116 protein-coding genes and 1 pseudogene (1 of these 117 running past the window's edge) are annotated in these 112829 nt (G+C 72.8%); 20 read left to right on the top strand and 97 right to left on the bottom strand.

Features of this window, described 5'->3' with window-relative positions:
- Positions 1-937 carry the 3' portion of a hypothetical protein gene (locus PSD17_RS30010; RefSeq protein WP_041760027.1) on the top strand. 119 nt of this gene lie to the left of the window's left edge, so 937 of the gene's 1056 nt are visible here — the last part of the coding sequence; the start codon falls outside the window, past its left edge; the stop codon is at positions 935-937.
- 888 nt (positions 938-1825) lie between these two features.
- Here PSD17_RS30010 and PSD17_RS30005 read toward each other — a convergent pair.
- Positions 1826-2509: a response regulator gene (locus PSD17_RS30005; RefSeq protein ID WP_013677380.1), complete on the bottom strand. Its 684-nt coding sequence runs from the start codon at positions 2507-2509 to the stop codon at positions 1826-1828.
- The gene (locus PSD17_RS30000) at positions 2506-3894 is read right to left on the bottom strand and encodes a PspC domain-containing protein (protein ID WP_339125786.1); all 1389 of its coding nucleotides are present in this window, start codon (positions 3892-3894) and stop codon (positions 2506-2508) included. Before PSD17_RS30000 ends, PSD17_RS30005 begins: the two co-directional genes overlap by 4 nt.
- Positions 3895-4053: 159 nt before the next feature.
- Here PSD17_RS30000 and PSD17_RS29995 point away from each other — a divergent pair, with 159 nt between their 5' ends.
- Together PSD17_RS29995 and PSD17_RS29990 are read left to right on the top strand one after the other, a co-directional pair.
- Positions 4054-5382, top strand: coding sequence for a PspC domain-containing protein (locus tag PSD17_RS29995; RefSeq protein ID WP_013677382.1), 1329 nt, complete (start codon positions 4054-4056; stop codon positions 5380-5382).
- Positions 5375-5608: a hypothetical protein gene (locus PSD17_RS29990; RefSeq protein WP_013677383.1), complete on the top strand. Its 234-nt coding sequence runs from the start codon at positions 5375-5377 to the stop codon at positions 5606-5608. The genes PSD17_RS29995 and PSD17_RS29990 overlap by 8 nt, the downstream gene beginning before the upstream one ends.
- Before the next feature lie 132 nt (positions 5609-5740).
- Here PSD17_RS29990 and PSD17_RS29985 read toward each other — a convergent pair whose 3' ends face one another.
- Both PSD17_RS29985 and guaA read right to left on the bottom strand, forming a co-directional pair.
- Positions 5741-6664, bottom strand: coding sequence for a methylenetetrahydrofolate reductase (locus tag PSD17_RS29985; RefSeq protein ID WP_233899174.1), 924 nt, complete (start codon positions 6662-6664; stop codon positions 5741-5743).
- A gap of 48 nt (positions 6665-6712) precedes the next feature.
- Positions 6713-8263, bottom strand: a complete 1551-nt coding sequence (gene guaA, locus PSD17_RS29980) for a glutamine-hydrolyzing GMP synthase (RefSeq protein WP_041760028.1) — start codon at positions 8261-8263, stop codon at positions 6713-6715.
- Between the two features lie 241 nt (positions 8264-8504).
- Between guaA and PSD17_RS29975 the strand changes: the two genes are divergently transcribed.
- Positions 8505-8963, top strand: coding sequence for an SRPBCC domain-containing protein (locus tag PSD17_RS29975; protein WP_013677386.1), 459 nt, complete (start codon positions 8505-8507; stop codon positions 8961-8963).
- Positions 8964-9015: 52 nt separating this feature from the next.
- Here the strand turns inward: PSD17_RS29975 and PSD17_RS29970 are convergent, their stop codons facing one another.
- The 4 genes from PSD17_RS29970 to guaB form a co-directional block, all read right to left on the bottom strand.
- On the bottom strand, positions 9016-9396 hold the full coding sequence (locus tag PSD17_RS29970; RefSeq protein ID WP_013677387.1) for a type II toxin-antitoxin system death-on-curing family toxin: 381 nt from the start codon (positions 9394-9396) through the stop codon (positions 9016-9018).
- A 13-nt stretch (positions 9397-9409) separates the two neighbouring features.
- The gene (locus PSD17_RS29965) at positions 9410-9616 is read right to left on the bottom strand and encodes a ribbon-helix-helix protein, CopG family (RefSeq protein WP_013677388.1); all 207 of its coding nucleotides are present in this window, start codon (positions 9614-9616) and stop codon (positions 9410-9412) included.
- 41 nt (positions 9617-9657) lie between these two features.
- Positions 9658-10782 (bottom strand): GuaB3 family IMP dehydrogenase-related protein, encoded by a 1125-nt coding sequence (locus PSD17_RS29960; protein WP_103381043.1) that lies wholly within the window; start codon positions 10780-10782, stop codon positions 9658-9660.
- A gap of 106 nt (positions 10783-10888) precedes the next feature.
- On the bottom strand, positions 10889-12394 hold the full coding sequence (gene guaB / locus PSD17_RS29955; protein ID WP_013677390.1) for an IMP dehydrogenase: 1506 nt from the start codon (positions 12392-12394) through the stop codon (positions 10889-10891).
- Positions 12395-12595: 201 nt separating this feature from the next.
- Here guaB and PSD17_RS29950 point away from each other — a divergent pair, with 201 nt between their 5' ends.
- Positions 12596-12955, top strand: a complete 360-nt coding sequence (locus PSD17_RS29950; RefSeq protein WP_041762514.1) for a DUF5319 domain-containing protein — start codon at positions 12596-12598, stop codon at positions 12953-12955.
- A 24-nt stretch (positions 12956-12979) separates the two neighbouring features.
- Here PSD17_RS29950 and PSD17_RS29945 read toward each other — a convergent pair whose 3' ends face one another.
- The 5 genes from PSD17_RS29945 to PSD17_RS29925 all read right to left on the bottom strand — a co-directional run bounded on the left by PSD17_RS29945 (position 12980) and on the right by PSD17_RS29925 (position 19155).
- The gene (locus PSD17_RS29945) at positions 12980-14407 is read right to left on the bottom strand and encodes an anti-sigma-D factor RsdA (protein ID WP_339125777.1); all 1428 of its coding nucleotides are present in this window, start codon (positions 14405-14407) and stop codon (positions 12980-12982) included.
- Positions 14408-14977, bottom strand: a complete 570-nt coding sequence (locus PSD17_RS29940; protein ID WP_339125775.1) for a sigma-70 family RNA polymerase sigma factor — start codon at positions 14975-14977, stop codon at positions 14408-14410.
- A 1127-nt stretch (positions 14978-16104) separates the two neighbouring features.
- On the bottom strand, positions 16105-16701 hold the full coding sequence (locus tag PSD17_RS29935) for a response regulator transcription factor (protein ID WP_013677394.1): 597 nt from the start codon (positions 16699-16701) through the stop codon (positions 16105-16107).
- A gap of 166 nt (positions 16702-16867) precedes the next feature.
- Positions 16868-18055, bottom strand: coding sequence for a hypothetical protein (locus tag PSD17_RS29930; RefSeq protein WP_013677395.1), 1188 nt, complete (start codon positions 18053-18055; stop codon positions 16868-16870).
- Between the two features lie 2 nt (positions 18056-18057).
- The gene (locus PSD17_RS29925) at positions 18058-19155 is read right to left on the bottom strand and encodes a MerR family transcriptional regulator (protein WP_013677396.1); all 1098 of its coding nucleotides are present in this window, start codon (positions 19153-19155) and stop codon (positions 18058-18060) included.
- 141 nt (positions 19156-19296) lie between these two features.
- Here PSD17_RS29925 and PSD17_RS29920 point away from each other — a divergent pair, with 141 nt between their 5' ends.
- Complete coding sequence (locus PSD17_RS29920) at positions 19297-19611, top strand: WhiB family transcriptional regulator (RefSeq protein ID WP_013677397.1); 315 nt, start codon at positions 19297-19299, stop codon at positions 19609-19611.
- 121 nt (positions 19612-19732) lie between these two features.
- Here PSD17_RS29920 and groL read toward each other — a convergent pair whose 3' ends face one another.
- Both groL and groES read right to left on the bottom strand, forming a co-directional pair.
- The gene (groL, locus tag PSD17_RS29915; protein WP_103381038.1) at positions 19733-21355 is read right to left on the bottom strand and encodes a chaperonin GroEL; all 1623 of its coding nucleotides are present in this window, start codon (positions 21353-21355) and stop codon (positions 19733-19735) included.
- A 119-nt stretch (positions 21356-21474) separates the two neighbouring features.
- The gene (gene groES, locus PSD17_RS29910) at positions 21475-21765 is read right to left on the bottom strand and encodes a co-chaperone GroES (RefSeq protein WP_013677399.1); all 291 of its coding nucleotides are present in this window, start codon (positions 21763-21765) and stop codon (positions 21475-21477) included.
- A gap of 169 nt (positions 21766-21934) precedes the next feature.
- On the opposite strand from groES, the gene PSD17_RS29905 reads away from it, so the two are divergent.
- Both PSD17_RS29905 and PSD17_RS29900 read left to right on the top strand, forming a co-directional pair.
- Positions 21935-22564 carry a hypothetical protein gene (locus PSD17_RS29905; RefSeq protein WP_339125767.1) on the top strand — a complete coding sequence of 210 codons (630 nt, stop codon included), beginning with the start codon at positions 21935-21937 and terminating at the stop codon, positions 22562-22564.
- 21 nt (positions 22565-22585) lie between these two features.
- The gene (locus tag PSD17_RS29900; protein ID WP_013677401.1) at positions 22586-23518 is read left to right on the top strand and encodes an aldo/keto reductase; all 933 of its coding nucleotides are present in this window, start codon (positions 22586-22588) and stop codon (positions 23516-23518) included.
- 90 nt (positions 23519-23608) lie between these two features.
- Here the strand turns inward: PSD17_RS29900 and tsaD are convergent, their stop codons facing one another.
- The 9 genes from tsaD to PSD17_RS29855 all read right to left on the bottom strand — a co-directional run bounded on the left by tsaD (position 23609) and on the right by PSD17_RS29855 (position 32035).
- On the bottom strand, positions 23609-24658 hold the full coding sequence (gene tsaD, locus PSD17_RS29895) for a tRNA (adenosine(37)-N6)-threonylcarbamoyltransferase complex transferase subunit TsaD (protein WP_103381036.1): 1050 nt from the start codon (positions 24656-24658) through the stop codon (positions 23609-23611).
- Positions 24655-25128: a ribosomal protein S18-alanine N-acetyltransferase gene (rimI, locus tag PSD17_RS29890; protein WP_103381035.1), complete on the bottom strand. Its 474-nt coding sequence runs from the start codon at positions 25126-25128 to the stop codon at positions 24655-24657. Before rimI ends, tsaD begins: the two co-directional genes overlap by 4 nt.
- Positions 25125-25799 carry a tRNA (adenosine(37)-N6)-threonylcarbamoyltransferase complex dimerization subunit type 1 TsaB gene (gene tsaB, locus PSD17_RS29885; protein WP_013677404.1) on the bottom strand — a complete coding sequence of 225 codons (675 nt, stop codon included), beginning with the start codon at positions 25797-25799 and terminating at the stop codon, positions 25125-25127. The genes rimI and tsaB overlap by 4 nt, the downstream gene beginning before the upstream one ends.
- Positions 25800-25822: 23 nt before the next feature.
- On the bottom strand, positions 25823-26533 hold the full coding sequence (locus PSD17_RS29880; protein WP_013677405.1) for an HAD family hydrolase: 711 nt from the start codon (positions 26531-26533) through the stop codon (positions 25823-25825).
- Positions 26530-27012 (bottom strand): tRNA (adenosine(37)-N6)-threonylcarbamoyltransferase complex ATPase subunit type 1 TsaE, encoded by a 483-nt coding sequence (tsaE, locus tag PSD17_RS29875; protein WP_103381033.1) that lies wholly within the window; start codon positions 27010-27012, stop codon positions 26530-26532. The genes PSD17_RS29880 and tsaE overlap by 4 nt, the downstream gene beginning before the upstream one ends.
- On the bottom strand, positions 27009-28133 hold the full coding sequence (locus PSD17_RS29870; RefSeq protein WP_013677407.1) for an alpha/beta fold hydrolase: 1125 nt from the start codon (positions 28131-28133) through the stop codon (positions 27009-27011). The genes tsaE and PSD17_RS29870 overlap by 4 nt, the downstream gene beginning before the upstream one ends.
- Positions 28127-29317, bottom strand: coding sequence for an alanine racemase (alr, locus tag PSD17_RS29865; protein ID WP_049803515.1), 1191 nt, complete (start codon positions 29315-29317; stop codon positions 28127-28129). The genes PSD17_RS29870 and alr overlap by 7 nt, the downstream gene beginning before the upstream one ends.
- Positions 29318-29778: 461 nt before the next feature.
- A complete protein-coding gene (locus tag PSD17_RS29860; RefSeq protein ID WP_339125762.1) occupies positions 29779-31230 on the bottom strand; it encodes an NAD(P)H-hydrate dehydratase in 1452 nt (483 codons plus the stop codon).
- Between the two features lie 61 nt (positions 31231-31291).
- On the bottom strand, positions 31292-32035 hold the full coding sequence (locus PSD17_RS29855) for a DUF4333 domain-containing protein (RefSeq protein WP_013677410.1): 744 nt from the start codon (positions 32033-32035) through the stop codon (positions 31292-31294).
- Positions 32036-32370: 335 nt separating this feature from the next.
- Here PSD17_RS29855 and PSD17_RS29850 point away from each other — a divergent pair, with 335 nt between their 5' ends.
- The gene (locus tag PSD17_RS29850; protein ID WP_013677411.1) at positions 32371-33201 is read left to right on the top strand and encodes a dienelactone hydrolase family protein; all 831 of its coding nucleotides are present in this window, start codon (positions 32371-32373) and stop codon (positions 33199-33201) included.
- Positions 33202-33210: 9 nt separating this feature from the next.
- On the opposite strand, the gene PSD17_RS29845 is transcribed toward PSD17_RS29850, so the two are convergent.
- From PSD17_RS29845 to PSD17_RS29800, 10 genes are all read right to left on the bottom strand, one after another.
- Positions 33211-33567, bottom strand: a complete 357-nt coding sequence (locus tag PSD17_RS29845; protein WP_013677412.1) for a WXG100-like domain-containing protein — start codon at positions 33565-33567, stop codon at positions 33211-33213.
- Positions 33564-33836: a hypothetical protein gene (locus tag PSD17_RS29840; protein WP_339125759.1), complete on the bottom strand. Its 273-nt coding sequence runs from the start codon at positions 33834-33836 to the stop codon at positions 33564-33566. Before PSD17_RS29840 ends, PSD17_RS29845 begins: the two co-directional genes overlap by 4 nt.
- A 74-nt stretch (positions 33837-33910) precedes the next feature.
- Complete coding sequence (glmM, locus tag PSD17_RS29835; protein WP_339125757.1) at positions 33911-35248, bottom strand: phosphoglucosamine mutase; 1338 nt, start codon at positions 35246-35248, stop codon at positions 33911-33913.
- A gap of 11 nt (positions 35249-35259) precedes the next feature.
- Positions 35260-35829, bottom strand: coding sequence for a 30S ribosomal protein S9 (gene rpsI, locus PSD17_RS29830; protein ID WP_339125755.1), 570 nt, complete (start codon positions 35827-35829; stop codon positions 35260-35262).
- A 32-nt stretch (positions 35830-35861) separates the two neighbouring features.
- Positions 35862-36305 carry a 50S ribosomal protein L13 gene (gene rplM / locus PSD17_RS29825; RefSeq protein WP_013677416.1) on the bottom strand — a complete coding sequence of 148 codons (444 nt, stop codon included), beginning with the start codon at positions 36303-36305 and terminating at the stop codon, positions 35862-35864.
- Between the two features lie 212 nt (positions 36306-36517).
- The gene (locus tag PSD17_RS29820) at positions 36518-36805 is read right to left on the bottom strand and encodes a WXG100 family type VII secretion target (protein ID WP_013677417.1); all 288 of its coding nucleotides are present in this window, start codon (positions 36803-36805) and stop codon (positions 36518-36520) included.
- Between the two features lie 10 nt (positions 36806-36815).
- Positions 36816-37127 (bottom strand): WXG100 family type VII secretion target, encoded by a 312-nt coding sequence (locus PSD17_RS29815; RefSeq protein WP_013677418.1) that lies wholly within the window; start codon positions 37125-37127, stop codon positions 36816-36818.
- Positions 37128-37207: 80 nt separating this feature from the next.
- A complete protein-coding gene (locus PSD17_RS29810) occupies positions 37208-37717 on the bottom strand; it encodes a GNAT family N-acetyltransferase (RefSeq protein WP_103381026.1) in 510 nt (169 codons plus the stop codon).
- A 77-nt stretch (positions 37718-37794) separates the two neighbouring features.
- Complete coding sequence (locus tag PSD17_RS29805; RefSeq protein WP_339126003.1) at positions 37795-39306, bottom strand: AtzH-like domain-containing protein; 1512 nt, start codon at positions 39304-39306, stop codon at positions 37795-37797.
- 118 nt (positions 39307-39424) lie between these two features.
- Positions 39425-40549, bottom strand: a complete 1125-nt coding sequence (locus PSD17_RS29800; RefSeq protein ID WP_339125749.1) for an acetamidase/formamidase family protein — start codon at positions 40547-40549, stop codon at positions 39425-39427.
- Positions 40550-40678: 129 nt separating this feature from the next.
- Between PSD17_RS29800 and PSD17_RS29795 the strand changes: the two genes are divergently transcribed.
- The 4 genes from PSD17_RS29795 (at position 40679) to PSD17_RS29780 (ending at position 44352) form a co-directional block, all read left to right on the top strand.
- Entirely contained in the window at positions 40679-40903 is a 225-nt protein-coding gene (locus PSD17_RS29795) for a hypothetical protein (protein ID WP_339125747.1), read from the top strand.
- Positions 40904-41341: 438 nt separating this feature from the next.
- The gene (locus PSD17_RS29790; protein WP_339125745.1) at positions 41342-42562 is read left to right on the top strand and encodes an amidohydrolase family protein; all 1221 of its coding nucleotides are present in this window, start codon (positions 41342-41344) and stop codon (positions 42560-42562) included.
- A 110-nt stretch (positions 42563-42672) separates the two neighbouring features.
- Positions 42673-43677 (top strand): isopenicillin N synthase family dioxygenase, encoded by a 1005-nt coding sequence (locus PSD17_RS29785; protein WP_339125743.1) that lies wholly within the window; start codon positions 42673-42675, stop codon positions 43675-43677.
- 108 nt (positions 43678-43785) lie between these two features.
- On the top strand, positions 43786-44352 hold the full coding sequence (locus PSD17_RS29780; RefSeq protein ID WP_049803516.1) for a helix-turn-helix domain-containing protein: 567 nt from the start codon (positions 43786-43788) through the stop codon (positions 44350-44352).
- 17 nt (positions 44353-44369) lie between these two features.
- Here the strand turns inward: PSD17_RS29780 and PSD17_RS29775 are convergent, their stop codons facing one another.
- Entirely contained in the window at positions 44370-45578 is a 1209-nt protein-coding gene (locus tag PSD17_RS29775) for a type VII secretion-associated protein (RefSeq protein ID WP_339125741.1), read from the bottom strand.
- Between the two features lie 2 nt (positions 45579-45580).
- Positions 45581-49486, bottom strand: a complete 3906-nt coding sequence (gene eccCa, locus PSD17_RS29770; RefSeq protein ID WP_339125739.1) for a type VII secretion protein EccCa — start codon at positions 49484-49486, stop codon at positions 45581-45583.
- A 162-nt stretch (positions 49487-49648) separates the two neighbouring features.
- On the opposite strand from eccCa, the gene eccD reads away from it, so the two are divergent.
- Positions 49649-51115, top strand: a complete 1467-nt coding sequence (eccD, locus tag PSD17_RS29765) for a type VII secretion integral membrane protein EccD (RefSeq protein WP_339125737.1) — start codon at positions 49649-49651, stop codon at positions 51113-51115.
- A complete protein-coding gene (gene mycP / locus PSD17_RS29760) occupies positions 51112-52287 on the top strand; it encodes a type VII secretion-associated serine protease mycosin (protein WP_339125735.1) in 1176 nt (391 codons plus the stop codon). The genes eccD and mycP overlap by 4 nt, the downstream gene beginning before the upstream one ends.
- 216 nt (positions 52288-52503) lie before the next feature.
- Here mycP and eccB read toward each other — a convergent pair whose 3' ends face one another.
- Genes eccB through PSD17_RS29745 form a run of 3 tightly spaced genes read right to left on the bottom strand, consistent with a single transcriptional unit; the run spans position 52504 to position 55795 of the window.
- The gene (eccB, locus tag PSD17_RS29755; RefSeq protein WP_339125733.1) at positions 52504-53868 is read right to left on the bottom strand and encodes a type VII secretion protein EccB; all 1365 of its coding nucleotides are present in this window, start codon (positions 53866-53868) and stop codon (positions 52504-52506) included.
- A 59-nt stretch (positions 53869-53927) separates the two neighbouring features.
- Positions 53928-54602, bottom strand: a complete 675-nt coding sequence (locus PSD17_RS29750; protein WP_013677431.1) for a response regulator transcription factor — start codon at positions 54600-54602, stop codon at positions 53928-53930.
- The gene (locus tag PSD17_RS29745; RefSeq protein WP_339125729.1) at positions 54599-55795 is read right to left on the bottom strand and encodes a sensor histidine kinase; all 1197 of its coding nucleotides are present in this window, start codon (positions 55793-55795) and stop codon (positions 54599-54601) included. Before PSD17_RS29745 ends, PSD17_RS29750 begins: the two co-directional genes overlap by 4 nt.
- Positions 55796-56007: 212 nt before the next feature.
- On the opposite strand from PSD17_RS29745, the gene PSD17_RS29740 reads away from it, so the two are divergent.
- The gene (locus PSD17_RS29740; RefSeq protein ID WP_013677433.1) at positions 56008-56424 is read left to right on the top strand and encodes a DUF1707 SHOCT-like domain-containing protein; all 417 of its coding nucleotides are present in this window, start codon (positions 56008-56010) and stop codon (positions 56422-56424) included.
- 86 nt (positions 56425-56510) lie between these two features.
- Here PSD17_RS29740 and truA read toward each other — a convergent pair whose 3' ends face one another.
- The 8 genes from truA to infA form a co-directional block, all read right to left on the bottom strand.
- Positions 56511-57302, bottom strand: coding sequence for a tRNA pseudouridine(38-40) synthase TruA (gene truA, locus PSD17_RS29735; protein WP_013677434.1), 792 nt, complete (start codon positions 57300-57302; stop codon positions 56511-56513).
- Positions 57303-57370: 68 nt separating this feature from the next.
- Positions 57371-58108, bottom strand: coding sequence for a 50S ribosomal protein L17, sunset domain variant (gene rplQ / locus PSD17_RS29730; RefSeq protein ID WP_013677435.1), 738 nt, complete (start codon positions 58106-58108; stop codon positions 57371-57373).
- A gap of 2 nt (positions 58109-58110) precedes the next feature.
- A complete protein-coding gene (locus PSD17_RS29725) occupies positions 58111-59154 on the bottom strand; it encodes a DNA-directed RNA polymerase subunit alpha (protein ID WP_013677436.1) in 1044 nt (347 codons plus the stop codon).
- 102 nt (positions 59155-59256) lie between these two features.
- Positions 59257-59862, bottom strand: coding sequence for a 30S ribosomal protein S4 (gene rpsD / locus PSD17_RS29720; RefSeq protein WP_013677437.1), 606 nt, complete (start codon positions 59860-59862; stop codon positions 59257-59259).
- A 20-nt stretch (positions 59863-59882) separates the two neighbouring features.
- Positions 59883-60290 (bottom strand): 30S ribosomal protein S11, encoded by a 408-nt coding sequence (gene rpsK, locus PSD17_RS29715; RefSeq protein ID WP_013677438.1) that lies wholly within the window; start codon positions 60288-60290, stop codon positions 59883-59885.
- Complete coding sequence (gene rpsM / locus PSD17_RS29710; protein ID WP_013677439.1) at positions 60290-60670, bottom strand: 30S ribosomal protein S13; 381 nt, start codon at positions 60668-60670, stop codon at positions 60290-60292. Before rpsM ends, rpsK begins: the two co-directional genes overlap by 1 nt.
- Positions 60671-60844: 174 nt before the next feature.
- Positions 60845-60958: a 50S ribosomal protein L36 gene (gene rpmJ / locus PSD17_RS29705; RefSeq protein WP_010148647.1), complete on the bottom strand. Its 114-nt coding sequence runs from the start codon at positions 60956-60958 to the stop codon at positions 60845-60847.
- A gap of 34 nt (positions 60959-60992) precedes the next feature.
- On the bottom strand, positions 60993-61214 hold the full coding sequence (gene infA, locus PSD17_RS29700; RefSeq protein WP_004558881.1) for a translation initiation factor IF-1: 222 nt from the start codon (positions 61212-61214) through the stop codon (positions 60993-60995).
- Between the two features lie 283 nt (positions 61215-61497).
- Between infA and PSD17_RS29695 the strand changes: the two genes are divergently transcribed.
- A complete protein-coding gene (locus tag PSD17_RS29695; RefSeq protein WP_339125722.1) occupies positions 61498-61914 on the top strand; it encodes a hypothetical protein in 417 nt (138 codons plus the stop codon).
- 77 nt (positions 61915-61991) lie between these two features.
- On the top strand, positions 61992-62498 hold the full coding sequence (locus PSD17_RS29690) for a hypothetical protein (RefSeq protein WP_339125720.1): 507 nt from the start codon (positions 61992-61994) through the stop codon (positions 62496-62498).
- Here PSD17_RS29690 and PSD17_RS29685 read toward each other — a convergent pair.
- The 33 genes and pseudogenes from PSD17_RS29685 to rpoB form a co-directional block, all read right to left on the bottom strand.
- Entirely contained in the window at positions 62485-63864 is a 1380-nt protein-coding gene (locus tag PSD17_RS29685; protein WP_103381839.1) for an NAD(P)(+) transhydrogenase (Re/Si-specific) subunit beta, read from the bottom strand. The two genes, PSD17_RS29690 and PSD17_RS29685, sit on opposite strands and share 14 nt — an antisense overlap.
- Positions 63861-64211, bottom strand: coding sequence for an NAD(P) transhydrogenase subunit alpha (locus PSD17_RS29680; protein ID WP_013677441.1), 351 nt, complete (start codon positions 64209-64211; stop codon positions 63861-63863). Before PSD17_RS29680 ends, PSD17_RS29685 begins: the two co-directional genes overlap by 4 nt.
- Positions 64211-65317 carry a Re/Si-specific NAD(P)(+) transhydrogenase subunit alpha gene (locus tag PSD17_RS29675; RefSeq protein WP_041760037.1) on the bottom strand — a complete coding sequence of 369 codons (1107 nt, stop codon included), beginning with the start codon at positions 65315-65317 and terminating at the stop codon, positions 64211-64213. Before PSD17_RS29675 ends, PSD17_RS29680 begins: the two co-directional genes overlap by 1 nt.
- A gap of 186 nt (positions 65318-65503) precedes the next feature.
- The gene (gene map, locus PSD17_RS29670) at positions 65504-66328 is read right to left on the bottom strand and encodes a type I methionyl aminopeptidase (protein ID WP_339125717.1); all 825 of its coding nucleotides are present in this window, start codon (positions 66326-66328) and stop codon (positions 65504-65506) included.
- A 72-nt stretch (positions 66329-66400) separates the two neighbouring features.
- On the bottom strand, positions 66401-66949 hold the full coding sequence (locus PSD17_RS29665; RefSeq protein WP_013677444.1) for an adenylate kinase: 549 nt from the start codon (positions 66947-66949) through the stop codon (positions 66401-66403).
- Between the two features lie 129 nt (positions 66950-67078).
- Positions 67079-68395 carry a preprotein translocase subunit SecY gene (gene secY, locus PSD17_RS29660; RefSeq protein ID WP_013677445.1) on the bottom strand — a complete coding sequence of 439 codons (1317 nt, stop codon included), beginning with the start codon at positions 68393-68395 and terminating at the stop codon, positions 67079-67081.
- Positions 68396-68640: 245 nt separating this feature from the next.
- Complete coding sequence (gene rplO, locus PSD17_RS29655; protein WP_013677446.1) at positions 68641-69090, bottom strand: 50S ribosomal protein L15; 450 nt, start codon at positions 69088-69090, stop codon at positions 68641-68643.
- The gene (gene rpmD, locus PSD17_RS29650; protein ID WP_013677447.1) at positions 69090-69296 is read right to left on the bottom strand and encodes a 50S ribosomal protein L30; all 207 of its coding nucleotides are present in this window, start codon (positions 69294-69296) and stop codon (positions 69090-69092) included. The genes rplO and rpmD overlap by 1 nt, the downstream gene beginning before the upstream one ends.
- 5 nt (positions 69297-69301) lie before the next feature.
- A complete protein-coding gene (gene rpsE, locus PSD17_RS29645) occupies positions 69302-69937 on the bottom strand; it encodes a 30S ribosomal protein S5 (protein ID WP_013677448.1) in 636 nt (211 codons plus the stop codon).
- Between the two features lie 40 nt (positions 69938-69977).
- Positions 69978-70400, bottom strand: coding sequence for a 50S ribosomal protein L18 (rplR, locus tag PSD17_RS29640; protein ID WP_013677449.1), 423 nt, complete (start codon positions 70398-70400; stop codon positions 69978-69980).
- Complete coding sequence (rplF, locus tag PSD17_RS29635; RefSeq protein WP_013677450.1) at positions 70400-70939, bottom strand: 50S ribosomal protein L6; 540 nt, start codon at positions 70937-70939, stop codon at positions 70400-70402. The genes rplR and rplF overlap by 1 nt, the downstream gene beginning before the upstream one ends.
- A gap of 16 nt (positions 70940-70955) precedes the next feature.
- The gene (rpsH, locus tag PSD17_RS29630; protein ID WP_013677451.1) at positions 70956-71354 is read right to left on the bottom strand and encodes a 30S ribosomal protein S8; all 399 of its coding nucleotides are present in this window, start codon (positions 71352-71354) and stop codon (positions 70956-70958) included.
- A gap of 92 nt (positions 71355-71446) precedes the next feature.
- The gene (locus PSD17_RS29625) at positions 71447-71632 is read right to left on the bottom strand and encodes a type Z 30S ribosomal protein S14 (protein WP_013677452.1); all 186 of its coding nucleotides are present in this window, start codon (positions 71630-71632) and stop codon (positions 71447-71449) included.
- 6 nt (positions 71633-71638) lie between these two features.
- Entirely contained in the window at positions 71639-72202 is a 564-nt protein-coding gene (rplE, locus tag PSD17_RS29620; protein ID WP_013677453.1) for a 50S ribosomal protein L5, read from the bottom strand.
- Position 72203: 1 nt separating this feature from the next.
- Positions 72204-72530 carry a 50S ribosomal protein L24 gene (gene rplX / locus PSD17_RS29615; RefSeq protein WP_013677454.1) on the bottom strand — a complete coding sequence of 109 codons (327 nt, stop codon included), beginning with the start codon at positions 72528-72530 and terminating at the stop codon, positions 72204-72206.
- Positions 72531-72532: 2 nt separating this feature from the next.
- Positions 72533-72901: a 50S ribosomal protein L14 gene (rplN, locus tag PSD17_RS29610; protein ID WP_013677455.1), complete on the bottom strand. Its 369-nt coding sequence runs from the start codon at positions 72899-72901 to the stop codon at positions 72533-72535.
- Positions 72898-73161: a 30S ribosomal protein S17 gene (rpsQ, locus tag PSD17_RS29605; protein WP_013677456.1), complete on the bottom strand. Its 264-nt coding sequence runs from the start codon at positions 73159-73161 to the stop codon at positions 72898-72900. The genes rplN and rpsQ overlap by 4 nt, the downstream gene beginning before the upstream one ends.
- Complete coding sequence (rpmC, locus tag PSD17_RS29600; RefSeq protein WP_013677457.1) at positions 73158-73400, bottom strand: 50S ribosomal protein L29; 243 nt, start codon at positions 73398-73400, stop codon at positions 73158-73160. The genes rpsQ and rpmC overlap by 4 nt, the downstream gene beginning before the upstream one ends.
- Positions 73400-73819 (bottom strand): 50S ribosomal protein L16, encoded by a 420-nt coding sequence (gene rplP, locus PSD17_RS29595; protein ID WP_013677458.1) that lies wholly within the window; start codon positions 73817-73819, stop codon positions 73400-73402. The genes rpmC and rplP overlap by 1 nt, the downstream gene beginning before the upstream one ends.
- Positions 73728-74638, bottom strand: a pseudogene (gene rpsC, locus PSD17_RS29590) (30S ribosomal protein S3). The gene rplP and the pseudogene rpsC overlap by 92 nt, the downstream one beginning before the upstream one ends.
- Positions 74638-75069 carry a 50S ribosomal protein L22 gene (gene rplV / locus PSD17_RS29585; RefSeq protein ID WP_013677460.1) on the bottom strand — a complete coding sequence of 144 codons (432 nt, stop codon included), beginning with the start codon at positions 75067-75069 and terminating at the stop codon, positions 74638-74640. The pseudogene rpsC and the gene rplV overlap by 1 nt, the downstream one beginning before the upstream one ends.
- Positions 75070-75106: 37 nt before the next feature.
- Positions 75107-75388, bottom strand: a complete 282-nt coding sequence (gene rpsS / locus PSD17_RS29580) for a 30S ribosomal protein S19 (protein WP_013677461.1) — start codon at positions 75386-75388, stop codon at positions 75107-75109.
- A 16-nt stretch (positions 75389-75404) separates the two neighbouring features.
- Positions 75405-76238, bottom strand: coding sequence for a 50S ribosomal protein L2 (gene rplB, locus PSD17_RS29575; protein ID WP_013677462.1), 834 nt, complete (start codon positions 76236-76238; stop codon positions 75405-75407).
- Between the two features lie 16 nt (positions 76239-76254).
- On the bottom strand, positions 76255-76554 hold the full coding sequence (gene rplW / locus PSD17_RS29570; RefSeq protein ID WP_013677463.1) for a 50S ribosomal protein L23: 300 nt from the start codon (positions 76552-76554) through the stop codon (positions 76255-76257).
- The gene (gene rplD / locus PSD17_RS29565) at positions 76551-77477 is read right to left on the bottom strand and encodes a 50S ribosomal protein L4, sunset domain variant (protein ID WP_013677464.1); all 927 of its coding nucleotides are present in this window, start codon (positions 77475-77477) and stop codon (positions 76551-76553) included. The genes rplW and rplD overlap by 4 nt, the downstream gene beginning before the upstream one ends.
- A complete protein-coding gene (gene rplC, locus PSD17_RS29560; protein ID WP_013677465.1) occupies positions 77477-78130 on the bottom strand; it encodes a 50S ribosomal protein L3 in 654 nt (217 codons plus the stop codon). The genes rplD and rplC overlap by 1 nt, the downstream gene beginning before the upstream one ends.
- A 13-nt stretch (positions 78131-78143) precedes the next feature.
- Positions 78144-78449, bottom strand: coding sequence for a 30S ribosomal protein S10 (gene rpsJ, locus PSD17_RS29555; protein ID WP_003938093.1), 306 nt, complete (start codon positions 78447-78449; stop codon positions 78144-78146).
- Between the two features lie 352 nt (positions 78450-78801).
- Positions 78802-79995: an elongation factor Tu gene (tuf, locus tag PSD17_RS29550; protein ID WP_013677466.1), complete on the bottom strand. Its 1194-nt coding sequence runs from the start codon at positions 79993-79995 to the stop codon at positions 78802-78804.
- Positions 79996-80137: 142 nt separating this feature from the next.
- Entirely contained in the window at positions 80138-82237 is a 2100-nt protein-coding gene (gene fusA, locus PSD17_RS29545; RefSeq protein WP_013677467.1) for an elongation factor G, read from the bottom strand.
- A gap of 44 nt (positions 82238-82281) precedes the next feature.
- Positions 82282-82752, bottom strand: a complete 471-nt coding sequence (gene rpsG / locus PSD17_RS29540) for a 30S ribosomal protein S7 (protein ID WP_013677468.1) — start codon at positions 82750-82752, stop codon at positions 82282-82284.
- On the bottom strand, positions 82752-83126 hold the full coding sequence (gene rpsL, locus PSD17_RS29535; protein ID WP_013677469.1) for a 30S ribosomal protein S12: 375 nt from the start codon (positions 83124-83126) through the stop codon (positions 82752-82754). Before rpsL ends, rpsG begins: the two co-directional genes overlap by 1 nt.
- Positions 83127-83812: 686 nt before the next feature.
- Entirely contained in the window at positions 83813-87715 is a 3903-nt protein-coding gene (locus PSD17_RS29530) for a DNA-directed RNA polymerase subunit beta' (RefSeq protein ID WP_013677470.1), read from the bottom strand.
- A gap of 42 nt (positions 87716-87757) precedes the next feature.
- Positions 87758-91285, bottom strand: a complete 3528-nt coding sequence (rpoB, locus tag PSD17_RS29525) for a DNA-directed RNA polymerase subunit beta (RefSeq protein WP_013677471.1) — start codon at positions 91283-91285, stop codon at positions 87758-87760.
- A gap of 1046 nt (positions 91286-92331) precedes the next feature.
- Between rpoB and PSD17_RS29520 the strand changes: the two genes are divergently transcribed.
- Entirely contained in the window at positions 92332-94020 is a 1689-nt protein-coding gene (locus PSD17_RS29520; protein WP_339125702.1) for a class I adenylate-forming enzyme family protein, read from the top strand.
- An 83-nt stretch (positions 94021-94103) separates the two neighbouring features.
- Here the strand turns inward: PSD17_RS29520 and rplL are convergent, their stop codons facing one another.
- The 17 genes from rplL to PSD17_RS29435 form a co-directional block, all read right to left on the bottom strand.
- Entirely contained in the window at positions 94104-94496 is a 393-nt protein-coding gene (rplL, locus tag PSD17_RS29515) for a 50S ribosomal protein L7/L12 (protein ID WP_013677473.1), read from the bottom strand.
- A gap of 63 nt (positions 94497-94559) precedes the next feature.
- Positions 94560-95135 (bottom strand): 50S ribosomal protein L10, encoded by a 576-nt coding sequence (gene rplJ / locus PSD17_RS29510; protein ID WP_013677474.1) that lies wholly within the window; start codon positions 95133-95135, stop codon positions 94560-94562.
- A gap of 275 nt (positions 95136-95410) precedes the next feature.
- On the bottom strand, positions 95411-96544 hold the full coding sequence (locus PSD17_RS29505; protein WP_339125700.1) for a hypothetical protein: 1134 nt from the start codon (positions 96542-96544) through the stop codon (positions 95411-95413).
- A gap of 58 nt (positions 96545-96602) precedes the next feature.
- Entirely contained in the window at positions 96603-97184 is a 582-nt protein-coding gene (locus PSD17_RS29500; protein ID WP_339125698.1) for a hypothetical protein, read from the bottom strand.
- Between the two features lie 89 nt (positions 97185-97273).
- On the bottom strand, positions 97274-98500 hold the full coding sequence (locus PSD17_RS29495) for an MCE family protein (RefSeq protein ID WP_103381846.1): 1227 nt from the start codon (positions 98498-98500) through the stop codon (positions 97274-97276).
- Entirely contained in the window at positions 98497-99798 is a 1302-nt protein-coding gene (locus tag PSD17_RS29490; protein WP_339125696.1) for an MCE family protein, read from the bottom strand. Before PSD17_RS29490 ends, PSD17_RS29495 begins: the two co-directional genes overlap by 4 nt.
- Positions 99795-101126 carry an MCE family protein gene (locus PSD17_RS29485; protein WP_339125694.1) on the bottom strand — a complete coding sequence of 444 codons (1332 nt, stop codon included), beginning with the start codon at positions 101124-101126 and terminating at the stop codon, positions 99795-99797. The genes PSD17_RS29490 and PSD17_RS29485 overlap by 4 nt, the downstream gene beginning before the upstream one ends.
- Position 101127: 1 nt before the next feature.
- On the bottom strand, positions 101128-102093 hold the full coding sequence (locus tag PSD17_RS29480; RefSeq protein ID WP_013677480.1) for an MCE family protein: 966 nt from the start codon (positions 102091-102093) through the stop codon (positions 101128-101130).
- Entirely contained in the window at positions 102090-103244 is a 1155-nt protein-coding gene (locus tag PSD17_RS29475; RefSeq protein WP_339125690.1) for an MCE family protein, read from the bottom strand. The genes PSD17_RS29480 and PSD17_RS29475 overlap by 4 nt, the downstream gene beginning before the upstream one ends.
- Complete coding sequence (locus tag PSD17_RS29470) at positions 103241-104617, bottom strand: MCE family protein (protein ID WP_339125688.1); 1377 nt, start codon at positions 104615-104617, stop codon at positions 103241-103243. Before PSD17_RS29470 ends, PSD17_RS29475 begins: the two co-directional genes overlap by 4 nt.
- A complete protein-coding gene (locus PSD17_RS29465; protein WP_339125686.1) occupies positions 104614-105456 on the bottom strand; it encodes an MlaE family ABC transporter permease in 843 nt (280 codons plus the stop codon). Before PSD17_RS29465 ends, PSD17_RS29470 begins: the two co-directional genes overlap by 4 nt.
- Position 105457: 1 nt before the next feature.
- Positions 105458-106237 (bottom strand): MlaE family ABC transporter permease, encoded by a 780-nt coding sequence (locus PSD17_RS29460; RefSeq protein ID WP_013677484.1) that lies wholly within the window; start codon positions 106235-106237, stop codon positions 105458-105460.
- Positions 106234-107316 carry an ABC transporter ATP-binding protein gene (locus PSD17_RS29455; RefSeq protein WP_339125684.1) on the bottom strand — a complete coding sequence of 361 codons (1083 nt, stop codon included), beginning with the start codon at positions 107314-107316 and terminating at the stop codon, positions 106234-106236. Before PSD17_RS29455 ends, PSD17_RS29460 begins: the two co-directional genes overlap by 4 nt.
- Before the next feature lie 89 nt (positions 107317-107405).
- Positions 107406-108377, bottom strand: coding sequence for an oxygenase MpaB family protein (locus tag PSD17_RS29450; RefSeq protein ID WP_013677486.1), 972 nt, complete (start codon positions 108375-108377; stop codon positions 107406-107408).
- Positions 108352-109326 carry a R2-like ligand-binding oxidase gene (locus PSD17_RS29445; RefSeq protein ID WP_013677487.1) on the bottom strand — a complete coding sequence of 325 codons (975 nt, stop codon included), beginning with the start codon at positions 109324-109326 and terminating at the stop codon, positions 108352-108354. Before PSD17_RS29445 ends, PSD17_RS29450 begins: the two co-directional genes overlap by 26 nt.
- Before the next feature lie 9 nt (positions 109327-109335).
- Positions 109336-110442 (bottom strand): NDMA-dependent alcohol dehydrogenase, encoded by a 1107-nt coding sequence (locus PSD17_RS29440; RefSeq protein ID WP_041762554.1) that lies wholly within the window; start codon positions 110440-110442, stop codon positions 109336-109338.
- A 337-nt stretch (positions 110443-110779) separates the two neighbouring features.
- Positions 110780-112039 carry a sensor histidine kinase gene (locus PSD17_RS29435; RefSeq protein ID WP_339125680.1) on the bottom strand — a complete coding sequence of 420 codons (1260 nt, stop codon included), beginning with the start codon at positions 112037-112039 and terminating at the stop codon, positions 110780-110782.
- 22 nt (positions 112040-112061) lie between these two features.
- Here PSD17_RS29435 and PSD17_RS29430 point away from each other — a divergent pair, with 22 nt between their 5' ends.
- Positions 112062-112724: a response regulator transcription factor gene (locus PSD17_RS29430; protein WP_339125678.1), complete on the top strand. Its 663-nt coding sequence runs from the start codon at positions 112062-112064 to the stop codon at positions 112722-112724.
- The last annotated feature ends 105 nt before the right edge of the window (positions 112725-112829 follow it).

Genomic DNA, 112829 nt, shown 5'->3' with positions numbered 1-112829 from the left:
GGCGAGCCGCGCGGAGAAGTCCGCGGACGAGCTCGCCGCGAAGCGCGCCGCCGGGCGGCGCAAGACGACGGCCGCAGCCGCCGCCATGCTCACGATCGGCGGCGTCCTCGGCGCCGCCGTCCTCACCGACGCGGCCTCCAACTCCTCGGCCGCTCAGGACCAGCTCGACGGCAGCTTCCCCGGCCGCGGCATCCCCGGTGACGGGGCCGCCGCGGCGCTGCCGTCCTCCGGCGGAGGCAACGCGCTGAACGCGGGTGTCGGCGCTCCGACGTCATGGATGAACGTGGCGTTCCCGTCCTCACTGCCCTCGGGCTCGCCGCAGGCCGCCGCGTTCGGTGGCGGTACGGGCGGCAGCGCCGGGGGCACCGGCGGCCTCCTGTTCGGCAGCGGCGGCACGGGCGCCCCGGGTGGCGTCGCCCCGGGTGCCGGTGGCGCCACCACGCCCGGCGTTGGCGGCGGTACGGGCGGCCCGGGCGGGAACAGCTCGACGCGACCCAGCGACGTCACCACGCCGCAGAACAACCCGGTCCTGGAGCAGACGGTCGACAGCGTCACCCACCCCGTCTCCCAGGTGGTGGAGCAGGTCGGCGGCCAGACCCCGCTCAAGCCGGTCACCGACCGCGTCGCCGGCGCGGTCGACGGCGCGGGCAAGGGCCTCGGCAAGACGGTCGGCGCGGCGGGCGGCCTGGTCACGAAGGCAGCGGAGCCGGTCACCAAGCCCGTCCTCGAGCTCGCCGCCCCGGTCACCGACACCGTCACGAAGGTCCTGCCGCCGGTCGCACCCGTCGTCGCGGCGCTCAAGCCGTCCAACCCCGCACCTGCGGGCGGCACGCAGCAGTCCGTCGTCGAGACCGTCGGGCGCGGCGCGCAGGGCGTCGTCGAGGGAGCTGGTGAGACCGTCGGCGGGCTTCTCGGCGGCCTGACCGGTCGTCGATGACCCCCTGAACCTCGGGTCGCCTGCTCGGCGACCTGTACCTGATCGGTGTCCCGCCCGGTGATCGCCGAGGGAGGGAGTGAGCGCACCGACTGCGCTCATCCCTGTTCCGCCGATCCCCGGTGCTCGGCCCGGTTCCGCGGGGCCCGGCCACCCGCCCTCCCTGTGCGGTGATCGCCGTCTCCGGGACATGGGCGCCACCTGCTGCGCTCACGTCCCGGTTTCGATGATCACGCGGCCGGGCGGCCGGGCTGATCGCGTGGCCCTGCCGAGACGCCCGAACATGCGGTGATCGCGGTTCCAGGGACATGGGCGCAGCAGACTGCGCCCAGGTCCCTGCGTCAATGATCACTGCAGCCCGGCTGCCCGGCCGATCACGAAGCCCATGCACTGATCGCCATCTCCGACATGAGCGCCGTTGACTGCGCTCAGGTCCCTGCTTCGATGATCACGGCGATCCGGCGGCCTCGCCAGCGCCTGCCCCCGCAATAGCCCCGCCCATGTCATGATCGCCGTCTCCGGGACATGGGCGCCGCCGATCGCGCTCAGGCCCCTATTCGATGATCACTCCGCCCGGACGGCCTGACCCGGCAAATCCCCTGCACCCGCCTGCCTCCGCCCAAGGGGGATCGCCGTCTCCGGGACATGAACGCCACCGACTGCGCTCTGATCCCGCTTTCGACGATCACCGCGACCTGGCTCAGCACGACAGCACGAACCCTCTGCCACACACCCGCCCACGCAGTGATCGCCATCCTCGGGACATGAGCGCCACCGACCGCGTCCACGTCCCGGTTTCGATGATCACCCACCGCCAGCCGGGGCGGCCCCGGGTCGCCTTGCGAGTGGCACCGCACGAGGCCGGCCGGGCCCCGGAGCAGCCAGGGTCGGTCAGACCAGCCTGCGGTCCGAGGCCCAGCGGGAGAGCTCGTAGCGGTTGGAGAGCTGGGTCTTGCGCAGCACGCTAGAGACGTGGGTCTCGACGGTCTTCACCGAGATGAACAGCTCGCCCGCGATCTCCTTGTAGGCGTACCCGCGCGCCAGCAGCCGCAGGACGTCGCGTTCACGACGGGTGAGCAGGTCGAGCTCCGGGTCGCCGGGAGGGGCGGCGCCGGGCCGGTCGGAGAAGACGTCGAGCACGAAGCCGGCCAGCCGCGGGGAGAAGACGGCGTCGCCACCGTGGACCCGGCGGACGGCGTCGGCGAGGTCGCGGCCCGAGATCGTCTTCGTCACGTACCCGCGCGCACCTGCGCGGATGACCGCGATGACGTCCTCCGCCGCGTCGGACACGCTGAGCGCGAGGAACACGACGTCGGGGCACTCCGGACGGATCCGGCGCAGGACCTCGGCGCCACCGCCGTCGGGCATGTGCACGTCGAGCAGCACGACGTCGGGCCGCAGGTGCCGGATCGCGGCGACGGCCTCGTCGACCGACCCCGCCTCCCCGACGACCTCGACGTCGGGGACGCCCCGGTCGAGCTCCGCGCGCACACCGGCCCGGAACAGCCCGTGGTCGTCGACGAGGAACACCGAGATCGTGCCGTCGGGGGTGGCCGCGTCCTGCGGGTCGCTCACGGCTGGGCCTCCTGCTCGTCCTCCCGCGCCGCGTCGGGCGCGGGAGCGTCGTCGTCACCTGTCGTCGTGCCGGTCGCCGGGTCGGTCGCCAGATCCATCGCGAGGTGCACCTCGGTGCCCTCGCCGAGGGTGCTGCGCAACCGTACGCGTCCGCCGTGCCGGGCCATCCTCGCCTTGATCGAGTCGGCGACGCCGTGCCGGTCGGCGGGGACGTCGTCGGGGTCGAAGCCCTTGCCGCGGTCGCGGACGAAGACGTTGACCTCGTCGGGCTCGATCTCGACGAAGACGCTGATCTCGTCGACGCCTGCGTGCTTGGCGGCGTTCACCATGGCCTCGCGCGCGGCGAGGACGAGCGCGCGCAGGTCCGGGTCGAGGGGCCGGTCGGCACCGACGAGCACGGGGCTGACGGTGAGGGCGTAGGTGTCCTCGACCTCGGCCGCCGCCTTGGTGAGCGCCTCGGCGAGCCCCTCGTCGAGTGCGGGCGCCTTGACCCCGCCGCCGCTGCTGCCCCGCCCGTAGCCCTGCGGGCCGTAGAGCCAGTGCCGCAGCTCGCGCTCCTGGCCGCGGGCCAGCCGCAGGACCTCGCGCGGCTCCTCGGCCTGCCGCTGGATGAGCGCCAGGGTCTGGAGCACCGAGTCGTGCAGGTGGGCGGCGATCTCGGCGCGCTCGGCCTCGACGATGCGCTGCCGGCGCTCCTCGCCCAGGTCGCGGGCCAGCCGCACCCACCACGGGACGGTCAGCACGGCGACCCCGACGATCGTCGCGACGACGGCCAGCAGCCCGAACTGCACCTGGCCGAGGTTGATGTTGCCGATCAGGAAGACCGCGATGCCCAGCGCGACGAACAGCGCGCCCGAGACGACCCGGATCAGGGCGGTCCGGCCGCCGCCCGCCGCGCCGGTCACGCCCGACCGCGCGCCCGCGGCCCACCGGCGGCGCTGCGCCTCGTCGGCCTCGCGCCAGACGACGGCCGCACCCAGCGCGGCCACGCCCAGGGGTCCGACGATCCAGCCGATCACCGAGTTCCCCAGCGCGGCCGCGACCAGACCGACGCCCAGCCCCAGCGCGGCCAGGCCGATGGCCTGCTGGCGCTCCCGCCTGGTCGTGACGCGCTGGACGTCGGCGCTCTCCTGGCGCACGAAGACCCACAGCAGGCCGTAACCCACGACGCCCGCACCGTTGATGGCGGCGAGCACGACGAAGGCGGCCCGGACCCAGATGACGTCGATGCCCAGGTGGTCGGCCACGCCGCCCGCGACACCGGCGACGAGCCGGCCCGAGCGGCGTCGCTCCAACGGGCCCCGCGCCGGGACGGCGGGCGCGCCGCTGGTCGCAGCTGGCTGACTCACGACACCATGGTCACACGCAGGACGGCCCCGGGGCATCGGGGACGACCTCCGGGGGACCTCAGGGTCGTCCCGGATGGGCGCGCTCCCGCCACGCGGGAGGCTGGTGCCCATGGAGGGGGAAGCCATGAGCGAGCTTGCGAGCGGACCGGCGCAGCGTCCACGTGACACGCCGGGACCGCGGGGCGAGGGAGAGCGATGAACGGGACGGATGTGCAGTCGACGCTGCGGGAGATGTGGGAGACGCGCCCTGCGCGGCCTCGCCACGACCGCAAGGTCGCGGGGGTGGCGGCGGCCATCGCCCGGCGTTACGACATCGACCCGGTGCTCGTGCGTGTCGGGTTCGTGGTGGCGGCCCTCTACGGGATCGGCGCGGCCCTCTACATCGCGGGCTGGGTGCTGCTCCCGGAGGCCGACGAGAACGACCCGACCGACGGCGCCGCCGCGGCCACCAAGCCGGGCAAGCGCCCGCATCCCGGGCTCCTGATCGCCCTGATCGTGGCAGCGGTCGTCGGGACCGGCGCGATCTTCGGCCACGACGGCGGGATCATCTGGCCGGCGATCATCGCGCTCGGCCTGCTGTTCCTGCTGCACCGCTCGCGCGGCGGCCGCGGCGTGGCGGGCCCGCACGCACCGGCCCCGGCGGCCCACGACCCGCAGACGGTGAACCTCCGCAAGGAGGGCACGACCGCCGAGCAGGAGACCACCGAGCTCGACCCGGTGACGGGCGAGCCGAAGCCGACGCCGCCGTCGTGGGACCCGCTGGGCGCCGCGCCGTTCGCGTGGGACCTGCCAGAGCCGGCACCGGAGCCTGCTCCCGAGCCGCCTGCGCCGCGACGCCGACCGCCGGTCACGGCCGTCACCCTGGCCGTCGCGCTCGTCACCGGCGGTGTGCTGGGCGCCCTGCTGCTGGGCGGCACGAACCTGATGTCGCTCCCGACGCTCCTCGCGATCGTCCTGGGCATCCTGGGCGCCGGTCTGGTCGTCGGGGCGTTCGTCCGCGCCGGTCGCGGCATCATCCCGTTCGCCCTGATCATGTGCCTGCTGACGTGGGGCGCCATGCAGGTCCCGACGGACTCGCTGCGCGGCGGGGTGGGCAACACCGAGGTGCGACCGGTATCGGTCGACATGCTCGCGCCGTCCTACGAACGGGCCGCGGGCAACATCGAGCTCGACCTGCGGGGGCTGGACCTGTCCGTCCCCGCTGGCGTCGGCGCCACCGCGCTGCCGCAGGACCCGGGTGTCCCGGCGCCGCCCGCCCCGCCGGCTCCACCGGTCCCGCCCGTCGAGACCCGGGTCGACGTGGGCATGGGCAACCTCGAGGTGTGGGTGCCCGCGAACGCCGACGTCACCGTCCACGCCGATGCGGGCGTCGGGCACGTGCAGTTCGGCAACCGCGAGAGCGGAGGCAGCAGCGCCCGCATCGACGTCGTCGACGACCTGGGTGCCGACGGCATCCGGTCCGGCCGGCCGATCGTCCTCGACCTGCACGCGGGTCTGGGCAACGTGGAGGTGCATCGTGGCTGACGAGACGACGGGGACGACCACCGGCCGCCCCACCCGCACCCCGGCGCGGCGGTTCCCCGACCTGCTGTGCCTGGTCGTCGGGCTGCTGAGCCTCGGCGTCGCGGGGAGCGCGCTGACCGGGAACAGCCTCTGGTTCACCGGGTTCGACGCCCGCTGGCTCCTCGCCGGCGCGGCCGTCCTGCTCGGGGTGCTGCTCCTCGCGGGCAGCCTGCGCAACCGCAGCTGAGAGACCACGGCGGAGCTGGGGAGCGCCGCCGACCGGTCGTCCGGGTGATCCGGCCCTCGGGGGACGGTGGGATCACAAGGGGACGGACGACCGCCCGTGAGTGGCGATGGTCGCCATGGCGACCATCGCCACTCACGACGTCCGGGCCATCCCGGCCGCCTCGAGGATCTCCGGGACCCCGCGCTCGTCGCCCACGACCATCACGTGCACCCCCGCGACCCCGGGCAGCTCGCGCAGCTCGCGCACCGTGTCGACGCACGCCGCGACCCCCTCCGCGGCCACCTTGTCCGACGGCACGCCGCGCAGCCGACGCTCGAGCTGCTCCGGCACCGACACCCCGGGGATCGACGACAGGAACTCCAGCGCCCGCAGCGACCGGATCGGGCCCACCCCGGCCAGGACGCCGCAGCGGGCGTCGAGGCCGCGGTCGCGGACCTGGCTCAGCCAGCCCGAGAACGCGTCGACGTCGAACACGAACTGCGTCTGCACGAACTGGGCGCCGCCGTCGACCTTCTGGGCGAACCGGTCGGCCGACGGCCCCGGGCTGTCGACGGCACCCAGCAGCCAGCGCGGCGCGGGATCGACCGACCGGCCCGACAGCAGCACGCCCTCGTCGCGCAACGACCGGGCCGCGGCCATCAGCCCACCCGAGTCGAGGTCGAACACCGCGGCCGCGTCGGGATGGTCGCCCTGCTCCGGGCGATCCCCGGTCATCAGCACGAGGTTCGGGACGCCGAGCGCGGAGGCCGCGAGCAGGTCGGACTGCAGCGCGATCCGGTTGCGGTCGCGGCAGGTCATCTGCATGACGGGCTCCACGCCCGCCTCGAGCAACGCGAGGCTGCCGGCGAGGCTGGAGACGCGGACGTTGGCGCCGGCGTTGTCGGTGACGTTGACCGCGTCGACCCAGCCCCGGAGGTGGTCGGCGGCCCGGCGGACGGGGCCGAGATCGGCCCCGCGCGGGGGTGCGACCTCCGCGGTGACGGCGAACCGGCCCGAACGCAACGCGTCCGCGAGCCGGCCGGGGATCTCCGGCGAGAGTGCCGTGGGGGTGCTCACGCCCACATCATGCAGTCCGCCCCGGCCGGGCGCGCCGGGCCCCGCGGGTCACTCCCACTCGATCGTGCCCGGCGGCTTGCTCGTCACGTCGAGGACGACGCGGTTGACCTCGGCCACCTCGTTGGTGATGCGGGTGGAGATCCGTTCGAGCACGTCGTAGGGCAGGCGCGTCCAGTCGGCCGTCATGGCGTCCTCCGACGACACCGGCCGCAGCACGATCGGGTGGCCGTAGGTGCGCCCGTCGCCCTGGACGCCGACGCTGCGCACGTCGGCCAGCAGGACGACCGGGCACTGCCAGATCTCCTTGTCGAGCCCGGCGGCGGTGAGCTCCTCGCGGGCGATGGCGTCGGCGGCGCGCAGGGTGGCCAGCCGGTCGGCCGTGACCTCCCCGATGATCCGGATGCCCAGCCCCGGCCCCGGGAACGGCTGGCGGCCGACGATCGTCTCCGGCAGCCCGAGCTCGGCGCCGACCTTGCGCACCTCGTCCTTGAACAACGTGCGCAGCGGCTCGACCAGCGCGAACTCGATGTCGTCGGGCAGGCCGCCGACGTTGTGGTGACTCTTGATCGTCGCCGTCCCGGTCCCGCCGCCGGACTCGACGACGTCCGGGTAGAGCGTGCCCTGCACCAGGAACCCGACGTGCTCGGCCTCGGCGACCTCCGCCGTCGCGGCCTCGAAGACCCGGATGAACTCCCGCCCGATGATCTTGCGCTTCTGCTCGGGCTCGCTGACGCCCGCGAGGGCGCCGAGGAAGCGGTCGGCCGCGTCGACGGTGTGCAGCTTCGCGCCGGTGGCCGCCACGAAGTCGCGCTCGACCTGCTCTCGCTCGCCCGCCCGCAGCAGCCCGTGGTCGACGAACACACACGTCAGCCGGTCGCCGATCGCGCGCTGCACCAACGCCGCCGCGACCGCGGAGTCGACCCCGCCCGACAGCCCGCACACCGCGTGCCCGTCGCCCACCTGGGCGCGGATCGCGGCGACCGAGTCGTCGATGATCGACGACGTCGTCCAGCTCGGGGTCAGCCCCGCGACCTGGTGCAGGAAGCGCCGCAACACCTCCTGGCCGTGCGGGCTGTGCCCGACCTCCGGGTGGTACTGCACGCCGGCCAGCCGGCGCTCGGTGTCCTCGAACGCCGCGACCGCGACCCGGTCCGACGACGCCGTCACCGTGAAGCCCTCCGGCGCACGCACCACCGAGTCGCCGTGGCTCATCCACACCGGGTGCCGCGCGGGCAGACCGTCGTGCAACGCACCGGCCGTCGACGTCAGGCACAGCTCGGTGCGGCCGTACTCGCGGGTGCCGTCGGGTGCGACCTCCCCGCCCAGCGCCTTGGCCATCGCCTGGAAGCCGTAGCAGAGCCCGAGCACCGGGATGCCCGCGGCGAACAACGCGGGGTCGATCTCCGGCGCACCGTCGGCGTACACGCTCGCGGGCCCGCCGGACAGGATCAGCGCGACGGGCTTGCGGGCGACGATCTCGGCGACCGGCGTGTCGGAGGGCACGATCTCGGAGTACACCTGCGCCTCACGCACCCGGCGGGCGATGAGTTGGGCGTACTGCGCCCCGTAGTCGACGACGAGGACGGTCGGCTGCTGCACGTCTCGAGGATAGTTCGTGGCCCCGACCACCCTGGGGGCGGCGACCCGCGGCGCGGGGTGCCCGACGACCGGTGCCGGCGGCAGTGCCGCTCGACGAGGTCGTCGCCCGCCGCCCCGGCCCGGATCACGTGCTGACGGCTGCGGGCCGTCCGGTCCCCGCACGGCCGGGAGCGCGGGGCCGGGTCGCCGACCCCGGCCTCTGGGGTCTGGCCCCCAGAGTCGGGCCCCTAGAGTCGGGCCCATGTACTCGACGCGCGTGTCGTTGCTGGTCCGGGCCCCGCGAGCCGTCGTGTGGCAGGCGCTCGTCGACGCCGACGCCATCGCGCGGTGGCGCGTCCCCGACGGGATGCGCTGCGAGGTGCACGAGTTCGACGCGCGCGAGGGCGGCCGGTTCCGGGTCTCGCTGACCTACTCCGACCCCGACGCCCTCGGCAAGACCAGCGCGCACACCGACACCTACCACGGCGTCTTCACGACGCTGCGCGCCGAGCAGGAGATCGTCGAGACGCTGGAGTTCGAGTCCGACGACCCGGCCCTGGCCGGCACGCTGACGCAGACGACGACGCTCGCCGACGCCGACGGCGGCACCGAGGTCACGATCGTCCACGAGGGCATGCCCGACGCCGTCTCCCCCGCCGACGACGAGGCCGGGACCCGGATGGCCCTGGCCAACCTCGCCGCCCTGGTCGAGGGCTCCTGATCCGGTGCCTGCAGCGACGCGATCGTCGCCGTAGGCACCCGATCCCAGGCCGTCAGCGTGGTGCGGTCATCCGACGCAGCCGTTCGGCGATCTCGGCGACCGTGTCGACAGTGCCGTCCGCGATCTCGATCACGAGGTCGAACACCGGATCGTCGGCGGCCGTCACGGCCCATCCGTTGATCCACAGGAACGTCTCCGTCGCAAGCCAGCCCAGGCGCTTGTTCCCGTCGCCGAGGCCGTGGTTGCCGCCGAGCGAGTGCAGCAGGGCGGCCGCCTTGTCCCACACGTCCGGGTAGGCGTCCGCGCCGAACACGGTGCTGCGCGGACGAGCCAGGGAGGACTCCAGGAGTCCGTAGTCGCGCACCTCGACGCCGCCCTCGACCGCCTCAGCGGCGACCTGGAGCAACGACTCCAGCGTCAGGTACTGCGTCATGCATCTACGCTCGTCACGCGCTGCCGAGCCGACGCATCAGATCACGGCGACGCGGGCCGAGGACCGCGAGAGCCTCAGCGACCGAGTCGTGATGAGCCCGCCGCTCGATGTACTGGCGGACGGCGTCCCGGGCGACGGCGTCCATCGAACGCTGCTCGACCTCGGCCTGGGCACGCAGCGCCGCGAGCTCGTCGTCCGTGAACCGCACGTTGATCGCCACAGCCTCAACGGTACCAGAATAGTACCGACGGACCTGCCGATTCAGCCGCGGACCGTCAGGCCCGCCTTCTGGAACTCCTTGAGGTCGGAGTAGCCGGTCTTGGCCATGGCCCGGCGCAGTGCGGTGAACAGCGCGACGTCGCCGTAGGGGCTGTCGGACGGGCCGAACAGCACCTGCTCGAGCGTGCGGTCCCCGGTGTCCTGCACGGTGATCTCCGAGCGCGGCAGGGAGGGGTGCGCGGCGGCCGAGGTCCAGTACAGCCCGCCCGCGGGCGACTCGACCGAGGCCGCGAGCGACTCGCCGAGCATGACGGCGTCGGCGCCGCAGGCGATGGCCTTCGCCATGTCGCCCGAGCCCACCATCCCGCCGTCGGCGATGACGTGGACGTAGCGGCCGCCGGTCTCGTCGAGGTAGTCCCGGCGGGCCGCGGCGGCGTCGACGATCGCCGTCGCCATGGGGACGCCGATGCCCAGCACCGAGTCGGTGGTCGTCCCGGCGGACTCGCCGTACCCGACGATCACGCCCGCCGCGCCGGTGCGCATCAGGTGCATCGCGGTGCGGTAGTCGCCCACGCCGCCGGCGACGACGGGGACGTCGAGGCCCTTGATGAAGTCGCCGAGGTTGAGCGGTTCGCCCTGGGAGACGTGCTCGGCGGAGATGATCGTGCCCTGCACGACCAGGATCTCCACCCCGCCGGCCAGGAGCGTCGGCGTGATCTCCCGGGCGCGCTGCGGGCTCACCCGGACGGCGACCGTCACGCCCGCCTCGCGGATGGTCTTGAGCGCGTCGGTGAGCAGGTCGGGCTGGATCGGGGCGGCGTGCAGCTCCTGCAGCAACCGGATCACGGCGGCCTCGTCGCCGCTGTCGGCGACGTCGACGATGCGGGCGAGCGCGGCCTCCGCGTCGCCGTGCCGGGCCCACAGGCCCTCGGAGTTGAGCACCGGCAGGCCGCCGAGCTGCCCGATCCGCACCGCGCTGGCGGGCGAGACGACCGCGTCGGTCGGATGCGTCACGAGCGGGATGTCGAAGCGGTACGCGTCGAGCTGCCAGCCGAGCGAGACCTCCTTCGAGCTCCGCGTCCGCCGCGACGGGACGATCTCGATCTGCTGCAGGTCGTAGCTGCGACGGGCCGTCCGGCCCATCCCGATCTCCACGAGGTCACGCACGGGTGACCAGCGTAGGGGGTGTGCGAGAGGGCGCCGTCGATGGGCTCGGTGATCGGGCCGGCGCGCGGCCGGTCGGAGCCGCGATCGCCGGCGGAGACCCCTCGTGCTACCTCGACGCGTAGTTCGGCGCCTCGACCGTCATCGTGATGTCGTGCGGGTGGCTCTCCTTGAGGCCGGCCGCGGTGATCCGGACGAGCTGGGCCTGCTGGAGCTCGGGAATCGTCTGCGCACCCGCGTAGCCCATCCCGGACCGCAGTCCGCCGACGAGCTGGTGCACCACGAGCGACAGCGGCCCGCGGAACGGGATGCGGCCCTCGATGCCCTCGGGGACGAGCTTGTCCTCACTCAGCACGTCGTCCTGCGCGTAGCGGTCCTTCGAGTACGACTTGGCCGGGCCGCGCGACTGCATCGCACCCAGCGAGCCCATGCCGCGGTAGGTCTTGTACTGCTTGCCGCCGACGAGGATCAGCTCGCCGGGGGACTCCGCGGTACCGGCCAGCAGGCTGCCCAGCATGACGCTCGACGCGCCGGCGGCGATCGCCTTGGCGATGTCGCCGGAGTACTGGATGCCGCCGTCGCCGATCACGGGGACGCCCGCGGCGGCGCAGGCCTGCGCGGCCTCGTAGATGGCCGTGATCTGGGGGGCGCCGACGCCCGCGACCACGCGCGTCGTGCAGATCGAGCCCGGCCCGACGCCGACCTTGACCGCGTCGGCACCGGCCTCGACGAGCGCCTGCGCACCGGCGCGGGTCGCGACGTTGCCCCCGACGACGTCGACCCCCTCGCCCACCTCGGCGCGGAGCTTGGCGACGGTCTCGAGCACTCGCCGCGAATGGCCGTGCGCGGTGTCGACCATCAGCACGTCGACACCCGCCTCGACCAGCTGCATCGCACGGGCGTACGCGTCCTCACCCACGCCGACGGCCGCCGCGACGACGAGCCTGCCGTCGGGGTCCTTCGTCGCGAGCGGGTACTTCTCGGTCTTGTTGAAGTCCTTGATCGTGATGAGGCCGCGCAGGATGCCGTCGCCGTCGATGATCGGCAGCTTCTCCAGCTTGTGCCGGCGCAGCAGGCCCAGCGCCGCCTCCGCGGTGACGCCGACGCGGGCGGTGACCAGCGGGGCCGGCGTCATCACCTCGTGGACGGGCCTGCCGTGGTCGACCTCGAAGCGCATGTCGCGGTTGGTGATGATGCCGACGAGCTTGCCGTCGGCGTCGGCGACGGGCACGCCCGAGATGCGGTACTTCGCGCAGAGGGCGTCGACCTCGGCGAGGGTGGCGTCGGGCGAGCAGGTGACGGGGTCGGTGACCATCCCCGCCTCCGACCGCTTCACGACCTCGACCTGTGCGGCCTGCTCGTCGGGCGACAGGTTGCGATGCAGCACCCCCAGCCCGCCTGCGCGGGCCATCGCGATCGCCATCCGCGACTCGGTCACGGTGTCCATCGGCGACGACACGACGGGCACCTGGATCCGGACACGCCTGGTCACCTGGGTGCTCGTGTCGGCAGAGCTCGGGATCACGTCGGACTCCGCGGGCAGCAGCAACACGTCGTCGAACGTGAGACCCAGCATCGCGAACTTCGGCGGCAGTCCGGTGGTCTCAGTGGTCATCGCAGGCCTTCAGCCCCTCACCGGTCAGCTCGGCGGACGGCCCGGGCGCCGCCCTCCCCCATGGTATCCGTGGCCGTCGACCGGGCCGAGCCGGCGAGTCCGGGCCCACACCCACACAGGTCACGCACGTCGTGACGCTGCTCCACCGACGACACGCGGCGGGTCGCGGAAGGGTACGGTGTGGGCGTGTCGGCCGAGGCGATGCCACCGGATCCCTTCGCGGGCGATCCGCACGATCCCGCCCTGTCGTTGGACGGGCCGGCCGACGAGCGCGACGACCTGAGCGACGAGGAGCGCGAGGAGGTCGTGGCGGACCTGGCCGATCTGGCCGTCTACCAGGCCCTGCTCGAGGGTCGCGGGGTGCGCGGCATCGTCGTCGACTGCGGCGACTGCGGCGAGCAGCACTTCCACGAGTGGAGCCTGCTGCGCGCCAGCCTGCAGCAGCTGCTCGAGGAGGGCCAGATGCGCCCGCACGAGCCCGCCTTCGACCCCGACCCGGCCGACTACGTGACCTGGGAGTACTGCCGCGGCTACGCCGACGCCGTGATCGGCGACGGCTGAGCGGTTCCCCGACGCGCCGCGCGCTCAGCTCGGTTGCGTCACCGGCTCGGAGCCGGTGGTCGTCGTCCCCATGCCCGAGGTGGTGGACGACGGATCGGGCTTGCCCTCCGACGTCGGCTTGGGAGTGCCGGACGTCGGTGCGGACGACGAGGTCGGCGACGAGGTCGTCTCGGGCGGCTGGGTCGTCGTCGAGGTCGGGGGCGGCGTCGGGGTCGGCGTCACGGAACCGGCGGGCGCCGACGGCTCCGTCGGCTGGCTGGGCTTCCCCGGGATCGTCGGCGGCGCGGGGGCCGGGGTGCCGTCGCGCAGCGGGGCCTCCGGGTCGGCCTTCTGGCCGGCGGGGGTCTCCTGCAGCTTGGCCGACAGGAACTTCTGGTTGGCCTCCAGCGACGGTGCGCCGTCCTCGGGCTTGACCTTGGCCATCAGCTGCTCGACCTGGGTCAGCTGCTGCGCGGCGGCGCTCGTGTCGCCCTGGGCGAGGGCCTGCTTGACCTGGACGAGGCCGGCCTGCGCGTCGACGGCCGCCTGCCGCGACTGCGCGGTCTCCTTGTAGAGGACCTGCGTGACCCCGAAGAGCGTGTCGCCGGGCTGCGCGTCGCCCGCCCCGATCGAGACGCCGGTGACGGCGACGATGATCAGCGCCGCGGCGCCCGCGAGCGGGGCGAGATGACGGGCACGCTTGCCGGAGCGCCTGCGGCCCCGCATCGGGGTGACGACGCCCTCGCCACCGTCGTCGGTGCCTGCGGCGGGCTCGGGCCGGACCGCCTCGAACTGCGTCGTCGGCACGTCGACCGGGCCGCCGGTGACGGCCATGATCGTCGCGAGCGCGGTGTCGACGTCGACGAGCTCGGGGATCGGCTCCGCGTCGACCTCGGCCTTCCAGGCGGCGAGCATCTCCGCGATGCGGTCGTCGTCCCCGCCACCGCCGCCGCCGGAGTGACCACGCGCCAGCGCGTCGAGCAGGGCGTCGTCGGACTGGACGGCGAGCAGGTCCGGGGCGTCCTCGCCCGCCGCGCCGGTCAGGATCGCCGCGGCCGGCCGCAGCAACCTCGGCGGCACCAGGGGTGCCGCACCGCTCTCACCCGGCGTGCCGTTGACCTGCTGACCGTTGACCTGCTGGTGGCCGTCGAACTCACGGCCGTTGACGTGCTGGCCGTTGATCTCGTGACCGTTGACCCGGTGGCCGTCCCCGGCGTGGGCGTCGAGCGAGCGGCCGTTCGGCGGGCGGCCGTCGGCGCGCGGCCCGTCGACGGGACCGACGCCATGGGGCCGACCGTTCACGGGCCGTCCGCCGGGCGGCGGCTGCTGCCAGCCGGACGGGGGCGGGCCCGGGTTCCAGGCGTCCTGCGGGACGAACCACGGGTTGGGGCCGTCGGGCCCGGCGCCCTCGGGCCGACGGTGACGCCCTCGGCGGGGGGCCTCGTCGGGACCGTTCTCCTCACGATCGCTCATCTAGACCACCTCCTCCTCGGGCATCGACTTGCGCAGTCTGGCGAGTGCACGGTGTTGGGCGACGCGGACGGCGCCCGGTGTGGATCCGACGGCCTCGGCCGTCTCCTCCGCGGACAACCCGACGACGACCCTCAGCACGAGGATCTCCCGTTGTTTCTCGGGCAGCTGTTCGAGCAGCCTGCCCATCTCGCCCGAGAGCTCGACGCGCAGCGCGCGCTGCTCCGGGCCGTCGGCGACCTCGACCGCGTCGGGCACGTCGGCGACGGGTTCGGATCGGTTGCGGGTGGCGGCTCGGTGGGCGTCGATCACCTTGTGTGACGCGATGCCGTAGACGAAGGCGAGGAAGGGCCGCCCTTGGACCCGATAGCCGGGCAAGGCCGTCAGCACGGCCAGACACACCTCCTGCGCGACGTCGTCCGCCGAGACGGACGATCGGTCCACCCGACCGAGCCGCGCCCGGCAGTACCGGACGACCAGCGGCCGGATGATGGCCAGCACACCCTCTGCTCGCCGGTCACCTGCCATCGCAGATGCCACGAGTTCGTCGAGAACGTCTGTCGGTTCACTCATCGCAGGCCGTGCTCCGGGTGTTACGCAACATGGTCGACATCATCCGTTCGGCAAGAACGACTACGGAGAGTGTCGCAATCAGTCCTCGACACCGAACACGGTAGCGAAGGCCGGGCCGCGGGCGCGGACAAGGCCTCGATCGTGGGAACGAGTGACCGCGGGTAGAGGTCACGCATCAGAACGGGAAGGACCCGGACGGCCGAGCTGAGCCGGACGCCGGTACGGGATCGGCCGAACGGGCCATCGTGAGAGCCCGTCGACGGCCGGGCAGGTCCTGAGCAGTGGGCACCGCGGCGGCAGGCCGGACGCGGCGGGACGGGCGGCGCAGCCGGGAACGCCGGCCCGTCGGACGCGGGAGGGCCGGCGGCCGAGGCACGCGGGCCGCGACGGCGCGTCACCGAGCGAGCCGGCGGTGACCTCGATTCGCGCGCGAGCCGCGCGGGACGCCGAGGACACGTGCCGCGCCCGTCGCCGAGCGAGCGGCGCGGCAACGGCGTCGACCCCGGTCGCGCGGGCGCCCGGACGGGCCGGGTGCGCGGCGCGCGACGGGACGAGGCAGTGACGTCGCAGCGACCTCGGCAACCGGGCGCGCGCGCCGACCCGACGGACCGACGGTCGAGGTACCGGGCGCGCGGCGGCGCGTCGCCGACAGAGCGGGCGCGGGCCCCGGTCGCGCGCGGGCGGCGGCCGCAGCGGGCAGCGGACGTCCGAGCGGGCGGCGGCACCGGGAGACGGTCGTCGACGGCTCCGGGGAGCGGGAGCGGGCCGGTGCCCGGCACGAACCGCGGGACGCCTACCGCACCGCGTCGAGCCCTCTGGGACGGGAGCTCGGGGCGGGCGCGGGACGTCGCCGGGAAGCAACCCGTGCGGGACGGGGGCGTGCGAGGCCGGCTGCCAGATCCGGAGGCGCCGGCAAGCGGGGAGCGGGCCGGCGCCAGGACGAACCGGGGGACGCCTGCCGCGCCGGGTCGAGCCCTCTGGGGCAGGAGCTCGGGCCGGGCGCGGGACGTCGTCGGGGAGCAACCCGTGCGGGACGGGGGCGTGCGAGGCCGGGTGCCGGTTCGGGGCGGCACTCGACCCGTGCCCGGCAAGGGGGAGCCGGGCGGTCGCCGTCGGGCGACGAGGGTTCAGGACACCAGACCGCGGCGGAAGCCGTGGGCGACGGCCTGGGCACGGTCGCGGACGCCGAGCTTGCGGAACAGCCGCCGCGCGTGCGTCTTGACCGTGTCCTCCGACAGGTAGAGCTCGCGGCCGATCTGGCCGTTGCTCTTGCCCTGGCTCATGCCGCGCAGCACCTGGAGCTCGCGCTCGGTGAGCTGCACCCCCGGGTCGGCCGGGGTACGCGGCGTCGGCACCGCGGTGCTGGCGAGCGTGTGGGCGAGCGCGGCCACCAGCTCGGGGCGCGATGCGTCCCAGCGGAGGTAGCCGCGCGCACCGCCCGCGATGGCGGCAGCGATGCTGCCCGCGTCGTCGGGGGCGCCGAAGACGATCACGTTGGCCTGCGGGTGGGCCGCGACGAGCCGTCGCGTCGCCTCCACGCCGGTGGGAACCGCACGCTGGGTCCCGACCAGTACGACGTCCACGGGCTGCCGGGAGAACCGGGCCAGCAGCTCGTCGCCATGGGCCACACAGTCGATCCGGTGCACCCCCGGCACCGCGGACATCACGCGGGTCAGACCTTCGCGGACGCTGCGACGATCGTCGCAGATGAGTACCGTCGTCACGACGATTCCTTCCTGCAGCTTCCTGCAGCCGGGTGATGTGTCACCCTCCGCATCGGCGGGTGACAGCCTCACCTTGACACGATCAGGGCGAGTTTGTGCCCTCCATTCGAGCGCGTTTCGCCGAGTGGCACTCGTCATGTGGGTGACGAACGTCCGAACGGAGTAATCAGGTTACCGCGTGCCACCCCGGAATCCACGCCGACTCCCCCATCAGGCGCCTGCCGGTCGGGTCCGATCGGGAGTAGAGGACGCTCAGCGTGCGAGCCGCGGCGTGTCGTCGGCGCGCCGCGTCGCTCACCGTGCCGTTCGGCGCATCGGAGGAACGATTCCGATGTCGATCGTTTGCGTTCCGGGCCGCGTCACGGTCGACCGGCGGTTGTCGTGGCGGGTCGGACGGCAGGGCCGTTCGAGTGGCGTCCGGAGAGCCCGACGATCGGCGGGTCGAGGGGTGTTCGCCGCCGTCCGGGGGATGTGAGGCAACCCGACCGTGGCTCGCGGGTCCCTGCGCATCGGCCCAGATGCGGGGCCCCTCGGGGCCTCCCTCCGGGGCGCCGTACGCGGCCTGCGCGACCCCCGGGCGGTCGGCGAGGTCGGCGGCGGCGAGGGCCGCGGGCCAGTGCAGCGGGAGCAGTCCCAGGCGGGTCGCCTCGGCCGCGAGGGCGTCCAGCTCGACCAACGCCGCCGGCGCCGTCGAGGGCTCCCACGACGCGCGCGACACGCCGGCCACGATCGCCGACTTCACCCGGTGACGCGACGAGCGGCCTCCGCTCGCCCGCCGATCGGCGTCCGCCGCGGCCCGCACCGCCGCAGCGGGGTCGCCGCCCGCCAGTGCCAGCTCCGCGGCGACCCAGCCGAGGCGCACCGGCAGCCGCCAGGCGGCGGCGTCCTCCCGGCACCGGCGTCGGGACAGTTCGGCGTCGGCCCGGTCGAGGAGCCGTCGGGCACCTGCGAGGTCTCCGGTGCCCAGCGCGTCGGCCGCCAGCCCGACGAGTGCGTCGACGTGAGCAGCAGCGGCCGTCAGCAGACCTCCGGGCACCACGACCGACGGCGGCCCCGCGGCCGCCCGGGCGAGCGCCTCGGCGTCGAGCCGCCGGGCCGCGGCGTGCCCGCCGAGCTGGCGACGGTGCGACGCGAGCGTCACCGCGGCGTGCGCCGCCACGACGGGCGCGACGGCGGGGTCGCGGCGCAGCCCGTCGAGCAACATGGCCGCGGCGGCGTAGCGGCCCTGCCCGCCCAGGGCGACGGCGGCCGCCCACCGGTCGGCGGCACCGGCGTCGGACGGGACCCTGACGGTCGCGCCGGGACGGGGACCGAACGCGATCTCCCACGGACCGTCCGCCGGCGCGGCAGGCACCGTCAGCTCGTCGCCACCCGGGTCAGCAGGTCGGCCGCGTCGACCAGCGTCGACAGCCGGGTGATCGCGGGCGGCAGCAGGGTCTCGTCCCAGCCGACGCCGCCGACGAGCAGGCGGTGCCGGGGCCGGGTGCGCGGCAGCCCGGTCACGACGTCCGCGTCCGCTGTCTCCGGGACCTGCGACCACAGCACGACGGCCGCAGGGGCGGTGCGGCGCACCGCGTCGGCGAGCGCATCGGCGGGGAGGTCGGCGCCGAGCGGGCGGCAGGGGATCCCGCGCTCGGCCAGGACGGCCGCGAGGACCGTCAGCGGCAGGACGTGCTGCTCGCGGGGCATGCCGGCCAGCAGCACGGGGCGCAGCCCGGCCCGGGCCGGCGCGAGGACGGCGCGGGCGTTGAACACCGCCGTGACGCAGTCGCTGACCAGGTGTTCGATCTCGACGCCGCGGCCGGTCGACTCCCAGCGCTGCGCGACCGCGACGAGCACCGGGCGGGCGACCTGGTCCCAGGACACGACGAGGCCGTCGGCGGTCACGGAGTCCAGGAGGACCGCACGGATCCCCTCGGCGTCCATCGCCGACGCCGCGCGGGCCAGCCCGCGCGCCCTGGGTGTCGCGCCCGGCAGCCGCAGCACCCGGCCACCCCGGCCCGCCGCCGGACCCGGCCGGTCGTCGTCGAGCTCGGCGGCGACGGTGTCCTCCCGCAGCCCCGTCGCGGCGGGCCACGACCTCGCCGGGACGTGCGGGTCGGGCGCGAGGTCGAGACGGGGCGCCATCGCAGGGCGGGGCGCGGGCACCGTCGGGAGGGCCTCGAGGGGTGTCGTCAGCGCCAGCCTCGCGGCCTCGGCCGGACCGCTGCCGTGGGTGAGCGCGCGGTGCATGACCTGCAGGCGGGCGAGGTCGGTCGTCGTGTAGCGGCGGTGGCTCCCGGGTACGTGCCCGGACGGTTCCAGCCCGTACCGGCGGGCCCAGGTGCGCAGCGTGGCCGGCGCGACGCCGAGCCTGCGGGCGACGGCGGCCACGGGCAGGGACAACTCGTCGGTCGCCGCCCCTGGGGACGGGCCCGCCGGATGGGCGGACGCGGGCCCCGCGTCGCCGTACATCGGGCAATCGTCGCCGCGCGACCGGTCGCCGGTCAAGCCGAGACGCTCATCGAATTCTCTTGTTGAACCAGGTTTGACGCGATTGACTGAGGGTATGTCGCCTGCGATGGCGAAGTTCGAGCAGACAGGCTGGTGAGGGTCGTGGCGGATATCCGACGGCTTCCCGTCCCCGTGTCGGAGACGTGGGACTGGCAGATGCGCGGCGCGTGCCGCGGCATGGACAGCGCGTTCTTCTTCCATCCCGAGGGCGAGCGTGGCCCGGCGAAGGTCAACAGGGAGGCGCGGGCGAAGGCGGTGTGCCGGACGTGCCCCGTCGTCGAGGAGTGCCGCCGGCACGCGCTCGCGGTGCAGGAGCCCTACGGCGTGTGGGGCGGGCTGTCCGAAGCCGACCGGCTGGACGTGCTGCAGGCCCGCGAGCGGAGCGTCCGGCAGCCACGGGAGACCGCGGTCCGGTAGCGGCGCCGGGCCGGGATCGGCGCGGGCCGGGCGCCACGACGACGCAAGGGCGGGTGCGAACACGAGGTTCGCACCCGCCCTCGGCGGTACTGCGTATGGCGTACTGCGGGTTACGGGAGCGTCAGTGCCCGTGACCGTGGCCGTGGCCACCCGCGGCAGCGGGCGCCGGCGGCTCCGGCTTGTCGACGACGGCGCTCTCGGTGGTGAGCACCATCCGCGCGATCGACGCGGCGTTGACGACCGCGGAGCGGGTCACCTTCACCGGGTCGATGACGCCGTCGGCCAGCAGGTCGGAGTAGGTCAGGGTCGCGGCGTTGAAGCCCTGACCCCAGTCCTGCTCGGCGACCTTGGAGGTGACGACCGCACCCTCGAGACCGCCGTTGGTGGCGATCCAGAACAGCGGCGCCGACAGCGCACGGCGGACGATGGCGACACCGGTCGCCTCGTCACCGGCCAGGCCGATGCCGTCCTCCAGCGTCTTGGCGGCCTGGACGAGCGCCGAACCACCGCCGGGGACGATGCCCTCCTCGACCGCGGCCCGGGTCGCCGACACCGCGTCCTCGATGCGGTGCTTGCGCTCCTTGAGCTCGGTCTCGGTGGCCGCGCCGACCTTGATGACGGCGACGCCGCCGGACAGCTTGGCCAGCCGCTCCTGCAGCTTCTCGCGGTCCCAGTCGGAGTCCGACGCCTCGATCTCGCCCTTGATCTGGGCGATCCGGCTGTCGACCGCGTCCTTGGTGCCCGCACCCTCGATGAGGGTCGTGGCGTCCTTGGTGACGACCGCGCGGCGGACCTTGCCCAGGACGTCGAGCCCGGCCTCGGACAGCTTGAGCCCGATCTCCGGGTTGATGACCGTGCCGCCGGTGGCGATGGCGAGGTCGTCCATGAACGCCTTGCGGCGGTCGCCGAAGAACGGCGACTTGACCGCCGCGACGCGGACCGTCTTGCGGATCGAGTTGACGACGAGCGTGGACAGCGCCTCGCCCTCGACGTCCTCGGCCACGATCAGCAGCGGCTTGCCGTCGGCCAGGACCTTCTCCAGCAGCGGGAGCAGGTCGGCGATGGCGCTGATCTTCTCGCGGTGCAGCAGGACGTAGGCGTCCTCCAGCACGGCCTCCATCGACTCGGGGTCGGTGACGAAGTACGGCGAGAGGTAGCCCTTGTCGAACTGCAGACCCTCGGTGATCTCCAGCTCCGTCGCCATCGTCGAGCCCTCTTCGATGGTGACGACGCCGTCGGAGCCGACCTTGCCGAACGCCTGGGCGATCAGCTGGCCGATGGTCTCCTCGCGCGAGGCGATGGTGCCCACCTGCGCGATGTGCTCGTCGCCGTTGACCTGGATGGCCTTGTCCTTGAGGAACTCCGCGACCTTCTCGGCGGCCGCGGCGATGCCCCGGCCCAGCGCCGTCGGGTTCGCACCGGCGGCGACGTTGCGCAGACCCTCACGGACCAGCGCCTGCGCCAGCACCGTCGCGGTGGTGGTGCCGTCACCCGCGACGTCGTTGGTCTTGGTGGCGACGGTCTTGGCGAGCTGGGCGCCGAGGTTCTCGTACGGGTCCTCGAGGTCGACCTCGCGGGCGATGGTCACGCCGTCGTTGGTCACCGTCGGGCCGCCGAACTTCTTGTCGATCACCACGTGCCGGCCGCGCGGGCCGAGGGTGACCTTGACCGCGTCGGCGAGCTGGTTCACCCCACGCTCGAGTGCACGGCGCGTGTCTTCGTCGAAGCTGATCTGCTTCGGCATCTTCGCCTCTCTCGGATGTTCTTCTCGTACGGCGTCCCGTCACACACCTCCGCCCCGGCGACGAGTCGGTCGACGGTCGGCCGGGGCGGAGGGTGCGGCCGGAGATCAGCCGGGTGGTGTCAGTTGACGACCGCGAGGACGTCGCGCGCGGAGAGGATCAGGTACTCCTCGCCGTTGTACTTCACCTCGGTGCCGCCGTACTTCGAGTAGATGACGACGTCGCCCACGGCCACGTCGAGCGGCACGCGGTTACCGTTGTCGTCGATGCGACCCGGGCCGACGGCCAGGACCTTGCCCTCCTGGGGCTTCTCCTTGGCGGTGTCCGGGATGACGATGCCCGAGGCGGTGGTGGTCTCCGCCTCGCTGGCCTGGACGACGATCTTGTCCTCGAGCGGCTTGATGTTCGCCACTGGATGACCTCCCCTTCCGTGGGGTACGAACTGCTGACCCGTTCACATTGGCAACTGACAGCCGTTCGGGGCGCCCCGCCGTCGCGGGTGCCGGGGCGTCCCCGATCGCACTGTGCTCTGGCACTCTACCCATGAGACTGCCAACCGCTCAACGTCGGGAGGGACCTCGGTGTCGTCAGCCCCGTCCGCGCCGTCGGACCCGTCCCGGCACGACCGCCCCCCGCCGCGGGCGACCGCGCCGGCCGTCGCGGCGGTCGTCGCGTCGTTGCTGGTCCTGGCCTCGGCGCTGGTGGTCTTCCTGCTGCGCGACACGCTGACGACCCGGTCGGTCGAGGGCAGGCCGTACGCGGTCGCGAGCGGCGCGGCGGGGATCGCGACCGCCGGTAGCGGGACGACGCCCTCCCGCGGCCCGATCGCGGGCACCGACCCGGTGGCCGCGCTGACCCGGCAGGCCGCGCAGGACAGGTCCCGGGTGGAGACGTTCGTCGGGCAGTGGATCCCTCAGATCTCGGCGAAGGCCCCGGGGTTGGTCGTCGACGGACGGACGTTCGACGACGCGGCCGTCCTCGCCGACGTCATCGCCTCCCGGGACCGTTTCCCGCAGGCGCTGCTGCTGCGGTCCGACGACTACACCAGCTTCCGGCGCGGCGGGTTCTGGGTGACGGTCGTCGGCACGTCCTTCCCGACGCCCCAGGCCGCCAACGCCTGGTGCGACCAGCAAGGACTCGCTCCCGACGACTGTTTCGCGAAGCGGCTCTCACACACCGAGGGGCCGCAGGGCAACACCGTGCCGCGCTGACGGGCCCGTACCGTTGGGAGCATGACGACGCTCGGATCCAGTGACCTGGATGTCTCCCCGCTCTGCCTCGGCGGCAACGTGTTCGGCTGGACGGCCGACGAGGCGGAGTCGTTCGCGGTGCTCGACGCATTCGCCGAGGCGGGCGGCGACTTCGTCGACACCGCCGACTCCTACTTCTGGCGCAAGCCGGGGAACTCCGGCGGGGAGTCCGAGACGATCATCGGCAACTGGATGGCCGCCCGCGGCAACCGCGACCGCATGGTCGTCGCGACGAAGGTCGGCAACCTGCCGAGCAGGCCCGGCCTGTCGGCGGCCAACATCGCCGCGGCCGCGGAGGACTGCCTGCGCCGGCTGCGCACCGACCACATCGACCTGCTCTACGCGCACAGCGACGACGAGTCCGTCGCGCAGGAGGAGACGCTCGACGCCTTCGACACCCTCGTGAAGGCGGGCAAGGTGCGGGTGCTCGGGGCGTCGAACTTCACCGCGGAGCGGCTGCGGTCGGCGCTGGAGATCTCGGCGCGCGACGGGCTGGCCCGCTACGAGGTGCTGCAGCCGCACTACAACCTGATGGAGCGCGCCGACTTCGAGGCGTCGCTGGCTCCCCTGCTGCAGGCCGAGAACATCTCCTGCCTGCCGTACTACGCGCTGGCCAAGGGCTTCCTCACCGGGAAGTACCGCGACGGCGCCGACGTCGACAGCGTCCGCGCCGAGGGCGCCATGGCCTATCTCGACGACCGCGGCCGCCGCGTCCTGACCGTGCTCGACGAGATCGCGGCCGGACACGGCGTCCCGGTGGCGTCGGTGGCGTTGGGCTGGCTCGCCGCGCAGCCGACCGTCGCCGCACCGATCGCCAGCGCCCGCACCACCGCGCAGCTGGCCGAGCTGCTGCCGATGCTCGACCTCAAGCTGACCGACGACGAGATCCGCCTGCTCTCGCACGTGAGCGCCTGACCCGTGAGCGGCAACGGTCGCCATGGCCGACCGTTGCCGCTCACGACGGCCGACCTGCACCGACCCCGCGGCCACGGCGCGCGGGCCGGCTCAGCCGACGAGGACCTCCGTGACCGGCAGCGACGAGTCGGCGGGCAGCGCCAGCGGGGACGGCGCGGCGTCGCGGGCGAGCAGGTGCGCACCGAGCGCCGCGACCATCGCACCGTTGTCCGTGCACAGCACCGGCCGCGGCACCCGCAGCACCAGACCCGCCGCATCGCAACGGTCCTGGGCCAGTGCGCGCAGCCGCGAGTTGGCCGCCACCCCGCCGCCGAGGCACAGCACGTCCATCCCGTGCTCGCGCGCGGCCCGGACGGCCTTGGCCGTCAGCACGTCGACGACGGCCTCCTGGAAGCTCGCCGCGACGTCGGCGACCGGGACCGGGGTGCCCGCCCGCTCCAGGGCCTCGACGTGCCGGGCGACGGCCGTCTTCAGCCCGGAGAACGAGAAGTCGAACGGAGCGTCACGGGGCCCGGTGAGGCCGCGCGGAAAGGCCACCGCGGAAGGGTCGCCGTCGCGGGCGACGCGGTCGATGTGCGGGCCACCCGGGAACGGCAGCCCCAGCAGCCGCGCGACCTTGTCGAACGCCTCGCCGGCCGCGTCGTCGATCGTCGCGCCGAGCGGGGTCACCGGTCCGGCCAGGTCGGGCACCGACAGCAGGCTGGAGTGCCCGCCCGAGACCAGCAGCGCCAGGGCGGGCGGCAGCGGCCCGTTCTGCAGCGTGTCGACGGCGACGTGCGCGGCCAGGTGGTTCACCCCGTACAGGGGGACGTCCCAGGCCGCCGCGTAGGCCTTGGCCGCCGCGACGCCGACGAGCAGCGCGCCCGAGAGGCCGGGGCCCGCCGTCACCGCGACGGCGTCGACGTCGCGCGCCGTGATGCCGGCGGTCGCCATCGCCCGGTGCACGGCCGGCACCATCGCCTGCAGGTGCGCCCGCGAGGCCACCTCCGGGACGACGCCGCCGAACCGCGCGTGCTCCTCGACGCTGGAGGAGATCTCGTTGGCGAGCAACGTCGTCGTCCCGTCGGCGTCGACGCGCACGATCCCGACGCCGGTCTCGTCGCACGACGTCTCGATCCCCAGCACCAGCCCGCTCGTCACGCTCGCGCGTCCCTTCGCATCGTGTAGGCGTCGGCCCCGCTGGGCCGGTAGTAGCGCTTGCGCACCCCGACGATCTCGAACCCCTCGGACTCGTACAGCCCGATGGCCGGCGCGTTGTCGGTGCGCACCTCGAGGAAGACCGTGGCACCGACCTCGTCGGCCGGTGCGAGCAGCTGGTGCAGCAGCACCCGGCCGAGCCCCCGCCCCTGGTGGGCGGGGTCGACGCCGATCGTGTGCACCTCCGCCTCCGGCTGCGGCGGCCCCGCGGTGAACGCCAGGCCCGCGTAGCCGACGAGCCGGTCGCCACTGCGCACCCCGACGTAGACGTGCCCGGCACCGATCTCGTCGCGGAACGCCTGCGCGCTCCACGGGTCGTCGCCGGGGAAGAGCAGCTCCTCGAGCTCGGCGCAGCGCGGCGCGTCGGCACGCAGCAGCGGCCCGACGACGACCCGCTCCTCGGCAGCCGTCACGCGCTCACCCGTTTACGGGCCCCCGGCTCCACGGCGTCGGGCCGGCGCAGGTAGAGCGGGCGCAGCGGGCCGGGGTCGGTGCCCGCCCGCAGCACGTCGGCCGCCACGGCGACGAGCCCTGCCGGCCCCGGCGTCGCCGGACCGATGACCGGCAGCCCGGTGACCGCGGCCTGCTCACCCGCGGCCGCGACCGAGGGGAACCCCGCCAACCGCTCCACGAGCACCGCGGGCGCCTCGACGTGCGGGCCGGTGATCCGGTAGCCCTCGGCGTCGTAGCCCGCCCAGTAGACCTCGCGGCGGCGCGCGTCGGTCACGACGACCATGTTGCCGCTCAACCGGGTCGCGCACGCCTCGCGGGCGATCGCGTCGTGCGAGCAGACGCCGTGCACCGGCGTGCCCAGCGCGTCGCCGAGCGCGGCGGCCGTGACCATCCCGACCCGCAGCCCGGTGAAGGGACCGGGCCCGGTGCCGGTGACGATCGCGTCGACGTCGCGCAGCGCGACGCCGGCCTCGGCGCACGCCTCCAGCACATGGGGCATGAGCAGCTCGCCGTGTTTGCGGGCACCGGCGGAGACCCGCTGCGCGCGCACGACCGGCGCCCCGGACTCGGGCAGGTCGACGACGCCCGCCGTCACGGTCGACGTCGAGGTGTCCAGGGCCAGAACCAGCACCCGGCCAGCCTACGAGCCGCCGTTCACCACCCGCGCACGACGTCCGGGAGCTCGGCGAGGCGCTGGATGACGGCGTCGGGCGTGACGTCGACGGGCACCTGCTGGTCGACCGGGATCTCGCTGTGCGGCACCAGGACCGCGCGCATCCCGACGGACTTGGCGCCGCTGATGTCGTCGTAGGGCCGGTCGCCGACGAACACGCACGCGGCGGGGTCCTCGACGCCGACCGACTCCATCGCCGCGCGGAACGCCGTCGGGTGCGGCTTGGTGTAGGGCAGGTCGCTCGACCAGGTGCGGCCGTCGAACAGGTCGAGCACACCGTCGCGGCGCAGCCAGTCGTCGTGCCACTCGCCGGGCCACATCGTCGACGACAGGATCCCGAGCCGCAGGCCCTGCTCCCGCAGCGCGCGCAGCATCGGCGCCGCCTCGGGATCGGTGTGCGTGGCCGCCACCCAGTAGTCGCGGTAGGCGGCGAGCGCGTGGGCGTGCTCGTCGTCGTGGTGCTCGGCGGCGGCGTCGGCCAGCACGTCGGCGACGGTGAAGGCCCGCGCGTCCTCCCGGATGCCGGTCCAGCGCGCGATGTCGGCGGCGGCCAACGCGTCGGCGAGCTCGGCGGCCCGCCGCGCGTCACCCGCGTGCCGCAGCTCCGCGTAGGCCCGCCAGCCCGCGCGGAAGTCCATCGTGCGCCACGGGGTGAGCGTGCCGCCCCAGTCGAAGATGACGGCCCTGATCACGTCGTCGCCACCCGGCGGACGGTGGCGACGCGGACGTCGTCGGCCCTGCGGTCCAGGCGCACCAGCACGTGCGACGCCGACAGCCGTTCGGCGACGCCCTCGCCCCACTCGACCACGACGACCGCCGACGCGAGGTCGGTGTCGAGGTCGAGGTCGTCGAGCTCGTCGGCGACGTCGACCCCGGACGAGCCGAGCCGGTAGGCGTCGACGTGCACCAGCGGCACCCCCGCGCCGTCGGGACCCGGCCGGTGCTCGCGGGCGATGACGAACGTCGGCGAGGTCACCGGTCCGACGACGCCGAGGCCGCGGGCGATGCCGCGGGTCATCGCCGTCTTGCCCGCGCCGAGCGGACCCGACAGCAGCACGAGGTCGCCCGCGCGCAGGTGCGCGGCCAGTGCCTCACCCAGCGCCTCGGTGTCGGCCGGCTCGGGCAGGACGTGCTCGCCGGCGAAGACGACGTCCGACGCGGGCGCGCTCATGCCCGCCTGCGCATCCGCCGGACCGAGCGGCCCTCGGCCGCCCGGCGCGCCGAGGCGTCGATGAGCTCGACGAGCGCCGCGTCGAACTCGGTGGTCTTCTCCAGCATCGGCATGTGCCCCACGCCGGGCAGCCGCAGCAGCCGGGCGTCGGGCAGTTCGGCGGCGATCCGCTCGCTGTGCGAGAACGGGATCATCTTGTCGGCGTCCCCGGCCGCGACCAGCACCTCGCAGCCCGCGAGCGCGGGCAGCGCGGCGATCCGGTCGTGGCTGCCCAGGGTGTCGACGAAGTCGGTGAGGGCGTCCACCGCGTTCGCTCCGATCATGGTGTCGACGAGGTCGACCAGCCCCGGGTCGACCGACCGGTCACCGTAGGCGTAGCTGCGGGTGATCGACCAGATGAGGTCGCCGGCCGCCCGCCGCACGCCCTCGACCAGCTTCGGCTGCACCCGCGCGAGCAGCCCCACCCCGCGCAGCAGCGGGTTGTTGCGCGACAGCAACGCGGCTGTCAGCCCCTGGCTGCCCATGTCGCCCGCGGACGTCGACACCAGCGCGACGCCCGCGACCCGCTCCGCGAACAGGTCGGGCCGCTGCTCGGCCAGCGCCATCAGGGTCATGCCACCCATCGAGTGCCCGACCAGCACCAACGGGCCGTCCGGCGCCAGGGCGCGGATGACGGCGTCGAGGTCGTGGCCCAGCTGGTCGATCGTGCAGGTGGCGCGCGGGGCGCGTTCGGAGCGGCCGTGGCTGCGCTGGTCGTACAGCACGATGCGGACCGCGGGGCCGCGCAGCGCGGCGAGCACCGGCAGCTGCAGCGACCAGGTCCGACGGTCCAGCGCGAACCCGTGCACGAGCACGACCGTCAGCGCCGGCCGGACGCCCGCCGGCGCCTCGATCTCCTCGCACGAGAGCCGCACACCGTCGTCGGCGGTCACCGACGACTCCTCGCTCCGCGGCGTCGACTCCGCGGGCGGGGCCGACGTCAGCTGGGCGGCCAGCCGGCGCCGCTCGGCGGCGATCCGGTTGCGACGCCGGGCCGCGACGCCCACGCCCACCGCCGCGCCCGCCGCGCCGGCGACGCCGCTCGCGATGCCGACCGTCTGCCACACGCCGGGCTTCACCACGCCGCGCCCTCCTGCTCGGTCCCCGGCCCGGCCTCGCGGCCGACGACCGTGCGGGTCATCCGGCGGCCCTGCACGCCCGTGACGACCTCGTAGTGGATCGTCCCCAGCTCGTCGGCCCACTCCTGGGCCGTGGGCGCGCCGTCGTCGCCCGGGCCGAACAGCACCGCCACGTCGCCCTCCCGCACCTCGGCCCCGCCGTCCGGCCCGCAGTCCACCACGACCTGGTCCATGCACACCCGGCCCACCACGGGCCGCGACCGACCGGCCAGCCACACCCGCATCCGGCCGCCGAAGTTCATCCGCCGCGGGACGCCGTCGCCGTACCCGATCGGCACCAGCGCCAGCACGGTGTCGCGCGGCGTCGTGAACTCGTGGCCGTACGAGACACCCTCGCCCGCGCGGACCTGCTTCACCAGGACGACCCGGCCGCGCACCGTCATCGCCGGCCGCAACGGGCTCTCGGCGACGGGCCGGCCGAGCGGGTCGAGGCCGTAGACGGCGATGCCGGGCCGCACGAGGTCGTAGTGCAGGTCGGGGCGGGTCATCGTCGCCGCGGAGTTGGCCAGGTGTCGGATCGGGGTGAGGCCGCGGTCGCGCGCGACCCGCCACGCGGCGTCGAACCGGGCCGCCTGCGCCTCGGTCACGGGATGACGCGCGACGTCGGCGACCGCGAGGTGCGACCAGACCGCGACGACCTCGCACCGGCCTGCGGCCGCGGCCTTCGCCGCCGCATCGACCAGGTCGGGCCAGTCGTCCTCGGGGCAGCCGTTGCGGCTCAACCCGGTGTCGATCTTGAGGTGCAGCCGGGCGGGCCGGTCGACCGCGCGGGCACCGGCGAGCACCGCGTCGAGATGGCCGTGCGACGACACCGACAGGTCCACACCCGCCGCGACCGCGGGGGCGAAGTCCTCGTGGGGCAGGTGCAGCCAGGACAGGACCGGCGCCTCGATCCCGTCGGCGCGCAACGCCAGCGCCTCGTCCAGGGTGCACACCCCGAGCCACGACGCCCCCGCCTGCAGCGCCGCCCGCGCGACGTCGGCGGCGCCGTGGCCGTACCCGTCGGACTTGACGACGGCCATCGTCGCCGCGCCCGACGCCGCGGCGCCCCGCGAGAGCAACCCGACGTTGTGCCGCACCGCGGCCAGATCGACGACCAGCTCCGCGCGCGGGCCGCGATCGGACATACTCGGCTGCGCCACGCCCGCATCATCGCACCCGCCGACGACCCCGTCCGGCCGCGCGCCCCAGCCCACCTGCGCCACCACCTGCGCCGGAGGGCTGCAACACCCGGCCGGGTGACGACCCTCACCCGCCTTCACCCGTCCCGGACGGCCGTCCCGGGCGCATCGTCGCGGCGCGGGAGCAGGTGCGGACCGAGGACCGCCCACCACGGAAGGCGACCCCGGTGCGGCGGGCGGCCCACCGGCGCGCAACCTCACCGCTCCCCCGCGGCGCCAGGACGACCATGAGGTTGCGCCCCACAGCCCGCGCGCAACCTGACCGTCGTCCCGAGGCGCCGCAACGACAGCCAGGTTGCGCCCGGCAACCCGCGCGCAACCCGACCGCACTGCCCACAGCCCGGGACGACGCCTGGGTTGCGCCCGGCGGGGGTTGTGGCCGACGGGGCGCGACGCGGGCCGGCAGCTCAGGCGGGGCGCGCCGCCAGTACGGCGCGGATCGCGGCTGGGATGTGGGCCTGGATCGCCGACGCGGGGGCCGGCGCCCCGGCGGCGGCGAGACCGGCCGCCCGACCGTGGACGTGGGTGGCCGCGGCCGCCGCCCAGGCGGGTTCGCGGCCCGCGGCGAGCAGGGCGCCGAGGATGCCGGACAGGACGTCGCCGGACCCGGCCGTCGCCGCCCACGACCCCGCCGAGGAATGCACGAGCACCCGGCCTCCGGGATCGGCGACGACGGTCGCGTTCCCCTTGAGCAGCACCGTGACCCCGAGGTCGGCCGCGGCTCGCCGGGCCGCGCCGATCCGGTCGTCGCCCACCTCGCCGGCGACCCGGGCGAACTCCCGGTCGTGGGGCGTGATCACGACGGGCCGCCCACGCACCGCGTCCCGGAGGTCGCGGTGCTGCGCGAGCAGGGTGATGGCGTCCGCGTCCACACACAGCGGGACGCTCCGGCCCGCGACGAACTCCACGACCCGGTGCCCGCCGGCGTCGGTGCCCAGCCCGGGCCCGACGGTCCAGGCCTGGACCTGCCCCGCGTCGGCGACGTCGTCGGTCGCCACGACCTCGGGCCAGGCGGCGCGCACCCCGTCGGCGGCGGTGCCGGCGAACCGGACCATGCCGCTGGTCGCGAGGACCGCCGCCCCGGTCGCGAGCACGGCCGCGCCGGGGTACGTGGCCGACCCGGCGGCGACGCCGGTGACGCCCTGGGTGTACTTGTCGTCCGTCGGCCCCGGCAGCGGCCAGCCCGCGGCGACGTCGGCGTCGTCGAGGACCGTCGCGTGCGGTTCCGGGAGCAGCGGCCCCAGCCCGATGTCCACGAGGTGCACCGGCCCGCAGCGGGCCGCCGCGAGAACGTGCACGGGCTTGAGCGCACCGAAGGTCACGGTCTCCGTCGCGGTCACGGCCGACCCGGCGACCACCCCGGTGTCGGTGTCGACGCCGCTGGGCAGATCGACGGCGACGACCGGCACCCCGGCCTCGGCCGCGGCGTCGACCAGCGCGGGAGCAGGGTCACGCAGGGCCCCGCGCCCCGAGATGCCGACGATGCCGTCGACGACGAGGTCCGACCGCGCGACCGCGTCGGCGCCACGGGCGGCGGGGATCGCCCGCCCGCCCGCGGACCGCAGCGCCGCCAGCCCGGCCGGGTGCGCGCGGTCCGGGGCCAGCAGCACCGCGGTGACCGACGCGCCGCGGCGGCGGAGTTCGGCGCCCGCCCAGAGCGCGTCGCCACCGTTGTCCCCGGCCCCGACCAGCAGCACGACGCGCGAGCCCGCGACCCCGCCCGCCCGCTCGCCGAGGATGCGGGCCAGGTGGACGGCCAGCCCGAACGCCGCGCGCCGCATGAGCGTGCCCGCGGGGAGCCGGTCGATCAGGACCCGCTCGGCGTCGCGGATCTGCTGGGCGGTGAACACGGCGCGCACGCCTGCCGACGCTAGTGCGGCCCGGCGCGAGGCGCCGGGCCGCGGGGTCGCGCGTCGTCGATCAGATCTTGGGGGTCCAGGCGAAGTTGACGAGCCCGCTGTTGACGGCGGTCACGGCGACGTCGAACTCGACCTGCTCGCCGGGGGCGGTCACCGTGCAGGAGGTCTGCGCGCCCACCTGCGGCTGGAGGTCACCGGCGCAGGCCGTCGAGCTGATCGTGACGCCGGCCTGCCGGCCGATCTGCTCGGTCAGGGTCTGCTGGAGCAGGTCCTTCGAGACCGGCTTGGCGACGAGCTCGACGTCGTAGGAGACGTTCGCGTCCTCGACCGCGGTCACGGTGACCTTCGCCCCCACGGGCTGCCCGTCCGCCGTGAAGGCGCACTCGATCGACGCCCCCTGCTGCGCCGGCAGCTCGGACGGGCACTGCAGGTCCTTCGCCTCCACGTTCTGCTTCGCGAGGTCGGCGGTCACCGACTTCGCGACGACAGCCGGCAGCAGTGGCCGCGCCTTCGGCTGGGCGGTGTAGTTGACCGTCGAGCCGTCGACCGAGGTGACGCTGACGACCACGTCGACCGGCTGGCCCGCCGCGGTCGTGTACTGGCAGGTGACCGAGGCGCCGGTCTCCCCCTTGAGGTTCTCGGGGCAGGTCATCCCCGCGGCCTCGACCTTCTGCTCGGCGAGCTTTGCCGTCACCGACTGGGCGAGGTCCTCCTTGGCGACCGACACGCCGCAGGCGCTCAACCCGAGCACCACGGCCGCGGCCGTACCCGTCGCCGCGAGAATGCGGACCAGCCTGGACGTCATCGTTCTCTCCTCGTCGGTCCGGGCCCGCCGGCCCGGTGTCGGTGCGGGCCTCGCCGGCCCCGCTCCGGGAGAACGGTAGGGATGAGCAGCTCCGATGAGAGGGGTACTGCCACCACCTCCGGGGCGTGCGGGCATGCCGATTCGCGGGCGAGGCCACCACACCCGCGGCCGCCACACCCGCCGCTGTCGCGGCCCGCGGTCGCGGCGGTGCGCGCGGGCGGCGGTCGCGGCGGTGCGCGAGGGAAGGCGGCACCGAAGGGGGCGGGCGCGGACGACACCCCGTCGGGGCACGCCCGGGGTGGGCGGACCGTGATCGTCGGCGGTACCGTGCTGCCGTGACGCGGACCAGCACGTTCACCCGTCCCGAGCCGACGCGCAACGCCAAGGACGCGGTCGCGCAGCTGTCGCGGCCGGGGCCGAACCGGGTGCTGCGTGGCGACCTCGGTCTCGTCGGCGTGCCGGGGGTCGTGTTCGCGCCGGAGGAGGGCATGGGCCTGCCGGCCGTCGCGTTCGGGCACGACTGGCTGCAGCCCGCGACGCGCTACACCGAGCTGCTGCGCCATCTCGCGTCGTGGGGCTTCGTGGTGGCCGCGCCGTCGTCGCACAAGGGCGCCTTCGCGAGCCATGCGCGCTTCTCGGCGGACCTGCGTACCGCCCTCGACACCTGCGCGGGGGTGCGGCTCGGCGACGGGCACATCAGCGTCGACTCGCGCCGGATGGCGTTCGCGGGGCACGGGATCGGCGGCGGTGCGGCGCTGCTGGCGGCGGCGACGCACCCGCGGGTCGCAGCCGTCGTCACCATCGCGCCGGCGCAGACTCGTCCGTCGGCCGTCGAGGCCGCGCGGGCGATCACGGTGCCGACGCTGCACGTCGTCGCGGGCCAGGACACCGTCGCGCCGCCTGCCGGGCACGCGGAGCCGATCACCCTCGCCGCGGGCGGTCCGGTGACGGTGCGGACGCTGCCCAAGGCCGGCCACACCGCCTTCCTCGAGGGCATCCACTGGAGCGACCTGCTGCTGGCGACGAGCCGCGACGGCAGGTCGCGCCGGATCGCGACGGCGCTGGTCACCGCGTTCCTGCTGCACCACCTGTGCGAGGAGGACCGGGTCGACGTGCTGGTCGACGGCAAGGTGTCCGGCACCGAGCTGGTCACCCGCACCCCCTGAGCGAGGCTGTCACGGCGGCGCCTCGGGCAGCGTCGCGAGCCGCATGCCGCGGACCTCGACGACGCGCACGGCGTCCACCCCGGGCAGCACGGGCCCGCCCGCCGGTCCCGGTTCCCGGTGCTTGGCTGCGTCGGTGATCTCCTGGACCAGCCGCTCGACCAGCCGCGCGAGCCGCCCGGCCTCCTCGGCCTGCCGGTCGAGGTCGCGGTGCATCAGCTCCGCCCGGTCGGCCCAGGCCCGGCCACGCGCATCGGGCCAGTCCTCGGCCACCTCGGCGACGAGCCCGCGCATCTCCGCGACCGCGTCGCGCAGCCGGTCGGCGAGCCCGTCGAACGCCTCGGCCGCGACATCGACGGGGTCCGTCACCGCCCGGCCCCGTCGACGGCGCGCAGCAGCCGCACCCGCGCCGCCGCGTCGATCTCCTCCGCGACCCGGGCCGCGGCGCGCAGGTCGACGGCCAGCTCGCGCAGCCCACCGGCGACGCGGCGCACCGTCGCCATGATCGTGTCGACGTCGTGGCGCAGGCCCGGAGTGTGCTCGACGGGTGAGGGTGCGCCCAGCCGGTCCGCGAGCGCGTCGGCCCGGCGTGCGTGGGCACGCAGCCGGTCGGGATCGAGATGCACATCGGCGGCCACGACACGATCATCGCCGCCGGCCCGGGCCGACGGATGCCGATCCGTCGCGCCGTTCGCAGCCGCGACGACCGCCGTCAGGACGCGGCGGCGACGACCTCCGCGAGCCGGGCGGCGACGGCATCGGCGATCTCCGACGTCGGTGCCTCCACCATGACGCGCACGAGCTGCTCGGTGCCCGACGGCCGCAGCAGCACCCGGCCGGTCTCGCCGAGCTCGGCCTCCGCCGCGGTGACGGCCTCGCGCACGGCTCCCGACGCGGCGACCGTGTCCTTGTCGCCGACGGGCACGTTGACCAGCACCTGCGGCAACGACGTCATGACCGAGGCCAGGTCGGCCAGCGACCGCCCGGTCGAGGTCATCCGCGCCATGAGCCGCAGGGCGGTGAGCAGGCCGTCGCCCGTGGTGGCGTGGCCGGGCAGCACGACGTGCCCCGACTGCTCGCCGCCGAGGCTGTACCCGCCCGCGCGCAGGTCCTCCAGGACGTAGCGGTCGCCGACCGCGGTCGTCCGCAGCACGACGCCCTGCTCACGCATGGCGAGGTGCAGCCCGAGGTTGCTCATGACGGTCGCGACGAGCGTGTCGTCGACCAGCTCGCCCGCCTCGCGCATCGCGACCGCGAGGATCGCCATGATGTGGTCGCCGTCGACGTCCGCGCCGGTGGCGTCGACCGCCAGGCAGCGATCGGCGTCGCCGTCGTGGGCGATGCCCAGGTCGGCGCCGTGGGCGACGACGGCCTCGCGCAGCGGGCCGAGGTGCGTCGAGCCGACACCGTCGTTGATGTTGAGACCGTCGGGCGAGGCGTGCAGGGCGACGACGTCGGCCCCCGCCTTGGCGTAGGTCTCCGGCGCGGCGACCGATGCGGCCCCGTGCGCACAGTCGACGACGACCCGCAGCCCCGCCAGCGACCCGGGGGTGGCGGCGAGCAGGTGTGCGCCGTAGCGGTCGATCGCGTCGGGCAGGTCGCGCACCCGGCCGACGGCCGCGCCCGTGGGGCGCGCCGCAGGCGGTGTGAGGCCGGACTCGATCTCGAGCTCGACGTCGTCGGGGAGCTTGTTCCCGCCCGCGGCGAAGAGCTTGATGCCGTTGTCGGGCATCGGGTTGTGCGATGCGGAGATCATGACGCCGAGATCGGCGCCCAGCTCGGCGACGAGGTGCGCCACCGCGGGCGTGGGCACGACACCGACGCACACGGCGTCGGCGCCCGCCGAGGCGAGACCGGCCACCACGGCGGCCTCGAGCATCTCACCGCTGGCCCGAGGGTCACGGCCGACGACCGCGACCGGCCGGTGCGACCGGTCGTGGGCGGCGAGGACACGGGCGGCCGAGGCCGAGACAGCCACGGCGAGCTCCGGAGTGAGGAGCTCGCCGTTGGCCAGGCCCCGGACGCCGTCGGTTCCGAAGAGTCGACGCATCCGGGTGAAGATCAGCGCTTGCTGTACTGAGGCGCCTTGCGGGCCTTCTTGAGGCCGTACTTCTTGCGCTCGGTGACGCGCGCGTCACGGGTGAGGAAGCCGGCGCGCTTGAGCGGCGGGCGGTCCTCCGAGTCGGCCTCGACCAGGGCGCGGGCGATGGCCAGGCGCAGGGCGCCCGCCTGACCGGAGATCCCGCCGCCGTGCAGGTTGGCGAAGATGTCGAAGCGCTCGGTCTTCTCGACCGTGACCAGCGGCTCCCGGATCAGCTGCTGGTGCAGCTTGTTCGGGAAGTAGGTCTCGAGCGGCTTGCCGTTGAGCGTGAACTTGCCCGACCCGGCGACCAGGCGGACCCGGACGACGGCCTCCTTGCGGCGGCCGACGGTCTGGATGGGCCGGTCGATCAGGACCGCGGGGGTCTCGACGGCGAAGGACTCGTCGGCGACGAAGTCGTCGGCCGCGAAGTCCTCGACATCCTCGGCGACGGCGGCCTCGTCGGCCACGGCCTCCTCGGTGTTCTCCACGGCAGCGGTCTCGTCGGCGACGACGGTCTCGTCGACGCCCTCGGACTCGGGGCTGGTCACGTCCTGTCCCTCTTCGTTGTGGCTCGGGTCGGTCACTGCGCGACCTGGGTGATCTCGAAGGCCTGCGGCTTCTGCGCGCTGTGCGGGTGCGTCGGGCCGGCGTAGACCTTGAGCTTCTTGGCCATGGCGCGACCGAGGCGGTTCTTGGGAAGCATGCCCTTGATGGCCTTCTCGACGAGCCGGTCCGGGTGCTTCTCGATCATCTCGCCGACCGAGCGCTGGCGCAGACCGCCCGGGTAGCCGGAGTGGCGGTAGACGAACTTGTCGTCGCGCTTGTTGCCGGAGACGGCGATCTTCTCCGCGTTGACGATGACGACGAAGTCGCCGGTGTCCATGTGCGGGGCGTACGTCGGCTTGTGCTTGCCCCGGAGCAGAGTCGCGGCGTGCGTGGCGAGCCGGCCGAGCACCACGTCGGTGGCGTCGATCACGTGCCAGGCGCGGGTGATCTCGCCGGGCTTGGGGCTGTACGTGGGCACGGATCTACCTCGTCGTTCTCGGCTCGGGATGCCTGTCGTCGCTGGGTGCGGCTGACCTGAGGGCTACCCCGGGAAGGCAAGCACACCGCTCCTGGTGGAACGGCGGCGGCTCGCCCGCCGCACATCGATGGTCGAGGGTACCCGCCGCCTTCGAGGCGGGTCAAAACGCCCCCCTCCCCGTCGCGCGGCGGGTCCTGCGGCCCCGCCGGACGTCACTGCCAGCGGCGCGCGTTGGCCTGCTCGACCTGCTGATAGTTGTCGTTCGCCGCGCCGAGCGCGGCGCCGATGCGGGCCAGCACCGACGCCAGGTCGGCCGCCGCGGAGTCCCACTGTCGCTGCCGCGCCCGGTAGTCGGTCGCGGCCTGTCCCTCCCACGTCGCGGCGAGCGGGGCGAGGTAGCGCCTCAGCTCGTCGAGCCGGCCGGAGATGCGCTGCGCGGTCGCCGCCACGTTCTGCTGCGCGGCGGCGATCTCACCGAAGGTCACCTTGATCTCGGACATCGCGCGCCCCTCAGCCCAGCACCGACCGGATGGACGAGAGGCCCGCGGCCTGCTCCTCCTCCTGGCGCTGGTACGCCGCCGCCGATCCCTGCACGGCGGTGCCGATCGCCTGCAGGGCCTCGTTCAGCCTGCGGGCGTCCGCGTCCCAGCGGGCCATCAGCCCGGAGAACGCCGTCGCCGCCTCCCCACGCCACGCGCTCGCCAGCGGGGTGAGCGCCGACCGCAGCGCGGTGAGGTCGGCCTGCACCTCCTCGTTCACCCCCAGTACGTGCCGGCCCGCCCGCTGCATCTCCGCGGTACTGGTCCCGAACCCTCCGGCCATCTCGCCTCCGTCGTCGCCCGTCTCGGAGCGCCCACCGTGTCAGGGCGAGCGGGTCCGCGATGGCGGTTCGGGGCGGTCGTTCACCGCGGTGAACGGCGCAGGACCTTGCCGAGATGGCGGGCCCCGGACGCGCCGGCGTAGACGCCGAACGCCGCGACCGGCTCGTAGCCCTCCGCCGCGTACAGCGCGATCGACTCCGGCTGTCGCGATCCCGTCTCCAGCACCAGCCGCGCGTAGCCCGCGGTCGCGGCCGCGTCCTCCGCGGCGCGCACCAGCGCCCGGGCCAGGCCGTTCCGGCGGTGCGCGGCGCGCACGTACAGCCGCTTCATCTCGGCGACCGGGCCGCCGACCGGGTCCGCGACCTCGGCGCGACGGATCGCCACGCAGCCCGCCGGCTCGTCGTCGACCCACGCGACCAGCACCAGCCCGTCGGGGGGCCGGAACTGGGCGGGGGCCACCGGCGTGTCGTCCCGGCCCCCGTAGCGGACGACGTACTCCTGCTGCACCTCCTCGACCAGCTCGGCGACGACGGGATCGGCGTAGTCGTGCAGCCGCACGTCGAGCCGCTCGGTTCTGCGCCCGGGTTCCACGGTCCCATCCTGCGCGTCGGCCGGTGACCGGCGCGGCCGACCGTCGGTACCGCTGCCCGGGGTGGCAGCCGCAGGACTCAGCGAGATGCGGCCGCCGCCGCGAGCGCCTCGGTGACGGTCCTGCCGAGCGCGAGCAGGGCGCGGTCGGTGTCCGGCGCGCCGACCAGGCAGAGCCCGACCGGCCGCCCGTCGGACATCCACAGGACGGGCAGCGCGACCGCCGGGGCCCCGGCCAGGGAGGCGAGCTGGGTGAGGCGCACCGTCGCGGTGCGCTCGTCCTCGACGATGTCCTTGCCCGCGTGCAGCGACGGCGCGGGTCCGGACGACGCGGGGAGCACGAGCACGGTGTCGGCGAGGAGCCGGCGCAGTCGCTCGCGGGCGTCCCGGACAGTCTCGCGGGCCGTATCGGCCTGGTCGGTGGTGACCGTGGCCGCGAACGCGAAGCGGCCGCCGACGTCGGGTCCGAAGGCTCCCGGGTGGTCCCGGGCCCAGCCGCCCTGCCCCTGCCACACCTCGAAGGCCTGGAGGACGCGGAAGGCCCGCGCCCACGCGGTGATCTCGTCGTGGGCGAGGTCTGCGTCCTCGACCGGCGCGAGGACCCCGGCGCCGGTCAGCTCGGCGAGTGCGGCGGTGACACGCGTGTCCAGCTCCGCGTTGATCCATCCGCGCAGCGCGGGTATGACGGCCGTCCTCGACCCCGGCGCCACATTCGGTCGGTGGGCGAGCAGGACGTCGGCGACCCGAGCGGCGACGTCGACGTCGCGCGTCAGCCACCCGACGGTGTCGAACGACGGCGCCAGGGGGTGCACGCCCTCGACGGAGATCGCGCCGTGGCTGGTCCGGACACCGACCAGCCCTTGGTAGGAGGCCGGGACCCGCAGCGAGCCCGCGGTGTCGGTGCCCAGACCGATGTCGACCTGGCCCAGCGCGACGGCCGCCGCCGGGCCGCTGGTCGAGCCACCGCTCAGGCAGCCGGGCGCCGCCGGGTTCGGCGGCGTGCCGTAGTGGCGGTTCTGCCCGGCGAGGCTGTAGGCGAACTCGTCGGTGCGCGCGATCCCGGTGACGGCGGCGCCCGCAGCGAGCAGCTGCTGGACGGCAGGCGCCGAGCGCGCCTCGGGCTCCTGATCGGCCAGCCAGGTCGGGTTGCCGAGGCCCATCCGCTCGCCCGCCACGGCGAGCACGTCCTTGACCGCGACGGTGAGGCCGTCGAGGACCCCGCTGCCCGCCGGCTCGACGAGAGGGGTCCCGACCTTCCGCCAGATCGAGCCGTCGACGGCAGGCGGTCGCGCGGGCTGGGTGACGTGCGCGGCCGTGACCACCCAGCGGTCCTCCCGCCGCTGCCAGAGTTGCGTCTGGAGCCCGTGGGCGCGCGTCCCGGCGTCCGTCGTCACGGCCGCGACCAGGACCGCGTCGTCGGCGAGCGGCCGGACCTCGAGCACGACGGCCCGCCGGCTCGGGGCGCCGCCGCGGCCGCGGCGGAACGCGGCGATCTGGTCGTGGCCGACGAGCAGCGTCGTGCCGTCGCCGCGCAGCGTGTGCGGGCCCGCGGCGAAGAGCGCGTCGAGCGTGTCGACGTCGTCGGCGCGCAGCGCCCGCTCGTACTCCTCGAACGCCTCGACCAGGCCCTCCGGGACCGGCGGATCTCGACGGTGGCGACGCCGGGCGACGCCGGCGCGGACCGCGCCGTCGCCGCCCCTGTCGCACGGCTCACGGCAACACCCTCCCGGTCGCGGCGAGGTCGGCGAGCCGGATCAGCGCGTGGGCGCCCTTGACGACGTCCACGACCTGCGAGATCTCGAAGTCCGTCGCGGCGCTGAGGTAGGCGTAGGCCACCTCGGGAGCCAGCCCGAAGATCGAGGTCAGCATGGTGACCGCGTTGCGGCCGCACTCGCGGACCGCTTCGTCGAGGTCCTCGTCGAGCCCGGTGGGGATGAGGAACTCCGGGGTGCGGGCGAAGGGGCCGCGCACCGGGCCGAACCGGGCGCGTGCCTCGGCGGCGGGGACGAGGTCCACCCGCAGCGTCGCCCGCAGCGAGGCCTCCAGCGCCGTCAGAGCGACCTCACCGTTGCCCTGGGCGAAGTGCGGGTCCCCGACGTAGAGGCCGCCACCCTCGACCTGGACCGGCAGGTACAGGCTGGTCCCGGCGACGAGCCGCCTGATGTCGAGGTTGCCGCCGTGCAAGCCCGGCGGGGTCGAGTTGAGGCGCTCGACACCGGGTGTGGACACGCCGATGATCCCGAGGAAGGGGGCCAGCGCGAACCGGATCGGGCGGTCGATGTCGCCCGGGGTGAGCGGGAGGGTGCCGCGGGCCTGGTCCAGGCCCAGCTCCAGGCCTTCCACCTGGCAGAACACGCTGGTCAGGTCGCCTTCCTGCGGGAAACGTTCGGGGAGCAGGCCCAGGCCGTGCCGGCTCGAGATGACGCCGTAGGGAACGCGGGGGGTCAGTTCCTGCAGGTGGACGACGATCACGTCGCCGGGCACGGCCCCCGAGACGCCGATCGGGCCGGTGATGACGTGGGGGCCGTCGTTCGGGTCGTGGTCCACGCTCGCCGAAACCGTGACGGCGTCGGCGAGGACCTGGTCGGCGGGAACCCCCTGCGAGCCGAAGAACGCGACGGGGTCGCGGCCCTGGTCCTCCAGGATTCCCTCGTGACTGATCGTGTCGACGACGACCGTGGCCCCTGGCGCGATCTCCAGGACCGGGGCGTCGGCGGCACACGGGAGCCGTCCCCACAGGACCGAGGACGGGGTGGCCGGCAGGTAGTTCGGCGGTCGGTCCGCCGCGGGCAGTGGCTGGCGCAGGATCGCGTCCGTGATGGGAGCCGTGGTCATCGCCGATCCGCTCCCGATCCGGCCGGGGTACTGCATGCCGCCATGTCTTCCTCCTCCGAAGCACCCCCGGAACCGTCCGGGGATCGCGCCTCTGGCGTTCGTGACGTTGACACCATCAACGTTCTTGTCGTGCGGGACCTGGTCCCGCTCACCGGCCGCACCGCCGTCGACGTCCCGCTCGCGGCGCCACCGGTTGACGTTCGACCTGCGACGATCGTCGACCGTCCAACCGGGACGCAAGATGTCCCGGTGGCTGTTAACGAACCCGAAACGGACGCGGGCTCATCGGGCGACGTGCGTACCGTTACTGCTGTCAACGATGACGGCAGCAGCACCCGCGACGCCGCGGACTGAAGGGGCTACATGGCGGTACGACCCGAGTGCCGCCCGTCCTCCGACGGTCGCGAACTGCCCGGTAGGGACCCGTCCACGTTGATCACATCAACGTCTCGGACGTCGGCGTCGACCCCACCGGTCGCGACACCCACCCGCGCTGGACGCGCACGTACGTGGATCATTGCGAGCGAGTCCGCCCCACGTCGGCAGTTAACGAAGAAGAAACAACGACTGCCGCCGGCCGTCACGCACATCCGTAGCGTTGATGACATCAACGTTCGGTCGGGCACGCCGCCGAGTTCGGATCGGCACCGGCCGACCCCGCGGGACTCGTGGGTCGCTCGTCGCCCCGACGGCACGGTCGATCCCGGGTCGCCGACCCGTGGGACATCGATGAGGAGGGCGAAGTTGGACCTCGTGGTACGTCACGCTCGGTTGTCCTCGGTCGCGCAGGAGGTGCCGGGAGCGATCGCCGGGACGGGTGCGGACCTGGTCGACATCGGAGTGTCCGACGGCAGGATCGTCCGGGTCGACGCCGGGCTGCCGCCCGGTGCCCGCGAGCTCGATGCGGGCGGCCGTCTCGTGCTCCCCGGCTTCGTCGACACCCACCTGCACCTGGACAAGTCGCGGGTCGCCGACCGGTGCGCCCAACGGGAGGGAACGCTGGCCGAGGCGATCCGGGAGACAGCCGCGGCCAAGGCGGCGTTCACCGAGGAGGACATCTACGAGCGCGGCCGCCAGACGCTGGAGGGCTGCGTGCTGCAGGGCACCACGCGGGTGCGCACCCACGTCGAGGTGGACCCCGCCGTCGGACTGCGCGGCGTCAACGCGATCACCCGCCTCGCGGCCGACTACGCCTGGGCCGTCGACGTCCAGCTGTGTGTGTTCGTCCAGGAGGGGATGACCGACAGCGACGAGACCGACCGGCTCGTCGTCACCGCGCTCGAGCGTGGCGTGCCGGTGATCGGCGGGGCGCCCTATGCCGACGTCGACCCGCCCGGCCAGCTCGACCGGATCTTCGAGCTGGCCCGTCGCTACGACGTCGACATCGACCTGCACCTCGACTTCGGCGACACACCGGAGGGCATGCAGCTCGAGGACGTGTGCGCCCGGACCGTCGCACAGGGCTGGGCGGGTCGGGTCACCGTCGGGCACGTCACGCAGCTCTCCCTCGTCGACCCGGGGCGCTACGCCGCGCTCTGCGAGCTCGCGGTCTCCGCCGGCGTGGCGATGACCGTGCTGCCCGCGACCGACCTGTTCCTGATGGGACGGGCCGTCGAGCACTCCAAGCCGCGGGGGCTGACCTCGCTGACCGGGATGCTGGAGCGGGGCGGCGTGTGCTCGCTCGCCAGCAACAACATCCTCAACGCGTTCACCCCGTTCGGCGACGGCTCGCTCGTGCGGATGGCCAACCTGTATGCCAACGTCGCGCACGTCGGTACCCGCGACGGGCTCGCCATGTGCCTGGACATGGTCACCACCCGCGCGGCCCGGCTGCTGCGGGCCGACGACTACGGCATCCGCCCCGGCGCACCCGCCGACCTGGTCTGCCTGGACGCGACCAGTGACGCCGACGCGGTCGCGCGGCTCGCCCCCGCGGCATGGGCCGTCAAGGACGGCCATCCGACGTTCCGGCGCGAGTTGCCCGTCCTCACCCGGCCGGTGGCGCACGCGTGATCCACGACCCCGGCAGTGCTCGCCGGGTCCTGACCTCCCCGCTCGACCCCTGTCGTCTCGCGAGAAACCCGTACGCAACCGAGAACGTCCCTCACCCTGGAGGACCAGCCATGACCCTCATGACCGTCCCGGTCATCGACATCTCGCCCTTCCGCTCGGGCACCCCCGCGCTGAAGGCGGAGGTGGCCGCGCAGGTCGCCCAGGCCTGCACCGACATCGGCTTCCTCGTCATCTCCGGCCACGGCATCGCCGACGACCTGATCTCCCGGATGTACCGGGCCACGAAGTCGTTCTTCGAAGGTCCGCTCGAGAACAAGCTCGCCGTCGCCCGGCCCGAGGCCGGACAGATCCGCGGCTACAGCGGCGTCGAGCAGGAGGGCCTCGGCCTGCTCGAGGACCAGCCCGCCCCGCCCGATCTCAAGGAGTCCTACGACATCGGCCCGCTCGACGCCCCGGCCGACGACTACCACCAGGCCGAGGCGGCCGGCGCGCACTTCGCGCCCAACGTGTGGCCGACCGGCGTCGAGGACTTCGAGCCCGCGTACCGGGCGTACTACCAGGCCATGGAAGGCCTCACGCTGGAGATGCTCGAGATCTTCGCGAGCGCCCTGGACCTGCCGCACGACTACTTCGTCGACAAGGTCGACAAGCACATCAGCATCCTGCGCACCAACTACTACCCGCCGCAGCTCACCGAGCCCAAGCCCAACCAGATTCGCGGTGGCGCGCACAGCGACTACACCGCGATGACCATCCTCTGGCAGGAGGACGTCGAGGGCGGCGGCCTGCAGGTCGAGAACAAGGCGGGTGAGTGGGTCGACGTCCCGGTCGTCCCCGGCACCTTCGTCGTCAACCTCGGTGACTCGCTCGAGCGCTGGACCAACGACAGGTGGGTCTCGACGATGCACCGCGTGGTCAACCCGCCGCACGAGATCGCGCGGACCCAGTCGCGAATCTCCATCCCCTACTTCGTGCAGCCGAACTACGACGCCGTCATCGAGTGCATCCCCACCTGTTTCGACGACGAGAACCCCGCCAAGTACGAGCCCATGCGCAACGGCGAGTACCTGTACATGAAGTTCACCCAGCAGAACACCCTCGCGGCCGCGGAGTAGCCGAGTGACGCGGCCGCGCCGTGCCCGGGCGTGGCCGCGTCCCGGCGCGGATCATCAGCGACCACGGACACGACGATCCTCGCGGCGCGCTCGGGTACGGTCACGCGGGTGAACGGCCGCGACGACACCGACGAGCTCCTCGCGGCGATGGGCGCAGCGATCCGCAGCCGCCGCCGCTCGATCGGGATCAACATCACCGAGCTCGCCGCGCTCAGCGGACTGAGCCGGCCCTTCGTCAGTCAGCTCGAACGCGGGCTCGCCCGGCCCAGCATGCGCTCGCTCACCGCGCTGGCCAACGCCCTCAACACCACCGCCCACGCCCTGATGGCCCTGCCCGACGAGGCACCCGTCACGCTCGTGCGCCGCGACGCCCCCAACAGCCTGGGCATCGGGCACAGCGACGGACAGGCACGCGGGCTCTTCCGCGAACGGCGCACCATGCTGCCCGTCGAGTACCGCTCGGGGCCGCGCGAGTTCGAGGAGTACTACGTGCACCGCGGTGAGGAGTTCATGTACGTCGTCTCCGGCGACTTCGAGATGGACCTCGACGAGCACGGCATCCAGAAGCTCGGCCCGGGCGACACCCTCTTCTACAGCGGCGGGGTCCGACACCGCTGGCGCGCGCTGACCGACGGACCGTTCTGCATGCTCCTCGTGCAGCAGGCCGACGACTGATCCGTCCGACACCCCCCTCAGGCGCGGACCACCGACCCGACGACCTCCGCGCACGCCCGCGTCAGCGCCCCCGACGTCACGGGCCCGTGCCGGCAACCCACGCTGAGCTGGGCCGGCCCGTCGAGCAGCACGGTCCAGTCGACGAGCGCGCCGTCCGCGAGGAGCTGGACGTAGGTGGTGACGGGCCGCCCGGCCCGCACCCCGACCGCCCACCCGGACAGCGGCTCGCCGGCGGCAACGGCGGCGTCGAAGACGGCCCGCAGCTCGGCGGCGGCCCGCCGCGGTTCGAGTGCCGCGTCGTACCCGAGATCGGTCCGCTCCACCGCGACGAGCTCGACACCGTTCGGCACGTCCCGCGGCGTCACGACGGTGCGCCGTCGCTCCGGTCGGCCACCGGTGTGGACCCACCCCTCGGGCAGCGTGAACCGGTAGCCGTACTGCGCGAGGGTCGCGGCCGCCGGCGCCGTTGCCGGGGCGACGCGCCCGGCGTTCCCGTCCCCGTACAGCAGAAGGCCGGCCCCGGCACCGACGACCAGCAGCAGCGCGACCGTCGCGGCGACCGGCCGCCACGGCCGCCTGCGCGGTGCGGGCAACAGCCGGGGCACCGGACCGGTGCCGGGCGCGTCCGGTGCCCGCGGCGCGTCGCTCACGGCGGCAAGGACGAGCGCCGCGGCCGGATCCGCGGCCACCCGGACCCCGGTGACGCCCGCGGCGTCGAGCAGCTCGGCGAGCAGCGGATCGCGGGCGAGCCCGCCGACGAGCACGACCTCTCGGACCCGGTGCGCCCGTGCAGCGTCGGCGACGACCACCACGACCTCGGCCAGCACCGTCGCGAGCAGCTCGCGGGCCGCCGTGGACCGCCGGGCGAACCGCTCGCGGGCGGCGCGCGCGACGGCCGGGTCGACGTGCAGCGCGGCCGCCAGCGCGGCGTCGCACGCGGTGCCGCCCACCGGAACGCGGATCGTGGCCGTCACCCGGGAACCGTCCACGACGGACACCCGTGTCCCGGACGCACCCGCGTCGACGACGAGCCGCGCCGCCTCGCCACCGACGGCCGCGGCCGCGTCGACCCCGACGACGAGAGGGTCGACGGGCCGTCCGAACAGCAGCCGGACCGCCTCGCCCGGATCGACCCGCCCGGCCAGCTCGGCCACGACGCGAGGCGCCGGGTCGGCGACGGCGACCCGCGTGCGGTCGGCACCCGGCGCGACGGCGACGCGCACCATGCTCAGCCGCCCGTCTCGTCGGACGCGAGCCAGCCGATCTGGATCCGGCGCGGCCCCCGACGCCGGTCGACGAGCACGGCCCGCCCGGGCGGCATCGGTCCGGCCTTGACGTTCTCGACGAGCGCGCCCTCGTCGGGGCTGCCGTTCATCACCAGACCCGGCGCACCGAGCTCGCGCAGCCGGCCGAGCACCGGGTCGTAGAGCGCGCGGCCGGCGCCGCCGCACCGGCGCGCGACCACCACGTGCAGCCCGACGTCCTTGGCCTGCGGCAGGAACTCCGCGAGCGGCAGCAGCGGATGCGTCCCGCCCGTCGCGGTCGGTGCGACGAGGTCGTAGTCGTCGACGAGCAGCCACACCTCGGGCGCGGTCCACCAGTCGCGGGCGCGCAGTTGCCGCGGGGTGACGTCGGGGCCGGGGAGCCTGCGCCGCAACGACTCCGCGACATCGCGGGCGGCGGCGGCGATGGTCTCGGCGGTGCTCGGCGCGGCGAGCAGGTGGCCGTCCGGGACCGCGTCCAGCAGCGCGCGCCGAGGGTCGACGACGACGAGCCGCGCCTGCTCCGGGGTGAACCGTGCGCAGACCTCGGCGGCCAGCAGCCGCAGCAGCGCGCTCTTGCCGCTCTCGGCGTCGGCGAAGCACATCAGGTGCGGCTCGGCCGCGGGGTCCAGCTCGACGAGGGCCAGCCCGTCCTCGTCCAGCCCCAGTCGCAGCCGCCCGGGCGCCGCGGCGGGCAGTGACCGGAGGTCGACCCGTGCGGGCAGCGTCCGCACCGGCGGCATCCCCTCCCCCGGCCACGCGGCCGCGACGGCGGCGACGAGCGCGTCGGTGTCGGGGTGTGCGCTCGTCCAGGGCGCGGCGACGACGGCCGCCGCGCCGTCCGGGGCGAGGCAGTGCCCGGGGCGCGCCGGGACGGTCGCCGCCCGCCTGCGGTCGATCTCCGACTCGCCGGGCTCGCCGAGCCGCAGCTCGATCCGGGTGCCGAGCAGCTCCTTGAGCGCGGGTCGCAGCTCGCTCCAGCGCCCCGCCGCGACGGCGAGGTGCACGCCGTAGCCGAGGCCCTGCGCCGCGAGGGGCAGCAACCGCGTCTCGACGTCCTCGAACTCGGTGCGCAGCGCGAGGCAGCCGTCGACGACGAGCACGACGTCGGTGGCGGGCTCGTCGGGGAAGTCGCCGGCGGCGCGGCGGATGCGGAACTCCTCGACGGAGGCCATCCCGGCGTCGCGGAAGAGCCGTTCGCGTCGGGTGAGCAGCGCCGCTACCTCGGCGACCGTGCGGCGCACCAGGTCGGGGTCGCCCCGGTCGGCGACGGTGCCGACGTGCGGCAGGCCGCCGAGCCGGGCCAGCGCGCCCCCACCGAGGTCGATCGCGTGGACGCCGACCGCTGCCGGGGAGCGGCTCGCCGCGAGCGCGGCGACGAGCGTCACCAGCGCCGTGGACTTGCCGGCCCGGGGGCCACCGACGACGGCGACGTGGCCGGCCGCACCGGCCAGATCGATCTCGAGTGGTTCGCGTCGTTGCTGGTAGGGCCGGTCGACGACGCCGACGACGGCCCGCAGGCCCTCCGCGGTGGCACCGAGCTGCCCATCGTCGAGCGGGGCGTCGTCGAACGCGGCACCGAGCGCGGCGGTGTCGAGCGGGGGCGGGTCGTCCAGCGGCGGCAGCCAGACCCGGTGCGCGGGCGGACCGAGCCCGTCAACGGCGGTGATGAGCTCGTCGAGGACGGACGCGCCCGGCCCGGACCCGTCGTCGGGCAGAGGCTGCGAACCGTGCCACTGCGCGACGACGTCCACCCCGAACGGCAACGCCCGCCGCACGCCCGCGTCGCCGGTGGACCGCGACCCGCGCGCGGCCGGGCCCGAGACGTACGTCGCCCGGAAGCGCACCAGCTCGCCGGTCCCGTCGGCGAGGAACGCCGAACCCGGCACGGGCGGCAGCTGATGCGCGTCGGGGACCCCGAGCACGGCACGCGACTCCGCGGCGGAGAAGGTGCGCAACGCGATCCGGTACGACAGGTGCGACTCCAGCCCGCGCAGTCGACCCTCCTCCAACCGCTGCGACGCGAGCAGCAGGTGCAGCCCCAGGGAGCGGCCGAGTCGCCCCACCGTCACCATCAGGTCGATCAGCTCGGGTCGCTGCGCGAGCAGCTCGGAGAACTCGTCGACGACGATCAGCAGCGCGGGCAGCGGCGGCAGCTCGGGCCGCTGCCGTCGGGCGGCGGTGTAGTCGGCGACACCCGAGAGGTTGCCGGCGGCCCGCAGCAGCTCCTGGCGGCGGGTGATCTCGCCCGAGATCGCGGCGGCCATCCGGTCGACCAGCGTCAGCTCGTCGGCGAGATTCGTGATCACCGCGGAGACGTGCGGCAGGCCCGAGAGGCCGAGGAACGTCGCGCCTCCCTTGAAGTCGACGAGCACGAGGTTCAGCTCCGCGGGGTCGTGCGCGGTCGCCAGCCCCAGCACCAGGCTGCGCAGCAGCTCCGACTTGCCCGAGCCCGTCGCGCCGATGCACAGCCCGTGCGGACCGGAGCCGCCCTGGGCGGACTCCTTGAGGTCCAGCAGCAGCGGGTTGCCGTGCTCGTCGACGCCCAGCGGCACGCGCAGCCGGTCGGCCGCGGTCCGGGCGCGGCGCCTCCGCAGGGCGGTCACGTCTGCGGGTCCCGGCCGGGGCGGGAGCCCGAGCAACGACGGGAGATCCTGCGGCGCAACGGATTCGCCGTCGTCGGCGGTCGGGGCCGCGGCTGGTCGGTAGCGTGCGAGCCTGCGGGCGAGAGCCGCCGCCTCGACGGCGCCGAGCGCGTCGGGCACGCCGACCGGGGTACCGGCGTCGTCGCCACGCACCCGCGCGAGCGCACCGGTCGACACCACGAGCCGCACGACCGACGGGACCGACCGCCTGCCCGGCGGGGCACCGACGCGCAGGACCGTCACACCGGCGACCGCGGCCCACGCCCCGGGCGCGTCGGTGCCCTCGACCACGACGAGCACGTGCGGCTCGGCCGGCCCCGCCGCGGCCGGCCGTCCGGCCAGCTCCGCGGCGAGCAGGCCGCGCAGCTCGTCGGCGTCCGAGGTCACCATCCGGACCGGGCCCACGGCGTCGCTGCGTTGCGGGTGGCCGTTGTGCGGCAACCATTTCACCCACTCCCAGGCCGCCCGGTCCGCGGCCAGCACGGCGACCAGCGCGTCGGCGGGGCTGTGCCACATGACGTACTGGGCGACGATCGCGCGGGCCAGCGCGCGCGCCGGCTCCGGATCGGTGCCGGTGCGTTCGAGCCACACCGTCGCGGTGGACCGCAGTGCCAGCGCGACCGGCAGGTCGGCGACGACGGAGTGGCACCCGAGGAAGCGCCGCAACGCCGCCGCGGTGACCGGCTCGACGCCCTCGACCGGGCCGGTCTGCGGGGCGGTCAACCGGGTCGCGAGCCGCTGGGGCCCGAGCGCGACGCGGACCTGCGCGAAGTCGGGATCGGTCGGACGCCGTTCCCAGAGCCTGCCGGCGGCGACGACGTCGACCCACGCGGCCGGCCCGGGGTGCACCGAGCAGAGCGCGGCCCGCTGCTCGTCGGCGACCTGCCGGACGCGGGCGCGCTGCGTCGCGAGATAGCGCAGGTAGTCGCGCCGGTCCTCGTCGAGCCCGGCGGCCCGGGCGGCGGGCCCCTGCCCGGCCGATCCCGACACGGCCATCGCGATGCCGGACAACACGATCATCCCGCCGAACGTCCACGACGACGGGTTGCGGACGCCGAGTGCGGCGACCATCCCGATCGACCCGACCACCATCACGACGGGCAGCAGCCGGCCCGCCAGACCGCCCGGCACGACGCGCTCCGGCTCCGGCGGCGGTTCGAGCACCAGCTCGCCCGCGGGCATCCGCGGCGTGGACCGGCGCGGCCGCACGATCGCGATCGTGCCCACTGGCACTCCTTTCGGCACCGGCCCGGGTCGACGCTGTCAGGTGCGAACGACCGGCCGCTGGTTCGTCGGTTCGGCCCGTATGGGGCCGAGAGCGCGGCGATAGTAGGCAGCCCGGGCCACCCGCCGTGGCCGATTCACAGAACGGAACACGAGGTGACCGCCGTGGCTCCCCGTCCCGATCCGGCCCTGGCGACGCCGCCCGTCCCGGACTTCTCGGCGACCGTCCCGCTCGGCAGCGATCCCTACGCGAGCGCGCGGCGCCAGGCCGGCACGCCGCCGGTGCCGGGCTCGCCCTGGTGCCGGGTGACGGTGTGCGCCCCGCACCGCACCGCCGACGTCGCGCTCCCGACGGGTGTGCCCGTCGCCGAGCTCGTCCCGATGCTGCTCGACCTGCTGGGCAGGCCATCCGGCATGTCCGGCGGGCCGGTGCCATGGCGGCTCGCGACGGCCGCGGGCGCCCTGCTGCCCGCCGCCTCCTCGCTCGACCTGCTGGGCGTGCTCGACGGCGAGGTCCTGTACTTCGCCCCGGACGTCGCCCCGCCGCCCCCGCCGGTGCTCGACGATCCCGTCGACGCGCTGGCCCGGGCCGCGACACCGACACCCGGGGGTGGCATCGAGGGCGCCGGGTCCGTGCTCGCCCTGCTGGTCGCGGGCATCGCGGCCGGGTTGCTCGCCGTTGCCGCGGCGACCGGGTCGGCAGGGCGGGTGCCGGTCGCCGTCGTCGCTGCGCTGCTCGCGGTGGGGGGCGTCGTCGCGGCGGGGCGGCGGCCGCCCGACCTCGCCGGGCTGCGCGAGGCGCGGGTGGCGGCCTTGGCGGCCACGGGTTTCGCCGCGGCGGCGGGGTGGGCGGCGCTGCCGTCGGGTCCCGGTGGGCTGCTGCTGGCCGCTGCCGCGGGCGGGGTGGCGGCGGCGGGTGGCCAGATCGTGGTCCGGGTCGTCACGCCCGCGCTGCTCGCCGTCGCCACCATCTCCGGCGCACTCGTGGTGGCCGCGACCGGGGCCCTGCTGACCGGGGCCGGGGCCGCGCCGGTGGCGGCGACGACGGCAGCGGTCGCGCTCGCCGCGAACGCGCTGGTGCCCCGCTGCGCGCTCCGGCTCGCCGGGCTCCCCTCCCCCGCGGTCCCGCCCATCGACGACGACCTCGTCACCGGCGCCGGGGCCGACATGTCGCCCGACGAGCTGGCCGACCGAGCCGACCTCGCCCGCGGCTACCTCACCGGTGGGGTGGCGGGCCTTGCCTGCGTCGCGGCCGGCGGAGCCGTGGTGGCGACGACGTCCACGGCCGTCCCGTCGTGGCTCGCCGCGCTGTTCGCGGCGCTCGTCGCCCTCGTGCTGGCGCTGCGGTCACGCGGCACGCCGGACGCGGCGACGGTGCTCGTCCTGCTGACCACCGCGGCTGTCGCGGGGCTGGCCGCGCTGCTGCCGGTGGCCGCCGCGGGCCCCGTCGGGCCGATCGTCGTCGGGCTGGTCCTCGTCGCGGCCGCGGCCGGGCTGGGCACGCGCGGCAGGGTCGTCGCCTCGCCGGTCCTCCGGCGGGCGACCGACATGATCGAGATCGGCCTCGTCGCGACGACGGCGCCCCTGGCCGTCGCGGTGTCCGGCCTGTACACCGTGGTCCACGGCCTGTGATCAGCGCCCTCGCCGCGGTGGCCGCCGCCGCGCTGCTCGCCGTCGCACCGCTGCACGCGACCGTCCCGGCGCTGCACGCGCCCGCGCACTGTCACGACCCCCGCGACGGCCCGCCGCCGACGACGGTCGACCCCGCCGTGGCCGCTCTGCGGCTCGACGCCGCGCACCGGCTCGCGACCGGCCGCGGCGTGCGCGTCGCCGTCATCGACACCGGGGTGGCCGCGCACCCGCGGCTGACGGGCCGGCTCACCGGGGGCGGCGACTCCGTCGGCGGCGGGACCGGGATGCAGGACTGCGACGGCCACGGCACCGCCGTCGCCGGGCTCATCGCGGCCGCGCCCGACGACGCGGACGCGTTCACGGGGGTCGCCCCCGGCGCGTCGGTACTCGCGATCCGGCAGTCGAGCCTCGTGTTCCTCGACGACGCCGGGCGGACCACACCGGTCGGCGACACCAGGACCCTGGCCGACGCGATCGACGCCGCCGTGCGGGCGGGCGCCGACGTCGTGAACGTGTCCGAGGCCGCCTGCACCAGCAGGGCCGAGGCCGCCGCTGCCGCCCCGCCGCTGCGCCGGGCACTGCGGGAGGCCGTCGAGAAGAACGTCGTCGTCGTGGCGGCGGCGGGCAACATCGGGAGCGGCGGCTGCACGGGCGAGCTCGTCGCGCTGCCCGGATCGCTGGGCGCGGACGTCCTCGCCGTGGGGGCGGTCGACCGCTCCGGGACGCCTGCGGGCTTCAGCGTGCGCGGGCCGTGGATCGACGTCGCCGCGCCCGGCGACGGCCTCGCCTCGCTCGCGATCCCCTCCGGTTTCACCGGTCCGACGTTGCGCGGCACCAGCTTCGCGGCACCCTTCGTCAGCGGGACCGCGGCGCTGCTGCGCGAGCGCAACCCTCGGATGAGCGCCCGCGCGATCATGGACAGGATCGTGTCGACGGCGCGGCCCGCCGGTCCGAGCGACGCCGTCGGTGCCGGGATCGTCGACCCCGTGGCGGCGCTGGGCGGCACCGCCGACCTCGCCGCCCGGGCGCCGACGGCTCCGCTGCCGGGACTGGGTGTGCGGATGGCCCCGCCACCCGGCCTCCCGCCCGAGGTCGGCGCCGGTGCGGTGGGGGTCGCGGCCCTCGCCGTCCTGCTCCTGGTCCGCGCCCTGCGCCGGCCTCGGCAGCGCTGACACCGGCAGCCGCCCGTCCCTGTCTCCCGACCGCAACCCCACTGCTGTCCGGACGCGCGATCACGACGCGCAGGTTGCGCCCGGCGGCGGCAGCGCCCGGGAATCGGCCGCCCGCTCCCGGCCGCAACCTCACTGCTCCCTGGCCGCGCGAGCACGACGCGCAGGTTGCGCCCCGCGGCGGCAGCGCCCGCCGCGTGGCCGGCACGGGCGGCGTCGTCAGTTCCCGGCCACGGGGACGTCGACGACGCGGTCGGTGGCGCCCAGGTCGAGCGTCGCACCCGTCGGGAGCAGCGCCAGGACCGCGTCGGGCGCGGGCTCCGCGGCACCCAACCCGAGCGCCGCGGCGGTCGCGTCGTCGGCGACGTGGTGCACGACGCCCGTCGTCGACACCAGCGCCGGTCCCGTCCCGGTCCGCACCGGCCCACCGGCCCCCTCGCCCAGGACGACCGCGTCGGTCCGGGGGCCCGGTCCGTCGCGCTGCGCCAGGTCGACGGTGACGGCCCCACTCGGCACCGGGAGAGCGTCCCCCACCCCGACGCGCGCGCCGTTCGGCGTCCAGGTCCGGCACACGACCGGGGATCGCTCGGCCCACCGGGCCGGTGGGGCGGGCCACTCACCGAGGGGTGGCGTCGACACCCGCAGCGCCGCGACCGTCGTGGGGGCGACCGTCCCGACGGGGCGGCCCGAGCGCGCCGCGAGCACCTTCGCGAGCAGCGGTGGGACCTCGCGCAGCCCGGTGGGCAGCACGATGTACGACCTCTCCTCCACAGTGGACACGACGTCGCCGACCAGCGCGTCGACGCCGGTGGGCGGCCTCCCGCGGGGCAGTGACGGCGTCGCGAGCCGGCCGCCGTCGGGAACGACGGAGAGCAGGCCCGGGCTGATCGGCCGGACGGTCCCGGCGTCGGCACCGAGGCCGGCGAGCAGGGGTGCGTCGTCGAGGTCGATGCCGTACCGCACCCCGTCGACGATCGCGTAGGTCGCGCCGCCGCCGCGGACGAGCACGGCGGCGGGGTCGCCCGGCGCGGCCGCCCCACCCGCGACGACCGTCGTGCCGGTCAGCTCCGACCCGTCGGGCGTGACGCGGTCGCACACCGCCCACGCCCCGACGGGGCCCGGCCCCTCCGGGCGCACCCCGACCGCCGCGGGCGCCTCGGCGATCGGGGTGCGCGGGGCGCCGGCGAGGTCGTCGTCGTCGACGGTGACGGGGACGGCGGTCGCGGCGGCGGTGTCCCCCAGTGCCGCGAGCACGAGGCGGCCGGCGGCCGTGCCGGTGACCGGAATCAGCCGGTCGGGACCGTGCGCGACGGCGTAGAAGGTGCCGCCCTGCCGGGTCACGACGAGGTGCTGGCGGGTCCAGTCGGGGGCCGGGGCGATCGCGGCGTGCAGGGCGACGCCGCCGAGCGCGAGCAGCGCCAGCACGACCCCGGCGAACGCCGCCCGGCGTTGCGAGCGCAGCTGTTCGTGCTGCAGCACGGAGTCGCCCCGGACGAGCGCGGCCTCCATCCGCCGCAGCCCGAACCGGTAGGCGTCGGCCTGGTCGCGGGTGGCGGGATTGCGGATCGTGGCCGGTCGGACCATTCCGCGGACGTTATCCGGAGAAGCGCTTCTTCGTGGCGGTTCGACGGAACCGGCCGCGATCAGCTCGCCCAGCCCGGCCGCACGAGGCCGCTCTCGTACGCGAGCACGACGAGCTGCGCGCGGTCGCGACACCCGAGCTTGCCCATGGCCCTGCTGACGTGCGTCTTCGCCGTCGCCGGGCTGACGACGAGCCGCTCGGCGATGTCGTCGTTGGTCAACCCGCCCGCGACGAGAGCGACGACCTCCCGCTCCCGGTCGGTCAGCACCGTCAGCGCAGACGCGGCGACGGCCCCCGCCGGTCCCGATCGCACCGCGAACTCCTCGATCAGCCGTCGCGTGACGCCCGGTGACAGCAACGCGTCCCCGTCGGCGACGACCCGGACCGCGTGCACGAGCTCGGCGGGCTCGGTGTCCTTCACGAGGAAGCCGCTCGCCCCCGACCGGATGGCCTCGAAGACGTACTCGTCCTCGGCGAAGGTCGTCAGTACGACGACGCGCACCCCCGACAGCCGCGGGTCCGAGGCGATCTCGCGGGTCGCGGCGAGCCCGTCGAGCACGGGCATCCGGATGTCCATCAGCACGACGTCGGGTGTCTGCTCCACGGCGAGCCGCACCGCCTCGCGGCCGTCGGCGGCCTCGGCGACGACACCGACGCCGGGCTGGGCGTCGAGCAGTGCCCGGAACCCGGCCCGGACGAGCGCCTGGTCGTCGGCGAGCAGCACCCGCACGCTCACGACGCACCCACCGGCAGTCGTGCCTCCACCCGGAACCCGCCCCCGCCGGCAGGACCGGCCGTCAGCGCACCGCCGAGCGCGGTCGCCCGCTCGGTCATGCCCGCGATGCCACGTCCCGACCCGTCCGACGGGGCGGCGCCGGGCCCGTCGTCGGTGACGACGACGCGCAGGTCGGGCCCGTCGCGACGGATCGCGACGACGGCCGCCGCGCCCGGCGCGTGCCGACGGACGTTGGTGAGGGCCTCCTGCACGATCCGGTAGGCCGCGAGCCCGGCCTGCTCGTCGACCTCACCGAGCGGCCCATCGTCGACCAGCCGCACGTCGAGGCCCGCTTCGCACACGCGCCCGACGAGATCGGGCACCGCGCCGAGGCCCGGCACCGGACCGCGCGGCGCGGCTTCGTCGGCGCCGCGCAGCACCCCGAGGGTCGTGCGCATCTCGCGCAGCACCTCCTTGCTCGACCGCTTGATCGCGGTCAGCGCGTCGCGGGTCTGCGCGGGGTCGCCGCCGGAGTCCATCAGGTGCAGCGCCACCCCGGCCTGCACGTTGATCAGCGAGATGTGGTGACCGAGGACGTCGTGCAGCTCCCGGGCGATCCGCAGGCGTTCCTCGGTCGCACATCGCAGCCCGTACTCCGCGGCACGACGTCGCTCCTCGGCGACCCGCTCGCGCCGGACCCGCACGCCCTCCGACCCGACCAGCACGACGAGCATCCAGCCGACGAGCGCTCCGATCGCCGGGCCGGGCACGGGCGAGCCGCCGAGCGCGTGCGTGAGCAGGTAACCGCCGACCCCCACGAAGCCCACCAGCCAGGCGACGAGCCGTCTCCCGGCGACGACGGTCGCCACGAGCGCGACGATCGTCGCCAGCACGGCGGGGCCGCCGGGGTACCCGAGGCCGAAGTAGAGCAGGGACGCCGCGGTCGTCCCGACGAGCACCGCGACGGGGGCGCGCCGCACGGCGAGCAGGGCCAGCGGGCCGGCCACGAGGAGCAGGTAGGCCCAGACGTCGAGAGGCCGGGCGTCGGGCTGCCAGCGGGCGGCGGCGCTGCACACCCCGACCTGCACGACGAGCGTCACGACGACCGGTAGCACGGTCCAGGGCCACCCGCCGCCGTGGCGACCGAGCCCGTCGGCGGGCGCGCGCCCGACTGCATCCGGCGCTGCCGGGGCGCTCGTCCGGTCGGAGATCACGGGATCACGGTAGGCCGGTCGGGGCGGGTCGTCATCGGCGCCGCGGCGACGGTCCACGTACTCCCAGGGGAGTACGCGCCCCGCCACGAGCACACCCCGGGGCCGACATCGGATGCCCTCCCCGGCCCGACGCGCGCCGCCCTCGAACGCGCCAGGCTCGACGACGACGAACCCGAGGGACGACACCCGAGGACGAGACCGAGGAGCGCATGATGACCATCCCGCAGAACCCGGCGAAGCCCGTCCGCATCGGCGACGCCGATCGCGAGCGCGTCGCCGAACGCATCCGCGGCGCACTCGCCGAGGGCAGGCTGACCCTGGAGGAGGCCGACGAGCGGCAGGCGGCGGCCTACGCCGCCCGCGTCGAGGCGGACCTCGCCGAACTCACCGACGACCTGCCGGCACCGCCCCCGCCGCCCGCACCGCCGTTGTCGACGCAGGCGCGTACCCGGCTCGCCGTCCACGGCGCGGTCGTCGCCGCGCTCGCGACACTGCTGATCATCGGCTGGGCCACCTCGGCCGCGCCGTTCTTCTGGCCGGCGTGGCCGATGTTCTGGCTGGCGTTGAGCCTGTTCGTGCACGCACGCATCGCGCGCCGCCGGGAGGCCCGCCTGCAACCCGCCCGCTGACCGGTCCGTGCCGGGCGACGAGCACCGCGCGCCGGGCGAACACCACGCGTCGGCCGCACCTCGCCGCGCCCCTTCGGCAGGAGTCCTCAGCGGGTACGGATGTTGCGCGTCACCGCGGCGCGGGCGGCCAGCGCGTCGTCGGCAGGGTAGTCGACGCCGACGAGGGTGAGCCCGTGCGCGGGCGCGACCGCGACGTCGGAGGCCCGCTCGGCGCGGTCGAGCAGCCCCGCGGGCCATTCGACGGCCCGGCGCCCGCGCCCGACGTCGAGCATCGCCCCGACCAGACTGCGGACCATGCTGTGGCAGAAGGCGTCGGCGCTCAGCTCGGCGCGGACGACCCCGTCGGCGTCGACCGACCACGCGAACCGCAACAGCTCGCGGATCGTCGTCGCCCCCTCGCGGCGCCGGCAGAAGGCCGCGAAGTCGTGCTCGCCGAGCAGCGCGGTGGAGGCCCGTGCGACGGCGTCGAGGTCGATCGGGTGCGGCCAGGCCAGGGTGTCCCTCGCGCGCAACGGGTCGGCACCCCAGGGGGCCGTCGTCACGCGGTAGACGTAGTGCCGGCGCAGCGCGGAGAAGCGGGCGTCGAACTCGGGGGGCACCGCGGTCACGGCCCGCACCCGCACGTCCGGGGGCAGCAGCCGGGCGAGCCGGCGCACCAGCCGGTCGGGCTCGAGCTCTCCGCTCAGGTCGACGTGGGCCACCTGCCCGCTCGCGTGCACACCTGCGTCGGTCCGCCCGGCGACGGTCAGCGCGACGGGAGCGCGCACCAGTCGTTGCAGCGCATCGGTGAGCACACCGTGGACGGTGCGCCTGCCGGGCTGCGGGGCCCAGCCCGAGAAGTCGGTGCCGTCGTAGGCGATGTCGAGCCGGTAGCGCACCGTCGGCCCGACAGCGACGAGCCCGCCGTCCTCGTGGACGGCGGGCTCGTCGTGGTGCGGGGTGGGGATCAGGCCTCGTCGCCCTCGGCCTCGGCGTCGTCGGACGCCTCGTCCGCGGCGGCCTCACGCTGCGACTCGGGCAGCTGGAAGCCCGCGGCCTCGGCCGCCTCGGCGGAGGCGAACCAGACCTCGGCCACGGTGCGGTCGTAGAACGCCGAACCGGGGACGTGGTAGAGCATCGAGTCCGCGTTGCCCTTGATCTCGAAGCCCTCGGGGGCCTGCTGCGGGTCGTCCAGCGGGGCGTGGCTGCCCTCGCCGTACGGCGCGGTCGACTCCTCGGCCGCAGGCTCCTCCGCCGCCGGAGCGGCGGCCGCGGCCTGGGTCTTGTCCTCGGCCGCCCGCTGCGACGCGGCGACCCGGCGGGCCCGCTCGGCCTCGTCGGTGACCGTCTTCTGCGACACCAGCTCGATCACGGCCATCGGGGCGTTGTCGCCCTTGCGCGGCAGCGTCTTGGTGATGCGGGTGTAGCCGCCGTTGCGGTCGGCGAAGAACGGGCCGATGTCGGTGACCAGCCGGTGCACGACGTCCTTGTCCCGGATCACCTTGGCGATCTGGCGGATGTTGTGCAGGTCGCCCTTCTTGGCCTTGGTGATCAGGCGCTCCGCGTACGGACGCAGCCGCCGGGCCTTGGCCTCGGTGGTGGTGATGCGTCCGTGCTCGAACAGCTGCGTCGCCAGGTTGGCCAGGATCAGCCGCTGGTGCGCGGGCGAACCGCCGAGGCGGGGGCCCTTGGTGGGCTGAGGCATGGCTACAACTGCTCCGTTTCTGCGTAGTCCTGACCGTCGTCGCCGAAGGTGTCGGGGTCGAACCCGTCGGAGCCGTAGTCGACGGCCGCGGCCGACGGGTCGAATCCGGGCGGGCTGTCCTTCAGCGCGAGGCCGAGGCCGACGAGCTTCATCTTGACCTCGTCGATCGACTTGGCGCCGAAGTTGCGGATGTCGAGCAGGTCGGCCTCGGACCGGCCCACCAGCTCACCCACGGTGTGGATGCCCTCGCGCTTGAGGCAGTTGTAGGAGCGGACCGTGAGGTCGAGCTCCTCGATCGGCATCGCGAAGGCCGCGATGGTGTCGGCCTCCTGCGGCGACGGGCCGATCTCGATGCCCTCGGCGTCGACGTTGAGCTCGCGGGCGAGCCCGAACAGCTCGACGAGGGTCTTGCCGGCCGAGGCCAGCGCGTCCCGCGGGGTGATCGACGGCTTGGTCTCGACGTCGAGCACCAGCTTGTCGAAGTCGGTGCGCTGCTCGACACGGGTGGCCTCGACCTTGTAGGTCACCTTGAGGACCGGCGAGTAGATCGAGTCGACCGGGATGCGGCCGATCTCGGCGCCGGTGGCCTTGTTCTGCATGGCCGGGACGTAGCCACGACCCCGCTCGACGACGAGCTCCACCTCGAGGCGGCCCTTGTCGTTCAGGGTGGCGATGTGCAGGTCCGGGTTGTGCACGGTGACGCCGGCCGGGGGCACGATGTCGCCCGCGGTGACGGGGCCGGGGCCCTGCTTGCGCAGGTACATCGTCACCGGCTCGTCCTCCTCGGAGCTCACGACGAGCTCCTTGAGGTTGAGGATGATGTCGGTGACGTCCTCCTTGACGCCCGGCACGGTGGTGAACTCGTGCAGCACGCCGTCGATGCGGATGCTGGTCACCGCCGCCCCCGGGATGGAGGACAGGAGGGTGCGCCGGAGCGAGTTGCCCAGCGTGTAGCCGAAGCCGGGCTCGAGGGGCTCGATGACGAACCGCGACCGGGTCTCGGTGACCGAGTCCTCGGTCAGGGTGGGGCGCTGAGAGATCAGCACGATGTGTCTCCTTCGTGTGCCGCGGCAACCACTATTTGATGCCGCAGTGAGCCCCCCGCCCCACTGCAGGGCGGGGGGACGAACAGAGACCGCTGAGACCTACTACTTGGAGTAGAGCTCGACGATCAGCTGCTCGGTGACCTGCGTGTCGATCTGCGCCCGCTCGGGCAGCTGGTGCACGAGGATGCGCAGGTTCGACGGGACGACCTGGAGCCAGGCAGGGATCGGACGGTCGCCGAGGAGCTCCTTGGCGATGATGAACGGGTCCGTGCCCAGCGACTTCGGCTTCACGTCGATGATGTCGTACTGACCGACGCGGTAGCTCGGGATGTTGACCTTCTGGCCGTTGACCAGGAAGTGCCCGTGGTTCACGAGCTGACGGGCCATCCGCCGGGTGCGCGCGAGGCCCGCCCGGTAGACGACGTTGTCGAGCCGCGACTCGAGGATCTGCAGCAGGTTGTCACCGGTCTTGCCGGGACGCCGGTTGGCCTCCTCGTAGTACCGGCGGAACTGCTTCTCCAGCACGCCGTACGCGAAGCGCGCCTTCTGCTTCTCCTGCATCTGCAGGAGGTACTCCGTCTCCTTGATCCGGATCCGGCCGTGCTGGCCGGGCGGGTAGGGACGGCGCTCGAACGCCTGGTCGCCGCCGACGAGGTCGACCTTCAGCCGGCGGGACTTGCGGGTCATGGGGCCGGTGTAACGAGCCATGTCTGGTTACTCCCTTCCCCTTAGACGCGGCGCCGCTTGGGCGGGCGGCATCCGTTGTGCGGCTGGGGGGTCACGTCGCTGATGGTGCCGACCTCGAGGCCCGCGGCCTGCAGGGACCGGATCGCGGTCTCGCGACCGGAGCCCGGGCCCTTGACGAAGACGTCGACCTTCTTCATGCCGTGCTCGGCGGCCTTGCGGGCCGCGTTCTCGGCGGCCATCTGCGCGGCGAACGGCGTCGACTTGCGCGAGCCCTTGAAACCGACGTGGCCGGCGGAGGCCCACGCGATCACGGCACCGGTCGGGTCCGTGATGGACACGATGGTGTTGTTGAAGGTGCTCTTGATGTGCGCGTGGCCGTGCGCGACGTTCTTCTTCTCCTTGCGGCGGACCTTCTTGGGGCCCGCCGCGCCACGAGTACGGGGCGGCATTACTTCTTACCTGCCTTCTTCTTGCCGGCGACCGTCTTCTTCGGTCCCTTGCGGCCGCGGGCGTTGGTCTTGGTGCGCTGGCCGCGCACCGGCAGGCCCCGGCGGTGCCGGATCCCCTGGTAGCAGCCGATCTCGATCTTGCGACGGATGTCGGCCTGCACCTCGCGGCGCAGGTCGCCCTCGACGCGGAAGTTGGCCTCGATGTAGTCACGCAGGGCGGTCAGGTCCTCGTCGGAGAGGTCCTTGGACCGGAGGTCCTTGCTGATACCCGTGGCGTTGAGGATCTCCAGCGAGCGGGTACGCCCGATGCCGAAGATGTAGGTGAGCGCGATCTCCATCCGCTTGTCGCGGGGGAGGTCGACGCCGGCGAGTCGTGCCATGCGGCGGTGTTCTCCTCTTGTCGAATCCCCAGGTCTGCCCGATGTCCGCCCCGGTCCGACTCGTGGTCCGGGCCCCGGCCTGGGGGCCGGGGGTGGGCCGCGCCCGTGTGGCGCGACAGGTGCATCGGGTCCTCTGATGCGGTCAGGACGACCGCGACGTGCAGGGGGCGGCGATCAGCCCTGACGCTGCTTGTGACGCAGGTTCTCGCAGATCACCATGACCCGGCCGTGACGGCGGATCACCTTGCACTTGTCGCAGATCTTCTTGACGCTCGGCTGAACCTTCACGTCTGCTGCCTTCTCGTTCCGGTGGAGCGGGCGATCACTTGTAGCGGTAGACGATGCGGCCGCGGGACAGGTCGTAGGGTGAGAGCTCCACGACCACCCGGTCCTCGGGGAGGATCCGGATGTAGTGCTGCCGCATCTTCCCGCTGATGTGAGCCAGGACCTTGTGCCCGTTCTCCAGCTCCACGCGGAACATCGCGTTCGGCAGGGGTTCGACGACCCGGCCCTCGACCTCGATCGCCCCGTCTTTCTTGGCCATGTCCTCCGCGTTCCGTGATGTCGTGCTCAAGAGTGCTCTGTCGGTCGTGCTCCGGGCGCGACGACCAGGGTCGACGAACTCCGGAAGACACGCGGGACACCGGGAACGACATGCGGGAGGCACGACGGAACCGGCGCAACCCGACGCGCCGAACCACCAGTGTACGGGTCTTGCGTGCAGCCTTCACATTCGGGTACACGCGCGCGGGGAGAGGCCCGGCCGGGACGAGAGGTTCCGGACAAACCGGTTGAGACGACCCCGGTCCCGATGGTCGCATCCTGACGTGTCGGGCGTCGAGGCGGGCCCCTCCCGTGTGCCGCGGGCCCTGCGCCCCTTCCGCCGTCGCGAGTACCGGCTGCTGGTGTCGTCGATGGCCGCGTCCCTGCTCGCGACGGCGGTCTGGCTGGTCGCGATCGTCTGGCAGGTCATCGCGCTGGGCGGCGGCCCCGCGCAGCTCTCGGTCGTCGCGGCCGCCAACAGCGGCGGGCTGCTGTTGTCGGTGCTCGTCGGCGGCGTCGCGGCCGACCGGCTGGGGCTCGTCCTCTGCGCGGTCGAGGCGGTCCGGCTGGCCCCCCGACGTGCCCGCCGCCGCTGCGGCGGCACCGGGCGCGACCGCCACCGGGACCCCGACGATCGCGGCCGGCCCGGCGACCGCGGTGGCGTCCGCCCCGCGGGCCTCCGTCGTCGCCGACCTCGGTGAGGGGTTCCGCTATCTGCTGCGCACCGGCTGGCTGTTCGCGACGCTGGCCTTCGCGGTCCTGTACGTGCTCGTCGTGCTTGGGCCCGATCGAGGTGCTGCTGCCGTTCGCGGTCCGCGACCGGACCGGCGCCGGCCCGAGCGGCTACGCGACGGTGCTGGGCGCGTACGGAGTGGGTGGCGCGGTCGGCTCGATCATCACCTCGTCGCTGCGGATGCCGCGCCGCTACCTCACGACGATGATCCTGCTGTGGGGCGTCGGTGTCGCCCCGCTCGCGGTCATCGGCCTGACCGACCGGCACCTGCTCGGCCGGGTGTCGAGCCTGGACTTCTTCGTCTCGCTCGCACTGATGCCGGTCTCGATGGCGTTGGCCGGACCGGTCGGCGAGGCGTTGGGCGTCCCGCTGACGTTCGTGCTGGCCGGAACCGTCCCCCTGCTGCTCGCGGTGGCCGCGATCGTCGGCTGGCGGCTGCCCCGCGACGAGGTCGCGCACCCCCTCGACCCGCCTGTGGACGACGTCGGCGGGCCGCCCCCGGTCGTCCGGGAACGGCCCGCCGCGGCGGAGCCGGAGGTCAGAGGGCCTTGAGCTCCTCGGCGACCTCCATGACCGACTTCTTCGCGTCGCCGAACAGCATCGCCGTGTGGTCGGCGTAGAACAGCGGGTTGTCGATGCCCGCGAAGCCCGAGTTCATGGACCGCTTGAGGACGATGACCGACCTCGAGTCGTCGACGTTGAGCACCGGCATGCCGTAGATCGGGCTCGACGAGTCCGTCCGGGCCGCCGGGTTGGTGACGTCGTTCGCCCCGATCACCAGCGTCACGTCGGTGCGGGCGAACTCGTCGTTGATGTCGTCCATCTCCTTGAGGCTGTCGTAGGGCACATCGGCCTCCGCGAGCAGGACGTTCATGTGCCCGGGCATGCGCCCCGCGACCGGGTGGATCGCGTACTTGACCTCGACGCCCTTGGCCTCCAGCAGCTTCGCCATGTCCTTGACGGCGTGCTGGGCCTGCGCGACGGCCATCCCGTAGCCCGGGACGACGACGACCTGGTTGGCGTAGGCCATCTGGATCGCCGCGTCGGCCGCCGAGGTCGACTTGACGGTGCGCTCGACGCCGTCGGCACTCGGTGCCACGCCGCCACCGCCGAAGCCGCCCGCGACGATGGCCGGGATCGAGCGGTTCATCGCCTTGGCCATCAGGTTGGTGAGGATCGAGCCGGACGCGCCGACGATCATGCCCGCGACGATCATCGCCGTGTTGTTCAGCGCGAGGCCCGCGGCCGCGGCCGACAGCCCGGTGAGCGCGTTGAGCAGCGAGATGACGACGGGCATGTCCGCCCCGCCGATCGGGAACACGACCATCAGGCCCAGCACCGCGGCGAGGACCAGCAGCCCGATGATCCACAGCTCGGACGCCCCGCCGAGGCCCGCGACGACGGCGCACGCGATGGCGCCCAGCAGCAGCAGGAGGTTGACGGCCTGCTGCGCCCTGCCCAGCCCCATGGGCCGGCCCGGGAGGATCTCCTGCAGCTTGCCGAAGGCGACCAGCGAGCCCCAGAACGAGATCGAGCCGATGATCGCGGCGAACAGCGACGCGACGACCACGTAGGTCGCGGTGCCGGTGAAGTGGTCCTCGGTGCGGAACTCCGACCAGGCGATCAACGCGACCGCACCGCCGCCGACACCGTTGAACAGCGCCACCATCTGCGGCATCGCGGTCATCTTGACCTGACGCGCCGACGGGATGCCCAGCGCGGCACCGACGACGAGGCCGACGACGATCAGCAGCCAGTTGTGCTTGACCTGCAGCAGCGTGGCGACGACGGCGATCGTCATGCCGACCGCGGCGATCAGGTTGCCGCGCACTGCCGTCTTCGGTCCGGTCAGGCCCATCAGGCCGTAGATGAAGAGCGAGAACGCGACGATGTAGAGGATCGGGATGAGCGTGCTCACAGGTCAGCCCCGGCCTTTCCGTTGCTCTCCGGCTTCCCCGCCGATGCAGGGCTCGGCTCGGGGCGGGACTTGAACATGCCGAGCATGCGGTCGGTGACCAGGAAGCCGCCGATGACGTTGATCATCCCGAACGCGATGGCGACGACCAGCAGGATCGAGTCGACCACACCCGGGTTCTCGGTCGTGCCCAGTACGTAGAGACCACCGAGCAGGACGATGCCGTGGATGGCGTTCGTCCCCGACATCAGCGGCGTGTGCAGCGTGTTGGGGACCTTGGAGATGACGGCGAAGCCGACGAAGCCGGCCAGCACCAGGATCGCGATGTTCGCGAGCAGCCCGGATTCCATCAGTTCGCCACCTCCCGGGTGACGCACGACTTCGCGAGCACCTCGTCGTCCCAGTTCGGCGCGACCGCGCCGGTGTCGTCGAGCATCAGTTCCAGCAGCGCCGAGACGTTGCGCGAGTACAGCTCCGACGCGTGCTCGGGCATGGTCGCCGGCAGGTTCAGCGGCGAGGCGATCGTGACGTCGTGCTTGACGACGGTCCGGCCCGGCTCGGTGAGCTCGCAGTTGCCGCCGCTCTCCCCCGCGAGGTCGACGACGACGCTGCCCGGCTTCATGCCCTCGACCGCCTTGGCGGTGACCAGCGTCGGGGCGGTGCGGCCGGGGACGTTCGCCGTGGTGATGACGATGTCGAACCCGGTGATCGCCTCCTCGAGCCGCTTCTGCTGCTCGGCGCGTTCGGCCTCGGTGAGCTCGCGGGCGTACCCACCCTCGCCGACGGCCTCGATCCCGAGGTCCAACCACTGCGCGCCCAGCGAGCGCACCTGGTCGGCGACCTCGGGGCGGACGTCGTACCCGGTGGTGCGGGCGCCGAGCCGCTTCGCGGTGGCCAGCGCCTGCAGGCCCGCGACACCGACGCCCAGCACGAGCGCGGTCGCCGGCTTCACCGTGCCGGCCGCCGTCGTGAGCATCGGGAAGAAGCGTGTCGACTCCGACGCGGCCAGCAGCACCGCCTTGTACCCGGCGACGTTGGCCTGTGACGACAGCGCGTCCATCGACTGGGCGCGCGAGATCCGCGGCACCGATTCCATCGCGAAGGCCGTGACGCCGGCGGCCTTGAGCGCCGCCGTCGTCTCCTTGGCCGTCAGCGGCGCGAGGAAGCCGATCAACGTCGACCCGGACGACAGCCGCCCGATCTCCTCCGACGTCGGCGGCGCCACCTTGACGACCACGTTCGCCGACCACGGGTCGCCGATGCGCGCGCCCGCCGCGGTGTACAGCTCGTCAGGGATCAGGGCGCCCAGCCCGGCGCCCGACTCGACCACGACCTCGACCCCGCGGCCGCGGAGCTTCTCGATCACCTTGGGCACGAGCGCGACTCGGCGCTCTCCTTCACCCGCCTCGCGGGGCACACCCACCGAGGTGTGCGGCGCTCCGGCATCTGCACTCATGGGCAGAACTTAGACCACGCACGACGAAAGACCAGCGGGCTCGCGTCACACGAACGCAACGACCGCAGGTCAGGCGATCCTCATTAGACGAGGATCACTTTCGCGAGGTTCCGCCCGCGACCGTGCAATCGTCGCCCACAGGACGGGCGTACTGCAAGGCGGATGCGGCGAGCGTCACCCCGCCGGCTACGCCGCGGTGAGCACCCACGGTCCGTCGTCGGTGATCGCGACGGTGTGCTCCCAGTGCACGGCCCGCTTGCCGTCGGCGGTGACGACGGTCCAGCCGTCGTCGAGCTCGCGGGTCTGGGGCTCGCCCGCGGTGATCATGGGCTCGATGGCCAGCGCCATCCCCGGCCGCAGCCGCAGCCCGTGGCCGGCGTCGCCGAAGTTCGGCAGGAACGGGTCCATGTGCATCGACGTCCCGATGCCGTGGCCGCCGTACTCCGCGACGATCCCGTAGTCGGCGCCGTCGCGGTACGCGGCCTTCTCGACGGCCGTCTGCACGGCGTGCGAGATGTCGGTGAGCCGCCCCCCGGGCAGCGCCGCCGCGATTCCCGCCTGCAGCGACTCCGCGCACGCGGCCGACAGCGCGCGGTCGGCAGCCGAGACCTCACCGATCTCCAGCGTCACCGCCGCGTCCCCGTGCCAGCCCTCGACGATCGCGCCGCAGTCCACCGACACCAGGTCGCCCTCGGCGAGGATCTGGGCCGCCGACGGGATGCCGTGCACGATCTGATCGTTCACCGAGGCGCAGATCGACGCCGGGTACCCGTGGTAGCCCAGGAACGACGGGACGCCGTTGCCGTCGCGGATGGTCTGCTCGGCGAGCGCGTCGAGATCGGCCGTGCTCACGCCCGGCTTCGCCAACGTCGTCACCGCCTCGAGGGTCCGGGCGACGAGCAGGCCCGCCACACGCATCGCCTCGAGCTCGCCGCGCGTCTTCACCTCGACGTCACGGCCTCGGAACCGGGCCAGAGCCCCCCGTACGCCGCCCCGTCCCTCGCCGTTCATCGACGCTCCTCGCTCGTGCCGCATCCGCCCGGCCCCGCCGGAGGCCGGACGGTGTCGGCGTCTCGGGTCGTGTCAGCGTTCGGGCAGTGCCGCGAACACCCGGTCGGTGATCTCGGCGACCTCGCCGACGGCGTCCACGGTGACGAGCCGGTCGCGGTAGTAGTCCAGCAACGGCGCGGTCTCGTCGCGGTAGACCTGCTGCCGGTTGCGGATGACGTCCTCGGTGTCGTCCGAACGTCCACGCGCGAGCAGCCGCTCGACGACGACGTCCTCCGGCACCTGCAGCTCGACGACCGCGTCGAGCTCGTCGCCGGTCTCGGCGAGGATCTCGGCCAGCGCGTCGGCCTGCGCGGTGGTGCGCGGGAAACCGTCGAGCAGGAAGCCCTTGGCGGCGTCGGGGTCGGCGAGCCGGGCCTTGACCATCCCGACGGTCACCGAGTCCGGGACCAGGTTGCCGGCGTCCATGTACCCCTTGGCCTCGAGACCCAGCGGCGTCTCGCCCGCGAGGTTGGCCCGGAACAGGTCACCCGTCGAGATGTGGGGAATGCCGAGCTGCTCGGCGATCCGCACCGCCTGGGTGCCCTTGCCCGCTCCCGGCGGACCGACCAGAACGAGTCGCACGCGAAACCAACCTCCCTGTGAATACGATCGCGGTGGTGCCGAACGTCGCCGGCGGGGTGCGGCGGGCGGCGGGACGGGGCAGCGCACGGCTGCGGATGACGCGCCGCGCTGACTGCCGTCCATCGCACCTTAACGCAGGAAACCCTCGTAGTTCCGCTGCATGAGCTGGCTCTCGATCTGCTTCACAGTGTCGAGGCCGACACCGACCATGATCAGCACGGCCGTGCCGCCGAAGGGGAAGTTCTGGTTCTGCCCGCTGCCGGTGATCCCGAGGAAGAAGTTCGGCAGGACCGCGATGATGCCCAGGTACAGCGAGCCGGGCAGCGTGATGCGCGACAGGACGAAGTTCAGGTACTCGGCCGTCGGTCTGCCGGGCCGGATGCCCGGGATGAAGCCGCCGAACTTCTTCATCTCGTCGGCGCGCTCGTCGGGGTTGAACGTGATGCCGACGTAGAAGTACGTGAAGAAGATGATCAGTGCCACGTACAGCACGATGTGCAGCCAGTTCGACTGGTCGACGAGGTAGGTCTGCACGAACTGCTGGAACCAGCCGGAGCCGTCGCTGCCGCCCGCGAGCTGGGCGATCAGGCTCGGGAGGTAGAGCAGCGAGCTGCCGAAGATGACCGGGATGACGCCGGCCTGGTTGACCTTCAACGGCAGGTAGGTCGACGTGCCGCCGTACATCCGGCGGCCGACCATGCGCTTGGCGTACTGGACCGGGATCCGCCGCTGGCCCTGCTCGACGAAGACGACGCTCGCGATGATGGCCAGGCCGAACACGCAGACACCGGCGAAGACCAGGCCGCCGGAGTTGTCGAGGATGTTCTTGCCCTCGGCCGGGATGCGGTGCGCGATCGAGGCGAAGATCAGCAGCGACATGCCGTTGCCGATGCCGCGCTCGGTGACCTGCTCGCCCAGCCACATGACGACCGCGGTGCCCGCCGTCATCACGATGACCATGACCGCGAGGGCGAAGACGCTGGTGTCGGGAATGACGGGCAGCGAGCAGCCCTGGAACAGCACGCCCCGGACCGCGAGCGCCACGATGCCCGTGGCCTGCAGGACCGCGAGCGCGATGGTGAGGTAGCGGGTGTACTGGGTCAGCTTGTTCTGACCCGACTGCCCTTCCTTCTTCAGCTGCTCGAACCGCGGGATGACGACCGTGAGCAGCTGGACGATGATGCTCGCCGTGATGTACGGCATGATGCCCAGCGCGAGGATCGACAGCTGGAGCAGCGCACCGCCGGAGAACAGGTTGATCAGCGAGTAGACGCCCGAGTTCTCGCCACCCTCGACCTGCTGGATGCACTGCTGGACGTTCGGGAAGGACACCCCGGGGGACGGGATGTTCGCCCCCAGGCGGTACACGGCGACGATGCCCAGCGTGAAGAGGATCTTCTTCCGTAGGTCTGGCGTCGTCAGTGCTGACCGGAACGCGCTGAGCACTCGAGCCCCTCCTACTACGTCGGCGGCACTCCGCCGGTGGCCGGTTCGACCGGCTGGTGATGGTCCGGCGGCGCCGCCCCCGCGGCGACGTGTCCCGCCGCGGACGGTGTCGGCGCCTCTCCGGCCCGCTGCCGTCGCCCGCGAGCCGCGGCGACGGACCCGAGCGACTCTAACAGCGACGACGCCGCCCGTTCCCGGCCCCCGTACGACGAGGGGACCAGCGGGAACGAGCGGCGTCGGTCGGACTACAGCTCGGTGGTGGACCCGCCGGCTGCGGCGATCTTCTCCTTGGCGCTGCCGGAGAACTTGTGCGCCGACACGGTGAGCGCGACGCCGTCGAGCTCGCCGTCGCCGAGCACCTTGACGAGCTCGTTGCGGCGGACCGCACCGGCGGCCACGAGCTCGGCCGGGCCGACCTCGCCACCCTCGGGGAAGAGCACCGCGAGGTCGCCGACGTTGACGACCTGGTACTCGACCCGGAACCGGTTCTTGAAGCCCTTCAGCTTGGGCAGCCGCATGTGCAGGGGCATCTGCCCACCCTCGAAGGCCGGCGAGACGGTCTTGCGTGCCTTGGTGCCCTTGGTACCGCGGCCGGCCGTCTTGCCCTTGCTGCCCTCACCGCGCCCGACCCGCGTCTTGGCGGTCTTGGCCCCCGGCGCCGGGCGCAGGTGGTGGACCTTGATGGTGTCGCTCATCAGGAGCTCACCTCCTCCACCGTCACGAGGTGCCGCACGGTGTTGATCATGCCGCGAACCTGGGGGTTGTCGTCCCACTCCGCGGTCTGACGGATCTTGCGAAGCCCGAGGGACTTCAGGGTCTCGCGCTGGTTCTGCTTGCGCCCGATGGCGCTGCGGACCTGCGTGACCTTCAGCTTCTTGCCCTGCTGTTCCGTCGATGCCATGTCGCTCACGCCCTCGCAGCCGCGGCGGCCTCGGCGCGAGCACGCAGCATGGACGCCGGTGCGACGTCCTCCAGCGGCAGGCCGCGGCGGGCCGCGACCTCCTCCGGACGCTGGATCTGCTTGAGCGCCGCGATGGTCGCGTGGACGACGTTGATCGCGTTGTCGCTGCCGAGCGACTTCGACAGGATGTCGTGGATACCGGCGCACTCCAGGACCGCGCGGACGGGGCCACCGGCGATGACACCGGTACCGGGGCTGGCCGGGCGCAGCATGACCACGCCCGCCGCCGCCTCGCCCTGGACCCGGTGCACGATCGTGCCGCCGATGCGCGGGACGCGGAAGAAGTTCTTCTTCGCCTCCTCGACACCCTTGGCGATCGCGGCCGGGACCTCCTTGGCCTTGCCGTAGCCGACGCCCACGAGGCCGTCGCCGTCGCCGACGATCATCAGCGCGGTGAAGCTGAAGCGCCGACCACCCTTGACGACCTTGGCCACGCGGTTGATCGTGACCAGTCGCTCGATGTACGGGGTCTTGTCCTGGGCCGCCCCGCCACGGCCTCCGTCGCGGCGGTCCCGGCGGTCGCGGTTGTCGCCGCTGCCGCCACCGGGGCCTCCGCCGTCACGCCGCGTACGTCCCGGCATCAGACGTTCCCTTCACTACTGTGGATGAACTTCGCGGTCATCAGAACTCCAGCCCGCCCTCGCGGGCGGCGTCGGCCAGTGCCGCGATCCGGCCGTGGTAGCCGTTGCCGCCGTGGTCGAAGACGACCGCGTCGATGCCCGCCGACTTGGCGCGGGCCGCGATCAGCTCGCCGACCTTGGCGGCCTTGGCCTTCTTGTCGCCCTCGACCGACGCGACGTCGGCCTCGAGGGTCGACGCGGCCGCCAGCGTGTGGCCGGCCAGGTCGTCGATCAGCTGCACGAACACGTGCCGCGAGCTGCGCTTGACGGCCAGCCGCGGACGGGCCGGCGTGCCGGCGATCTTCTTGCGCAGCCGCGCGTGCCGGCGCGTCCGCGCCACCCGGCGGGTGCTCGAGATGTTCGAGGCGGCACGCTTCTTGGCGTTGGCCGACGTCGAGGTCTGAGTCGATGCTGTCTGGGCCATCACTTACCCGTCTTTCCGACCTTGCGGCGGACGACCTCGCCCGCGTACCGCACGCCCTTGCCCTTGTAGGGCTCGGGCTTGCGGATCTTGCGGATGTTGGCGGCGGTCTCGCCCACGAGCTGCTTGTCGATGCCCGAGACAGAGAACTTGGTCGGCGACTCGACGGCGAACGTGATGCCCTCGGGCGGCGTGACGACGACCGGGTGGCTGAAGCCCAGCGCGAACTCCAGGTTCGAACCCTTGAGCGCGACGCGGTAACCGACGCCGACGATCTCGAGCTTCTTCTCGTAGCCGGCGGTGACGCCGACGACGAGGTTGTTGACCAGCGTGCGCGACAGGCCGTGGTAGGCCTTGCTGCGGCGCTCGTCGTCAGGGCGCTTCACCAGCACCGTGCCGTCGTCACCGCGCTCGACGGTGATCGGCTCGATGACGGTGTGCGACAGGGTGCCCTTGGGACCCTTGACCGTGACGGTGCGGCCCTCGATGGCCACGTCGACGCCCGCCGGAACGGTGATCGGCAGTTTCCCGATGCGCGACATCGTTACTTCTCCCTTCTCACCAGACGTAGGCGAGGACTTCCCCGCCCACGCCGTCCCGGTTGGCCTGGCGGTCCGTGAGGAGGCCCTTCGACGTCGAGATGATCGCGACGCCGAGGCCACCCAGGACCCGCGGCAGGTTGCTGGACTTCGCGTAGACCCGCAGGCCGGGCTTGGAGACCCGGCGCACACCGGCGATGCTGCGCTCCCGGTTGCGGCCGTACTTGAGCTCGATCACGAGGGACTTGCCGACCTCGGCGTCCTCGGTGTGGTGCGAGGCGATGTAGCCCTCCTTCTGAAGGATCTCCGCGATGGCGACCTTCAGCTTGGAGTGGGGCATCACGACGCGGTCGTGGTAGGCCGAGTTCGCGTTGCGCAGACGGGTCAGCATGTCTGCGATCGGATCGGTCATCGTCATGGTGACGTCACTACTTTCCCGCCCTGGTTCCCCCTGGCCGGAGAACTGGACTCCGTCGGGGGCCTGTGGCGATCAGGAAAAGCAGCTGGCTCTTACCAGCTGGACTTGCTCACACCGGGCAGCTCGCCCGCGTGCGCCATCTGGCGCACGCAGACGCGGCACAGCCCGAACTTGCGCAGGACCGCACGCGGGCGGCCGCACTTCTGGCAGCGCGTGTAGCCGCGGACCTTGAACTTCGGGGTCCTGGCGGCCTTGATCACCAATGCCTTCTTGGCCATGGCGGGTCAGCTCTCCTTGAAGGGGAAGCCGAGCTTGCGCAGCAGCGCCCGGCCTTCCTCGTCGGTGGTCGCCGTCGTCACGACCGTGATGTCCATGCCGCGCTGCCGGTCGATCGTGTCGGGGTCGATCTCGTGGAACATCGTCTGCTCCGTGAGACCGAACGTGTAGTTGCCCCGGCCGTCGAACTGCGTGGCCGACAGGCCGCGGAAGTCGCGGATACGCGGCAGGGCGATCGTCAGCAGCCGGTCCAGGAACTCCCACATCCGGTCGCCCCGCAGGGTGACCTTGGCGCCGATCGGCATGCCCTCACGCAGCTTGAACTGCGCGATGGACTTGGTGGCTCGGCGGACCTGCGGGCGCTGGCCGGTGATGGTGGCCAGGTCGCGGACGGCGCCGTCGATCAGCTTCGCGTCGCGGGCGGCGTCGCCGACACCCATGTTGACGACGACCTTCACCACGCCCGGGATCTGCATGACGTTGCCGTAGGAGAACTGCTCGCGCAGCTCACCCTTGATCTCGTCGACGTAGCGCTGCTTGAGGCGCGGCGCCACCTTTTCGGCGGTGGTCATGTCAGATCTCCTTCCCGGAACGACGGGAGATCCGGACGCGCTTGGTCTTGCCGTCCTCGGTCTCGACGACCTTCTTGCCGACGCGCGTCGGCTTGCCGTCCGAGTCGACGACCATCACGTTCGAGACGTGGATGGCGGCCTCCTGCGTGACGATGCCGCCGGACTGCGCGCCCCGCTGGTTCTGGCTGATGCGGGTGTGCTTCTTGATCCGGTTCACGCCCTCGACGAGGACGCGGTCGCGGTCGGGGTAGGCCTGGATGACCTTGCCCTTGGCGCCCTTGTCCTTGCCGGCGATGACGAGAACCGTGTCGCCCTTCTTGACCTTCATCCCTACAACACCTCCGGCGCGAGGGAGATGATCTTCATGAACCGCTTGTCGCGAAGCTCGCGACCGACCGGGCCGAAGATGCGGGTCCCCCGCGGCTCACCGTCGGCCTTGATCAGGACGGCGGCGTTCTCGTCGAACCGGATGTAGCTGCCGTCCGGCCGACGCTTCTCCTTGACCGTGCGCACGACGACGGCCTTGACGACGTCACCGCGCTTCACGCCGGCGCCCGGGATCGCTTCCTTCACGGTCGCGACGATGATGTCGCCGATCCCCGCGTAGCGACGCGCCGAGCCGCCCAGCACCCGGATGCACAGGATCTCCTTGGCACCGGTGTTGTCGGCGACGCGCAGCCGCGACTCCTGCTGGATCACTTCGCCTTCTCCAGGATCTCGACCAGGCGCCAGCGCTTCGTCGCCGACAGCGGTCGGGTCTCCATCAGGCGGACGCGGTCGCCGACGCCGGCCGTGTTGGCCTCGTCGTGCGCCTTGACCTTGCTGGTCCGCCGGATGACCTTGCCGTACAGCGGGTGCTTCACGCGGTCCTCGAGCGAGACGACGATCGTCTTGTCCATCTTGTCGGACACGACGAGTCCCTCGCGGACCTTCCGCTCCCCGCGCGTGTTGTCGCTCATGCCGCGCCCTCGTTGTCGGTCGGGGCGGCGGACAGGCCCAGCTCACGCTCGCGCATCACCGTGTAGATGCGCGCGATGTCGTGGCGGACGGTCCGCAGCCGCCGGTTGTTGTCCAGCTGCCCGGTCGCCATCTGGAAGCGGAGGTTGAACAGCTCCTCCTTGGACTCCTTAACGCGCAGGACGAGCTCCTCGTCGGTCAGCTCGCGCAGCTCGGCAGCGGTGGTACCCGCGGAGGCCATCAGATGTCACCACCCTCGCGGGTCACGATCCGGCACTTCATCGGCAGCTTGTGGATGGCGCGACGCAACGCCTCCCGAGCGGTCTGCTCGTTCGGGAAGCTCATCTCGAAGAGCACCCGGCCGGGCTTCACGTTGGTCACCCACTTCTCGGGCGAGCCCTTGCCGGAACCCATGCGGGTCTCGGCGGGCTTCTTGGTCAGCGGCCGGTCCGGGAAGACGTTGATCCACACCTTGCCGCCACGACGGATGTGCCGGTTGATGGCGATACGCGCGGACTCGATCTGCCGGTTCGTCACGTAGGCCGGCTCGAGGGCCTGGATGCCGTAGTCACCGAAGGTGACCCGGGTGCCGCCCGTCGAGGCTCCGGTCCGGTGCGGCCGGTGCTGCTTGCGGTGCTTCACCTTGCGCGGGATCAGCATGACTCAGGACTCCCCACCGGTGCTGGGGGCGTCGGTGGTGGCCACGGAGCCACCGGCCTGCTCGGCGGCGGCGCGCCCGGCGTCGGTGCTCGTCGCCGTGGTGCCCGAGGCACCGGAACGGCGGCGGGCGGGACGCTCGCGGCGCGGGCCGCGGCCCGGCTCGGCGGCGGCGGGAACGCCCTCACGGCGGCCACCGACGACGTCACCCTTGTAGATCCAGACCTTCACGCCGATGCGGCCGAAGGTCGTACGGGCCTCGAACAGGCCGTAGTCGATGTCCGCGCGCAGCGTGTGCAGCGGGACGCGACCCTCGCGGTAGAACTCCGAGCGCGACATCTCCGCACCGCCGAGGCGGCCCGAGCACTGCACGCGGATGCCCTTGACCTGCGGGCTGCGCATGGCCGACTGGATGGCCTTGCGCATCGCCCGCCGGAACGCGACCCGGTTGGACAGCTGCTCGGCGACGCCCTGCGCGACGAGCTGCGCGTCGGACTCCGCGTTCTTGACCTCGAGGATGTTGAGCTGGACCTGCTTCTTGGTCAGCTTCTCGAGTGCGCCGCGGATGCGGTCGGCCTCGGCGCCGCGGCGGCCGATGACGATGCCGGGACGCGCGGTGTGGATGTCCACGCGGACGCGGTCGCGGGTGCGCTCGATCTCGACCTTGGAGATGCCGGCCCGCTCCATGCCCTTGGAGAGCATGCGGCGGATCTCGACGTCCTCCTTGACGTACTCGGCGTACTGCTTGTCCGCGTACCAGCGGGACTTCCAGTCAGTGGTGATACCGAGCCGGAACCCGTGCGGGTTGATCTTCTGCCCCATCAGCGGGCCCTCCCCTTCGCACCACGACCGCCGCGTCCGCCGGCCTTGGCGACCGGCCGCGACTCGACCTCGATGGTGATGTGGCTCGTGCGCTTGCGGATCCGGTAGGCGCGACCCTGCGCGCGCGGCCGGATGCGCTTGAGCGTCGGGCCCTCGTCGACGTAGGCCACGGCCACCACGAGGGTGTCGGGGTCCATGTCGAAGTTGTTCTCGGCGTTCGCCGCGGCGCTCGCCACGACCTTGGCCACCGGCTCCGCGGCGGCCTGCGGCGAGAACCGCAGGACGCTGAGAGCCTCGGCGACCGGACGCCCCTTGATGAGCTCGACCACGCGCCGCACCTTGGTCGGCGACATGCGGACGAACCGTGCCCTGGCGAACGCGCGAGCGGGCTCGAGCGCGGCGCCGGCGGTGTCCTGGCTGGTGTCAGCCATGTGTTTCCACCCTCTCCTGGCTGCTACTCGTGTCCGCTCAGCGCCTGCGCGCCTTGCGGTCGTCCTTGATGTGGCCCCGGAAGGTCCGCGTGGGCGCGAACTCCCCCAGCTTGTGGCCGACCATCGCGTCCGACACGAACACCGGCACGTGCTTGCGGCCGTCGTGCACCGCGATCGTGTGGCCGATCATGTCGGGGATGATGGTGGACCGGCGGGACCAGGTCCGGATGACGGTCTTCTTGCCCGACTCGTTGAGCGCGTCCACCTTCTTGAGCAGGTGGTCGTCCACGAACGGGCCCTTCTTCAGGCTGCGCGGCATGTCTTTACCTCCCTGCTCAGCGCTTCTTGCCGGTACGACGCCGGCGGACGATCAACTTGTCGGACGGCTTGGTGCGGCGGGTACGCCCCTCGGGCTTGCCGTTGGGGTTGACCGGGTGGCGACCACCGGAGGTCTTGCCCTCACCACCACCGTGCGGGTGGTCGACCGGGTTCATGGCGACACCGCGGACGGTCGGGCGCTTGCCCTTCCACCGCATGCGGCCTGCCTTGCCCCAGTTGATGTTGGCGTGCTCGCTGTTGCCCACCTCGCCGATCGTCGCGCGGCAGCGGACGTCGACGTTGCGGATCTCGCCGGACGGCATGCGCAGCTGCGCGTAGGGCCCGTCCTTCGCGACCAGCTGGACGCTCGACCCCGCGGAGCGGGCGATCTTCGCGCCGCCGCCGGGGCGGAGCTCGATCGCGTGCACCACGGTGCCGGTCGGGATGTTGCGCAGCGGCAGGTTGTTGCCGACCTTGATGTCGGCCTTCGGACCGGCCTCGACCTTGTCGCCCTGCTTGAGCCGCGCCGGCGCGATGATGTAGCGCTTCTCGCCGTCGGCGTAGTGCAGCAGCGCGATGCGCGACGTGCGGTTCGGGTCGTACTCGATGTGCGCGACCTTGGCCGGGATGCCGTCCTTGTCGTTGCGCCGGAAGTCGATCAGCCGGTACGCACGCTTGTGACCGCCACCCTGGTGGCGCGTGGTCACCTTGCCGTGTGCGTTGCGGCCGCCCTTGTTGTGCAGCGGACGCAGCAGCGACTTCTCCGGTGTGGAACGCGTGATCTCGGCGAAGTCGGAGACACTCGAGCCGCGGCGCCCGGGAGTGGTCGGCTTGTACTTGCGGATACCCATGGGTCTGCTCGCTCCCTCAGCTCGCCCGGCCGCCGAACACGTCGATCGCCTTGCTGTCCTCGGACAGCGTGACGATCGCGCGCTTGGTGTCCTTGCGCTTGCCGTAGCCGGTGCGGGAGCGCTTGCGCTTGCCCGGGCGGTTCAGCGTGTTGACGCTGAGCACCTTGACCCCGAACACCTTCTCCACGGCGATCTTGATCTGGGTCTTGTTCGCGTCCGGGCGGACGACGAAGGTGTACTGGCGCTCGTCGAGCAGCCCGTAGCTCTTCTCCGACACCACCGGCGCGAGCAGGATGTCGCGCGGATCCGCGATCACTTGCTCTCCTCCTCAGCGACCTTGCGCTGCGACGCCGGCAGGGCGAAGCCCGCGGCCTCCGCGTCCGCCTCCGTGGCGAACCACACCTCGGCGACCGTGCGGTCGTAGAAGGCGGAGCCCGGCACGTGGTACAGCTTCGAGTCCTCGTTGCCCTTGATCGGGAAGCCCTCGGGGGCGACCGACACGTCGTCGAGCGGCGCGTGGCTGCCGGGACCGTGCGGTGCCGGGGCGCTGCCCGCGGCGTCGGCCTTGAGCAGGCCGACCTTCGCGGCGCGGCGCTTCGACGGCGCGGCCGCGACGGGGCCGGCGAGGAAGGCCTCGAGCGCCGCCGACGTGAACAGCACGTCGTCGTTGACCAGCACGTCGTAGGTGTTGAGCTGGTCGGGCGCGATCAGGTGCACCTGCGGCAGGTTGCGCAGGCTCAGCAGGTTCACCGAGTCGTCGCGGTCGACGACCGCGAGCACCCGCGCCTCGGCGCCGACGACGGCCTCGAGCGCCTGGCGCGCGGCCTTCGTCGAGGGGGTGTCGCCGGTGACGATGGTCGACACGACGTGCACGCGACCGCCACGGGCTCGGTCGGAGAGGGCGCCACGCAGGGCGGCGGCCTTCATCTTCTTCGGGGTGCGCTGCGAGTAGTCGCGCGGCGTGGGGCCGTGCACGACGCCACCACCGGTGAACTGCGGCGCGCGGACCGAGCCCTGGCGGGCGCGGCCGGTGCCCTTCTGGCGGTAGGGCTTGCGGCCACCGCCGCGGACCTCGCCGCGGGTCTTGGTGTCGTGCGTGCCCTGGCGGGCCGCGGCCTGCTGGGCCACGACGACCTGGTGCATCAGCGGGATGTTCGCGGTCACGTCGAAGACGTGGCCGGGCAGCTCGACGCTGCCGTCCTTCTCGCCCGCGGCGTTCTTGACGTCGACGGAGCTCATTACTTCGCACCACCCTTCGCGGCCGTCTTGACGACGACCAGGGCGCCGCGCGGACCGGGCACGGCGCCCTTGATCAGCAGCAGGCCGCGCTCGGCGTCGACGCGGTGGACGGTGAGGTTCTGCGTGGTGACCCGCACCGAACCCATGCGACCGGCCATGCGCAGGCCCTTGAAGACGCGGCCCGGGGTCGCGCAGCCGCCGATGGAACCCGGCGAGCGGTGCTTGCGCTGGGTGCCGTGGCTGGCGCCGAGGCCCTTGAAGTTGTGCCGCTTCATGACACCGGCGTAGCCCTTGCCCTTGCTGGTGCCGACGACGTCGACAACGGCACCGGGCTCGAACACCTCGGCGGTGATCTCCTGACCGAGGGAGTACTCGCCCGCGTCGGTGGTGCGCAGCTCGACGGTGTAGCGCCGCGGCGTGACGCCGGCCTTGGCGAAGTGGCCCGTCTCGGGCTTGTTCACCCGGCGCGGGTCGACCGCGCCGAAGGCCAGCTGGACGGCGACGTAGCCGTCGGTCTCCTGGGACCGGATCTGGGTCACGACATTGGGTCCGGCCTGGACCACGGTGACCGGGACGACCCGGTTGTTCTCGTCGAATACCTGGGTCATCCCGAGCTTCTTGCCCAGGATCCCGGTGATCTGCCTGTCAGTCATCGCCTGGTCAGCCCTACTGGATGTTCACGTCGACGCTCGCCGGCAGGTCGATGCGCATGAGCGCGTCGACCGTCTTCGGCGTCGGGTCGAGGATGTCGATCAGCCGCTTGTGGGTGCGCATCTCGAAGTGCTCGCGCGAGTCCTTGTACTTGTGCGGCGAGCGGATGACGCAGTACACGTTCTTCTCGGTCGGCAGCGGCACCGGCCCGACGACCCGGGCACCGGTGCGCGTCACCGTCTCGACGATCTTTCGAGCGGACGCGTCGATGGCCTCGTGGTCGTAGGCCTTGAGCCTGATGCGGATCTTCTGTCCCGCCATGTCCTCGGTCGTCCTCTTCTTCCTACCGCTGCTTCACGGTTCACCGGGTCGCGCCCGCGAGGAGCCCCTCACCCGCTCTCGCCCTCCGGCGGCCATGGGCCACCGCTCGTTCCTCGGGCTCGCGCTCTGTTCAGGTCTCACTCCGTGGGCTCCGGTCCACGAGGTCGGGCGTGTCGCGCTCGTCCTGCAGACTGGTCCCCGGGTCACGTGCACCCCACCGGGGGATGCTCGAAGTGCTGCTCGGGGGCTGGCATTGAACGCGGCGCGCGGGAGATGAGTCCCGCGCGCCGCGGTCGACGCGCAACCCGTCAAGGATGCCACACCGCGGTGCGGCGCCCTCGACCGGGGGTACTTACTTGTTGATCTTGGTGACCTGGCCGGCACCGACGGTCCGACCACCCTCGCGGATGGCGAACTGCAGGCCCTCCTCCATGGCGATCGGCTGGATCAGCGCGACGCTCATGGTGGTGTTGTCGCCGGGCATGACCATCTCGGTGCCCGACGGCAGGGTCACGACGCCCGTCACGTCCGTGGTACGGAAGTAGAACTGCGGGCGGTAGTTGTTGAAGAACGGCGTGTGCCGGCCGCCCTCGTCCTTGGACAGGATGTAGACCTGGCCCTCGAACTCGGTGTGCGGGGTGATCGAGCCGGGCTTCACGACGACCTGGCCGCGCTCGACGTCCTCGCGCTTGATGCCGCGGAGCAGCAGACCGACGTTCTCACCCGCGCGGCCCTCGTCGAGCAGCTTGCGGAACATCTCGACACCGGTGACGGTGGTCGAGGTCGACTTCTCGCGGATGCCGACGATCTCGACGGTCTCGTTGACCTTGACGATGCCGCGCTCGATACGGCCGGTGACGACCGTGCCGCGACCGGTGATCGTGAAGACGTCCTCGATCGGCATGAGGAACGGCTTGTCGGTGTCGCGCTCGGGCTCCGGGATGGCCTCGTCGACGGCGTCCATCAGCTCGAGGAGCTTGGCGCCCCACTCGGCGTCGCCCTCGAGGGCCTTGAGGGCCGAGACGCGCACGATCGGCAGGTCGTCGCCCGGGTACTCCTGCGACGACAGCAGCTCGCGGACCTCCAGCTCGACGAGCTCGAGGATCTCCTCGTCGTCGACCATGTCGGCCTTGTTCAGCGCGACCACGATGTAGGGCACGCCGACCTGGCGGGCGAGCAGCACGTGCTCACGCGTCTGCGGCATCGGGCCGTCGGTCGCCGCGACCACGAGGATGGCGCCGTCCATCTGCGCCGCACCCGTGATCATGTTCTTGATGTAGTCGGCGTGACCGGGGCAGTCGACGTGCGCGTAGTGCCGCTTCTCGGTCTGGTACTCGACGTGCGCGATCGAGATCGTGATGCCGCGCTGACGCTCCTCGGGAGCCTTGTCGATGTTCTCGAACGCCGAGGCCTCGTTGAGGTCCGGGTACTTGTCGTGCAGAACCTTGGTGATGGCCGCCGTCAGCGTGGTCTTGCCGTGGTCGATGTGACCGATCGTGCCGATGTTGACGTGCGGCTTGGTCCGCTCGAACTTCGCCTTCGCCACTGCAGTGTCCTCCTGGACTGAGTTCCTTGTGTCCGCCGTGCTGACGGCAGGTCTTGGGTGGTGGAGCCGGGGTCCGGCGCCGGGTGGTGACGGGTGACGAGCCACCGGGCCGCGGACCTTACAGGTCCGCGGCCGATGCCTCTTACTCGCCCGTCGCCTTCGCGATGATCTCCTTGGCCACGTTGGTCGGAACCTCCGCGTAGGAGTCGAAGACCATCGTGTAGTTGGCCCGGCCCTGGGTCCGCGACCGCAGGTCGCCGACGTAGCCGAACATCTCCGACAGCGGGACCAGCGCCTTGACGATCCGGGCGCCCGCCCGCTCCTCCATGGCCTGGATCTGGCCACGGCGGGAGTTCAGGTCGCCGATCACGTCGCCCATGTAGTCCTCGGGCGTCGTGACCTCGACGGCCATCATCGGCTCGAGAATGGCCGGGTCGGCCTTGCGGGCCGCCTCCTTGAGCGCCATCGAGCCTGCCACCTTGAACGCCATCTCGGACGAGTCGACCTCGTGGTACTGACCGTCGAGCAGCGTCACCTTGATGCCGGTCAGCGGGTAGCCCGCCAGCACGCCGTACTGCATGGCGTCCTGGGCGCCGGCGTCCACGGACGGGATGTACTCCCGCGGCACGCGACCACCGGTGACCTTGTTCTCGAACTCGTACAGCGCACCGTCGGCCGTGTCGAGCGGCTCGAGCTTGATGATGACGCGGGCGAACTGGCCCGAGCCACCGGTCTGCTTCTTGTGCGTGTACTCGTACTTGTCGACCGTCCGGCGGATCGTCTCGCGGTAGGCGACCTGCGGCTTGCCGATGTTGGCCTCGACCTTGAACTCGCTCTTCATGCGGTTGACCAGCACCTCGAGGTGCAGCTCACCCATGCCGGCGAGGATGGTCTGACCCGTCTCGTCGTCGAGGGAGACCTGGAACGTCGGGTCCTCCTCGGCGAGCTTCTGGATCGCCGTCGACAGCTTCTCCTGGTCGGCCTTCGTCTTCGGCTCCACGGCGACCTGGATGACCGGGTCCGGGAACGTCATCGACTCGAGCACGATCGGGGCCTGCGGGTCGCTCAGGGTGTCACCGGTGGTGGTGTCCTTGAGCCCGATGACCGCGTAGATGTGGCCGACAAGGGCCTCGTCGACCGGGTTCTCCTTGTTGGCGTGCATCTGGAAGATCTTCCCGATGCGCTCCTTGCGGTCCTTGGTCGAGTTCACGACCTGGGCGCCCGCGGCGACCCGACCCGAGTAGACCCGGATGTAGGTCAGCTTGCCGAAGAACGGGTGCGCGGCGATCTTGAAGGCCAGCGCCGAGAACGGCTCGTCCTTCTCCGGCTTGCGGCTGGCCGCGGTCTCGCCGTCGGGCAGCGTGCCCTCGACCGGCGGGAGGTCGATCGGGGACGGCAGGTAGTCGATCACCGCGTCGAGCAGGGGCTGGACACCCTTGTTCTTGAACGCCGACCCGCACAGCACCGGGTAGGCGCTGCGCTGGTTGACGATCCGGCGGATGCCGTGCTTGATCTGCTCGGTGGTGAACTCCTCGCCGCCGAGGTAGGCCTCCATCAGGTCGTCGTCGGTCTCGGCGACGGCCTCGACGAGCGCGGTGCGGTACTCCTCCGCGCGCTCCTGCAGGTCGGCCGGGATCTCCTCGACCGCGTAGTCCTCGCCCTTCTGGACCTCGCCGCGCCAGGTGAGGGCACGCATCTCGACAAGGTCGATGACGCCGATGAAGTCGTTCTCCGAGCCGATGGGCAGCTGGATCGGCAGCGGCTTGGCGCCGAGCCGGTCCTGGATCGTGCCGACGGTGAAGTAGAAGTCCGCGCCCAGCTTGTCCATCTTGTTGACGAAGCAGATGCGGGGGACGTCGTACTTGGTGGCCTGCCGCCAGACCTGCTCGGACTGCGGCTCGACCCCCTCCTTGCCGTCGAAGACCGCCACGGCCCCGTCGAGCACCCGCAGGTTGCGCTCCACCTCGACGGTGAAGTCGACGTGCCCGGGGGTGTCGATCAGGTTGATCTGGTGGTCCTTCCAGAAGCAGGTCGTCGCGGCGGACGTGATCGTGATGCCGCGCTTCTGCTCCTCCTCCATCCAGTCCATCGTGGCCGCGCCGTCGTGGACCTCACCGATCTTGTAGTTGATCCCGGTGTAGAACAGGATCCGCTCGGTGGTGGTGGTCTTGCCGGCATCGATGTGCGCCATGATGCCGATGTTTCGGACCTTGCCCAGGTCCGTCAGCACGTCCCGTGCCACTGTCAGCTCTCTCCCTCAGCGGTTGGCGCGGACGATCGGGCCCGTCACCAGCGGTAGTGGGCGAAGGCCTTGTTGGACTCCGCCATCTTGTGCATGTCCTCGCGCCGCTTGACGCTGGCGCCGAGGCCGTTGCTCGCGTCGAGGAGCTCGTTCATGAGTCGCTCGACCATGGTCTTCTCGCGGCGCTGCCCGGCGTAGGACACCAGCCAGCGCAGGCCCAGCGTCGTCTGCCGGGTGGCGCGGACCTCGACCGGGACCTGGTAGGTCGCGCCACCGACACGGCGGCTGCGGACCTCGAGGGCCGGCTTCACGTTGTCCAGCGCCCGCTTCAGCGTGACGACGGGATCGGTGCCGGTCTTCTCCCGGGTGCCCTCGAGCGCGGCGTAGACGATGCGCTCGGCGAGGGAACGCTTGCCGTCCTTGAGGACCTTGTTCACCAGCTGGGTGACCAGCGGCGAGCTGTACACGGGGTCGGAGACCAACGGCCGCTTCGGTGCGGGGCCCTTGCGGGGCATCAGCTCTTCTCCTTCTTCGCGCCGTAGCGGCTGCGGGCCTGCTTGCGGTTCTTGACGCCCTGCGTGTCGAGCGAACCGCGGACGATCTTGTAGCGGACGCCGGGCAGGTCCTTCACACGGCCGCCACGCACGAGCACGATGCTGTGCTCCTGAAGGTTGTGGCCCTCACCCGGGATGTAGGCCGTGACCTCGATCAGGCTGGACAGGCGGACGCGGGCGACCTTGCGCAGCGCGGAGTTCGGCTTCTTGGGGGTCGTCGTGTACACGCGCGTGCAGACCCCGCGGCGCTGGGGGCTGCCCTTGAGCGCGGCGGTCTTGGTCTTGGCGACCTTGTCCTGGCGGCCCTTGCGGACCAGCTGCTGGATCGTGGGCATGGACCGTGTGCTTCTTCCCGTCGGCGTGCTCGGCTGAACTTGCTCGTGCTGTTCGGGGCACGAGGGACCCTGAGGTTCCTGTATCCCGAGGTCGGGCGTGTCGCGCTCGGCGAGCCCCGCTCCAGGGCGGGGAAACCCTGACGGGAGTCCGAGCGGCCGTGGTCTTGGCCGACCTGCACTGCCAGACCCTGAGACGTACCTCTGGGGGCCGGCGCGCCGGAACGACGGACACACGGAGCTACCCGACCATGGTCGAGCGCAAGACAACAGAGTACCCGGCCCTTGTCGAGAGGGTCAAAACGGGTCCGCTGTCGGCGACGGTCGGTCCCCGCAGCGTGCCCGAACGGCGTCGTACCCGCAAGCCGACTCACCCGCTCGCCGCTCGCGACCGCCCGCTCGTCGCACTTCTCACCCTGCTCCAGCAGGATCAACGCGCGCCGTTCCGCGAGAATTCCCCGCCTCGTCCCGCGCCTGCCGGCGCCGGGTCCGGCACCGTCGTCCCGGCTCCCGGACGTGAGAGCGGCCACTGCCCGTCCGCGTCGGCACTGAACGACGTGCCTGCCGGCCCTCGGATCCGGGCCGTGGAACGCCGAACGGGGCCGGACACCGCCACGGGAGAGCAGTGCCCGGCCCCGTCCGGGACCGTCCTCGGCCGGGGCCCGCCGTCGCGGGCCCCGTCGCGACACCTACCGGTAGTCGCGCCCGAAGTCGTAGTCGTCCAGCGGCACCGCGGCACCGGTCCCCGTGCCGAACACGTCGGGGCTGTAGTAGCCGTCGTCGTAGTTCGGCAGCGCGTAGGCGGCCGCGCGGGCCTCCTCCGTCGGCTGGACCTGGATGTTGCGGTACCGGCCGATGCCCGTACCGGCCGGGATCAGCTTGCCGATGATCACGTTCTCCTTGAGCCCGACGAGCTTGTCGCGCTTTCCGTTGATCGCGGCATCGGTGAGGATGCGGGTGGTCTCCTGGAACGAGGCCGCGGACAGCCACGACTCCGTCGCCAGCGAGGCCTTGGTGATCCCCATGAGCACCGGGCGGCCGGAGGCCGGCTCGTTGCCCTCGGCGACCACCCGACGGTTCTCCGACTCGAACTCGCCGCGCTCGGCGAGCGCACCCGGCAGGAACTCCGTGGCACCCGAGTCGATGATCGTCACCCGGCGCAGCATCTGCCGGACGATGACCTCGATGTGCTTGTCGTGGATGTCCACGCTCTGCGTGCGGTACACCTTCTGCACCTCACGCACCAGGTGCAGCTGCACCTCGCGCGGGCCCATGACACGCAGCACCTCGTGCGGGTCGGCCGTGCCCTCGAGGAGCAGCTGGCCCACCTGGACGTGGTCGCCGTCGGCCAGCGGACGCTCCTGGCCGTCGACCGTGGTCATCGCCAGCCACTGCCGCTTGGACAGCTTCTCGTAGACGATCTCCTCGCCGCCGTCGTCCGGGGTGAGGGTGATCTTCCAGAAGCGGTCGCCGTCCTCGATGCGGATGCGGCCGTCGACGTCGGCGATCGGCGCCTTGCCCTTGGGGACCCGGGCCTCGAAGAGCTCGGTGACACGGGGCAGACCGGTCGTGATGTCGTCGCCCGCGACGCCACCCTGGTGGAACGTACGCATCGTCAGCTGCGTACCGGGCTCACCGATCGACTGCGCGGCGACGATGCCGACGGCCTCGCCGACGTCGACCAGCTTGCCGGTGGCCATCGAGCGGCCGTAGCACATCGCGCAGATGCCCGTGGCGGACTCGCAGGTCAGGGCGCTGCGCACCTTGATCTGCCGGACACCTGCCGCCACGAGGGCGTCGAGCGCCGGGTCGCCCAGGTCGCCACCCTTGGCGACGATGACCTCGCCGTCGGGACCGACGACCTCCTCCGCCGAGCAGCGCGCGTACACCGACGTGCGGATGTAGCGGTGCGGGATGAGGCGGCCGTCGCTGGTCTCCTCGGTGACGGCCATGGCGACCGAGCGCGAGGTGCCGCAGTCGATCTCGCGGACGATGACGTCCTGCGACACGTCGACCAGACGACGGGTCAGGTAGCCGGAGTCGGCGGTCCGCAGCGCGGTGTCCGCCAGACCCTTGCGGGTGCCGTGGGTGGAGATGAAGTACTCCAGCACCGACAGGCCCTCACGGAAGTTGGCCTTGATCGGGCGGGGGATGTACTCACCCTTGGGGTTGGCGACCAGACCACGCATACCGGCGAGCTGCCGGACCTGGGTCATGTTGCCCGCCGCCCCGGACTTCACGATCGTGGGGATCGGGTTGTCCTCGGGGAAGTTGTCCTCCATGGCCTTGGCGACCTCTTCGGACGCCTGGGTCCAGATCTTGACCATCTCGTCGTTGCGCTCCTGGTGGCTGAGTGCACCACGCTGGTAGCGCTTGTTGACCTGGTCGGCCTTGGCCTCGTAGCCGTCGAGGATCTCCTGCTTGTTCGGCGGGACCACGACGTCGTCGATCGCCATCGTGACGCCGGACCGGGTGGCCCAGTAGAAGCCGGCGTCCTTGAGGCGGTCGAGGCACTGCGCGACCTCGGTCATCGAGTACCGCTCGGCCAGGTCGTTGATGATCGCGGCCTGACGCTTCTTGGGCAGCGGCTCGTTGACGAACGGGTACCCGGCCGGGAGAAGCTCGTTGAACAGCACACGGCCCAGCGTCGTCTCCGCCAGCCAGACCTCGCCGTCCTCGAGCTCGACGCCGGCGACCGGCGTCACCCCGGGGAGCCGGATCTTGATCGGCGCCTGCAGGTGGAGGACCTTGCGGTCGTAGGCCATGATCGCCTCGGCGACCGAGCCGTAGATGTTGCCGTCGCCGGTCGCGCCGGGGCGCTCGCGGGTCAGGTGGAACAGCCCCGTGACCATGTCCAGACGCGGCATGGCCAGCGGCCGGCCCGACGCGGGCGAGAGGATGTTGTTGCTCGAGAGCATCAGCACCCGGGCCTCGGACTGCGCCTCGGCCGACAGCGGCAGGTGCACCGCCATCTGGTCACCGTCGAAGTCCGCGTTGAACGCCTCGCAGACCAGCGGGTGCAGCTGGATGGCCTTGCCCTCCACCAGCTGCGGCTCGAAGGCCTGGATGCCGAGGCGGTGCAGCGTCGGTGCGCGGTTGAGCAGCACGGGGTGCTCGGAGATGACCTCCTCGAGCACGTCCCACACCTGCGAGCGGCCGCGCTCGACCATCCGCTTGGCGGACTTGATGTTCTGCGCGTGGTTGAGGTCGACCAGGCGCTTCATCACGAACGGCTTGAACAGCTCCAGCGCCATCTGCTTGGGCAGGCCGCACTGGTGCAGCTTCAGCTGCGGGCCGACGACGATGACCGAACGGCCCGAGTAGTCGACGCGCTTGCCGAGCAGGTTCTGGCGGAACCGGCCCTGCTTGCCCTTGAGCAGGTCGGACAGCGACTTGAGCGGGCGGTTGCCCGGACCGGTCACCGGCCGGCCGCGACGGCCGTTGTCGAACAGCGCGTCGACGGCCTCCTGCAGCATCCGCTTCTCGTTGTTGACGATGATCTCGGGCGCGCCGAGGTCGATCAGTCGCTTGAGGCGGTTGTTGCGGTTGATGACGCGGCGGTACAGGTCGTTCAGGTCGGACGTGGCGAAGCGGCCACCGTCGAGCTGCACCATCGGGCGCAGGTCCGGCGGGATGACCGGGACGCAGTCGAGCACCATGCCCATCGGCGAGTTGCCGGTGGACTGGAACGCGGCGACGACCTTGAGCCGCTTGAGGGCGCGCAGCTTCTTCTGCCCCTTGCCCGAGCGGATCGTCTCGCGCAGGTTCTCGGCCTCGGCCTCGATGTCGAAGGTCTCCAGCAGCTTCTGGATCGCCTCGGCACCCATGGAGCCGGTGAAGTAGTCGCCGTAGCGGTCGTAGAGCTCGCGGTAGAGCCCCTCGTCCGCGATCAGCTGCTGGACGTCGAGCTTGGTGAACGTCGTCCAGATCTCGTCGAGCCGGTCGAGCTCGCGCTGCGCCCGGTCGCGGAGCTGGCGCATCTCGCGCTCGCCACCCTCCTTGACCTTGCGGCGGACGTCGCTCTTGGCGCCCTCGGCCTCGAGCTCGGCCAGATCGGCCTCGAGCTTCTGGGCGCGGGCCTCCAGGTCGGTGTCGCGGCGCTGCTCGACCTTCTTGCGCTCGACGGTCATCTCGTTCTCGAGCGTCGAGAGGTCCTGGTGGCGCAGCTCCGTGTTCACCGAGGTGATCACGTACGCGGCGAAGTAGATGATCTTCTCGAGGTCCTTGGGAGCCAGGTCGAGCAGGTAGCCCAGCCGGCTCGGGACGCCCTTGAAGTACCAGATGTGCGTGACCGGCGCGGCCAGCTCGATGTGGCCCATCCGCTCACGACGCACCTTGGCGCGAGTGACCTCGACGCCGCAACGCTCACAGATGATGCCCTTGAAGCGGACGCGCTTGTACTTGCCGCAGTAGCACTCCCAGTCGCGGGTCGGACCGAAGATCTTCTCGCAGAAGAGCCCGTCCTTCTCCGGCTTCAGGGTGCGGTAGTTGATGGTCTCCGGCTTCTTGACCTCGCCGTGCGACCACTGGCGGATGTCCTCGGCGGTGGCCAGGCCGATGCGCAGCTCGTCGAAGAAGTTGACGTCGAGCACTATGTGAGTCCTCTGTTCCTTCGTTACTCGGCTCTGGGCAGGTCAGTTGACGACGTCGTCGACGGTGATGGAGTCCGACCCCGGGCGGCTGGACAGGTTGATGCCCAGGTTCGCCGCGGCCCGCTCCAGGTCCTCGTCGTCGGAGTCGCGCATCTCGATCGCCGCACCGTCGCTGGAGAGCACCTCGACGTTCAGGCACAGCGACTGGAGCTCCTTGAGGAGCACCTTGAACGACTCCGGAATGCCCGGCTCGGGGATGTTCTCCCCCTTGACGATCGCCTCGTAGACCTTGACCCGGCCCACCACGTCGTCGGACTTGATGGTGAGCAGCTCCTGCAGGGTGTAGGCAGCGCCGTACGCCTGCATCGCCCAGCACTCCATCTCACCGAAGCGCTGGCCACCGAACTGGGCCTTACCGCCGAGCGGCTGCTGGGTGATCATCGAGTACGGGCCCGTCGAGCGCGCGTGGATCTTGTCGTCGACCAGGTGCGCGAGCTTCAGGATGTACATGTAGCCCACCGCGACCGGGAACGGGTACGGCTCGCCGGAACGCCCGTCGAACAGCTGGGCCTTGCCGTCGGGACCGACCATGCGGTCGCCGTCGCGGTTGGGGCGCGTCGAGGCCAGCAGACCGGTGATCTCGTGCTCCTTGGCACCGTCGAACACGGGCGTGGCCGTGTTCGTGTTCGGCGCGACGGAGTAGAGCTCCTCGGGCATCTTCGACGCCCACTCGGGTGTGCCCTCGATCTCCCAGCCGGACTTGGCGATCCACCCGAGGTGGGTCTCCAGGACCTGGCCGATGTTCATACGACGCGGGACACCGTGGGTGTTGAGGATGATGTCGACCGGCGTGCCGTCAGGCAGGAAGGGCATGTCCTCGGCGGGCAGGATCTTGCCGATGACGCCCTTGTTGCCGTGCCGGCCGGCGAGCTTGTCGCCGTCCTGGATCTTGCGCTTCTGCGCCACGTAGACGCGGACCAGCTCGTTGACGCCGGGCGCCAGCTCGTCCTCGTCGTCGCGGGAGAAGACCCGGATGCCGATGACCTTGCCGTTCTCGCCGTGCGGGACCTTCAGCGAGGTGTCGCGCACCTCGCGCGCCTTCTCGCCGAAGATCGCGCGGAGCAGGCGCTCCTCCGGGGTCAGCTCCGTCTCGCCCTTGGGCGTGACCTTGCCGACCAGGATGTCGCCGGGCTGGACCTCGGCGCCGATCCGGATGATGCCGCGCTCGTCGAGGTCGGCCAGGACCTCCTCGGAGACGTTCGGGATGTCCCGGGTGATCTCCTCGGCGCCCAGCTTGGTGTCGCGGGCGTCGATCTCGTGCTCCTCGATGTGGATCGACGTCAGCACGTCGTCCTGCACCAGGCGCTGCGAGAGGATGATCGCGTCCTCGTAGTTGTGGCCCTCCCACGGCATGATCGCCACGAGCAGGTTCTTGCCGAGCGCCATCTCGCCGTTCTCGGTGCACGGCCCGTCGGCCAGCACCTGGCCGACCTCGACCCGCTGCCCCTCGTCGACGATGGGCTTCTGGTTGTTGCAGGTGCCCTGGTTCGAGCGGCGGAACTTGTTGAGCCGGTAGGTCTGGCGGGTGCCCTCGTCGGCCATGACGGTGATGTAGTCGGCGCACAGCTCCTCGACCACACCGGCCTTCTCGGCCACCAGGACGTCGCCCGCGTCGACCGCGGCGCGCAGCTCCATGCCCGTGCCCACGAGCGGGGCCTCGCTGCGCAGCAGCGGGACCGACTGACGCTGCATGTTCGCGCCCATGAGGGCGCGGTTCGCATCGTCGTGCTCGAGGAACGGGATCAGGGCCGTCGCGACCGACACCATCTGCCGCGGCGAGACGTCGATGTACTCGACGCCCGTCGGCGGGATGAGGTCGACCTCGCCGCCCTTGCGGCGCACCAGGACGCGGTCCTCGGTGAAGGAGCCGTCGTCGTTCAGCGGCGCGTTGGCCTGCGCGATGACGAAGCGGTCCTCCTCGTCGGCGGTCAGGTAGTCGATCTGCTCCGTGACGACGCCGTCGACGACCTTGCGGTACGGCGTCTGGATGAAGCCGAACGGGTTGACCTGCGCGAACGTCGACAGCGAGCCGATCAGGCCGATGTTCGGACCCTCAGGGGTCTCGATCGGGCACATGCGGCCGTAGTGCGACGGGTGCACGTCGCGGACCTCGAAGCCCGCGCGCTCACGCGACAGACCGCCCGGGCCCAGCGCGGACAGCCGCCGCTTGTGGGTCAGACCGGCCAGCGGGTTGTGCTGGTCCATGAACTGCGACAGCTGCGACGTGCCGAAGAACTCCTTGATCGCGGCCACGACGGGCCGAATGTTGATCAGGGTCTGCGGCGTGATGGCCTCGACGTCCTGCGTCGTCATCCGCTCGCGGACGACGCGCTCCATCCGGGACAGGCCCACCCGGACCTGGTTCTGGATGAGCTCGCCGACGGTGCGCAGGCGCCGGTTGCCGAAGTGGTCGATGTCGTCGGTCTCGACGGGGACGACCTCGCCGGGGATGCCGGCCGTGCCGTTGCCGCCGCCCGCCATCGACGTCTCACCGGCGTGCAGCCGGACGAGGTACTCGATGGTAGTGGCGATGTCCTCCTCGGTCAGCGTGCCGACCGAGTTGTCGATGGCCAGGCCCAGCTTCTTGTTGGCCTTGTAGCGGCCGACCTTGGCCAGGTCGTAGCGCTTGTCCTTGAAGAACAGGTTCTCCAGCAGCGTCTGCGCGCTCTCCCGGGTGGGCGGCTCGCCCGGGCGCAGCTTGCGGTAGATGTCGAGCAGCGCCTCGTCCTGACCCGCGGTGTGGTCCTTCTCCAGCGTGGCCATGATCGTCTCGGAGAAGCCGAAGCGCTCCGAGATCTGCTCGTTGGTCCAGCCGAGCGCCTTGAGCAGCACCGTGACCGGCTGCCGGCGCTTGCGGTCGATGCGCACGCCGACGGTGTCGCGCTTGTCGACGTCGAACTCCAGCCACGCGCCGCGGCTGGGGATGATCTTGACCGAGTAGACGTCCTTCTCGGTCGTCTTGTCGATCGCGTGGTCGAAGTACACGCCGGGCGAACGGACGAGCTGCGACACGACGACGCGCTCGGTGCCGTTGATGATGAACGTGCCCTTGTCGGTCATCACGGGGAAGTCGCCCATGAACACCGTCTGGCTCTTGATCTCGCCGGTGGTGTTGTTGGTGAACTCCGCCGTGACGAACAGCGGGGCGCCGTAGGTCATGTCCTTGTCCCGGCACTCCTCGACGGAGGCCTTGACCTCGTCGAAGCGCGGGTCCGAGAAGGACAGGGACATGGACCCGGAGAAGTCCTCGATGGGGGAGATCTCCGCCAGGATCTCTTCGAGACCACCGACGGGGTTGTCGTCACCGGCGTCGATGCGACGCTGGAACCAGGCCTCGCTGCCGACCAGCCACTCGAAGGACTGGATCTGGAGATCGAGGAGGTCGGGCACCTCGAGCGGTTCGCGGATCTTCGCGAACGACACCCGGGTCGGCGCTCCCGGGAAGCTCGGGTTGGCCGAGACGGCGGAGCCGGGGGTCGCAGTGGTCACGGTGGCGCGGGAGACAGCCAAGATGCGTCCTTCCGAGAACTACGCTCTCGTCTGGCGTACACCGGCCCTCAGGCGCTACCGTCTGGTCGTCCCGCTCCGGGCAGGCGATCGTCGGGCTTGGTCGAGGATCGATGGACGCCGTCTGTTGTCGACGCGACACCTCTGACCAGGTTCCGAGTCCGCGGCCGGAACCGTCCCTGATGGGGAGCTCTCGACAGCGCGCACACGTCACCTGGGCGGAGGCAGCGCAAAGAGGCAGTCTAGCTGCAAATGCAGCCGCTGTCGAGATGGGTATCCGAGCTTCGCAGCTAGGGAACCATCGAGACCTAAGAGTGACCTGGCAGGCGCACCGAGTCAAGGCTCTACCCGTCGGTAAGTGGTCCCTTTCGCCGGACGACCGGTATTTCGCCCGGTCGAGCGGTAGGCCGAAGCGCACCGATACCCGCTGGACAACCCCTCGCGGTGGCCCGTCGACCGCCCGGCGGAGCCGTCGCGGACCCCCGGCGGGCGTTCGTCGATGCGACGGGCGGTGCGGTTGCCGCTGTCGTCACGCTCCGCGACGGCCGCCGGAGCATCGGCCGGCGCAGGACCGCGGCGACGCAGGACCGCGCCGACACAGGGCCGCGGCGACACAGGCACCGGCGACACAGGCACCGGCGACACAGGCACCGGCGGCACGGGCACCGGCGGCACGGGCACCGGCGGCACGGGCACCGGCGGCACAGCGCAGCCGCAGGGCACCGGCGGCACAGGCACCGGGCGCTGCTCTGTGCATCCGCACCGGCACTGCCGTCGTCCGCAACCTCATGGTCGCCCCCGGTTGCGCACAGGACCACAGGGTTGCGCACAGCCCGTCGTCGGCAACCTCGTGGTCGTCGCGGTGCGCGTCGGCAGCCGTGGGGTTGCACCCGGGAGAGGGCGGCACCGACGTGCGCTCCTGCATGGTCCCGGGCGGCTTGACACCGTCCGTGGGGCGGCTGACGATCGGGCCGCGCCGGCTCGATGCACCTGCATCACGGCGTCCCGGACGGCGACACGGAGGTCGCCGCACAGCGCGAAGGAGACCGATGGGCGCGTACGCCGACAGACCGTGGACGTCGAACTACGAGGCGGGGCAGCCGGCGACGATCAGCCCGCGGTTCACCGACGCACTCTCGATGTTCCGCGCGGGCGTCGACGAGGACCCCGACGGCGTCGCCATCCACTACTTCGACGGCTCCCTCACCCGCCGCGACGTCGACGGCCTGTCCGACGCCCTCGCGGCCGCCCTGCTCGACGCCGGCCTGGAGCCCGGCGGCCGCGTCGCGCTGTACCTGCAGAACGTGCCGCAGTTCGTCATCGGGCTCGTCGCCGTCTGGAAGGCCGGCGGCATCGCGGTCTCGGTCAACCCGATGAACCGCGAACGCGAGGTCGAGCTGCTGCTCAACGACTCCGGGTCGACCGTGCTGCTGACGCTGGAGTCGCTCTACCGCGACGTGGCCGCGTCGGTCGTCGGCGGCACGCCGGTGCACACCGTCGTCACGACGTCGGAGCTGGAGTACCAGTCCCGCAACGATCCCCGGCTCTTCGCGGGCGTCGAGCGCATCCCCGCCAAGGAGCAGACGGCGCCCGACGGGGTGACCGTCATGGACATGGCCGAGCTCCTCGACCGCTTCCGCGGCGCCACTCCCCCGCCGGTCACCCCCGCCCCGGGTGACACCGCGATGCTCACCTACACCTCCGGCACGACCGGTCCGCCGAAGGGCGCCATGAACGGCCACGGGAACATGGCCTTCAACGCCGACGCGTTCCGGCAGTGGTGCTCGATCGGCCCGGACGACGTCATCTACGGCGTCGCCCCGCTGTTCCACATCACCGGCCTCGTCGCCGACATCGCGCTCGCGATGCTCACCCGGGCCCCGCTGGTGCTGTTCCACCGCTTCGAGCCCGGCGTCGCGCTCGACGCCATCCGGGAGCACCGCCCGACGTTCACCGTCGCGTCGATCACGGTGTTCATCGCGCTGATGAACACCGAGGGCGCCACCGCCGAGGACTTCTCGTCGATGACGAAGCTGTGGTCGGGCGGGGCCCCGATCCCGCCGTCGACGGTCGAGGCGTTCGAGCGGCAGTTCGGCCGGTACGTGCACAACATCTACGGCCTCACCGAGACCACCTCCCCCACCCACGCCGTGCCCAGGGGGGCCGCCGCACCTGTCGACGAGGCCTCGGGCGCCCTGTCGGTCGGGCTGCCGTGGTTCGACACGGTCGCGCGCATCGTCGGCGACGACGGGCAGGAGCTGCCCGTCGGCGAGATCGGCGAGATCGCGATCAGCGGGCCGCAGGTCGTCGCGGGCTACTGGGGCAAGCCGGAGGAGACGGCCACGGCGTTCCCGGGCGGGGAGCTGCACACCGGCGACGTCGGCTACATGGACGCCCAGGGCTGGTTCTACATCGTCGACCGCAAGAAGGACCAGATCAACGCCGGGGGCTACAAGGTGTGGCCCCGTGAGGTCGAGGACGTCCTGTACGAGCACGAGGCGGTCCGGGAGGCGGCCGTCGTCGGCGTCCCCGACACCTACCGGGGCGAGACGGTCAAGGCGTTCGTGAGCCTGCGTCCCGGGCACGAGGTGACCCCGGAGGAGCTCATCGCCTTCGCGAAGGGCCGAATGGCGGCCTACAAGTACCCGCGCCTGGTGGAGATCCTCGACGAGATCCCGAAGGCGGCCTCGGGCAAGCTGCTGCGCCGCGAGCTGCGCGACCGCGCCGCGAAGGCCTGAGCGCGGCCCGACCCGCCCCTGCGACGCCGAAGGGCGGCACCGGAGCTCCGGTGCCGCCCTTCGGACGTGGTGCTGGTGCGACGTCAGCTCAGGCTGACCTTCGCGCCGGCCTCCTCGAGCTTCGCCTTGGCGGCCTCGGCCGCGTCCTTGGCGACACCCTCGAGGATCGGCTTCGGGGCCGACTCGACGAGGTCCTTGGCCTCCTTCAGGCCCAGGCCCGAGACGAGCTCGCGCACGACCTTGATGACCTGGATCTTCTTGTCGCCGGCGGCGTCGAGGACGACGTTGAACTCGTCCTTCTCGGCCTCGGCCTCGGCGGGGGCACCACCGGCGGCGGGGCCGGCAGCGGCCACGGCGACGGGGGCGGCGGCGGTGACCTCGAAGGTCTCCTCGAACTTCTTGACGAACTCGGACAGCTCGATGAGCGTCAGGTCCTTGAACGCGTCGAGCAGCTCGTCGGTGGACAGCTTCGCCATGATCGGCTCTCTTTCTCGAAGTACAGCGGTGGGTGGGGTGATCGGCTCTCGCCGGTCACCGAGTTACTCGGACGCCTCGGCGGCGGACTCGCTCGCGGCCTCGGCGGCGGGGGCTTCCCCACCCTCGGCGGCACGCTTGTCGGCCAGCGCCTGCGCGAGACGCGCGACCTGCGACGCGGGCGCCGCGAAGAGGCCGGCCGCCTTGGCCAGGTTGCCCTTCATCGCGCCGGCCAGCTTGGCCAGCAGGACCTCGCGGGACTCCAGGTCGGCGAGCTGGTTGACCTCGGTGACGGTCAGCGGGCGACCGTCCATGAAGCCGCCCTTGATCACCAGGCCCTGGTGCGCCTTGGCGAAGTCGCGCAGCGCCTTGGCCGCGTCGACGGGCTCGCCCTGGACGAAGGCGATGGCCGTCGGGCCGGTCAGCAGTGCGTCGAGACCCTCGACGCCCGCATCCGCAGCCGCCCGCTTCACCAGGGTGTTCTTGGCGACGCGGTACGTGGCGTCCGGGCCGAGCGAGCGGCGCAGCTCGGTGAGCTGGGCCGTGGTGAGGCCGCGGTACTCGGTGACCACCGAGGCGGTCGCGCCCCGGAACCGGTTGGCGATCTCGTCGACCGCCTCGACCTTGTCGGGTCGGGCCATCCCTGTGCCTCCTCTCGGTGTCGGTGCGATCCACCGCCTCCGACCCCCGAGGAACGACGAACGCCCCGGCGCAGGAGCGCACGGGGCGTACAGGCACGATCGGCCCGGAACCTCGTCCTCCTGCGCGGGCCGCCCGTGTGCACGGGACCTTCGTACGGGCCGGGACACTCACCCCGGCGCCGCAGACCTGCGGTCTTCGGTGGAACCGACGTCGAGAGTACGCGCCCGGCCGCGGGTACCTGCGCGCGGGGCCGCCACGGCCCTCGTGAGCGGGCTCAGCGGACCTGCACCTCGGCGACCTTCCAGACGCCGTCGACCAGCTTGCCCGTGACGGTCAGCCGGCCCGCCGACGCGGCCTGGGTCTGCCCGTCGGCCGCCGCGGCCTTGGTGGCCTGCTGGTCGACGAACACGACCGCGACGGCGGTGTCGCCGTGGATCTCGCGGACGGCGATCTGCGAGATCGTCGCGGTGACGACGGCCTGCTGCTGCGTGCCGAGCGTGCGGACCTGGTCGAAGAGCTTGTCGTACTCGGCCTGGAAGTCCGGCGTGATGACGGCCCGGGCGGCCTGCTGGTTCTGGTCGAGGCGCGTGTAGTCGAACGAGTAGATCTTCCTCACCGCGTCGCCGAGCTGCTGGGAGACCTGCGCGGTCGCCCCGACGTCGACCAGCGCGGTGTTCTCCACCGCGGCGGAGTGCGCGGTGCGCCACCACGACACGCCCATGAACGCGGCGGCCAGCAGCAGCACCGCGGCGACGGCGGCGACGGCGGCCGTCGAGCGCAGGGTGGTCGCGACGGGGAGACGGCGGGGCAGGGCCCGCAGGCGGCGGGCCCGCTGTGGTGCCGCGCCGGCCTCGGTGTCCTCGGTGTCCTCGGTGTCCTCGGTGTCCTCGGTGTCGTTGAGGTCGTTGAGGTCGTCGAGGTCGTCGAGGTCGTCGGTCGCGCCGGGCTCGCCGCCGGCGGCGGTCGCCGCGCGACGCGTGCGGAACCCGCGGCCGCGCCGACGGGGCGCGACCACCGCGGGCACGTCGGTCGTGGGCGCGTCGGTCGTGGGCGCGTCGGCCGGATCCCCGTCGGTGCCGGCCGCGTCGGTGGGGACCGCGGCTGTCGCGACTGCGTCGGCGGGATCGGCCGTCGCGGGCGTGTCCCGGGCGCCGACGTCGGCCGGCTCCGGCGCCGTCCGCACGGCGGCGGCCGCCCGGGACGGCGCGACCGGGACGCCCCGGGGCCGGGAGCGGCGCCGCGCGGGCCGGGCCTCGGTGTCGGCCGCGACGTCGGGCCGGGTCTCCGGTCCCCTGGCCGGCTCGCGGGGGTCGGCGCCGGCCGGGTCGGGCCGGGTGCCGGCGGGGACGCGGCCGGCGACGCGGGGGGTGCGGACGCCCGACGGGCGGCGGCGGTGGGTCGGGGGCATGTCGGTGACCTCCTGGGAGTCGGTCGACCTCGGGGTTCCGGACGGGTGCGGGGCGGGATCAGCCCGCCGCGCCGCCGACCGGGTCGATCTTGGCGACCTTCCAGCCGTCGTCGGTGCGCGTCATCTCCATCTGGACGCGCTGGCGCGTCGGCGGGGTCTTGCCGCCGTCGTCGAGCGTGACGTCCATGCCGACGAGCACCCGGGCGGTGCCGGCCCGGTCGTCGAGCTCGGCGACCGCCGCGTCGGTGACCGTGCCGTGCGCGCTCGCCGGCAGCTTGCCGATCATCTGCACGTACTGGTCGTGGCTGGTCTGCAGCTCGTCGAGCTGCGAACCCGTGGCGACGGCCTCCCAGCGGGCGACGGTCCCGGCGGCGTCGGACTTGTCGACGGCCGTCACCGTCTCGCCCGCCTGCCGGGCCGCGACGAGCACGGCGTCACGGTCCTGGGCCAGCCGCGTCGAGCCGCTGGTCGCCGTCACGAGCCACAGGACCCCGGTGACGAGCACCAGCACCACGCCGACGACCACGGCGATCGAGAGGCCACGGCGGAACCGGGTGGCGCCCTGCCCGCCGGTGGGCGCGGCGTCGGCGCCGGCCGTGCCGCCCTCGGGGACGGGTCGTTCCGGGGCGTGTGTCGTCATCGGGCACTCCATCCGGAGGCGGGGAGCCTGCCATCGGGGACTGCGGTCAGGTACGGGGTCGTCCGGTCGAGGTGTCGGGTCATCGCTGCTCAGGGCTCGAGGATCTGCGCGGGGGTGCCGAGCGGGACGCGCCAGGGGTCGGGCGCCGACCCCGCCGGCAGGACCTGGCCGCTCCCTGCGCTCGTCGTACCCGGAGGCGGCTTCGGTGTCGCCGCGCGCGGGACGTTCTGCGCGCCACGGACGTCGGTGGGGCTGCCGGGCGGCTCGGCACAGTAGGCGCCGGCGTTGACCGGGGTCTCGGCGACGTCGTTGCCGGGCCGCCGCGGCGTGCCGCCGTAGCCCTGCTCGCAGACGATCGGGTCGAAGAGGTTCACGACGAGCCCGAGGTGCGCGGTGCCGTCGCCGGGGACGGTCGTGTAACCGCTGGCGACGACACCGGGATAGGTGACGAGCAGCTGGCGCAGCCCGGCCTGGCGCGGCTCGGCGACCCGGCTGACCGTCAGCGTGTCGGCGATGATCTGTCCCAGCCCGCTGCCGCTCTCGGCGAGCAGGCCGCTGACCTCGTCGGCCGCGCCGGGTCCGGCCTCGATGAGCCGGCGCAGGTCGGGGTCGGACGTCTTGAGCTGCGCGGCGAGCAGCGCGAGGTTCCGGCTGAAGTCGGTGAACTGCCCGGCGACGTCGTTCTGCGTGGTGAGGACGGTCCGCCCGTCGCTGAGCAGCGAGGTCGTCTGCGGCAGCGCGGCGACGGCGGCCGCGGTGAACGAGTTGCTGGTGTCGAGCAGCTGCTGCAGTGGCTGGGCGGTGCCCGCGAACGCCGTCCCCAGCTGGTCGACGACGGTGCGCAGCGAGTCGAGCGGCACCGAGCGGACGAAGCCGTCCAGGCTGGAGACGAGGTCCTCGACCGGCACCGGCACCGACGTGCGCGCCGCCGGGATGACCGAGCCTGCGCCGAGCATCGGCCCGCCCGTCGAGTCCGGGGACAGGTCGACGTACTGCTCCCCGATCGCCGAGAGGTCGCGGACGGCGGCGTGCAGGTCCGCGGGGATGGCGGGGGCGGTCCGGTCGATGTCGAGGCGCACGTCGACGCCGGTGGGGGTGACGGTCAGGTCGCCGACCCGTCCGACGCTCACCCCCCGGTAGGTGACGTCGGCGCCGGAGAAGATGCCGCCGGAGTCGGCGAGCTGCATCGTCACCGGGTAGGTCGTCGCCCCGAAGACGGTTCCGAGCCCCGCGTACCGGATGCCGACGTAGCCGACGCCGACGAGGGTGATCACGAGCAGCGCGAACAGCTGCCTGCGGACCGTACGGGTGATCATCGGCCACCTCCGAGCAGCCCGCCGACGAGCCCGCCGTCGCGGGGCGGCGGCGTGGTCGTGGTCGCGGCCGGGGCGCCCGGTGCCGGGGGTGGGGCGGGCGTCGTCGCCTCGGGCGCGGGCGGTGGGGGCGGCGCCGTCTGCGGGTCCTGCGTCGTCAGCGGCGTCGGGACCTGGCCGAGCAGCGGGAACGCCGGCCGGTTCGGGTCACCGCCGAGCAGCGGTGCGAGCAGCTGCGCCGTGGCCGGGAGCCCGCTGAGCAACGGGGCGTCGGGCCCGATCGGCGGCTCCGGGGAGCGGGCGAGGTTGTCGAGCAGGTCCTTGAGGTCGAGGTCGGCGCGGACGTAGAGGTTGGCGTAGTCGCCGGCGAAGCCGGGGACCGCGGCGTCGGTGAACGGGAACGTGCCGAGCATCTGCAGCGAGTTCGGCAGGTTCTGCCCGGCCTCGGCGAGCTTCGACAGGGTCGGCTGCAGCGACCTCAGGTCGGCGAGCAGGTCGTCACGGGAGCGGTCGACGACGTCCGTGCCCACCTGGGAGAGCCGGTCGAGCGCCTGGAGCATGTCGACGAGCTGGGCGCGCTGGTCGGCCAGCTCCTGGATGCCCGGCCCGAGGTCCTGCAGCGCGCCGGCGATCTGGTCCTTGCGGGCCGCGAGCGTCGCCGAGAGGCGGTTGATCGAGTCCAGCGCGCGGGTGATCTCCGACTTGTGCGCGTCGAGGGTGCCGACGAGGGTGTCGAGATCGGCCAGCAGCGACCGGATCTGCGGCTCGTTGCCCGCCAGGGCCTTGTTCAGCTCGGTGGTGATCGTCCGGATCTGGCCGACGCCGCCGCCGTTGAGCAGCATCGACAGCGCGCCGAGCACCTCCTCGACCTCGGCCGCCCGGCTCGTCGCCGAGATCGGGATGGTCGCGCCGTTCCTCAGCGTGCCGGTGGCGCCCTGGTCGGGTGGGGCGAGCTCGACGAACTTCTCCCCCAGCAGGCTGGTGTCGCGGACCCTGGCGACCGCGTTCGCAGGCAGGGTCACGTCGTGGTTGACCTTCACGGTGACGACGGCGTTCCAGGTCGCGGGGTCGACGCGGATGTCGGAGACGGTGCCGACGGACACGTCGGCCACCTTCACCAGTGACTGCGGCACGAGGTCGGCGACGTCGGCGAACTGGATCGTGACGCTGTACGGGTCGTCACCGAGGTCGGCGCCCCCGGGCAGGTCGACGCCGCGTAGCCCGCCGGAGAACACCCCGCAGCCCGACAGCAGCGCTCCGACGAGCGCCGTCGAGACCGCGAGCCGCAGCGCGCGCCTCATCGGCCACCTCCCAGCAGCCCCGGGAGCAGTCCGGGCGGGGCACTCGTGGTCGGCGTCGTCGACGGGGACGGTGCCGTCGCCGACGACGTCGCGGCGGAGGGCGACGGCGCAGCCGGCGCGCCCGTCGTGGGCGGGGTGAGCGCGGGCGCGGTCAGCCCGATCGGCGGGTCGACCGGCACGGCCATCGCCGGGAACGCCGGTACCTGCCCCTGTTGCAACGACGTGATGACGGCCGCCGCGCTGGGCAGCGGCACCGCACCGGAGATCACCGGCTCCAGCGACCTGCAGGTGTCGCCGAGGGGCGCGGGGACGGTCCCCGAGCGCTGCAGCATCGTGCACAGGAACAGCACGGGCGGGAACGACAGCTCGTTGATGTTGGCCCGGGTGTCGAGCGTCCCCGAGGCACCGTTGTAGGTGTTGGAGAGGTTGCCGACGGCGGCGGGCGCGACGTCGAGGATCTCGGCGAGGGCGCGCTGCTCGTCGGCGAGGGTGCCGGTGACGTCGGTCAGCTTGTCGACGTCGGACTTCAGCGCCGCGCGGTTGTCGGCGATGAACGCCTGCACCTCGCCGAGGGCCAGCGACAGCTCCTGCAGCGCCCCGCCCAGGTCCTCGCGCTGGTCGGCCAGGGTTCGGGTGACCGAGTCGAGGCGGTCGGTGAACTCGCGGACGGTGCCGTCGTCGTTCTTGAGCGTCTCGGTGACCTTCTGCAGCTGGGTGATGGTGCCGAAGAGGTCGTCGCTCGACCCGGACAGCGTCGTCGACAGCTGTCCGAGGTTGTGGATGGTGTCGTTGAGCGCCTGGCCGTTGCCGTCCAGGTTGGCGGCGGCGACGCCGAGGACGTCGGACAGCGCTCCGGTCTTGTTCGCCCCGTTCGGGCCGAGCGCGTCGGCGAGCTGGGTGGCGGTGCGGCTGAGGTCGTCCACGCCCAGCGGGACGGCCGTGCGCTCCAGCGGGATCACGGCGCCGTCGGCGAGCCGGGGGCCGCCCGTCCACACCGGGGCCAGCTCGACGTAGCGGCCCGTCACCAGGCTCGGCGACACCACGACGGCCTTGACGTCGGCGGGCAGCTGCACGTCGGGGTCGGTGATCGTCATGTCGACGCGTACCTGCGTGCCCTGCGGGGTGATCTTGTCGATCGTGCCGACGTTCACCCCGAGCACGGTCACGGCGTTGTCGTCGAACAGCGCCGACGCGTTGGTGAAGTACGCGGTGATCCGGCGGCCGGTGCCGCCGGTCGCCAGCCAGATCCCCGCCGCCAGCAGCACGGCGACGACCGAGACCAGCGCGAGGATCTGCATCCGCGCGCGGTCGCGGGCCCAGCCGGGCATCTCAGCATCCCCCCGGGTTGAGCGGGCCGATGCTCGGCGTGGGCAGCAGGCCGCAGATGTAGTTGTCGAACCAGTGCCCGTTGCCGACGGCGTTGGTGAACAGCCGCACGAAGACGGCCTCCTTCTGCAGCACCTGCGACAGGTTGTCCTGGTTGCGCTGCAGCACGTCCGCGACCTTGTCGAGCGACTCCAGCGTCGGGCGGAGCCGGTCGGTGTTGTCGGCGACGAGCCCGCGCAGCTGCGTGGCCAGCGCGCGGGTCCCGGTGAGCAGCGTCGCGATGGCGTCGCGCCGCTGCTGCAGCTCGCCGAGCAGGAGGTTGCCGTCCGACAGCAGGGAGTCGATGTCGCCGCGCCGGTCGGCCAGCGTCGTCGCCAGCGTGTTCGTGCCCTTGAGCAGGCTGCGCAGCTGGTCGTCGCGGCTCGCGATCGTCGTCGAGAGCCGGGAGAGGCCGTCGAGCGCGCCGCGGACGTCGGGCGCCGAGCCGCGGAAGGTGTCGGCCAGCGTCGTCAGGCTCTTCGCGAGCTGGGTCGTGTCGAGCTGGTCGAGGGTGCCGGACAGCCCGTTGAACGCCTCGACGACGTCGAACGGCGACGCGGTCCGCGAGCGCGGGATGACCGTGTCCGGGTCCAGGTCGGCGGTGCCCTGCGGGTCGAGCGCGAGGTACTTGGCGCCGAGCAGGGTGCGGATCCCGATCAGGGCCGTCGTCCGGTCGCCGATCCAGGCGTCGTCGACCTGGAACGTCACCAGCACGTGGTCGCCGTCGAGCGTGACGCTGCGGACCCGGCCGGTCTCCACGCCCGCGACCGTGACCTTGTCCCCCGGCTGCAGGCCCGCGGCCTCGGTGAACTCCGCGGAGTAGGTCGTCCCGCCGAACAGCGACGGCCCGTTGAACGCCAGCAGCCCGCCGACGAGCAGCACGACGATGCCCAGCACGGCCAGCGGAACGGGACGCTTCAGGACGGTCACGAGCCACCGCCGACGAGGGGGAGGTTCGACGGCACCGGCAGGGCCGGCACGCCCGTCGGGAGCGGCAGGTTGGACGGCGCGGGCAGCAGCGGCGGGTCCTGCCCGCCGGAGCCGCCCGGGTCGGCGCCGCAGCGCGGTGCGTCGGAGGTGAAGACGGGCAGCTCCTGCGCCGGGACGAGGCCACCGACCCCGACCGACCCGCTGAACCCGCACAGGTAGAACTGGAACCAGCTGCCGTAGCTCGACGCCCGCGACAGCGTGTTGAGCTTCGTCGGGGCGAACTGCAGGAAGTGCTCGATCGTCGGCTCGCCCTGGTTGAGCTGGTCGGTGAGGTTCCCCAGCGACGCGATGTCCTGCTTCAACGCGGGCCGGCCCTCCTCGAGCAGGCCCGCGGTCGTCGCCGTCAGGTCGCCGAGCGAGGAGATCGCGTCGCCGATGGGCCTGCGATCCTCGGCGAGCCCCGACACGAGCCGGCGCAGCGACACGATGAGGTCGTTCAGCTGGTCGTCGTGGTCGGAGATCGTCTGCAGGACCGTGTCGAGGTTGTCGATGACCTGCCCGATCACCTGGTCGCGGTCGGCGATCGTGTTGGTCAGCGACGCCGTGCTCGCCAGCAGGCTCTCGACCGTCCCGCCCTGGCCCTGCAGGACCTCGACGATCTCCATCGACAGCGTGTTGACCTGGTCGGGATCGAGCGCGGCGAACAGCGGCTTGAAGCCGTTGAACAGCGTCGTGAGGTCGAGCGGCGGCGTCGTGCGGTCGACCGGGATCTCCCCGCCCGGCGGCAGCGGCACCGGGTTGCCGCCCTGGCCCTGCGCCAGCGAGAGGAAGCGCTGCCCGATCAGGTTCTTGTAGAGCACCGCCGCGGTGACCGAGCCCGGCAGCTTCTGCGCGGAGTCGACGCTGAAGTCGACCTGGGCGAACCGGCGGTCGACGATCTTCACGTCGTCGACGCTGCCGACGACGACGCCCGCGATCCGCACGTCGTCGCCCGGGAGCAGGCCCGACGCGTCGGTGAACCGGGCGCTGTACGCCGTCCGGTCACCACCCTGCGCGTTGGCGATCGTCAGCGCGAGCACGGTCGTCGCCAGTGCCGTGACCAGCGCGAACACCAGAAACTTGACCAGCGGTGCGACGGGGACGCGGCTCACGTCAGCGTCACCTCGCTGCCGCGGTAGAGGGGGCCGACGAGCATGCTGCTCCAGTTCGGGACCTGCGCGGGCGAGGTGCCCTGCTGAACCGCCACCAGCTCGGAGATCATCTGCCGGTCGCCCGGGGAGTTGGCCAGACCCATGCCGGTGCGCCACGACGCCGGCTCGTTGGTCGCCGGGCTGCCGCCGCGGACCCCGCCCCACGTCGACGACCCGTCGTAGGTGCCGTAGGTGTCGACGCCGAACGCCGACGGGTTGCCGACCGGGTTGCCCGCGGGCGGCGGCGAGGGCTTCGACCCGTCGCGGAACGGGCCGTCGGGCGGGCTCTGCGCGCCCGGATAGGTGATCGGGTAGCAGCGCGGGCCGCGGTCGTCGAGGTAGCGGGGCTCCTCGCCGGGGCTGTACTTGCCCTTGTTGTTGACGATCTCCAGGGTGATGTGGATGCCAGGCTTGTCGGTGCCCTTCCCGAACGCGTTGTCGGCGAACGGGACCAGCCCGGCCATCTGCTGGAAGAAGCAGGGGAACTCGGGGGCGTAGCGGGCCAGCGACTCCAGCGTCGGGCGGCTCGACGCCGAGAGCGCCACGATGTTGTCGCCGTTGGCCCGCAGGAAACCGGTCAGGTCGTCGGACGCGCCGGTGACCGAGGCCTCGAACGCCCGCAGGTTCGCGCTCTCGTCGACGATCGTCGTGCTGGTGGTGCGCAGGTCGTCGAGCGCGTTCAGCAGGTCGGGTGCCGCACCGTCGAGGTTGTCGGCGTAGTCGGCGAGCTGGGTGATGTCGGCGTTCAGGTCCGGCAGGCTCGGGTTGAGGCCCTCGAGCAGCGTGTCGAGCTGCACGAGCGTGTGGCCGAGCTCCTCGCCGCGCCCGGACAGCGCCTGGGACAGCGCGCCGAGCGTCGTGGCCAGCTGCTGCGGCTCGACGTCGCGCAGCAGGGGCAGCAGCCCGTCGAGGACCCGCTCGAGCTCGACGGCGGCCCGGCTGCGGTCCTCCGGGATGACGTCGCCCGCCCGCAGGTGCCCGCCCGCCGGCGTCGCGGGCGGGACCAGCGACACGTACTTCTCGCCGAACAGCGTCTTGGGCAGCAGCCGGGCCGACACGTCCGCCGGGATCGCGTCGATCTTGTCGGGGTCGATCTCCATCGTGACGACGGCGCGCGCCCCGTTGGTGGTGATGTCCTCGACCCGGCCGACGACCATGCCGCGGACCTTCACGTCGGCCCGCGTGTTGAGCTGGGTGCCGACGTGGTCGACGTCGAGGGTCACCGGGACGCCGGAGTCGAACGCGCCGGCGTACTTCGCGACGGCGAGCCCGACCATCAGGGCGATCACCGCGATGAACGCGACGCCCTGCAGGACCCGGCGGGTGGACCTCATCCGGCCACCTGCACCGAGGTCGACGTCCCGTAGATGACCAGCGTCAGGAAGAAGTCGAGCACGGCCGTCGAGACGATCGACAGCCGCACCGCCCGGCCCACCGCGACCCCGACGCCCGCCGGACCACCCTTGGCCCGGTACCCGTAGTGGCAGTGGATCAGGATGATCACCACGGAGAAGACGATCACCTTGAGATAGGAGAACAGCACGTCGCTGACCGGGAGGAACAGGTCGAAGTAGTGGTCGTAGGTGCCGCCGGGCAGCCCGTTGACCACCGTCACGTTGAGCCGGGACGCGACGAAGCTGGCCAGCAGGCCGATCGTGTACATCGGGATCACGGCGATCATCCCGGCGATCACCCGCGTCGTGACGAGGAACGGCACGCTCGGCACGGCCATGACCTCGAGCGCGTCGACCTCCTCGGAGATGCGCATCGCGCCGAGCTGTGCGGTGAACCCGGCGCCGAGCGTCGCGGTCAACGCCGACGCCGCCACCAGCGGCGCGATGTCGCGGGTGTTGAAGTAGGCCGTGATGAAGCCGGTGAGCGCCTCGACGCCGAGCGAGTCGAGCGCGCGGAAGCCCTGGAGCCCGACGAGCGAGCCGACGAACAGCGACAGCGCCGCCATCACGCCCGCGGTGCCGAGGATGACGATCAGCGCTCCGGACCCGAAGCTGACCTCGGCCAGCAGCCGCGCGATCTCCCCGCGGTAGCGCCGGACGGTCCGCGGGATCCACGCGATCGCCCGCGCGTAGAGCGACAGCTGGTCGCCGAGCTCCGCCAGCTGGTCGAGCGGCCCGCGCAGCGCGCGGCGGGTCCTGTTGCCGAACGCGGTGCTCACCTCAGACCCCCTTCGGCGGGACGATCTGCAGGTACAGGGCCGTGAGGATGAGGTTGATCAGGAACACCAGCACGAACGAGATGACGACGGCCTGGTTCACCGCGTCGCCGACCCCCTTGGCACCGGGCGGCGGGTTGAGCCCGCGGTAGGCGGCGACGACGCCCGCGGTGAAGCCGAACAGCGCCGCCTTGACCTCCGACACGACGATGTCGCTGACCTGCGCGATCGCGGAGAAGCTGGCGATGTAGGCACCGGGCGTGCCGCCCTGCACGACGACGTTGAAGAAGTAGCCGCCCGCGACGCCCACGACGGTGGCCAGCCCGTTGAGCACCAGCGCGGTCGTCGCCATGGCGAGGACCCGCGGCACGACCAGGCGCTGGATCGGCGAGATGCCCAGCACCTCCATCGCCGCGATCTCCTCGCGGATGGTGCGGGCGCCCAGATCGGCGCACACCGCGCTGCCGCCGGCGCCGGAGATCAGCAGGGCGGTGACGATCGGCGCCGCCTGTTGGACGATCGCGAGCACGCTGCCCGCGCCCGTCTGGCTCTGGGCACCGAACTGGCGGGTGAGCTCGGCGAGCAGCAGTGCGATCGTCGCGCCGAACGGGATGGTGAACAGGGCCGTCGGCAGTGCCGAGACCTTGGTGACGAACCACGTCTGCTCGATGTACTCGCCGAGCTGGAAGGGCCGCCGAAACGTCATCCGGACGATGTCGACACCCAGCGCGAAGAGCTGGCCGACCGGGGTCAGCGCGCGGGTGACGGGGCTGGGCGCGGTCATGACAGGCGGTGCCGCCCCTCGGGATCGACGGAGTCCTCGCGCACGACCGGGAGCTGCGTGGTCGGGTCGTCGTCGACGGTCGGCATCCAGCCCGTCGGCGCCTCGCCCGCATACGACTCCCGGATCGCGTCCCGGGCGGCGTGCGGGAGGGTGTGCAGCATCGACTCGACGCGCTCGCGGCGGCGGGCGACGGCCCGCCGCTCGGGCAGCCCCGCCGACGGTTCCAGCTGCGGCTTCAAGGGCGGCAGCCCGGCGAGCTCACCGGCCTCGGCCAGTTCCCGCTCGGCCTGCGCGGTGTCCTTCTCCTCGCTCATTCCGATCGGACCCTGCCGTCGCCCGTTGAGGAACTGCGCGACGACCGGCTCCTCGCTGGTCAGCAGCACCTCGCGCGGCCCGAACATCGCCAGGTGCTTGCGGTAGAGCATCCCGATGTTGTCCGGCACGGTCTGCGCGGTGTTGATGTCGTGGGTGACGATCAGGAACGTCGCGTCGGTCTGCGCGTTGAGGTCGATGATCAGCTGGTTCAGGTACGCGGTGCGCACGGGGTCGAGGCCGGAGTCGGGCTCGTCGAACAGGATGATCTCGGGGTCGAGCACGAGAGCGCGGGCGAGGCCGGCCCGCTTGCGCATGCCGCCGGAGATCTCCCCCGGCAGCTTCTTCTCGTCGCCGGTGAGGCCGACCATCTCCATCTTCTCGGCGACGATGTCGGCGATCTTCGCCTCGGAGAACTTCGTGTGCTCGCGCAGCGGGAACGCGATGTTGTCGTAGAGGTTCATCGACCCGAACAGCGCGCCGTCCTGGAACAGCACCCCGAAGAGCTTGCGCAGCTCGTAGAGCCGCGACTCCGAACAGCGCACGAGATCGGTGTCGTGGATGACGATCGAGCCCCGCTCCGGCTTGAGCAGCCCGATCAGGGTCTTGAGGAAGACGGACTTGCCGGTGCCCGAGGGGCCGAGCAGCACGCTGACCTCGCCGGGCGGGAGCGTGAGCGTCACGTCGGACCAGATGTTCGCGCGACCGAAGGACTTCGACAGTCCTTCGACCTTCACCTCGACACCCGGCACGCGGCGCGCCTCCATTCGACCGTGAACGCGGTACGCCGCCGCGGGTGCTTGGGGAGCGCGCAGGCGGCTACCGACAACCGGTCAACGAGGCTGGTCGGGGTGGGTTACTGGCGAGTTGTGGTCCCGCCCCCAAGTTGGTCCGAACGGAGGGCGTGTTGCGGCCGGGTGTCCGAACCGTCGCTGCCCTGCGTCACGGGGCACCCCGTCGGGAACGTCCCGAGTCCCTCGACGGTGAACCCCTGCGGGTAGCTGCGCACGCCCGGGAGGTCGCGGAACATACTGGGTTCCGTCCGCACCGGCATGAACCGGACGACCCGCCCGCGCAGCCGCAGGGCCTTCCGTGACAGGACCTCCACGGCCCGCGGCGGCGACCGGTACGCCAGCGCCCGGCGCAGCGGCTCGTCCATCAACGAGCGGGCGAACGCGTCGACCGCCGGACGCGGGGCCAGGTGGTTCGGCGGGAACGTCGCCAGCAGGGCGAGCGTGGAGTCGGCGACCGTGCGCGACCCGGGGTCGTAGCGGAAGTGCGCGGCCTCGTAGCCGTCGAGCAGGGTGGTGAACTCGCGCCACGTCGCGGGCACGTCGGGAATGCCCATGTGCCTGCCCAGCTCGCGGTAGTAGTTGGCCGACGCCGTCTTCTCGTCCTCGGTGAGCCTGCGCCAGCCGTACGCGTCGAGCCAGCGGATCGGCGTCACCACGAAGGTCGACAGCACGTAGCGCATGTCGTCGTCGGAGATGTCGTAGCCGCGGTGCATCCGGTTGACCCGGCGGATCGCGGCCCGCCCCTCCTCGGCGTCGAAGCCGTGTTCGAGCACCGCCTCCAGCAGCAGGCCGGTGTCGTCGTAGCGCTTCTGGACGCGGCGGGTGAACTCCCCCGTCCGGTGCAGCAGCCGGCCGATCGACGGGACGGCGTAGGTCCGGAACAACGCGAAGCTCAACGCCTGGTTGATGTCCCACGGGAACTCGTACAGCGCGAGCTGCCGGTAGATCTCGTGGAAGTCGGTCTCCGGGTCGAGCTCGGCCAGCGCGTCGCGGCGGGCGAACCGGGTCCTAACGCGCCGCGGCAGCCAGTTCACGGGAGTCCTCCGCGTGGAACCGCTCCTCCAACGCCTCGGGTGAGGCGTCGACGTCGATCACCGCCAGATCGGCGCCGCGGGCGGACTCGATCGCTCCGAGCCGGCGGCCCAGCTTGTCCATCGCGTACTCGGCCAGCTCGTTCATGTCGACGTCGAACGGGACCTGCCCGCCGTCGGCCTCGACCTTCTCGAAGGTGCCGGTGACCACCCCCATCGAGGGCACCATCAGCTCCTGCATCCGCTCGTCGACCACGTCGAACATCGCGTCGTCGGCGGCGACGTGGCGGCGGCAGGTGAACGTCCCCCACGCCATGTGGCGGCGCTCGTCGTCACCGATGTGCTTGATGACCTGCTGCATGCCCGGCAGGATGCCGCGGCTCGTGCAGATCTTCGCCCACGTGAAGTAGCCGGTGAGCGCGAGCGTGCCCTCCACGATGTGGTTGTAGGTCACCGACGCCCGGACCTGGTTGCGCGGTGAGGGGTCGGCGGCCAGCGCGTACAGGCTGGCGGGCAGCTCCTGGGTGAAGATCTGCATGTAGTGCTCGTTGAACTCGATGAACGGATGCAGGTCCTCGGTCATGCCGACGGCGTCGAACCAGCGGCGGAACGCGTCGGTGTGCTTGGCCTCCTCGAAGACGAACTGCGTCAGGTACATCTCGTCGGCCAGCCGGCCCTCCGCGGCCATCGCGGCGACGAACGGCTGCAGGTCCTGCGTCACCGACTCCTCCCCCGCCATGAACTGCGCGGCCAGCGCGAAGGTCCACCAGCGCTCGTCGTCGGTCATCGCGGCGATGTCGCGGGCGTCCTGGCTGAAGTCGATGTCGGCGGGGTTCCAGTGCCGGGCGTTGCCCTTGGCGAACAGCCGCATCGGGAACGAGTCCCGGTTGAGCCCCTTGTTCGCCAGACTCGCGAAACCGGTCCGCTTCCCGTGCTCGATGCTCCTGGTCATCGCTCCCCCTCAGTACCGGATGAGCCCGCGGATGTTGCGGCCCGCCCGCATGTCCTCGTAGCCGCGGTTGACGTCCTCGAGCGCGTACTCCTGCGTGATCAGCTCGTCGAGCTTGAGCTGCCCGGTGTTGTGCAGCTCGAGCAGCCGCGGGATGTCGTGCTGGCTGTTGGCGCTGCCGAACATCGCGCCGCGGATCTGCTTCTCGTAGACGGTGACGTCGAGCAGCGACAACGCGGCGGTCTCGTCGCCGCGCGGTGCCAGTGCCGTCACCACGACCCGGCCACGCTTGCCCACGAGCTCCAGCGCCGGCTGGATCATCTCGCCCAGCGCGACCCCGACGGTCAGGATCGCGGCGTCGGCCAGCCGCCCGCGGGTCAGCTCGGACACGACGTTCCACGCCGCGTCCATGCTCTCGGCCACGTGCGTCGCGCCGAACTCGATCGCCTTGTCCCGCTTGAACTCCACCGGGTCCACCGCGACGATGTAGCGGCAGCCGGCGATGCGCGCGCCCTGGATCGCGTTGGCCCCGACGCCGCCGCAACCGATCACCACGGCCGTGTCGCCCGCGCGCAGGTCGGCCGTCTTGGTCGCGGACCCGTAGCCCGTCGTGACGCCGCAGCCGACGAGCGCGGCCAGGTGCAGCGGGAATCCCTCGTCGACGGGCACCACCGACTTGACGGGGACGACGGTGTGCTTGGCGAACGTCCCGAGCAGGCACATCTGGCCGATGTCCTCGCCACCGGCGTGGAAGCGGTAGGTGCCGTCGAGCTGCGGGCCGAGGGTGGCACCCGCACCGTCGTCGCAGAGGTTCGTGATGCCCCGGACGCACCAGGTGCACCGCCCGCACGAGGGCAGGAACGCGAGCACCACCGGGTCGCCGACCGCGACCTCGGTGACCCCCTCGCCCAGCGCGGCGATCCGGCCCGCGCCCTCGTGGCCGCCGACGATCGGCAGCCCGACCGGGAGCTGACCCGTCACCAGGTGCTCGTCGGAGTGGCAGAGCCCACTCGCCGCCAGCTCGACGAGGACCTCACCGGGCCCAGGTGGGTCGAGATCGACCTCGCCGACCTCCCACTTGCCCCCGACCTCCCACAGCACCGCTGCTGTCGTCCGCATGGCGCCCAGCATGACCGCGATCACGTCGGCGCGCACCGGTTCGGCCGCGCCTCACCTGGCCCGCAGGTGCCACCACCCGTCCGCGTGATGCCCCGCGCACAGCCCGCCGCCCCGACGATCGTGTCCCGGCACAGCCGGAGCCCGGCTCGCGGGCCCGGCAGAGCCGAGGTCCGCCCACCCGACCCCGACCCCGACCCCGACCCCAACCTCACGGTCGCGTCGCCGCCTCGCGACGACCGTGAGGTTGCGCGTCACCGCCCGCGCGCACCCTCACTGTCGTCGGGGCGCTGCGGGAGGACCGTGCGGCGGTGTGCGGGCCACCGTCGGGCGCGCTGCCTCAGGCCGGCGGCAGCGGCAGGGCCAGGCGCGCGACGAGGCCGCCGCCGTCGCGAGGGAGGAGCGCGAGCTCGCCGTCCATCGCCGCGACGAGCGCCTCGACGATCCACAGCCCCAGCCCCGCCGTCCCGCGCCGCTCCCCCAGCGCGACGCCCTTGGCGGTGACCAGTCCCTCCTGCCCCGCGGGCAGGCCGGGCCCCCGGTCGCGCACCTCGGCGGTCAGCAGTCCGTCCGACCAGGCCAGCGCGAGCTCGACGGGCGCGTCGCCACCGTGCCGGGCGGCGTTCTCCACGAGGTTGGTCAGCAGCCGGCGCAGCCGTTGCGGATCGGCGCGGACCGCGGCGCCGGGAGGCTCGACCGTCGCGAGCCGCCGAGCGGGTGCGACCCCCGCGGCGTCGAGCACGGCGTCCGCCAGCTCCGCGAGCACGACGGCCCGCTCCCGGACCCGCCCGAGCGGGCTGCCGTCGGCGACGGCGAGGTCGGCGAGCCCGTCGAGCATGTCGCCGAGGTGCGTGGCGTGGTCGGCGAGCAGGGCGACGGCGCGGTCGTGCGCCGGCCCGTCGAGCCGGCCCGCGGCGAGGTCGCCCGCCAGCGCGGACAGCGACGCGACGGGGGTGCGGAACTCGTGCAGGACGACCCGGACGCCGTCGATGCGGGCCCGCTGCGTCGCGACGAGCCGCGCCCGCAGCGCCCGCTCCTCCTCGGCGGTCCGGACCTGGCGTTCGAACATCCGCACGAGCACCCCGACGAGCACGGCGAACGTGACGAGGAAGCCCGACCACCAGGCCCCGGCGAGCAACCGGTGGCCGAGCGGGACGGTGGCGTCGGAACCGAGGACCGCGGCGGCGGTGAACCCGGCACCGAGCGCGAGCGCCCCCAGCCGGCCCGCGACGGCCCCGCCGCGCAGCGCCGCCGCGATCGCCACCAGTGGCAACGCGGCGACCAGCACGCTCTCGGCCCCACCCGTCCACGCACATCCGACGACGACCAGCGCGCCGTCGACGACGGTCACCAGCCAGGGCGGCAACAGGACCCGGCCACGCCGGGCGGCGGCGACCTGCGCGACGGCGTAGCAGCTCGTCGTCGCGACGAGCGCCCACGCCGCGGGGAGCATGCCGCGGGCGAGCTGCGGCCCGATCGCCAGCGCCAACCCCACCGCGAGGACGACGAGCAGCCGCAGCACCGACGTCGTCCACTGCTCGTCGACCGCGCGGTCGCGCTCGCCGACCGCCGGACCGGCGAGTTCCTGCCGAAGGTGCACGGGCCGACAGTAGGGTCGCGCCGTGCAGGACCGTCGGCACGTCGTCGTCATCGTCGACGATCACGCCCTCTTCGCCGAGGGTCTGGCGTTGCTGCTCGAGTCGCGCGCGGGCGCCGACTTCCTGGTCGCGGGATCGACGACGGCGGGCGAGGAGGCGGTGGCGCTCGTCGGCAGGCACGGGGCCGACATCGCGATCGTCGATCTCGCGCTGCCGCCGCTGGGCGGGGTGGAGACGATCCGGCGCGTCAAGGCCGCCTACCCGGCGACACGGGTGCTCGCCCTGTCGGGCACCGAGGATCTCGAGCTGGCCGCGGCCGCGCTGCGCGCCGGGGCCGACGGGTATCTGGGCAAGTCTGCCGATCCGGAGGTGCTCGTCGCCCCGCTGCTCGCGATGGTCGCCGGGGTCCGGGTGCTGCGCCCCGAGCTGCTCGACGCCCTGCTCGCGGCCGCGGACCGCCCCGCCGACGGGCTGCTCGACCGGCTCGGGGACCGCGACGTCGAGCTGTGGACGATGCTCGCCCGGGGCCTGGAGACCAGCGAGATCGCCCGGCCGCTGCTGGTGAGCGAGCGCACGGCCAAGCGGATGATCGCGTCGCTGCTGCACAAGCTGGGTGCGGCGAACCGGATCGAGGCCGCGGCGCTCGCCGGCCGGGCCGGGCTGCTGGACGGCCCCCCGCTCTCGTAGCGACGTCGGGCGCGCAGCCGTGACCGAGCGCCGCGGCCCTCAGAGAGTGTTGTGAAACCTGGTGATCACTCGGCGTGGCGGCCGTAGTAGTCGCCCGGACCTGTT

It is taken from the genome of Pseudonocardia sp. D17 (genome assembly GCF_036984265.1).
Lineage (GTDB): Bacteria > Actinomycetota > Actinomycetes > Mycobacteriales > Pseudonocardiaceae > Pseudonocardia > Pseudonocardia benzenivorans.
This window is presented reverse-complemented; position numbering and strand designations above follow the sequence as displayed.

Excerpts from the sequence above, each read along its gene's own strand:
- PSD17_RS29440 (WP_041762554.1), bottom strand. The coding sequence starts at position 110,442 with ATGCGGACGACAGCAGCGGTGCTGTGGGAGGTCGGGGGCAAGTGGGAG.
- rplE (WP_013677453.1), bottom strand. The coding sequence starts at position 72,202 with ATGACCACCGCCGAAAAGGTGGCGCCGCGCCTCAAGCAGCGCTACGTC.
- rplL (WP_013677473.1), bottom strand. The coding sequence starts at position 94,496 with ATGGCGAAGCTGTCCACCGACGAGCTGCTCGACGCGTTCAAGGACCTG.
- eccB (WP_339125733.1), bottom strand. The coding sequence starts at position 53,868 with ATGGTCCGACCGGCCACGATCCGCAATCCCGCCACCCGCGACCAGGCC.
- PSD17_RS29785 (WP_339125743.1), top strand. The coding sequence starts at position 42,673 with ATGACCCTCATGACCGTCCCGGTCATCGACATCTCGCCCTTCCGCTCG.
- rplF (WP_013677450.1), bottom strand. The coding sequence starts at position 70,939 with ATGTCGCGCATCGGGAAACTGCCGATCACCGTTCCGGCGGGCGTCGAC.
- rpsE (WP_013677448.1), bottom strand. The coding sequence starts at position 69,937 with ATGCCGGGACGTACGCGGCGTGACGGCGGAGGCCCCGGTGGCGGCAGC.
- rplO (WP_013677446.1), bottom strand. The coding sequence starts at position 69,090 with ATGAGCGACACCATCAAGGTCCACCACCTGCGCCCGGCGCCGGGGGCC.
- rplB (WP_013677462.1), bottom strand. The coding sequence starts at position 76,238 with ATGGGTATCCGCAAGTACAAGCCGACCACTCCCGGGCGCCGCGGCTCG.
- alr (WP_049803515.1), bottom strand. The coding sequence starts at position 29,317 with ATGTCCGATCGCGGCCCGCGCGCGGAGCTGGTCGTCGATCTGGCCGCG.
- rpsS (WP_013677461.1), bottom strand. The coding sequence starts at position 75,388 with ATGCCGCGCAGCCTGAAGAAGGGCCCGTTCGTGGACGACCACCTGCTC.
- PSD17_RS29800 (WP_339125749.1), bottom strand. The coding sequence starts at position 40,549 with ATGACCACGGCTCCCATCACGGACGCGATCCTGCGCCAGCCACTGCCC.
- PSD17_RS29775 (WP_339125741.1), bottom strand. The coding sequence starts at position 45,578 with ATGGTGCGCGTCGCCGTCGCGCCGGGTGCCGACCGCACGCGGGTCGCC.
- PSD17_RS29485 (WP_339125694.1), bottom strand. The coding sequence starts at position 101,126 with ATGCCCGGCTGGGCCCGCGACCGCGCGCGGATGCAGATCCTCGCGCTG.
- PSD17_RS29505 (WP_339125700.1), bottom strand. The coding sequence starts at position 96,544 with ATGCCCCCGACCCACCGCCGCCGCCCGTCGGGCGTCCGCACCCCCCGC.
- PSD17_RS29680 (WP_013677441.1), bottom strand. The coding sequence starts at position 64,211 with ATGGAATCCGGGCTGCTCGCGAACATCGCGATCCTGGTGCTGGCCGGC.
- rpsQ (WP_013677456.1), bottom strand. The coding sequence starts at position 73,161 with ATGAGCGACAACACGCGCGGGGAGCGGAAGGTCCGCGAGGGACTCGTC.
- rplJ (WP_013677474.1), bottom strand. The coding sequence starts at position 95,135 with ATGGCCCGACCCGACAAGGTCGAGGCGGTCGACGAGATCGCCAACCGG.
- rpsK (WP_013677438.1), bottom strand. The coding sequence starts at position 60,290 with ATGCCGCCCCGTACTCGTGGCGCGGCGGGCCCCAAGAAGGTCCGCCGC.
- groL (WP_103381038.1), bottom strand. The coding sequence starts at position 21,355 with ATGCCGAAGCAGATCAGCTTCGACGAAGACACGCGCCGTGCACTCGAG.
- glmM (WP_339125757.1), bottom strand. The coding sequence starts at position 35,248 with ATGCGTCGACTCTTCGGAACCGACGGCGTCCGGGGCCTGGCCAACGGC.
- PSD17_RS29625 (WP_013677452.1), bottom strand. The coding sequence starts at position 71,632 with ATGGCCAAGAAGGCATTGGTGATCAAGGCCGCCAGGACCCCGAAGTTC.
- infA (WP_004558881.1), bottom strand. The coding sequence starts at position 61,214 with ATGGCCAAGAAAGACGGGGCGATCGAGGTCGAGGGCCGGGTCGTCGAA.
- rpmC (WP_013677457.1), bottom strand. The coding sequence starts at position 73,400 with ATGGCCTCCGCGGGTACCACCGCTGCCGAGCTGCGCGAGCTGACCGAC.
- PSD17_RS29500 (WP_339125698.1), bottom strand. The coding sequence starts at position 97,184 with ATGACGACACACGCCCCGGAACGACCCGTCCCCGAGGGCGGCACGGCC.
- rpsG (WP_013677468.1), bottom strand. The coding sequence starts at position 82,752 with ATGCCCCGCAAGGGCCCCGCACCGAAGCGGCCGTTGGTCTCCGACCCC.
- PSD17_RS29490 (WP_339125696.1), bottom strand. The coding sequence starts at position 99,798 with ATGAGGCGCGCGCTGCGGCTCGCGGTCTCGACGGCGCTCGTCGGAGCG.
- rpmD (WP_013677447.1), bottom strand. The coding sequence starts at position 69,296 with ATGGCATCGACGGAACAGCAGGGCAAGAAGCTGAAGGTCACGCAGGTC.
- PSD17_RS29855 (WP_013677410.1), bottom strand. The coding sequence starts at position 32,035 with ATGACGTCCAGGCTGGTCCGCATTCTCGCGGCGACGGGTACGGCCGCG.
- rplD (WP_013677464.1), bottom strand. The coding sequence starts at position 77,477 with ATGAGCTCCGTCGACGTCAAGAACGCCGCGGGCGAGAAGGACGGCAGC.
- PSD17_RS29995 (WP_013677382.1), top strand. The coding sequence starts at position 4,054 with ATGAACGGGACGGATGTGCAGTCGACGCTGCGGGAGATGTGGGAGACG.
- rpsH (WP_013677451.1), bottom strand. The coding sequence starts at position 71,354 with ATGACGATGACCGATCCGATCGCAGACATGCTGACCCGTCTGCGCAAC.
- rpsD (WP_013677437.1), bottom strand. The coding sequence starts at position 59,862 with ATGGCTCGTTACACCGGCCCCATGACCCGCAAGTCCCGCCGGCTGAAG.
- PSD17_RS29900 (WP_013677401.1), top strand. The coding sequence starts at position 22,586 with ATGACGACGCTCGGATCCAGTGACCTGGATGTCTCCCCGCTCTGCCTC.
- PSD17_RS29740 (WP_013677433.1), top strand. The coding sequence starts at position 56,008 with ATGACCATCCCGCAGAACCCGGCGAAGCCCGTCCGCATCGGCGACGCC.
- PSD17_RS29950 (WP_041762514.1), top strand. The coding sequence starts at position 12,596 with ATGCCACCGGATCCCTTCGCGGGCGATCCGCACGATCCCGCCCTGTCG.
- tsaE (WP_103381033.1), bottom strand. The coding sequence starts at position 27,012 with ATGAGCGCGCCCGCGTCGGACGTCGTCTTCGCCGGCGAGCACGTCCTG.
- rplC (WP_013677465.1), bottom strand. The coding sequence starts at position 78,130 with ATGACTGACAGGCAGATCACCGGGATCCTGGGCAAGAAGCTCGGGATG.
- PSD17_RS29460 (WP_013677484.1), bottom strand. The coding sequence starts at position 106,237 with ATGACCGCGCCCAGCCCCGTCACCCGCGCGCTGACCCCGGTCGGCCAG.
- map (WP_339125717.1), bottom strand. The coding sequence starts at position 66,328 with ATGAACGGCGAGGGACGGGGCGGCGTACGGGGGGCTCTGGCCCGGTTC.
- PSD17_RS29520 (WP_339125702.1), top strand. The coding sequence starts at position 92,332 with ATGGGCGCGTACGCCGACAGACCGTGGACGTCGAACTACGAGGCGGGG.
- PSD17_RS29940 (WP_339125775.1), bottom strand. The coding sequence starts at position 14,977 with ATGAGTGAACCGACAGACGTTCTCGACGAACTCGTGGCATCTGCGATG.
- PSD17_RS30000 (WP_339125786.1), bottom strand. The coding sequence starts at position 3,894 with ATGCCCCGGGGCCGTCCTGCGTGTGACCATGGTGTCGTGAGTCAGCCA.
- rpsJ (WP_003938093.1), bottom strand. The coding sequence starts at position 78,449 with ATGGCGGGACAGAAGATCCGCATCAGGCTCAAGGCCTACGACCACGAG.
- rplX (WP_013677454.1), bottom strand. The coding sequence starts at position 72,530 with ATGAAGGTCAAGAAGGGCGACACGGTTCTCGTCATCGCCGGCAAGGAC.
- rplP (WP_013677458.1), bottom strand. The coding sequence starts at position 73,819 with ATGCTGATCCCGCGCAAGGTGAAGCACCGCAAGCAGCACCGGCCGCAC.
- PSD17_RS29970 (WP_013677387.1), bottom strand. The coding sequence starts at position 9,396 with ATGACGCAGTACCTGACGCTGGAGTCGTTGCTCCAGGTCGCCGCTGAG.
- rpsM (WP_013677439.1), bottom strand. The coding sequence starts at position 60,670 with ATGGCACGACTCGCCGGCGTCGACCTCCCCCGCGACAAGCGGATGGAG.
- PSD17_RS29495 (WP_103381846.1), bottom strand. The coding sequence starts at position 98,500 with ATGATCACCCGTACGGTCCGCAGGCAGCTGTTCGCGCTGCTCGTGATC.
- PSD17_RS29455 (WP_339125684.1), bottom strand. The coding sequence starts at position 107,316 with ATGGAGGCGCGCCGCGTGCCGGGTGTCGAGGTGAAGGTCGAAGGACTG.
- PSD17_RS29445 (WP_013677487.1), bottom strand. The coding sequence starts at position 109,326 with ATGACCAGGAGCATCGAGCACGGGAAGCGGACCGGTTTCGCGAGTCTG.
- guaB (WP_013677390.1), bottom strand. The coding sequence starts at position 12,394 with ATGACCACTGAGACCACCGGACTGCCGCCGAAGTTCGCGATGCTGGGT.
- rplV (WP_013677460.1), bottom strand. The coding sequence starts at position 75,069 with ATGGCTGACACCAGCCAGGACACCGCCGGCGCCGCGCTCGAGCCCGCT.
- PSD17_RS29925 (WP_013677396.1), bottom strand. The coding sequence starts at position 19,155 with ATGTACGGCGACGCGGGGCCCGCGTCCGCCCATCCGGCGGGCCCGTCC.
- PSD17_RS29820 (WP_013677417.1), bottom strand. The coding sequence starts at position 36,805 with ATGTCCGAGATCAAGGTGACCTTCGGTGAGATCGCCGCCGCGCAGCAG.
- rplR (WP_013677449.1), bottom strand. The coding sequence starts at position 70,400 with ATGGCCCAGACAGCATCGACTCAGACCTCGACGTCGGCCAACGCCAAG.
- PSD17_RS29945 (WP_339125777.1), bottom strand. The coding sequence starts at position 14,407 with ATGAGCGATCGTGAGGAGAACGGTCCCGACGAGGCCCCCCGCCGAGGG.
- PSD17_RS29975 (WP_013677386.1), top strand. The coding sequence starts at position 8,505 with ATGTACTCGACGCGCGTGTCGTTGCTGGTCCGGGCCCCGCGAGCCGTC.
- rpsL (WP_013677469.1), bottom strand. The coding sequence starts at position 83,126 with ATGCCCACGATCCAGCAGCTGGTCCGCAAGGGCCGCCAGGACAAGGTC.
- rplQ (WP_013677435.1), bottom strand. The coding sequence starts at position 58,108 with ATGCCTCAGCCCACCAAGGGCCCCCGCCTCGGCGGTTCGCCCGCGCAC.
- PSD17_RS29470 (WP_339125688.1), bottom strand. The coding sequence starts at position 104,617 with ATGAGGTCCACCCGCCGGGTCCTGCAGGGCGTCGCGTTCATCGCGGTG.
- PSD17_RS29815 (WP_013677418.1), bottom strand. The coding sequence starts at position 37,127 with ATGGCCGGAGGGTTCGGGACCAGTACCGCGGAGATGCAGCGGGCGGGC.
- PSD17_RS29675 (WP_041760037.1), bottom strand. The coding sequence starts at position 65,317 with ATGAGTGCAGATGCCGGAGCGCCGCACACCTCGGTGGGTGTGCCCCGC.